This is a genomic window from Lentzea nigeriaca, assembly GCF_016907955.1.
Lineage (GTDB): Bacteria > Actinomycetota > Actinomycetes > Mycobacteriales > Pseudonocardiaceae > Lentzea > Lentzea nigeriaca.
The window spans coordinates 1-115,343 of record NZ_JAFBCX010000020.1; the positions used below are offsets into that span (position 1 = coordinate 1).

The following is a 115,343-nucleotide window of genomic DNA, read 5'->3' on the forward strand; positions in this document are numbered from 1 at the left end:
ACACCCGGTCCCATTCCGAACCCGGTAGTTAAGCCCTTCTGCGCCGATGGTACTGCACTGGTTACGGTGTGGGAGAGTAGGTCGCCGCCGAACTTCTTCCCTGAAGGGGCTTGTGATTGCGGGGCACAACTACAGTGCTCGCTCACAAGCCCCTTTCAGCGTGTCCATAGGAGGATTTGGTGTCCAGGTTCGGGGATCGTCCCGGCGACCGTCAGCGTGGCCAGGGAGACCGACCGCGCCGTTCCGAGGGTGGCCGCTCAGCAGGCGATCGCAAGTTCAGCAACAACCCCCAGCGTGGTGAAGGCTCCGGCGACCGCAACCGCGGTGACCGTCGAGACGACCGCGCCGGCTACCGCGGTCAGGGCTCCAGCGACCGCGGCGGCTACCGCAAGGACAGCTCTGGCGAGCGCGGTGGTTACCGCAAGGACAGCTCTGGCGAGCGCGGTGGTTACCGCGGCGATCGCTCGAACGACCGCGGCCAGGGTTCCGGCACGCGCGGCGGCTACGGCGGCGACCGCCCGGGCTACCGCAAGGACGACTCGAACGACCGCGGTGGTTACCGCGGCGAGCGTTCCGGCAGCGACCGGGGCGGCTACCGCAGGGACGATTCGGGCGACCGCGGGGGTTACCGCGGAGGCGAGCGTTCCGGTGATCGCGGTGGCTACCGTCGTGATGACTCGGGTGATCGTGGCGGCTACCGCAAGAGCGACTCCGGTGACCGCGGTGGTTACCGGGGCGAGGGCTCTGGCGACCGCGGCGGCTACCGCTCGGGCGGCGACCGCAGCGGTTACCGCAAGACCGACTCGGGCGACCGCGGCGGTTACCGCGGCGAGCGTTCCGGTGGCGACCGCGGTGGCTACCGTTCCGGTGAGCGTGGTGGTTACCAGCGCGGCGAGGGTTCCGGCGGTTACCGCTCCGACCGTCCCGGCTACCGCAAGGACGACGCGGGTGAGCGCGGTGGGTACCGCGGCGACCGTTCAGGCGGCTACCGCAAGGACGATTCAGGCGACCGCGGTGGTTACCGGGGCGAGGGTTCTGGCGACCGTGGCGGCTACCGCTCCGGCGGCGACCGTGGCGGATACCGTGGTCAGGGCTCGGGCGAGCGCGGTGGATATCGCGGCCAGGGTTCCGATGACCGTGGTGGTTTCCGTGGCGAGCGTTCGGGTGATCGCGGTGGCTACCGTCGCGATGACTCGAGTGATCGCGGTGGCTACCGCAAGACCGACTCGGGCGACCGTGGCGGGTACCGGGGCGAGGGCTCTGGCGACCGCGGCGGCTACCGCTCGGGCGGCGACCGTGGTGGCTACCGTCGTGACGACTCCGGTGACCGTGGTGGCTACCGCAAGAGCGACTCGGGTGACCGCGGTGGGTACCAGCGCGGTGAGCGTTCCGGTGACCGTGGCGGGTATCGCCGCGACGACTCCGGTGACCGCGGTGGCTACCGCAGGAGCGACTCCGGCGAGCGTGGTGGTTACCGGTCCGACCGCGGTGGGTACCGCAAGGACGACCGTGGCGGCCACCGGCGCGACGACCGCGAGGGCTACCGCAACGACGAGCGTCCCGCCGCCCAGCGCGATGACCGTCGTGACGAGCGCAGCCGTGAGCGGGCGGTGCGTTTCCAGGAGCGTCTGGCCGAGCAGGAGACCACGGGGCAGGACGAGGCTGCCGTCGCGTCCGACGTGACGCAGGACGACGCCGAGAAGGCCGCGCCGGCCTCGGGCGAGCGTCCCGGTTACCGGCTGGGTGACGGTGCCGCGGCCAGCCGTGCGACCGCGAACCGCGAGCAGGCCGTCGAAGGCGACGAGCCCACCGCCGGCGAGGACAGCGACGACGAGGTCCGTGAGGACCGCGACGCCGAAGACCGCAACATCGTCGCGGCCGGCGACACCGACAGCGATGCTGACAGCGGAAGCGACACGGACGCTGACGTCGAGTCGGACGCCCGCGACAGCGGCGAAGAGCGCGGCGACCGTGCGGACAACGAGGCGGGTGCTGAGCGGGATGACCGCGACGACGCCCCCGCGCCTCGCGGTGGCCGTCCCGAGCTGCCGGAAGAGGCCGACCTGTCGCTTCTCGACCCGGAGATCCGGGCCGAGCTGCGCAGCCTGCCCAAGGGCCTCGCGGAGATCGTCGGACGGCACCTGGCCGCGGCCGGGCTGCTGATCGACGAGGAGCCCGAGCTGGCGCTGGAGCACGCGCGGTACGCGCGCAGCAAGGCGGCGCGGGTCGGTGTCGTGCGGGAAGCGGCGGGTCTCACCGCCTACTTCGCGGACGAGTGGGCAGAGGCGCTCAGCGAGTTGCGTGCGGCGCGGCGGATGATGCCAGGGGCGGGTCACCTGGCGATCATGGCCGACTGCGAGCGGGCGCTCGGGCGGCCGGAGCGGGCCATCGACCTGGCCAAGGACCCTGCGGCGGCCGAGCTGTCGCAGGAGGACGCCATCGAGCTGCGGATCGTCGCGGCCGGTGCTCGGCGGGACATGGGGCAGTTCGACGCGGCTGTCGTGGCGCTCCAGGGACCGGACCTGGATCCGGGGCAGCGCAACCCGTACTCCGCGCGGCTCTTCTACGCTTACGCCGACAACCTGGCTGCGGCCGGCCGGATCGAGGAAGCCGTCAAGTGGTTCCTCAACGCCGCCGAGGCTGACGACGAGGGGGAGACGGACGCCGCCGAGCGCGCGTTCGAGCTGACCCAGGAGGAGACCGCGCAACAGTGAGCGAGACGTTGGTCGACCGGTACGACGCGTTGCTGATCGATCTCGACGGCACCGTCTACCGCGGATCCGAAGCCGTGCCGGGCGCAGCGGAAGCCGTCGCGGCGGCCAGAAGCAAAGGCATCGGCATCCGGTACGTGACCAACAACGCCTCTCGCTCACCGCAGGCGGTCGCGGATCACCTCGTCGAGCTCGGGTTCGACACGAGCGTCGACGAGGTGAGCACCTCCGCCCAGGCGGGCGCGACCATGCTCGCCGAACGGCTGCCGAAGCGCACGACCGTTCTCGTGCTCGGCACGAAGGCGCTGGAGGCCGAGGTTCTCAAGCGCGGCCTCATCCCCACCGACGAGGCCGAGGGCGCGAAAGCGGTGCTGCAGGGCCTGTCCATGGACCTCGGCTGGCGTGAGCTGGCCGAGGCCGCGGTGGCCATTCGCAACGGCGCGCTCTGGGTGGCGTGCAACGTCGACGCCACCCTGCCCACCGAGCGTGGTCTGCTGCCGGGCAACGGAAGTCTCGTCGCGGCGCTGAAGACGGCCACCGGCCAGGAGCCGCTCGTCGCCGGCAAGCCCGCCACGCCGCTGCTGCAGCAGGCCGCGAAGGAGCTGCAGGCGAACCGGCCGCTGGTGATCGGAGATCGGCTGGACACGGACATTCTGGGCGCGGTGAACGCCGGGATGGACTCGTTGCTGGTGCTCACGGGTGTGTCGACGGCCCAGGAGGCGCAAGCGCTTCCGGAAGACCAGCGGCCCACGTATGTCGGCGCGGACCTGTCGGTACTCCATCGGCTACCGTAAGACCGTGAGCTACCCCCTGCCCGGACCGCCGCCCAACCCGGCTGACGCCATCGACGGCGCGCTGGAGAGGCTCGACGGGCTCGAGAACGTTCCCCTCGCCGAGCACGTGGCGCGGTTCGACGCCGTGCACGCGACGCTCACCGACGCACTGTCGAGCATCGACAAGGTGTGATGCACAGTGCCTCGCAGGGTGCGGCTCGACGCCGAACTCGTGCGCAGGGGGCTCGCCAGGTCCCGTGAGCACGCCAGCCAACTCGTCGCGGACGGCCGCGTCACGGTGCGCGGCACCGTCGCGACGAAGCCCGCGACCGCCGTGGAGACCTCGGACGCGGTCGTCGTCAAGGATCTCGACAACGACCCGAACTGGGCGTCCAGGGGCGCGCACAAGCTGATCGGCGCGCTCGAACGCTTCAAGATCGACCCGACGGGCAAGCGGTGCCTGGACGCCGGCGCATCCACTGGCGGTTTCACCGACGTCCTGCTGCGCGGCGGCGCCCGGCAGGTGGTCGCGGCCGACGTCGGCAGGGGGCTGCTCGACTGGAAGCTGCAGACCGACGACCGGGTCGTGGTGAAGGACAAGACCAACGTCCGCACCCTCACGCCGGAGGACATCGGCGGGAAAGTTGAACTCGTCGTAGCCGATCTTTCGTTTATCTCGTTGAGGCTTGTGCTTCCCGCACTGGCCGCGTGCCTCGACGAGGAGGGCGACCTGCTGCCGATGGTCAAGCCGCAGTTCGAGGTGGGCAAGGAACGCCTCGGCTCCGGTGGCGTCGTGCGCGACCCGGAACTGCGCGTCGCGGCGGTTCTCGAGGTCACCAAGGCTGCCGGGGAGATCGGGCTGACCACCGCTGGTGTCGTCGCGAGCCCGCTGCCCGGACCGTCCGGCAACGTCGAGTACTTCCTCTGGCTGCGCCATGCGAACCCGGACCCAGAAGGATCGGACGCAGTCGCGGAGATGGTGCGCACCGCCGTCGAAGAAGGGCCCCAATGAGGGAAGTCCTGCTGGTTGTCCACACCGGCCACCAGAGCAACATCGATCTCGCCCGCCAGGTCGCCGGCCGTCTGGCTGTCGGTGGTGTCACGACACGGGTGCTCGACGACGAGGCGCGTGACCTCGGCCCGTCGTGCTGCACCAAGGTCGTGCCCGCCGACGACCACGCGGCCGAGGGCACCGAACTCGTGCTCGTGCTGGGTGGTGACGGCACGCTGCTGCGTGGCGCCGAGCTCGCCCGCCCCGCGCGTGTTCCGGTGCTGGGCGTCAACCTGGGTCGCGTCGGCTTCCTGGCCGAGGCCGACTCGGACGCGTTGCACGAGGCCGTCGGTCACGTGCTGGAGCGCGACTACTTCGTGGAAGAGCGCATGACCCTCGACCTCGTCGCGAAGGTCAACGGCGACGTCGTCGTGAAGACGTGGGCGCTCAACGAGATCAGCGTCGAGAAGCTGATCCGCGAACGCATCCTCGAGGTCGTCATCGAGGTCGACGGACGGCCCGTGTCGGCGTTCGGCTGCGACGGCGTGCTGTGTGCGACGCCGACGGGCTCGACGGCGTACGCGTTTTCCGCCGGTGGCCCAGTCGTGTGGCCGGACGTGCAGGCGATCCTGGTGGTGCCGAGCAACGCGCACGCGCTGTTCGCGCGGCCGCTGGTCGTCTCGCCGAAGTCGCACGTGGCGTTCGAGATCGAGGCCACGGGTCATCCGGCGGCGCTGTCCGCGGACGGGCGGCGCACGTTCGAGCTGCCCGCGGGCGCGCGGATCGAGATCGTGGAGGGCGAGGTGCCGCTCAAGGTCGTGCGGCTGCGCCAGGCTCCGTTCACGGACCGGCTGGTCGAGAAGTTCGATCTGCCGGTGAAGGGATGGCGGGGACCATCGGCAGGCTGATCGCGCCGCTCGGTGCGTCGGCACTCGCTCGTTACGGTGCCCCAGGAAGACATCCACTCCGAGAAATGTCGGACTCGACAAGTAAGGTTCGCCCTGTGCTGGCCGAGATGCGCATCAATGGCCTTGGCGTGATCGACGAGGCCACCCTTGAACTGGACCCCGGATTCACCGTAGTCACCGGTGAGACGGGCGCGGGCAAGACCATGGTCGTGACCGGGTTGCACCTGCTCGGCGGTGGCCGCGCGGAGGCGTCCCGCGTGCGCACCGGTGCCGACAAAGCGGTGGTGGAAGGCCGCTTCCAGGCTCCGGCGGGCAGCCCTGCCGCGAAGGTGGCGGAGGAGGTCGGCGGCGAGGCGGACGAGGACGGTTCACTGATCGCGATCCGCACCGTCGGCTCCGACGGCCGCTCCCGCGCCCACGTGGGTGGCCGCTCCGTGCCCGTCGGCGTGCTGTCCGAACTGGCGGAGCAGCTGATCGCCGTCCACGGCCAGAACGACCAGCTGCGCCTCATGCGCCCGACCGAGCAGCGCGCCGTCCTGGACCGCTTCGCGGGCGACGACGTGGCCGAGCCGCTGCGCGCGTACCAGGCCGTCCGCGAGGAATGGCTGCGCGTCTCGACGGAGCTGAAGGAACGCACCGAGCGTTCCCGCGAACTGGCCCGCGAGGCCGACCTGCTGCGCCACGGCCTGTCCGAGATCGACGCGGTCGACCCGAAGCCGGGCGAGGACGCCGAACTGCACGACGAGGCCCGCCGCCTGGCCGACGCCGACCAGCTCCGCGAGGCCGCGCAAGGCGCGCAGTTCGCGGTGAACGGCTCCCTGGAAGGCGACCCGGACAACCCCGGCGCGCTGGGCCTGATCTCCGAGGCCGCCCGCCGCCTGTCCACGTCCGAGGACCCGAAGCTCCGCGAGATGGAACCACGCCTGGTCGAGGCGGCAACCCTGCTGGCCGACGTGGGCGCCGAGATCTCCGGCTACCTCGACCACCTCGAAGCCGACCCAGGCCGCCTGGAACAGGTCCTGCAACGCCAGGCCGAACTGAAGGCGCTGACCCGCAAGTACGCGGCCGACGTGGACGGCGTGATCGCCTGGGCCGACGAGGCCCGCGCCCGCCTGGACGGCCTGGACACCTCCGAGGAAGCCCTCACGGCGCTGGCCACCCGCCGCGACGAACTGGCCAAAGAACTGGCAGGCCTGGCCGAACAGGTCACCGCCGCCCGCGTGGAAGCCGCAGCCGAGCTGGGCAAGGCCGTCACCGAGGAACTCGACGGCCTCGCCATGCCCCACGCCTCGGTCGAACTGGCAGTCCGCCCCCGCCACGCCGAGGCAGGCGACCCGCAGGCCCTGCCCGTGGGCCGCTCGATCCTGCACGCGGGCTCCTCCGGCGTCGACGACGTGGAACTCCGCCTGATCTCCCACCCCGGCGCCCCGGCCCTGCCGGTGCACAAGGGCGCATCGGGCGGCGAACTCTCCCGCGTGATGCTCGCCCTCGAGGTAGTGCTGTCCCACTCCGACCCGGTCCCGACGTTGGTGTTCGACGAGGTGGACGCAGGCGTCGGCGGCCGCGCCGCAGTCGAGGTGGGCCGCCGCCTGGCCAGGCTTGCCCGCTCCCACCAGGTCATCGTCGTGACCCACCTCCCCCAGGTAGCGGCCTTCGCCGACCGCCACCTGGTGGTGGACAAGTCGGCAGACGGCACCTTGACCCGCTCCGCGGTCCGCAAGCTGGACGAAACCCAACGCGTGGTCGAACTGGCCCGCATGCTCGCGGGCATGGACTCCACCGACACGGGCCGCGCCCACGCCGAGGAACTGCTGGCCGCAGCCAAGGCGGACAAGTCGACGGCCCCGGTGGTCCGCCGCCGCAAGAAGAAGGCCTGACGGCCCCGATCCGCACCAGAGGTGGGCGGCCGCGCGACAACGCACGACCGCTCACCGGGCGAAAGCAACGCAGCGGCCGACGAGCAGCGGAACGCGGTAGGCAAGAGCGGCCGAACGCGGGCGCACGCTGGAGCACCCGCCACGGCGACGCTGCGCAGGCTCGCGCAGAGGTCCCCCGTGCCGTCGGGTCCCCCGCGACCCAAGGTACGCGGCAGGTCTGACACTCCGAGAGCGATGGCAAAGCCGAGCCGCACAGGACAGTGCCGCGCATGGCCAACGGCGAAAGCCGAGGCACACCCCAAACCGCGATGCGAAGCGAGCCGGCAGGAGCAATCCCCCACTGGGAAGCGGTAATTTCCGGAACCCGAACGCACAAACGCAACCACGCATGCAAGCGCCAATCGCAATCGTCGCGAAGCGGCGATGAAATGACCCGTCTCGTCAAGGCCTGCGCAACCACGCTGGAAGGTGACCCGCCCGCAATGGCGACGCCTCAGCTGGAACCGGCACCCGCCAACCCGAACCGCACGCCCATCCCGGACCGCTGTCTCCACCCGGATTCGGCATGATGGACCCGTGACCGAGTCCCGGTCAGCGGACGCACACGGTGGTGCGGTGGAAGGTGGACCGGATCTGTGACCACGCGCCGGGCGTTCGGGGCGATCCTGGTGTTCGTCGCGGCCGGGCTGGCGGTCGCCGCGACGTTCCTGTCCGCCTATTCCGTGCAGGTTGAGGTGCAGGGGCGGACGTTGCGGTACGAGGCGACGTCGTGGATCACCGAGCGGGACGACTTCCGCGGCGCTCTTCTGCTCGGGCCGATCGAGTTCGGGGAGCCGGCTGTCGCGGCGGCGTTGGTGATGGCGTTGTGTGCGGTGCTGTCGTTCAGGGTTCCGGCGGCGCGGGTCGGGTCGTTGCTCGGGGCCGGGGTTCTGGTTGGTGTGGCTTGGTCCGCGGTTGTCGGGGTGCGGGGGACGATCGAGAAGCTGCGTGAACTGGACGCACCGGTGCCCTTCGACGTGGAGCAGGGTGACGGTGTCACGATGCTGATCGTCGCGGCCGGGGTGGGGGTGGTGTCGGCGGTGTTGCACCAGGAGCTGCCGCGCAGGGTTCTGAGTGAGCCGGCTGCGGACGACGTGGTCATTCACCAGATCGAAGGCGATGACAGCGAGACGCCGCCGTACGGATTCCCCGTGCTCGTGGAACCACTGGAGCACAGAGAGTTCGAAAAGCCGCAAGAACCGAAAGCGCCCGAAGGCCCGAGCGAGCCTGAAGAACCGACAAAGCCAGAAGAACCGAAAGAGCCGAGAGCGTGATTGATCGTCGCAAGATCGCCGCACTCCTGCTGATACTCGGCGCGGCGCTGGCGGTGGTCGGCAGCTTCGAGGACACCTACCGCACCATCTACCGCGGCTTCGGCCCTGATCAGTCGATGACCACGACCCTGTGGATCGTCACGCTGGACCCACCACAAGGCGATCCGCGCGACGCCTACCAGGCCCTCGGGTGGCCGGTGGTCATCGCTGCCGTGCTGATGGTCGTGGGCGCGGTGCTCACGACCAGACAACGGGTGGCGTTCGTCGGCAAGCCCGTCGCGATGGGCGGGGCGGGGGCGCTCGCCGGGATCGTGTTCACCTACTTGTTGCAGGTGCAGCGCGAGGCGAAGACGATCAGCGAGTGGCCGGTCGAGAACGGGCGGTCGAACGTGCTCGACATTCTCGGCGGGATGTACGTGATCGGTGCGGCGGCGATCATCGGGCTCGTCGGTGCGGGGCTCGCGCAGCGGAGGCAGCAGGAACCGGTCGAAGAGGCCGACGAGGAAGAGGTGGTCGTGCACCAGCTCGGAAACGACGACGACACGCCGCCGTTCGGCATCGCGATCCCGGACGACGAGCAGCGGGAGACGCCGTGATCGGGAGGCCGACGGCGGTGGCCTTGATCGCGGCCGGGGTGGTGCTGACGGCGACGGCGATGGTGTTGCCGTGGTACTCGACGGTGTATGCGGGCAACGTCGAGGTCGTTGTCAGGGCATGGGGTACGGAGATCGTGAACAAGCCCGGTGAGTGGCCAGCGGGTGAGTTGTCGCCCTGGTACGGGCTGCCCGTCGCGGTCACGGCCGCACTCATGCTCGCCGGGATCTGGATCAGCCGGGCCGCACTGGCAGGAGCGGCGGCTCAGGTCGGAGCGGTGGGCATCACGAGCGTGCTCGTCGTTTCGGAACGTGGCCACGCCATCGAGCAGCAGGGCGACTTCGCGATCGGCTTCGGCCTCCTCTTTCTCGCGATCGGAACGCTGATCGCGCTGATCGGCGCGATCGGCGTCCAACGGGAGCCGGCATGAAGATCCTCAGCGCGGCCCTCCTCGCGCTCGCCGCCGCGGCGGCGGTCATCGCGACGTTCCTCCCGCTGTCGGAGCTGCTCATCCGCCTCACCCCCGACCAGCCGCAGACCGCCTACGTCACCACGGGCTGGGCCACCTACTTCGGCGGCACGAAGGACGAGCACGGCCCGCTCTTCGGCATCCCGGCGGTGGCGGCCGCGGTCGTCATCCTCGCCGGCGTCCGGTGGCGGAAAGTCGCATTCGCCGGAGCAGCTGCACTCGCTGGTGTCACCGGAATGCTGTTCGTGTATTTGCTGAACGCGATCAGCTTTCACAAGCAGGGCAACATCACCATCGATCCCGGGCTCGAAGCCGGGTTCGGCAACGGTGTGTGGGTGCTGATAGTGGCGACAATCCTCGCGTTTGGAGCCGTAGTAGTTCACCCCGACGACTGACCAGCAGGAATTGCCCGGCGTGCCTCACCTGTCGCGTGCGCACCGTGAGTCACTATCGGCGCATGAAGCTTTCCGGGTTGCTGAGCCGTTCCAACCAAGAACTTCCCGGTGTCACGGGCGTCGCGCGCGTTGATCGGCGCGCCAGTGACCTGGTGCGGCGCGTCAGTCCCGGTGATGTCGCTGTTTTCGACCTCGTCGACCTCGACCGGCGCACCGCGGAGGCGCTCGTCGCGGCCGAGGTGGTCGGTGTCGTGAACGCCTCGCCGTCGATTTCCGGGCGCTTTCCCAATCTCGGGCCGGAACTGCTGATCGAGGCGGGCATTCCGCTGATCGACAACGTCGGTGCCGTCGCCCTGCGCGAGATCAAGGAAGGCACCAAGATCCGCCTGCACGAGGGCGTCGTCTACGCAGGGGAGCGCGAGCTCGCCAAGGGGATCGAGCAGAACGCCGAGAGCATCGCCGACGCGATGATCGAGGCGAAGGCCGGCATGTCGGCACAGCTGGAGGCGTTCTCCGCCAACACCATCGAGTTCCTGCGCAGGGAACGCGCGCTGGTGCTCGACGGTGTCGGCGTGCCCGAGGTGTACGTCCCGATGCGCGACCGGCAGGTGCTGGTCGTCGCGGGTGGACCGTCGCACGCGGAACAGCTGCGCAAGCTCCGCAAGTACATCCGCGAGTACCGGCCGGTGCTGATCGGCGTCGACACCGGCGCGGACACGCTGCACGACGCCGGGTACAAGCCGGACGTCATCGTCGGCGACCCCGACGGCATCGGCACCGCGTCACTGCGCGCGGCCACCGAGGTGGTCGTGCCCGCGCAGACCGACGGCCACGCGCCCGGCCTGCAGCGAATCCAGGATCTCGGCATCGGCGCGGTCACGTTCCCCGCGTCGGGCAACGCGGAGGACCTCGCGTTGCTGCTCGCCGAGGCGCACGGGGCGTCCCTGGTCGTCACGGTGGGGCTGCGCGCGACGCTGCGCGAGTTCCTCGACCGCGGGCACTCCGGTTCCAACCCCTCCACGTTCCTCACCCGGTTGAAGCTCGGCAGCAAGCTCGTCGACGGGGAGGCCGTCGCGACCTTGCATCGCAGCCGGGTTTCCCTGGGCGTGATCGTCCTGCTGGTGTCCGCCGCGATCGTCGTCATGGTGGCGGCGCTGTCGGTGACCGGTGTCGGTCACGTCTACGTCGACATCGTCGTCGACGCGTGGCAATCCGCCGTCAACTGGTTCAAGGGGTTCTTCTCGTGATCTCGCTGCGCTACCACATAGTTTCGATCACCGCGGTGTTTCTGGCGCTCGCGGTGGGTGTCGTACTGGGGTCGACCGCGATCAGCGGGCGACTGCTCTCCGGGTTGAGCAACGAGAAGAACTCGTTGGCACAGCAGGTGAACGACCTGCAGAACGACCGCAACGCGTTGAACGCCAAGCTGTCGGAGGCCGACAAGTTCGCCGCGTCCGTCGGCCCTCTCGCCGTCAAGGACCGCCTCACGGACAGGACCGTCGTCATCGTCACGACCTCCGACGCGCGTCCGTCCGATCGGGACGCTCTGAGCGGCCTGCTGAAGTCCGCGGGCGCGAGCGTCACCGGTGAGATCCAGCTGACCGACGCGTTCGCCGACCCGTCGCGCGGCGACCAGCTGCGTGACCTCGTGGCCCGGCTGCAGCCCGCCGGTTCGCAGCTGCCCACCGCCGTCGACCCCGGCACGCGCGCGGGTGGTCTCTTCGGCACGCTGCTGCTGCTCAACCCGTCCAACAACCAGCCGCAGTCCTCCGCCGACGAGGCAGCGGCCGCGCTCGCCGGGCTCTCCAACGCCGGGTTCGTCAAGGCGACCTCCGGCGTGAAGCCCGCGCAGCTCGCGATCGTGCTCACCGGCGGCGCCGCGATCGGCGACTCGGCCGCCGACCGCGCCGCGACGGTCGCACGCTTCGCCACCCAGCTCGACCGGTCCGGCGCTGGCGTCGTGCTGGCGGGCGCGAACGGTTCGGCCAACGGCACCGGCGCCATCGGCGTCGTCCGGGCCGACACCAACGCGACATCCATCCTGTCCACGGTCGACAACGCCGACACCCCGGCCGGTCACGTCGTCGTGGTGATGGCACTGCGCGAACAGCTGGAAGGCCGCTCCGGACGGTACGGGGTCGCGGGCAACGCCGAGGCGTCCTCACCGGGCACCGCCGGCTAGTACTCCCAAGAGCCGGGGAACTGCTTCACCAGCAGCTCCAACGCTTCCGGTGTGCGGGCGCGGGCCCACAGCCACTCGCGGCCTTCCTCGCGGAGGATCACGTCGTCGGAGGCGAACCAGCGGGTGCCCGGACTGTTCAGCGGCAGCAGGGCGAAGTGCTGCTCGATCAGGGAGATGTCCGCCTCGGACGTCTTCCTGTCCGCGGTGTCGGCCCCGTCGCGGAACAACGCCTCGGACAGCACCAGTTCGACGCAGGCGGCGGAGAAGCGCGGAAGCCAGGGCTCCCAGCCGCGGTCCGTCTCGTGCACGACGGCCGGGTCGGCGGTGCCGAGCGCCGCTCCCCACGAGGTGACGGCGTGGATCTCCGTGCGGAAGACGACGACCTCGCCGGCCAGCCTGAGCTCGCTCGGGGTGAGCAGCCAGTCCTGGTTGCTCGTGAGGTCGGGGCGTTTGCCGAACAACGCATAGGCGTCGCGCACGGCGTCCGGCAGCCGCACGCCCAGGCGGTGTTCGGCGGCGTCCAGGTCGGCGTGGTTCCAGCCGTCCTGGGCCTCGATCGGTTCGGCCCACGCGGCCGCGAAACCCTCGATGAAGCGCCACGCCGCTGAGCGGTCGTGCACGGCTCGTTCGGCGCTCCCTGCCACGTCGAAGGTCACGTGCCAACGATTCCTGATCTCGGCCAGTACCGGGGGACGTTCGGGAAAACCCCTCACTGCGCCGATCGGGTGATGTGATCTGCCGGGTGGTGGTGCGCTGAGTGACCGGCGGCGTGTTAGCGTTAGGGCCCGTGGACAGGGGGATTTTCCCCCACGATTTTCACGGGAGCCCCGTTGGTGCAGCAGGCACGTACGACCAAGCACGTCTTCGTCACGGGAGGCGTCGCGTCTTCCCTGGGCAAGGGGCTCACCGCCTCCAGCCTCGGCCAGTTGCTCACCTCGCGCGGCCTGCGGGTAACGATGCAGAAGCTCGACCCGTACCTGAACGTGGACCCCGGCACGATGAACCCGTTCCAGCACGGCGAGGTCTTCGTGACCGACGACGGCGCGGAGACGGACCTCGACATCGGCCACTACGAGCGGTTCCTCGCGCGGGATCTGAGCGGCGACGCGAACGTCACGACCGGCCAGGTGTACTCCGAGGTCATCGCCAAGGAGCGGCGCGGCGAATACCTGGGCGACACCGTCCAGGTCATCCCGCACATCACCGACGAGATCAAGCGCCGCATCCGCGCGATGGCCGAGCCGGACGCCGACGGCGTCACGCCCGACGTGGTCATCACCGAGGTCGGCGGCACCGTCGGTGACATCGAGTCGCTGCCGTTCCTCGAGGCGTGCCGCCAGGTCCGCCACGACGTGGGCCGCGACAACGTCTTCTTCCTGCACGTCAGCCTGGTGCCGTACCTGGCGCCGTCGGGCGAGCTGAAGACCAAGCCGACGCAGCACTCCGTCGCGGCGCTGCGCAACATCGGTATCCAGCCCGACGCGATCGTGTGCCGCGCCGACCGCGAGATCCCGGACGCGTTGAAGCGCAAGATCGGCCTGATGTGCGACGTCGACACCGACGCCGTCGTCGCGGCCGTGGACGCGCCGTCGATCTACGACATCCCGAAGGTGCTGCACGCCGAGGGCCTCGACGCCTACGTCGTGCGCCGCCTCGACCTGCCGTTCCGCGACGTCGACTGGACGGTGTGGGGCGACCTGCTCGAACGCGTGCACAACCCGGTCGAGACGGTGAAGATCGCGTTGGTCGGCAAGTACGTCGACCTGCCGGACGCCTACCTCTCGGTCACCGAGGCGCTGCGTGCGGGCGGGTTCGCGCACCACGCCAAGGTCGAGATCAAGTGGGTTCCGTCGGACGAGTGCCAGACGCCCGAGGGCGCGGCACGGGCGCTGTCCGGCATGGACGCGGTGCTGATCCCCGGCGGGTTCGGCGTGCGCGGCATCGAGGGCAAGATCGGCGCGCTGAAGTACACCCGCACGCGCGGTGTGCCGACGCTGGGCCTGTGCCTCGGCCTGCAGTGCATGGTGATCGAGGCCGCGCGGAACCTCGCGGGCATCGAGGACGCCAACTCCAGCGAGTTCGAAGAGGGCGGTTCGCCGGTCATCTCCACGATGGCCGACCAGGAGGACGTCGTCTCCGGTCAGCGCGACATGGGCGGCACGATGCGGCTCGGCGCGTACATCGCGAAGCTCACGCCGGGTTCGGTGGTCGCGAACGCCTACGGTGCCACCGAGGTCTCAGAGCGCCACCGTCACCGCTACGAGGTCAACAACGCCTACCGCGGCAAGCTCACCGACGCGGGCCTGGTGTTCTCCGGTGTGTCGCCCGACGGCCGCCTGGTCGAGTTCGTCGAGCTGCCCGCCGACGTGCACCCGTTCTACGCGGCCACGCAGGCGCACCCGGAGCTCAAGTCCCGTCCCACGAAGCCGCACCCGCTGTTCGCGGCGTTCGTGAAGGCCGCGATCGACTACCGCGTCGCCGACCGCCTCCCGTTGACGGCAGGAGCGTCCAAGTGACGTCCCGGCACGACTTCCGCACGGTCTCCAGCGAGGACCTGCACGTCGGACGGGTCGTGGCGCTGCGGATCGACGAGGTCGAGATGCCCGGCGGCGGCACCGCCAAGCGCGAGATCGTCGAGCACATGGGCGCGGTCGCGGTCGTGGCGGTCGACGACGCGGGCGACGTCGTGCTGATCCACCAGTACCGGCACGCGCTCGGCAGGCACCTCTGGGAGCTGCCGGCAGGACTGCTCGACCACGACGGCGAGGAGCCGGTCGTCGGCGCGCGGCGGGAGCTGGCCGAGGAGGTCGGGCTCGACGCGGAGCGCTGGGACACGCTGGTCGACGTCGCCGCCTCGCCTGGTTTCACGGACGAGGTCGTGCGCGTGTTCCTGGCGCGCGGCCTGTCCGAAGTGGACCGTGACGTGCAGGGCGAGGAAGAGGCGGACCTGGAGGTCCACCGCTTCGGCATCGACGAGGCCGTGCGGATGGTGTTCTCCGGCGAGATCGTGAACGCGTCCGCGGTCGCCGGGCTCATCGCGGCCCGCGAGGTGCTGGAGGGCCGTGCCGAGCCGCGGCCCACCGACGCACCTTTCCGCGACAAGCCCACCCGGTTCGCGGCGCGCAAGAAGTAGGTTGGTGCCATGCGGACGCTGAAGGGTTCCCTCGCACGGATGTGGGCACCCTTCGGCGTCCTCGCGCTGGGTGGCGCGGGCGCGGTGTTGCTGCTGTTCGTCGACCCGAACCAGCCCGGCAACCTCCTGCCCAAATGCCCGATCAAATGGCTGACGGGCTTCAACTGTCCCGGCTGCGGTGCCACGCGCATGGTGCACGCGCTGCTGCACGGAGATGTCGTCGGAGCGTTCCACTACAACGCCGTGTTGCTCGTGTTGGGCGTGCCGTTGTTCTTGTGGCTGTTCGGGCGGTGGACTCACGACAGGTGGACCGGCGAACGGCGATCCGTGCCGAAGTCGGTCGGTTTCGCAGTTCTCGTCGTTGCCGCCGTTTGGGGCGTTGGGCGCAATCTCGTCGGTATCTAGGCTGGGCGCATGCCTGGCCTGCAGCTCACTGTCGTCATCGCGGCTCCGCCGGAGCGCGTCTGGGACGTGGTCGTCGACGTCGAACGCTGGCCTGAGCGGATCCCCACGGTCGACTCCGTGGAACGCCTCGACGACGGACCGCTCACCGTCGGCTCACGAACGCGGTTGCGGCAGCCCCGGTTGTCCCCGGCGGTGTGGACGGTCACCGAGCTGACCGACGGGACGTCGTTCACCTGGACGTCGGGCCCGCCCGGTGTCACCGTCACGGCTGTGCACGACGTCGAACCGCACCCCGACGGGAGCCGGCTCACCCTCGGCCTGACCGTGTCCGGTCCGCTGGCGGGGCTCGGCTGGCTGATGACGCGGTCGCTGACCGAGCGGTACGTGGAGACGGAGGCCGCCTCGATCAAGGCGGCCGCCGAGCGTTAGTTGCGGAGCTGCCGGCCGTCGGCGTCCGTGCCGCCGCTGACCAGGAAGATGATCCCGTCGACCAGCGACCAGATGCCGCATCCGCCGCACGTCAGCAGCTGGGCGATGCCGATGCCGACGTGGCCCGTGTAGAACCGGCCGACGCCCAGGTTGCCGAGGAAGATCTGCAGCAGGCCTGCGGCGATCTTCGACTTGTCCGACAGCGGCACACCGGTGATCGGGTCGTAGCCGTACGGGGCGATCGGACTCGGATAACCCATGCCCGGAGGCGGCGGAACGGCGTACTGCTGGCCCGTGGGCGGCGGGTAGTAGGCCTGCGCGGGCTGGGGCGCGAAGCCGGGAGGTGGCGGCGGAACGGCGGTGAACGGCACCGAGGGCGGCGCGAGGAACGGCGGGTGCGGCTGCGGCAGGTCGCGGAACAGCTCCGCGAGCTCGGCGTAGGTCTGCGCGCCGGATGCTCGGTTCACCCTCGCCTGGTACTCGGTGATATCGAGCCGCGCGAGCGCGAAGTGGTCGTTGAGCGCGGTGATCGCCTCTTCGCGCTGCTGGTTGCCGATGCGCTGCTGTTCTGGCCCGAATGCTTGTGACACAACCGCGCACGGTATCCGATGCAGCAGATCGATATCGGGAATACGCTGCGACGATGCTGGTCGGTGTCCCAAAGGAGATCAAGAACCACGAGTACCGCGTCGCGATCACGCCGGCCGGTGTGGTCGAACTGGTCCGCCGCGGGCACGAGGTCGTCGTCGAGCACGACGCCGGAGCGGGCTCGTCGTTCCCCGATCACGAGTACACGACAGCGGGCGCGCGGATCGCCCCGACCGCGGACGAGGTGTGGGCGTCCGCCGACCTCGTGCTGAAGGTCAAGGAGCCGATCGAGCCCGAGTACCACCGCATGCGCCGCGATCAGGTGCTCTTCACGTACCTGCATCTCGCGGCGAGCGCGGAGTGCACGAAGGCCATCGCGTCCGCGGGGATCACGGCCATCGCCTACGAAACCGTGCAGCTGCCGGACGGGTCGTTGCCGCTGCTGGCGCCGATGAGCGAGATCGCGGGGCGGATGGCGGCCCAGGTGGGCGCGCATTGCCTGGAGCGCGCGCAAGGCGGCCGTGGGGTGTTGTTGGGCGGTGCGCCAGGTGTCGCGGCGGGCAAGGTCGCCGTGATCGGTGCCGGTGTGGCGGGGATGAACGCGGCGACGATGGCGATCGGCATGCAGGCCGAGGTCGTCGTGCTCGACACCAACGTGAACCGGTTGCGGCAGATCGACTTCACCTACCGCGGGCACCTGCAGACGATCGCGTCCAACGTCTACGAGGTCGAGAAAGCCTGCCGCTGGGCGGATCTCGTGATCGGCGCGGTGCTCGTGCCGGGCGCGAAGGCCCCGAAGCTCGTCAGCAACGAGCTCGTGTCGCGGATGCGGCCCGGCAGCGTGCTGGTGGACATCGCGGTCGACCAGGGCGGCTGTTTCGAGGACACCAGGCCGACGACGCACGACGCCCCGACCTACCGCGTGCACGACTCCGTGTTCTACTGCGTCGCGAACATGCCGGGCGCCGTGCCGAACACGTCGACGTACGCGCTGACGAACGTGACGTTGCCGTACGTCATCGCGTTGGCGGACAAGGGTTTCGAACGTGCGGTGGCGGAGGATCCGGCGCTGGCCAAGGGCGTCAACGCGCGCGATGGAGAGATCGTGCTGGAAGGACTGGAGTGATTGCAGACCTGGTGGCGAGCTACCTCGACCACCTCGCCGTCGAACGCGGCACCGCCCGCAACACGCTCGACTCCTACACCCGTGATCTGCGCCGGTACACCGAACATCTCGAGTCCATCGGGGTGACGGATCTCGGGGCGGTGACCGAGCTGCACGTGAGCGAGTTCCTGGCGGCGTTGCGGGAGAGCGGGCTCGCGGCGTCGTCGGCGGCTCGGACGTTGGTCGCCGTGCGCGGGTTGCACCGGTTCGCGCACAGGGAAGGCCTTGTGCCGCATGACGTCGCACGGGCCGTGCATCCGCCGTCGCCGCCGAAGAGGCTGCCGAAAGCCTTATCTGTCAACGATGTCCTGACGCTGCTCGACACCGTGGGAAACCTCAGGGACAAGGCGCTGCTCGAGCTGCTGTACTCGACCGGAGCGCGAATTTCCGAGGTCGTGGGGCTGGACGTGGACGACATCGACGCTGCCGAGCGGACGGTGCTGCTGGACGGCAAAGGAGGAAAGCAGCGGCTGGTGCCGGTCGGGCGGCCGGCGTTGGCTGCCGTGGACGCCTACCTGGTCCGGGCGCGCCCGGCGTTGGCGGCCAAGGGTCGTGGGACGCCTGCGCTGTTCCTGAACGCGAGGGGCGGGCGGCTTTCGCGGCAGAGCGCGTGGACGGTCTTGAAGACCGCCGCGGAGGAAGCCGGGATCACCGCTGCGGTGTCGCCTCACACGTTGCGACATTCGTTCGCCACCCATCTGCTCGAAGGGGGTGCGGACGTTCGGGTGGTTCAAGAACTTCTCGGGCACGCATCGGTTACCACCACTCAGGTGTACACACTGGTAACCGTTACGACTTTGAGGGAGGTCTACGCAACTGCACACCCTCGGGCCACTGGAACATGAGGCTTCCACGGGTACGGTGGTCAGGTGCCGAACTTGGACGAGCCGTCCCCACAGGCCATTGATCTAGCCGCCGTGCTGCACGCGCTGAGCGACCCGACGAGGCTCGCGGTCGTTCGCCAGGTCCAGTCGAGCGGGGAGAGGCTGTGCGGGGCCTTCGAGGTTGACGTGGCGAAGTCGACCCTCTCCCAGCACCTGCGGGTGCTGCGCGAAGCAGGCATCACGCGAACACGCTGCCGCGGCAACCAGCGCTGGGTGTCGTTGCGTCGCGATGACCTGGATCTTCTCTTCCCAGGTCTGCTGGACGTGGTGCTCTCGGCTGCTGACCGGCGCACCCGAACGGATGTCCCCGCGTAACCAAGTCTTGACAAACACCGGCGAGGCGCGTTGCCGCTCGCACGGGTGCGGCCTACGCTGCGCCCGGAGAGACGACTACGACCAGTGAGGGAACGCCAGCCATGTCGACACCGGAGCACGCTTTCGCGCCCCGTGCCGAACTGAGCCTGGCTCCGCACGCCGCGCCGGTGGACGACGTCGCTCAGGAGCAGGTCGACGGCATCGGTCCGACAGGCCGCCCGCGCCGCCACATCCCGGACCCGCCGCCGCTACTGCACCACGGCCCGGCGAGGATCCTGGCGGTGTGCAACCAGAAGGGCGGCGTCGGCAAGACGACGTCGACCATCAACCTGGGCGCGGCGCTGGCCGAGTACGGCAGACGGGTGCTGCTCGTCGACTTCGACCCGCAGGGAGCGCTGTCGGTCGGCCTCGGCGTGCATCCGCACCAGCTGGAAACCACGATCTACAACGTCATCATGGAAGGCGACACCGCCGTCCGCGACGTCATCCGCAAGACCATGGTCGAGGACATGGACCTGCTGCCGAGCAACATCGACCTCTCGGCGGCCGAGATCCAGCTCGTGTCCGAGGTGGGCCGCGAACACACGCTCGTGCGCACCCTTCGTCCCGTCATCGACCAGTACGACTACGTGCTGGTCGACTGCCAGCCCTCGCTCGGCCTGCTCACGGTGAACGCCCTCGCGGCCGCGGACGGAGTGCTGATCCCGCTCGAGTGCGAGTTCTTCTCGCTGCGCGGGGTGGCGCTGCTCATCGACACCATCGAGAAGGTCAAGGAACGGTTGAACCCCAAGCTCAACATCACCGGCATCCTCGCCACGATGTTCGACCCGCGCACGCTGCACTCGCGCGAGGTCATGGCCCGCGTAGTGGAGGCGTTCGGCGACATCGTGTTCGACTCGGTCATCAACCGCACGGTGCGTTTCCCGGAGACCACCGTGGCCGGTGAGCCGATCACCCGCTGGGCGCCGCGCTCGTCCGGTGCGAACGCCTACCGAGCTCTGGCCCGCGAGGTGATCGCCCGGTGAACCGTCGCCCTTCACTGCCAGGGGCGGCCGAGCTCTTCCGGCTGACCGCTGCCGCGCCCGCCGAGGCGCCGGACGCCGTCGAACCGCCCGTTCAGCGTCGTGGCTCCGGCCGGACCAAGCACACCACGAAGATCACGGTCTACGTGTCCGACGAGGAGCTGCTGGCCCTGGAGCAGGCACGGCTCTCGCTGCGCGCCGCGCACGGCCTGGGCGTCGACCGCGGCCGCGTCGTGCGCGAGGCGATCGCGATCGTGCTGGACGACCTGGAGACGCACGGTGACGCGTCGTTGCTGGTACGCAGGTTGCGCGAGCAGTGACAGAGGACGTTCCCGCTGCTTCGGACGACGGCAAGTTCAAGGTTCGGCTCACGAACTTCGAGGGCCCGTTCGACCTGCTGCTGCAGCTGATCTCGCAGCACACGCTCGACGTGACCGAGGTGGCGTTGCACCAGGTCACCGACGACTTCATCGCGCACATCCGCGCCATGGGGGAGTCGTGGGACCTCGACGAGACCACCGAGTTCCTGGTGATCGCGGCGACGTTGCTCGATTTGAAGGCCGCGCGCCTGCTCCCGGCCGGTGACGTCGAGGACGAGGACGACCTGGCGTTGCTGGAGGCGCGCGACCTGCTGTTCGCGCGGTTGCTGCAGTACCGGGCCTACAAGCAGGTCGCGGCCCTGTTCGCGGAACTGGAGCAGGGCGCCTACCGCCGGTACCCGCGGTCGGTGTCGCTGGAGCCGCGGTACGAGGGCCTGCTGCCCGAGGTGATGCTCGGGGTGACGCCGGAGAAGTTCGCCCTGATCGCCGCCGCCGCCTTCCGGCCCAAGCAGAAGCGGACGCTGTCGGTCGCGCACATCCACCAGCACCGGGTGTCGATCCGCGAGACCGCCGATGAGCTGCGTGCGTTGCTGATCGAGAAGGGCACGGCGTCGTTCGCGGAGATCGTCGCCGACTGCACCGAGACGATGGAGATCGTCGCGCGGTTCCTGGCGCTGCTGGAGCTGTACCGGGAGAAGTCGCTGGCCTTCGAGCAGGAGGACCCGCTCGGGCCGCTGCAGGTGACGTGGGTCGGCGGGACGTTGGAGGAAGCGCAGGCGCAGGTGCACGCCGGCGACGAGGACGAGGACTACGGCGGATGAGCGAGCCACTGGTGGGGCCGGACGCGGCGGAGATCGAGAAGCCGGGGCCCGCATTCGACGGGGGCGAAGGCGCTGAGGAGGCGGCGGTGGCCGCTGAGGTCGTGGAGCCCGCTGAGGTCGGTTCGGACGGCGCGGGGGTCCCCCCGGTCTCCAGTCTATCGGGCGGCACCGACGAAAACGGCACGTCAGAGGCGGAGGCTGTGGACAACTCCGGTGCCGAAGCCGAGCCGGAGCCGGAAGCCGAGCCGGAGCCGGAGCCGGAAGCCGAGCCCGAGGCCGCACCGGAGCCCGACGCCGACGCGGCCGCCCTCGAAGCGCAGCTCCTCGCCGCCGCCCCCGAAGAGGCCATCAAGGACAGCGGCCTCCCCGACCTCACCGACGACACCGAACTCGACGCCGCCCTGGAGTCCGTGCTCCTCGTCGTCGACAGCCCGATCGCTGAAGACCAGCTCAGCAGTGCCCTTGAACAGCCGGTTAAGCGAATCAAGGAGGCACTCCGTAGACTCTCCACCCGGTACACCGAGTCCGGCAGCGGCATCGACCTGCGCAGGGCGGGGGACGGCTGGCGGTTCTACACGCGAGACCGGTACGCCCCGTTCGTGGAGAAGCTGCTGCTCGACGGGCAGCGCGCGAAACTCACCCGCGCGGCCCTGGAGACGCTCGCGGTGATCGCCTACCGGCAGCCCGTCACGAGGGCTCGGGTCGCGGCGGTGCGTGGCGTCAACGTGGACGGTGTGATCCGGACCCTGGTCGCGCGGGGGCTCATCGAGGAGACGGGCACGGACAGCGACACGGGTGGGATCCTGTACCGGACGACCGAACTGTTCCTGGAGCGGTTGGGGCTGTCGTCGTTGCACGACCTGCCGCCAATCGCGCCGCTGCTGCCCGAAGTGGATGCGATCGACGATGTCTGAGAACGAGGGCGTGCGCCTGCAGAAGGTGCTCGCGCAGGCGGGGATCGCCTCGCGCCGCGCTTCGGAGGAGCTGATCGACCAGGGGCGGGTGCAGGTCGACGGCAAGGTCGTGCGCGAGCAGGGGCGGCGGATCGACCCCGAGACCGCCGTGGTCCACGTCGACGGGGTGCGGGTGCAGATCCGCGAGGACGTCGTGACGATCGCGCTGAACAAGCCGTTCGGGATGCTCTCCACGATGGAGGACGACCTGGGTCGCCCGTGCGTCGGCGACCTGGTGCGCAACCGCAAGGAGCGGCTGTTCCACGTCGGTCGCCTCGACGCCGAGACCGAGGGCCTGCTGCTGCTCACCAACGACGGCGAGCTCGCGCACCGGTTGATGCACCCGAGCTACAACGTCAAGAAGACCTACCTCGCCGAGGTTCCCGGCCCGGTCGAGAAGGGCGTCGGCAAGCGCCTCAAGGCGGGCATCGAGCTGGAGGACGGGCCGGTCAAGGTCGACTCGTTCAAGCTCATCAGCGCAGTGCCCGGCAAGGCGCTGGTCGAGGTTGTCCTGCACGAGGGCCGCAAGCACATCGTCCGCCGCCTGCTGGAGGCCGCCGGCTACCCGGTGCAGTCGCTGGTCCGCACCGCGATCGGCGAGGTCTACCTCGGCAACCAGCGTCCCGGTTCGATGCGGGTCCTGAACCGCCAGGAAGTCGGCGGCCTTTACAAGCTCGTCGGGCTCTGACCACACTCTGAACATCCCCCGTGCCCCTCCGGCCCCCGAGCCCGGAGGGGCACCTTCTGGCGATCCCCCGATCACCACCTGCGACGAGAACGCTACGGCGAACACGTTGTAAGGGGTCGGCGATGCGCTTTGAACAACAGGGAGTGGACAATCGGTCACAGGGGGAGACCGATATGCCACGCACGGAACGTCCGCTGGACAGTGAGGACACCGAGCTCGGCCGGTTCGCGGCCGATCTCCGCAAGCTCCGCGACAAGGCGGGCAAACCGTCGTACCGGGCTTTGGCTTCACGCGCCCATTACTCGGCGGCCACGCTCTCGGACGCGGCAGGCGGCAAGAAACTGCCGTCGCTCGCCGTGACTCTGGCCTACGTCAAGGCGTGCGACGGCGACGAGGAGGCGTGGGAAGAGCGGTGGCGGTCCATCGCCGCTCCGCCCGATCCCACGGGTGAGGCCCCGTACGTGGGCCTCAAGGCGTTCCAGAAGGAGGACGCCGACCGGTTCTTCGGCCGGGAGAAGCTCACGGGAAAGCTCGTCGACCTGGTCGCGAGACGTCCGCTCGTCGGCGTCTTCGGTGCGAGCGGGTCCGGCAAGTCGTCGCTGCTGCGGGCGGGCCTGCTCCCGAAGCTGGACAACGCCCTGATCTTCACGCCTGGCGTGCATCCGCTCGACGAGTGCGCGGTCCGGATCGCGCAGGCGACCGGGAACTCCTCCGTGGCACTGCGCGCGGAGCTCGCGGACCCGGCCGCGCTGGGACTGCTCGCCCAGCAGTACGACCTGGTGCTGGTCGTCGACCAGTTCGAGGAGATCTTCACGCTCTGCGGCCCCGAGCAACGCGACTGGTTCGTCCGGTCCCTCGTCGGCGCCCCGCACGTGGTCATCGGCGTCCGAGCGGACTTCTACGGCCACATCGGCCGTCATCCCGAGCTCGTCGAGGCGCTCGAAGGCAGCCAGCTCCTCGTGGGGCCGATGACGACCGACGAGCTGCGCCGCGCCATCACCGAACCCGCCCAGCACGTCGGCGCCACCGTCGAGACCGCGCTCGTCACCCGTCTCGTCGCCGACGTGGCGGGCCAGGCGGCCGCGCTCCCGCTGGTGCAGCACGCGCTCGTCGAGACCTGGCACCGCCGCCGCGGCATGACGTTGTCGCTCGTCGGCTACGAGGAAGCGGGCGGCATCGAGCACGCCATCGCGCGCACGGCGGAGGCCGTCTACTCGGAGCTCACGGAAGATCAGCAACACACCGCCCGTGGCATCTTCCTGCGCCTCATCGCACTCGGTGAGGGCACCGAGGACACCAAGCGCCGCGCCGCCCGTGAGGACCTCGACGCCGAGGTCCTCGAACACCTCGCCGCCGCCCGTCTCGTCACGCTCACCGAGCAGCACGCCGAGCTCACCCACGAGGCCCTGATCCGGTCCTGGCCGCGGCTGCGCGACTGGATCGCGGAGGACCGCAACGCGCTGCGCGTGCACCACCAGCTCACCGAGGCCGCCGCGGAGTGGGACGGCGACCGCGACCTGCTCTACAAGGGTGCGCGGCTGGCCCAGGCGAGCGAACTGGATCCCGGCTCGCTCACCGAACCCGAACGCGCCTTCCTCACCGCGAGCCAGGCCGACGGCCGCCGCCGCGCCCGCCGCACGCGAGTGGTCGTGGCCGTCCTGTCGGTGCTGGTCCTGCTGCTGGCGGGCACTGTCGTGTTCGCCGGTCGGCAGGCTCGCGAAGTGTCCCACCAACGAGATGTCGCCGTGGCGGGCAGCGCGGCCGACGCGGCACGGCGGATGGCGTTGCTGCCGACCGACTCCGGAGAGGCGATCCGGCTCGCGCTGGCGGCGTACAAGGTGGCGCCCACCGATGCGAACCGGGACGCGCTGCTCGCCGTCGACGCGACATCACGGCGTGAGCGGCAGAGCACGAGCTCGGCGGGAAGCCGCTTCATCAAGCTCGACGGCGGCAGCCTCTTCGGCACCTTCCAGAGCCTGAGCTTCGCCACGGGGCTCTGGGATCTCCGCGCACACGGCCTGGACTCGTCACACGGAACCATCGCCGGACGGCCTGTCGTCGTCAGCGACGACAACCGGCGCGCGGTCGTCGCCACCGAGCGAGGCGCCGAGCTGCAGGACATCACCAATCCGTCCAGTCCGCGCACGCTCGCCCGTGTGCCGGCCAACTCGTACTTCGAAAACGGCCTGTCGGCGAACAGCACGGTGGACACCATCGCGGGCGTGGTCACGACCGGCGCGTCCCTCGACGGCTACGCGGCCAAGATCTGGCGGTACGTCGGCACCGGCGAGCTGCGCGAGATCGCCGTCCCCGGTGACAAGCCACCGCTCACGCTGCGCATGTCGCCGGACGGACGCACCGTGGTCGTGTCGCGGATCAACGGCGGATCCACCGAGATCTGGCGGATCGACGGTGATGCGGCGCACCGGGTGTACGACTCCATGGCGCCGGGGAACTTCGAACCTCGCCGGTTCAGCGCGGACGGCAGGTTCGTCCTCGTGGTCGGCTTGTCGCTGGGGCAGGTCCAGGTCTGGGACGTCACCGATCCCGCGAACCCGGTGGTGCAGGCCGACATCCCCACCCAGCCCAACGCCGAGCCCATGATCGAGTTCTCGCCGGACGGGCGGCAGGTGCTGCTCGCCACGGACCGTGCGGTGCACGTCTGGGACCTGACGCAGCGGGGCAGGCCCGTGCGGATCGCGGGTTTCGAGAACTTCCCGGACAACATCACCGCGGTCGACCACTGGTCGCCGCCGTACGGGTTCGTCGCCCTGACCGAGGGGACCATCTGGCTGCTGCGCACGGACGTGAACGAGGTGGTCCGGGACATGTGCCTCGGCGGTGCGGAACTGCCGGACCAGGACTGGGCGAGGTACTTGCCGGAGGTCGAACGGGTGCCCGTCTGCTGACATGAGCCGTGGGTGGCACCTGGTGGACGCCACCCACAGCCACACCGGCGCCGGTTCGGGGCGCGAGCACCGGGGCTTCTCGCCTCTGTCGACGTTAGGGCGAACGGGTTGTTCACGGTCAGGTGTTGGCCGCTGAACAAAGTTCTCTGAACAATGACGGGATGCCGAGACGGGAACGCCCTCTCGACGAGGGCGAGAGCGGTCTCCTGCAGTTCGCGGCGGATCTGCGGCGGCTGCGGGAGCGGGCGGGCAGCCCCACCTACCGGGAGCTGAGCCGGCGCGCGCACTACTCGGCCGCGGCGCTGTCGGAGGCGGCGGGCGGCCGGAAGCTGCCTTCGCTCGCGGTGACGAAGGCGTATGCCAAGGCGTGCGACGCCGACCCGGAGGAGTGGGCGCGGCGGTGGCGTGCGGTCGCGGAGACCGGACCGCACGGGGCCGACGGGAGCCCGTACGTCGGGCTGGCGATGTTCCAGCCCGACGACGCTCCGAAGTTCTTCGGGCGCGAGCGGCTGACGTCCGAGCTGCTGGCCACCAGGCACCGCTTCACCGGTGTGTTCGGACCGTCGGGCGTGGGGAAGTCGTCGTTGCTGCGGGCCGGTCTCATCGCCCGCACCCGCGAGCCCGTCCTGCTGTTCACGCCCGGCGCCGATCCCGTGGAGGAGTGCGCGCTCGCGCTCGCCCGGCTCACCGGCGCGGACGCGGTCGAGCTCGCCGACGAACTCCGCGATCCCGCGGCGCTGCGCCGCAAGCACGAGCATCTCGTGGTCGTGGACCAGTTCGAGGAGCTGTTCACGTTGTGCCGCAGCGAGGAACTGCGCAGGTGGCTCATCTCGGCGCTGACGAACTGCACGAAGGTCGTCATCGGCGTGCGCGCCGACTACTACGGCCACTGCGCGCAGTATCCAGAGCTGGTCGAGGCTCTCAGCGGCGGTCAGGTCATGGTCGGCGCGATGACACCGGACGAGCTCCGCCTCGCCATCACCGAACCGGCGGCGGTCGCCGGGGCGAAGATCGAGACGGCGTTGCTGGCACGGCTGATGGCCGACGCGGTGGGGCAGGCCGCCGTGTTGCCGTTGCTGTCCCACGCGCTGGCCGAGACCTGGCAGCACCGGCGTGGCATGACGTTGACGCTCGCGGCCTACGAGGAGGTCGGCGGTCTCGAACACGCGGTCGCCCGCACCGCGCAGGAGGTCTTCGACGGCTTCACGTCCCGGCAGCGGGCGCAGGCGAAACGGATCCTCCTGCGGCTCGTGACCGCGGAGGACACGAAACGCCGTGCGCACAAGGACGAGCTCGAAGCCGACGACGAAGTGCTGGTCGCGCTGGCGGCGGCCAGACTCGTCGTGATCGATCGCGACGGCGTCGAACTCGCGCACGAGGCGTTGATCCGCAGCTGGCCCACGTTCGGCGAGTGGATCGAGGAGGACCGCGAGAACATCAAGGCGCAGCGCGAACTCACGCATGCCACGCAGACCTGGGAAGCCCTCGACCGCGACCCCGGCGCGTTGTTCCGCGGCCGCCGGCTCGCCACCGTCCCGGCCGGACTTTCCCTGAACGCCAAGGAACGCGCGTTCCTCGCCGCGAGTCTCGCCGCCGAGGAGGAGGTGTCGGCGAGCGCACGAAGACGCACCCGCCGCCAGCGTCAGCTGCTCGCCGCGCTGGCCGCGCTGATCGTCGTCGCCGTCAGCTCGACCGTCTTCGCCTTGCGGGCCAGCAGAACCGCCGATGAGCAACGCACCGCCGCCGCCGTGCTGAAGGCGGTCGGCGAGGCGGCCGCGCTGCGGTCCACCAACCCCGGCCTCGCCCAGCAGGTCGCGCTCGCCGCCTACCAGCTCGTGCCGTTGTCCCAGGCGCGCAACGGTTTGCGTCAGGAGGACGCCCCGTCCCAGGTGCTCCGCGACGCTCAGTCCGAAGTGACCGCACTGGTCGTGGGCCCGACGCAGCAACAGGTCGCCACCGGGCACCGCGACGGCACGGTGGTGCTGACAGACCTCGACGACCTGCCGGCCCCGCGCGCTTCCCACGAGGCCGCAAGGCATTCCGGTGCCGTCACCTCCCTCGCGATGGACTCGACCGGCGGACTGATCGCGTCCGCCGGTGAGGACGGCGCCGTCCACGTCGTCGACGTCGCTCTCGGCAAACCCCGCGAGATCACGGTTCTGCCCACTCGTGCCGTGGCCATCGCCTGGCAGGGCAGCACTCTCGTCACCACCGGCAACGACGGCGTCCTGAGCTTCTGGACCGACCTGCGCCGTGAACGCCCGAGACTCCTCACCACCGCAGAACTCGGCCTGGGACCGTTGGCGGGCATGGCTTTCCGCTCCGACGGCAACGTCCTCGCCGCCGTCACCACCGGCCGTGCCGTCCACCTCGTCGACGTCACCGACCCGCACGACGCCAAGCTCCTCTCCCTGACCAAGGACTTCGCGGGCACCGCCCAGTTCGGCGGCACGAACCTGCTCATGACCACCTCGGCCACCGCCGTCCACGTCTGGGACGTCACCGACCCGCGCGATCCGGTGCTGCGCGCCGAGATCCCGTCCGGTGGCGGTGCGGTCACCTCGGCGTGGCTCGGCGCCGGCAGCGCCGCGGTCGCCACCGACGACGGCCTGGTACGGCTGTGGAAGCTGCCTCCCGGCGGCGACCCAGTCGAGCAGGCGTTGTTGCGCGGGCACACCGGACCCGTGGCGGCCGTGGGGCTGACGCCGAAGGGCGACGAGGTGGTGACCGGCGGTGCGGACCGGGCGGTGCGGCTGTGGAACGTCGATCCGCGCGACCCGGCGGTCCGGATCTGCGAGCAGGCCTACCCGCGGATGACCCGTGAGGAGTGGAAGCGGTACTTCGGCGACCTCGAGTTCACCCCGCCCTGCCACGACTGACCAGCACGTCGAGCGGCTTGGTTAGCGGCCCGTTAGACGGCGGGCGAACCTCTGGTGGACAATCCGGCCGGGAGGCGGCATGCCACGAGGGGAACGACCGCTGGGTCCGGAGGACACCGCGTTGCTGCGGTTCGCCGGTGACCTGCGCAGACTGCGTGACCAGGCAGGCAAACCGAGCTATCGCGAGCTGGCCAGACGGGCGAACTACTCGCCCACCGCGTTGTCCGACGCGGCGGGCGGGCGGAAGCTGCCCTCCCTGGCCCTGACGCTGGCGTTCGTCCGGGCGTGCGAGGGCGATCCCGCGCCGTGGACCAAGCGCTGGCGTGAGCTCGCGGCCGAACACGCGCTGCCATTGCAGCCTAACGCACCGTACCCGGGCGGCGAACCGTTCGGCCAGGACGACGCGAAGAGGTTCTTCGGCCGGGAGTGTCTCGTCGAACAAGTCGTGGAGTCGGTCAAGGCGCGACCGCTGACCGTTCTCGTCGGCGCCTCCGGATCGGGCCGGACCTCCCTCCTGCACGCCGGCCTCGTGCCCGCCCTCGACGACGCCGTCGTGATCACGCCGAAGGACAACGCGCTCGAGGACCTGGCCCAGGCCCTCGCCGAGATCTTCGAGAACACGACGCCGGAGCAGCTGGCCGCCGAGTTCCGGCAGGACCCCGACCACCTCCGGCTGCGCATCCGGCAGCACCGCCCCGGCCTCACCCTCCTCGTCGACGACACCGAGAAGGCGCTCGACCAGCAGGACTTCGTCACCGCCCTCACCCGCTGCCCCCACGTCGTCGTCGCGGTCCGCGCGGACCGCCTCGAGCGCTGGCGCGCGAAGGGCCTGGGCGGCACCGAGATCGTCATCGAGCCGCTGAGCACGGACCAGCTGCGCCGCGCGATCACCGAGCCCGCCGCCAAGATCGGCGCCACCGTCGAGACCGCGGTGATCGCCAGCCTGGTCGCGGACGCGGCCAACCAGCACGCGCTGCCGTTGGTGCAGCAGGCGCTGGTGGAGACCTGGCGGCGCAAGCGCGGCATGACGCTGTCGCAGGCCGGGTTCGAGGAGGCCGGTGGCATCGAGCAGGTCGTCGCGCGGGCGGCGAACGCGTTGTTCGACACCCTCACCGACGACGAGCGGGCAGCGGTGAAGAGCGTCTTCCTGAGACTCGTCTCCCTGCAGCGCAATGGGATCGTGCACCGCAGGACCCGCAGGCTCGACCTCGACCCGCACCTGCTCGACCTGCTCGCCGGTGCCAGGCTCGTGACGCTGACCGAAGAGGGCGTCGAGCTCACCCACGACGCGGTGCTGCGCTGGCAGCGGCTCACCGGGTGGATCGACGAGGAGCGCGAGAACCTTCGCACGCACCAGCAGCTCGTCACCGCGATCGAGCTGTGGGAGGCGAGCGAGCGCGACCCGCTGGCCCTCTACCGGGGCGCGCGGCTGCGCAAGGCCAAGGATCTCGGCGAGTTCCTGACACCGCAGGAACGCCGGTTCGTCGACATCAGCGCCAAACGCGAGACCCGGCGCTCGACCGCGCTGATCGCGGTGATGGCCGTGCTCACCGCGCTCGTGCCCGGCGGCGTCGTCTACGCGTTGTCCAGCGAGCGCAAGATCACCGAGCTGCACGACAGGGAGCTCGCCAGCATGGCGATCTCCGAGTCCGCCGCGCTGATGGAGCAGCGCCGGCCGTACGCGGACAAGTACGCGCTGGTCGGCTACAAGGTCAACCCGTCGCCTGAGGCCGAGAAGATGCTGCGGCTCGCCAACGCGGTGACGCGCAGGATCCCGTTCACCGGCACGCCCGCCGACGACGCCGCCGTGCAGGTCGCGCCACGGGGTGAGCTGGCAGCGGTGACCGACGAGGACGGCACGGACCGCCTGTGGGGCCTCGACGAGGACGGCGTGGTGCGCGGCGCGCGGTTCTTCGACCATCATCGGGTCGTCAAGCTCGCCGAACACCGTGCGGTCACGCAGGACCGCACCGGCCATCAGTACCTGTGGAACGTCAAGAGCGCCACCGACATCAGCTACCTGGCCGCGCTGCAGGACCGGTTCCGGACGCTCGACATCAGCGCGGACGGCTCGCGGATCGTCGGCAAGATCGGTGAGGTCGAGCAGGGTCTCCCGACGCCGGACGACAACGAGCCGGGCGTGCTGTACGACCTCAGCGACCCGAGGAACCCCAGGCAGCTGCCGATGCCGGTGCGCGGCGCGGGAAGCGTGGCGCTGAGCTACGACGGCCGCGAGCTCGCGACCTCGGTGTGGGACGCGGCGAAGGGCACCTCGACCGTCGAGTTCTGGCGCATCGGCAGCACGTTCGAGCCCGCGGCGCCGCCGCTGGTGCAGCCGGTCTACGTCCGCGGTCTCACCTACAGCAGCGACGGCCGGTGGCTCGCCGTCGAGCACTCGCCTGAGGGCATCGTCCAGGTGTGGCAGCGCGTGCCCAGCGGGTCGCCGGTGCTGCGCGCGACGATCGACAGCGTGCAGCGCGCCAGCGCCCGCGTGGCGTTCTCCGACGACGGCCGCGTGGCCGTCGTGCGCGACAACATCTTCGAGGTGCAGCAGCTCTACACGTCAGGTCGTCCCGCTGACCGGCTCGTGTACGTGACGGGGCACGGTCACGACATGCAACCGGTGTACCGGCCGCAGTACGGCGACTTCCTCGTCCGCGCGGGCGGCGACAACCCGGAACTGCTGCCGTACCTCCTCGACACCGGCCGGATCATCAAGAAGATGTGTGAAAAAGACGGCGCGCGGCTCTCGGACTCCGAATGGGGTAAGAGCTTCGGCGAAGTGGAGCGCGTCGAGGTCTGCTGAAGCGCGGCGATGTGTGGGAAACAACCCGGAGTTGGGCAAGCACGCATTGTGAAGGCGAGATCCACTCTCTAGGGTGACCGAGTGCGTGCGTTCACAAGGGGACTTCTCGGCATCGCCGGGTTCCTCGTGCTCTGGGAGCTCTTAGGACGCTCTCCCCTCCTCCCTGCACACGCGCTTCCGCCACCGTCCGTCGTGTTCGGTGAGCTCGTCACGCAACTGACCTCGCCGAGCTTCATCAGTCATGTCGTGGCAACGGTCCTGGCACTTCTGATCGCCATCGTGATCGCGATCGCCATCGCGGTGCCGAGTGGACTCGTCCTCGGCAGCGTCCCCGCCGTACGGCACGGGACGCGCGCGGTCATCGAGTTCCTGCGCCCGATCCCTTCTGTGGCACTGATTCCGCTCGCGCTGGTGATGCTGGGCTTCGGCCCGGAAACGAAGATCACGCTGGCCGTCTACGCGGCACTGTGGCCGATCCTCTTCAACACCATTTACGCGCTGGACGAACTGGACCCGCTACTCGTCGACACGGCAAGGGTTTTCGGCACCGGCCGGCTGGGCGTGCTGTTCCTCGTGGCCCTGCCCAGCGCGCTGCCGTTCGTCCTCACCGGAATCAGGCTCGCGGCGACGACGGCGTTGATCGTGATGGTGAGCGTGGAGCTCATGGCGGGCAGCCAGATCGGCATCGGCTACTTCATCATGGAGGCCCGCAGCGGGCCGGGCCGGATGGACCAGGTGCTGGTCGGCACCGTGGTCGCGGGCGCGATCGGCGTCCTGCTCAACAACGGCCTGGAACGCGTCCGCCGCCGGTGGGTGGCCTGGTGACCAAGTTCCTGCAGCGGTGGACCGTGTTCGCCGGTCTGGTCGTCGTGTGGCAAGTGCTCGGCTGGCTCGCGGACGACCCGTTCTTCCCGCCGCCGTCGAAGATCGTCGTCGCGGCCTGGGAGTGGTGGGTGCTGGAGCCCGCGAACTTCACCGGCCACGTCGTGCCGTCGGTGGTGCGGCTGCTGTCGGGCTGGGTGATCGCCAGCGTGATCGGCGTGTCGCTCGGGCTCCTGCTCGGCCGTTCCGACCGGGCGATGGAGTACGCGAACCCGCTGCTCGTGTTCCTGCGCTCGATCCCGCCGCCCGCGCTGGTGCCGGTGTTCCTGTTGCTGTTCAAGGCGGGTACGTCGATGCAGCTCGCGACCATCGTCTTCGGTGTCGTGTGGCCGGTGCTGCTCAACAGCGTGGACGGTGCCCGTTCCGTCGACGTGACCAAAGTGGACACTTCGGCGGTCTTCCGGATCCCGCGCTGGCAATGGGTTCTCGGCGTGGTCCTGCCCGCGGCCTCGCCCAAGATCTTCGCCGGGCTGCGGGTCTCGTTGTCGCTCTCGCTGGTGCTGATGGTGATTTCCGAGCTCGTGGGCACGGACAACGGCATCGGCTCGCAACTCATGCAGGCACAGCGCGAGTTCGACTACACGCGCATGTGGGCCGGGATCGTCCTGCTGGGCGTGCTCGGCTACGGACTCAACACCGCGCTGCTGGCGGTGGAACGCAGGGTGTTGGCGTGGCAACCGAGGAGTCGTGATGAGCAACATGCTTGAGGTGGCCGACCTAGGCCACACCTACGGTGACCACGAGGCCATCGGTGGCCTGTCGTTCACCGTGCGCGCCGGTGAGCTGGTGTGCGTGGTCGGACCGTCGGGGTGCGGCAAGTCGACGCTGCTGCGCACCATCTCGGGACTCGTCGCGCCGTCGCGCGGTGACGTGTCCCTGCACGGCTCGCATCTCGCCGTGGTGTTCCAGGACTACTCCCGCTCGCTGTTCCCGTGGCTGAGCGTCCAGGGCAACGTGGAGTTCCCGCTGCGGTCGCTGCCGCGCGCGGAACGCCGTGCGCGGGCCGCGGAGGCGCTGGAGTGGGTCGGTCTCGGCGGGGCCGCTCGCAAGCGGCCGTGGCAGCTCTCCGGTGGCATGCAGCAGCGTGTGGCGATCGCGCGCGCTCTGGCCTACCGGCCTTCGTTGTTGTTGATGGACGAGCCGTTCGCCTCGGTGGACGCGCAGACCCGGTTCGAGCTGGAGGACCTGTTGCTTCGCGTGCGTCGTGAGCACGACACGACCGTTCTGGTGGTCACGCACGACATCGACGAGTCGGTGTACCTGGGGGACCGCATCCTGGTGCTCTCGGGCTCACCCGCGCGGCTGGTGGCGGACCTGGAGGTGCCGTTGCCCGCCGAGCGCGACCAGGTGACGACGCGGACCGACGAGGCGTTCGTCGAACTGCGGTCGAAGGTGGCGCGCCTGCTCAACGTCGGCAAGCCCGCGCTGGACGTGGAGAAGTGGGCCGCTGCCGAGCGCGAGTCGCTGAGCGAGACCGTCTCGTCCTGAACTCCGGATGATCGACTGGAACCTGTTCCTCGTCGTCGACGCGGAACCCGCCGAGGTGTCGGGCGGACGGGACCGGGTGGTGCTGCTGGAAGGTCGGCGGCTGCTCGCGTTGCCGGACAACGGTTACCAGCTGTTGCTGGCGTGGGTGGCCGGTCCGCGCCGGGTCGTGCGCACGCCCGCGCCGATCCACCCAGACCAGGACGTCATCGACACGTTCGTCAACTCGTACCTGGTGGAAGCCGGGGTGCCGCCACGGCCACGCGGGTTCGCGTGGTACCTGGACCTGCCGGTCGGAACCACGCCGTCCGACGTCTGGCACGCGGTCGACACGGACGGGGCGCACCGTTCCCCGGTGGATCTGCTGCGCGTCCGCGAGGCGATGGAACGAGGAGTGGCCGCGCTCTACGACGTGGCCTGACACAAGCGGCTACAAACAGTTCAGCCCCCGGACTGGCACGGTCCGGGGGCTGAACTGTCAGTCGTGGGGGAGGCAGGCACCCGCGCTCGGGGGCAGAGCCGAGCACCCGCCTTCCGTCCCCCCGGACTACTGCTCGAGAAGAGCAGTGGATCAGATGTGGAGGTCCAGGTGGCTGTTGTTGTCCACGCCACCGTGGAGCAGGTCGAGGTCGCCGACCTTCACGTCGCTGATGACCTGGCCGAGCTCGTGGTGCACGTCGCCGACCTGCGCGACGTTGTGCACGGCGTTGTCGGTCACGTGCACGGCGCTGTCGGTCACGTGGTTGACGTCGACGACGTCCGCCGTGTTGAGGACGTTCTTGACCAGCGCGTCGGTGTGGAGGTCCTGGACGACGGCGTCGGTGTGGAGGTCCTTGACCAGCGCGTCGGCCGTGTGGTGGACGCCCTGGACGTCGACCAGGTCGGTGACCTTGGCGACGTTGTCCGTCGCGACGTCGGTGACGTTGGAAACGAGGTTGGTCGCCTGCGGAACGGTGGAGACCGCGGTGTCGAGGGTGCCCGACACGTCGCCGAGGCCGGAGAAGTCCGAGACCAGCGCGGTGATGGCCGACGGGGTGGCGATGTCGGTGACGCCGGTGACGCCCTCGACGTTGCCCGCGATCTGCAGCAGGCTGTCGACGGCGGGCAGCTCGGTGCCGCCGAGGATGCCCTCGACGCCCTCGACGCCCTCGACGTTCGGGACGGAGGCGGCGTCGAGCACGAGCGGCAGGATGTCCTGCACGTCGGCCGCGGTGATGTCGCTCAGGCCGGCGGCCTCGAGGCAGCCCAGCGGGTCCTGTTGGAACGCCTCACGGGCGTCCAGGTCGGTCAGCAGGCTCAGGGTGAAGTCGTGCAGCGTGGTCGGCTCCGCCGTCTGCACGGTGGTACCACCGGTCTGCACGGTCGTGTCACCGGTCTGCACGGTGGTCTGGCCGGTCTGCACCGTGGTGGGCTCGGCGGCGGGCGTGGTCTGCTGCATGGGACTCAAGCTCCTGTAGCTGAATCGGGGGATGTCGTGTTGCACCGTATGGATGATCGACATCCCCCGGCATCGGGAGTTGGCCCCAGATCGTGACGAAAGCAGGCCCTTAGGGGGTCGGTCTCACTCGTTAGGGGAGCCCGGGGAGTCACCCTATAGGGGGAGATTGTGCCCTCAGGGGCCGACGTAGTTCTCCGCGAAGGTCGCGCGGTACGCGGGCGACTCGGCCAGGTGCTCCAGTCGTGCTTGCGCCAAGCGTCCGAAGAACGGGGAGCTCACGTCGGTGTGGATCATGTTCACCATCCACTGCGAGAACTCCTGAGCCCGCCAGACCCTGCGCAGGCAGTCGTCGGAGTAGGTCTTGAGACCGGTCTCCGAACCGGTCGCGTAGAAGTCCGTCAGCGCACGTGAGAGCGTTGCGGCGTCGTTCATCGCGAGGTTCATGCCCTTGGCGCCGACCGGCGTGATGATGTGGGCTGCGTCACCCAGCAGGTACAGCCGGCCGTACGACATGGGCTCCACGACGTGGCTGCGCATGTCGAGGATCCGCTTTTCGATGATTTTGCCTTCGGTTAACGACCACGTTGAACCATGAAGTGCCAACCGCTTGTGCAACGCCTCCCACACCTGTTCGTCGGACCAATCCGATGCTTTGGTTCCGACGGGTACCTGGAGGTAGAAGCGAGAAATGGTCGGCGACCGCAACATGTGTCCGGCGAAACCATCCTCGTGCAATGCATAAATGACGGCTTTAGTGGACGGAGGTGCCTCGGCAAGAATCGTCAGCCACTCGATCCCGTGCTGATGTGTGAATTCCGTCAGCACTCCCTCGGGAATGGATGGCCGACACACACCGTGGAATCCGTCACACCCGGCGACGAAGTCGGACGTGACGGTCGAGCGGACCCCATCCTCGCTGGTCCAGCTCACGGACGGCCGAGACGACGTGAGGTCTCGCAACTCCACGCCGCTGACGGAGAACCGGATGTCACCACCGGCGTCGAGGAATGCCGCGATGAGGTCTTTGACCACTTCCTGCTGCGGGTAGACGTAGTGGTTGCGGCCTCCGTACAGATCGCTGTACGCCACCTGGAACGCCTGTCCGTTCACGCGGAATTCACACGTTCCGTGACGGTCTGCTTCCATCAGCAAACGATCGGCGAGTCCGAACGACTCGAGCATGGTTACGGAGCGATGTTCCAGGACTCCCGCCCGTGGCCGGGTTTCCACGTCACCACGACTGGCTTTTTCGAGCACGACGCAGTCGATACCTGACTGCTGGATCAGGTTTGCCAAGGTCAGACCGGCCGGCCCGGCGCCGACAACGGTCACAGCGCGCTTCAACTGGGGTTCTCCTAGCCCTAGACCTGCTGTGCTTAGATGCTCACCGCAGGTAGTGGACTGGAACCTGCGTGTGTCGGTCAACTGGGGTCTTTTGGAGCAGCATCATTACTCTGAGTGGTTGACCGTCGCGCATTCCCCGCAACGACGACACCGCTCCGACAGGAGAGTGCTCCCGATGACTCGAAGAGTCCGCCGCATTGCCGTCCGTGGCATCGCCCTCGCCACGCTGCTCGCCACCGTGGCGAGCTGTGGACTGCTCGGCGGCAAAGAGCAGACGCCCGCATCCGACCCGAACGGTCAGGTCGAGAAGTCCAAGATCACCCTGGGCGTCCTTCCGATCCTCGACGTGGCGTCCGTTCACGTGGCCAAGCAGAAGGGCTACTTCGCCAAGGAAGGCCTCGAGGTCGAGCTCAAGGTGATCCAGGGTGGTGCTCAGGCGATCCCCGGCCTGATCAACAAAGAACTGGACATGACGTTCGGCAACTGGGTCTCGTTCTTCGCCGCCCAGTCGAAGGACGCGGCCAAGCAGGTCGACGGGATCAAGCTCATCGCCGATGGCTACCAGGCCAAACCCGACATGTTCCTGATCCTGGCCGGCAGTGACTCGACCATCAAGAGTCCCAAGGACCTGGCGGGCAAGACCATCGCGATCAACACGTTCAAGAACATCGCCGAGCTGACCGCGAAGGCGACGCTGGAGGCGGCGAACGTCGACCCGAAGTCGGTCACGTTCAAGGAGATGCCGTTCCCGGACATGCAGGCCGCTGTCCAGAACAAGACCGTCGACGCGGCGTTCATGGTCGAGCCGTTCATCACGCGTGCCCAGCGTGCCGCGGGTCAGGTCAAGATCCTCGACGCCGCCTCCGGCCCGACCGACAACATCCCGATCGCGGGCTACGCGACCAGCGGTGAGTTCGCCAAGAACAACCCCAAGACTGTGGCCGCGTTCCAGCGCGCGATCGCCAAGGGCCAGGCCGACGCCGCCGACCGTCCCACGGTGGAGCCGCTGCTCGTCGAGTACGCCAAGGTCGACAAGGAAACCGCAGCTCTCGTCCACTTCGGCGCCTTCCCGACCTCGCTCGACGCGACCAGGCTGCAGCGGGTCACGCAGCTGATGCAGCGCTACGGCCTGCTGGACAAGGAGCTCGACGTCAAGCCGATGCTCATCCAGCCCTCCGGTAGTTGACGAACAGCGCGGGTGGCTGTGATCGTGCCGTGATCATGGCCGCCCGCGCCTGTTGTTTCCGCCGTATGAATTATCGGTTTGAGGCCGTTTAGCCGTCTTACTGTCAGTTGTTGATTCGGGAATCAGTTTTTTGTCGTCCGAACGGCGGTATGAGAGCCGTGTGTTTTACACCAAGATCCACCAGGTTTGCAGCTATTAAACGGGGCGGGGAGTGTTGACGGTGCGCGGTCGTGAGGACCAGCGAGGCATCGACCGGTTCCGCCTACGCAACTGGCGGTTGCGGAGCAAGCTCGCGGTGGTGTTGTTGGTTCCGGCCCTGAGCACCGCGACTCTCGCGGGCCTGCGCCTGAACACCCAGCTCGACTCTGTGGAGCTGTTCGGCACCGTCCAGCGCGAACTCGCCGTGAGCCACCAGGCGGCGAAGGTGGAGAACGCGCTCCAGGTCGAGCGCGACTGGGCAGTGCAGTGTGTCGCCGCCGGCAGGCAGAACGCGTGCCCCGAGCACGCGGCCCGCACCGGCCTCACCGACACGCAACTGGGCAAGTACCGGGACTCAGGCGCGACGACGACCGCGTTGAGCGCGCCGCTGCAGGAAGCTTTCGGCAAGTCGCTGCAGTCGCTGGACGGCCTGGCGAGCTTGCGCAACACGATCCTGACGACGAAGTACCCGGACATGGCCGTGATCGGGGCCTACAACCAGATCATCGCCTCGCTCGGCCAGGTGCACCGCGCCGCGATCTCGAGCCTGAGCGAACCGCAGATCGTTCCGCTGGTCGCCGCCGCGCAGGCGCTCTACCAGGCACAGGAACAGCTCAGCCAGCAGAACTCGATCCTGACGGCCACCGCGCTGCGCAAGGCTTTCGCGCCCGGTGCCGCGGACGAGCTGCGGGCGGCGCAGTCCCGGTTGGACGCGGCGCTCAACGAGTTCAACGACGTCGCCTCCACGGCGAACCGGCAGAAGTTCCAGGACAAGGTGTCCGGTTCCGCGGTCGACGGCCGCAACCGGCTCGTGAAGCTCGCGCTCGCGCAGGACGCCGAGAGCAAGCCGGTGTCCATCACCGACGCCGAGGTCCTCAAGATCGGTGAGGACACCGCGAACCTGGTGCACGAACTGGCCGGTGACCTGGAAGGTCAGGCCGACACCACGACGACCCAGCTGGCGGCCCGGGCGCGCACGGACGCGTGGCGTGACGCCGCGTTGGTCGCCGCGTCGCTGATCGTGGCGTTCGGTCTGATGGCGGTAGTCGCGCAGTCGATGCTGCGGCCGCTGCGCATCCTGCGCCGCAGCGCCCTCGACGTCGCCCGCAACCAGCTGCCCGAAGCCATTCGCCGCATCCGTTCGCACCGCGACCCCGAGCGCGCCGCGGAAGAGGCGATCGTTCCCGTGCCGCTCAACACGACCGAGGAGGTCGGCCAGGTCGCGCGGGCGTTCGACCTGGTGCAGCGCGAAGCCGTTCGCCTCGCCGTCGAGCAGGTGGCCCTGCGCGCGAACGTCAACGACATGTTCATCAACCTGTCGCGGCGCTCGCAGGCGTTGGTGGAACGCCAGATCAGCGTGATCGACCGGCTCGAGCAGGACGAGCAGGACCCCGACCACCTGGCGTCGCTGTTCGAGCTCGACCACCTCGCGACGCAGATGCGCCGCAACAGCGAGAACCTGCTCGTCCTCTCCGGCACGACGGTCAACCGCCGCGTCACCCGTCCCGTCGCGATCGCCGAGGTGCTCGGCGCCGCGGTGTCCGAGGTCGAGAAGTACGCGCGCGTCCAGATCGCGCCGACGCCGGACATGATGGTGCAGGGCCGCGTGGTCAACGACCTCGCGCACCTCATCGCCGAGCTGCTCGACAACGCGACGGCGTTCTCCAAGCCCACCACCAAGGTCACCGTGCGCACGATCGAGACCCGCAAGGGCGAGGTAGCGATCCGCATCCACGACCGCGGTGTCGGCATGCAGGAGGACGACGTCACCGAGGCCAACGCGAAGCTCGCGGAGCCGCCGGAGGTCGACGTCTCCGTCGCCCGCGAGATGGGCCTGTACGTGGTCGGCCAGCTCGCCAAGCGCCACGAGATCCGCGTGACGCTCGCGAACAACGACGACATCGAGGGCGGTGTCACCGCCCAGGTGATCCTGCCGGTCTCGTTGCTGCACAAGGGAGCGCCGCCCGCGCTGCCGCTGCCGCCCGCCGTCACGCCCGCCGAGGCGACGGGCGAGGGTCTCGCCGGCGTGCCGAAGTGGACGCCGGAGTACCCGGTCGTGCTGCGCTCCGACGCCGCCGACGAGCCCTCCGGCCGGCACCGGATCGAGCAGACGTCGGCCGACGGCCTGTTCACCGCGCGCATCGAGGCGAGCGAAGAGTCCGCTGAGGACGGTTACTCCTACGAGCCGCCGATCGAACGGCCCGCCGAACCCGCACGACCCGCCGACCCGGCGACCGAGATCTTCCCCGCCATCTCCGACGACGTCGAGGAGATCTCCGCCGACAGCCTGTCGCGGTGGTTCCAGACTCCGGCGGCCGCGCCGCAGCGGCCGGCGGTTGATTCCACAAAGGACGTTCCGGCAGCGGAGCCGGACACCGAGTCCGAACCTTCCACGGTGAACGGCCTGCCCAAGCGGCAGCGTTCGTCCGAACCTTCGAAGTCCGAGGCACCAACGGCGGTGCCGCGCGCGGTCGCCGACTTCGCCGAGTCCGAGTGGGGATCGGCCGACGAGGGCTGGCGTGCCGCTGGGGCGCTGGAGAGCAGTGCGCCCGCACAGACGACGGAGAACGGCCTGCCCAAGCGCGTCCCGAAGGCGCGTCTGGTACCGGGCTCCACTCCCAAACCGTCGTCACCCGTTCCCCAGCTGGCAGCCGCGGGGACTCCTGGCCGTTCCGCGGAACGGCTCCGGCAGCGGTTCGCCACGTACCAGAAGGGTGTCCAGCTCGGCCGTGAGTCGCTCTTCGACTCGGCCGTCGGCGGCATCCCCGTGATCGCAGAAAGGGAACACCAGTGACCACCGCGACTGAGGAACTGGACAACTTCAGCTGGCTGGTCGAGGACTTCGTCAGCAGGGTCGCCGGTGTCGCGCACGCGATCGTCGTCTCGGCGGACGGTCTGCTGCTCGCCTCGTCGGACCGCCTCCCGCACGACCGCGCCGAACAGCTCGCCGCTGTGTCTTCCGGCCTGGTTTCGCTGAACCTCGGCGCGGCGCGTTGCTTCGAGGCGGGGGAGGTGAAGCAGACTGTCGTCGAGATGGAACGGGGCTATCTTTTCCTGATGTCCATCAGCGACGGGTCCTGCCTCGCCGTGCTCGCCGCGCCCAACTGCGACATCGGGCTCATCGGTTACGCGATGACCCGGCTGGTGGAGCGGGTCGGTCTCCAGCTGACGCCGGAGATCCGTGCCCAGCTGCACGTTTCCATGCGAGCCTGAGTAGAGAGAAGTTCCCCATGAGCAGAGGTGCTCCGGGCCGTCCGGGGTCACCTGGGGTCGACCTGAACGCGACGTCGGCGAAGATCGTCGTCGCGGGCGGGTTCGGCGTCGGTAAAACGACGTTCGTCGGTTCGGTCTCCGAGATCACCCCGCTGACCACCGAGGCCGTCATGACCCAGGCGTCGGTCGGCGTGGACGATCTGTCCGCGGTGCCGGACAAGGTCACCACCACGGTGGCCATGGACTTCGGCCGGCTGCACCTGGACAAGGACCTGATCCTGTACCTGTTCGGCACGCCCGGCCAGCACCGGTTCTGGTTCATGTGGGACGACCTGGTCCGCGGTGCCATCGGTGCCGTGGTGCTCGTCGACACGCGCCGGATCGACGAAGCCTTCGCGCCCATCGACTTCTTCGAGGACCGCGACCTGCCGTACGTGATCGCGGTGAACTGCTTCGACGGCCTGATGCACCACCGGGCCGAGGAGGTGCGGGACGCGCTGACGATCCCGTCCTCGGTGCCGATCATCCCGTGTGACGCGCGGAACCGGCAGTCGACGAAGCAGATCCTCATCGCGTTGGTGGAGCACGCGCTGCGCGCGCCTTCGTTTGCCTGAACCGCCCTGTCTCGTTGACGCCCTCTGGACCATCAGATCCAGAGGGCGTCAACAGTTATGCCCCTCTTCCGGCGGCGGTCTGTTCGTGGTGGCAGAGAAGGAAACCGCTGCACGGAGGGCGAGTCTCCTACGAAGGCTCTGGACCGTGTCAGTGCTGATTGACACTTGACTCTTCTTGTGTGCCAAGGCTCCAGCGATACAGTCGAGGTGCAATCACCCTGCATTGCGAGGAGATTCCTGTGTCCCTGCGCAAGACAATCGCTGTGCTGGCTGCGGCGGCCGCCCTGTCGACCGGCCTCACCGGCACCGCACACGCTGCTCGCACCCTGCTGTACAACTCGTCGGGTGCGGCTCAGTACGACAAGGAGATCGAGGCCGCCGCGGCGGTGTGGAACTCCAGCGTGAAGAACGTCCAGATGAGGAAAGCCCGCTCCGGTGAGCGCGCGAACTTCACCATCGTCGCGGACCCCGGCTGGCCGCGCGCCCAGCCGACCACCCTCGGCAACGGCAAGGTCTGGATGGGCAAGCAGGCCATCGACGAGGGCTACAACATCACCCGGATCGCGGCCCACGAGATCGGTCACATCCTGGGCCTGCCGGACATCAAGCCCGGCCCGTGCTCCAGCCTGATGTCGGGTTCAACGGGTGGTGTCACGTGCACGAACCCCAACCCGAACGCGGCGGAGAAGTCCCGCGTGGAGAGGAACTTCGCCGGCACCGCCAAGGCTGACCTCACCACGGTCGAGGACGCTGCCTGACATGCGCTCGTGAGTGGTTTCCGTTGCCACAGCGGCGGAAACCACTCACGACACCACCAGGTCCACGCCGAGCGCCTTGAGCTCGTCCGGGTCGCCAGGCCCGCCGATCACGTGCACGCCCGCCGATCGCAGCAGCGGCACCATCAGCGCCATTCCCTGGCGCGCCAGCCGTTCCGAGGGCGGTTGTGCCAGCCGGACACCCCACACCGGGCTTCGATCCACAGTGGACAGACCGGCGAAACCTCCGCCGAACTCGTGCAGCAACACGTGAACGCCCATGTCGTGCAACACGTCGAGGTTCTCCTCGGCGTCGGGCATCGAGCGCACGTCCAGCGCCAGGAACAACGACGAGGCAGGGAAAGCGCAGGCCCGCAGGTTCGCCCGCACGTGCGCCGCCAGGTCCGGATCACGTGACTGGTCGCGGGACAACCGGATCAGCACCGGCTCACCGCGGGAACAAGCGTCGTGCAACATCATCTGGCCGACGCGCGAGGTCAATCCGAGAGCGTCGGCGTAGGCGACGACCTCTTCGTGCCGCGAAACACCCCACCGCAATGAGGCCTCGACGAAGGCCAGGGATCCCGAAACCCACGACACCGGCGCGTACTCCACGGAGATCTCGCCGTTCTCGAAGGCACCGGGCATTGCCGCGATCCGCGCGAACCTCGCTCGGTCGGCCAAGTCGGCCTCGTGGTCGTAGATCGCCCACTGTCTCTTGCCGCCGGTTTCCGCGCGCCGCAACGTCGAATGCGCCCGGCGCAGCACCGTCGTCGGATCGATGCCGGGACCCTCCGCGTGCACGAACCCGATCGACGTCGACACCGCGACGCCCGCACCCTCCAGGTAGACCGGCTCGGACAGCTCCTCGTCGATCAACGTGGCCAGCGCTGCCACGTCAGGGGAACCGTGGATCAGCACGACGAACTCGTCGCCACCGACCCGTGCCACGACGGCGTGCGGCAGCGCCACGCGCAACCGCCGGGCGACCTCCACGAGCACCGCGTCACCCGCGGCGTAACCGAGGCCGTCGTTGACGATCGTCAGGCTGTCGACGTCCAGGTACGCCAACGTGTACGGCTCGCCGGACGTCAGCGCCGACTCAAGCTTGTCCGTGAACCACGCGCGGTTCGGCAGGCCGGTCAGCAGATCCGTCAACGACTGGTGCCGCAACCACTCCTGCAGCATCCGCTGTTCGGTGACGTCCTCGATCAGCGCGACGTGGAACTTCGGCAGCCCGTCGGACCCGCGCAGCACGGAGAGCACGACGTTGGCCCACACCGTGTCGCCGTTGTTGCGCGTCAGCTGCCACTCGCGCCGGTCAGTGTCCACAGAGGACGAGATCATCCGGTCGCAGACCGCGGCCAGCGCCAGCGCGTCGGACTCGGCGAACAGCTCCTTGGGCATCTCCTCGTGGCCCAGCATCGCAGCCAGGGCCTCGTTCGCCTCCACCACGCTGCCGTGCAGGTCGAAGATCGCGATGCCCACCGCCGTCGAAGCGAAGACCTGGGCGAAGCGGGCCTCGCTGTCGTGCAGGTCGCGCTGCGCGTCCTCCACAGCTTTCAGCAGCGAGTTCTTGACCTTCTCCTGCTCGGCGAACAGTTGGTCGCGCGTCGCCCGCACGTACCCGGACGCCAGCGCGCCCAGCACGTCCGGGGAGAACTCCGGCGCCAGCACCTCGAGCGTGCGGCGCAACGAGTCGGGGCCGGTGAAACGCTTGCGCACCAGCCACGCGCCGACCGCCGGGACATCGTGCCCAGCACGCAACCGGGCGACATGTTCCTCGAGGTGCTGCGTCAGCTTTCGCCGTGACATCGGCGAGTACGCGCTCTCGATGAGAACAGCCGCCCAGCGCTGTGCGAGGGGCGAAGGAGGCATCAGGGTTTGCGACCCACCGCGGCGTAGAGGTTGGCCTTCGACGGGTCGGCGCCGACGTCCTCCGGCGTCTCCGGCCGCCACTCCGGCGTGAAGACGATGCCGGGTTCGACGATCTCCAGTCCTGACAACATGTCCGCCACCTGCGCCTTGGTGCGCGGGGTGATCGGCTCGGCCGTGCGATCGAAGATCTCCTTACCTGCCGCCATAGCCGCCGGCATGCTGTCCGCGGTGAAGTGCGACAGCGCCAGGTACGAACCGGACGAGAGCGCCTCCGCGTACCGGGACAACACGCCCCACGGGTCGTCGGCGTCCGGGATGAACTGCAGGACACCCACGACCAGCAGCCCGACCGGCTGTGAGAAGTCCAGGTGCTCGCGCGCCTGGGCCACGACCTTCTCCGGCTCGCGCAGGTCCGCGAGCACCGCCGTCACGTTCGGCTCGTCGGCCAGCATCAGCTCGGCGTGGGTGATGGCGACCGGTTCGAAGTCGACGTAGACGACCTTCGCGTCGGAGGCGACCTCGTGCGCCACCTCGTGCACGTTGCCCACGGTCGGGATGCCGGAGCCGAGGTCCAGGAACTGCCGGACGCCGAGGCCCGCGAGTTCCAGTACGACGCGGCGCAGGTACGCGCGGTTGCGGCGTGCCATGTCGCGGACCGGCAGCACCCTGATCAGAGCCTCTGCGGTCTCGCGGTCCGCTTCGAAGTTGTGCCCGCCGCCGAGGAGGTAGTCGTAGATCCGGGCAGAACTCGGAACGTCGACGTTGACACCTTCCGGAACCCAGCTGACTCGATCGACCACAGCACACACCTCTCGCGATGATGCGGATCTGAGCGTCGATAACCCTACTGGCCGTAGATGTAGGCCGAACGAATGAATTCCACCGTCACTCGAATGGTGACTAGAGGATGAACCAATCGGTGCAACCGTTCACGAAACGGAACTTCACCGGTCCGTGAGGTGCCGCTCCCATCACGAACATCCCCAGTTCGTCCACGGGCGACGTTTCGTGGTCGCCCGACGGTGTCACGAGCGTGACCGATCCGGCCGCGGGCATCAGCTGGCCGGTGATCCCCGCCGCCGACACCTCGACCTGCAACGACACGCCCTCAGCGTCGAAGATCAGCTGCCGCGCCGTCGCCGTGGACCTCGCGCGGGCGAACAGCGTGTCGTCCAGCACGGAGTCGTACGACGTGATCGCGAGCAGCTCCTCGTCGATGTTCCGCCAGGTGAACGCGGCCTTCGCGGCCTCGACGAACTCCGGCGGAACCTCCCCAGGAGGAATGTCTCCAGGAGGTGTGCTCAACGCGTCGCGCAGGGCGTCCAGCAGTACTTCGTCACTGTCCCAGTCGTGCCGCACCCAGCACACCTCCTCTCGTCGCCGACGATCCCAGGAACGCCGAGATCGCAGGGGTTTTCCGCAACTTCTCCAAGCAACGTATCCGCGTCGGGCCGATGCTGCCGACCGGCATCGCGAGCTCCTCGCTCACGACCTGGTAGCTCGGCGGCGGGTCGGTCATCAGCTTCGTCAGCAACCGCTTGCACTGGTCGGTGAGCTCGGCGAACCCGTCCCGCAACGCCTGCCTGCGCTCGACGGCCAGCAGATCCGCCTCCACGTCCGCGTCCATCTGCTCCGACTCCAGCACGTCGGCCTCGGACAACGGGTCGTACAGGTGCGTCCGCTGCTGCACGCGCAGCACGCGCAGACACTCGTTGCGGGTGGTCGTCATGATCCAGCCGGGCAGTGCCTCGGGCTCGCGCAGCCGTCCGATCTGCTCCACGAGCCGAAGCCACAGCGTCTGGTTCACGTCGGCCGCGTCCGCGGGGCGCAGCCGGTGCTTGTAGATCACCGACACCACCAGCGGCGTGTAACGGTCCACGATCTCGTTCCACGCCGACTGGTCGCCCTCGGCCGCCGCGCGCACGAGCACGGCGATCGGGGATCCTGCGGTCACGTCGACTCCTTGCGGTCACACCTGGCGGAGGCCGAGGTTGCTCCCCAGATACAACTATTTGACAAAAACTCCGTAGCCGGGCTGGAACTCCGGTTCGCTCAACAGCTTGTCGCGCGCCTGAACTGCGGTGATGCCGTCGGACGCCATCGTGGCGGCGATGCGTCCGGTGACCCGAGGAGCGGCGAACGAGGTGCCGTACCAGTACGCCCACAGCGCGAACGGCGTCGCGGAGGCCTCGCCCGGCAGCTGCCACTCGCCCTTGAGGTAGGTCGAAGCGCGGTTGCCGATCGCACACGCGTCGACCCAGTGGCCCCAGTTCGAGTACCACGCGGGCACCAGCGAACCGTCCCTCTGCTGCTCCACGGCGGCGACGGCGGTGACCCGGCCCAGCGCGGCAGGCCAGCTGGGCCGTTGCGTGCCCTGGTTGCCGGCCGAGGCCACCACGACGATGGCGTCGGGCAGGGCGGCGATCGTGCGGCGCAGCGGTTCGGAGGCCACGTCGTCCTCGGTGAAGCAGCCGAGCGACAGGTTGAGCACGTCGACCTTCTTGCGGCCCAGCTCGGTGATCTTGGCGCAGAGCCGTTTCTCGTCGCCGAAGCCGTTCGGGTCGAGCGCGACCTCGGGGTCGAACGTGACACCGGGCGCCGCGTTCTGGATCACGCCGGCGACGAACGTGCCGTGGCCGCCCTGCAACGCGAAGAAGTCGCCGCCGCTGTAGGCCGCGTCGACGTCGTCCTCCTCCTTGACGTAACGCGCGGCGAACCAGTCGGCGTGGTCGCTGTCGGCGCCCGCGGCGATGCCGGTGTCGATGATGCCGACCCGGACGTCCCTGAGGCGGTCGTCCGTCTTGGGCGCGGAGATCGGGTCGGTGGGGTACGGCCGATCGCCGGGGTTGCCCATGACGAGGCCGCCGTGGCCGACGATCACATGGTGCGGCTGGACCAGCGGCACCCGCTGGTTCGGCCAGTTCCGCTGGTCGCGCAACAGGCGAACAATCCGCGGGATGTCCTCCGCGTTGTTCGGCAACAACAGCAGCGCCATTCCGGCGAATCCTTCGCCCGGTCGGGCGATGATGTTGTTTTCGCGCAGTTTTTCGATCACGCGTTGTTGATCCTCGGCACCGACAAGTAGCTGGCCGGGTCGATAAAGGAATTCACGCCCGCGTTCGGCGTGGAAGCTGATGTTCTTGTCCTCGGCGATGAGCTGCAGGAAAGCTCTTTGGTAAAGCTCCGCGCTTTCTGGCACTTTCGACACCACGGCCTCACTAAAGCAGCGTTGACGGGCACCCCGACCGAGCTTGATCAAGCTACCACAGCGGATAAAGTGACGCCGTGACCGACTTTTGTGCGGAGGACGCGCTGGAGGCCAGGCAGCGCAACCCGCGTGCGGCCGTCGAGATGGCGCGCGCGGTGCTCCGCACGACTGAAGATCGCTCGGAATGGTCCGTCGCCGAGCGGGCGATCGGCCTCGCGCTGCGGGAGATGCACGACTTCAGCGGCGCCGCCCGGCACCTCCGGCGTTCGATCAGAATCGCTTCCGAGGCTTCGCTGCCGCGGCTGGCCGCCCTCGCGCAGATGAGTCTGGCGTGGGTGCTCGCCTACACCGGCAAGCAGAAGCAGGCGCTCAAGCTGCTCGACCTCGCGATGCCCGAGCTGACGGGTGCCGACGCGGTGGCCGCGCTGATGCAGCGTGGCGTCGTCTTCCACTACCTGACTCGTTACGACGACGCGCAGCGCGACTACACCGCCGCCATCGCCGGTGCCCGCCGCGTTGGCGACCAGCTCGTCGAAGCGCGCGCAATGAACAACCGCGGGCTCGTGCGCGCGTACGTGGGCAACATGCGCGAGGCGTCGGCGGACTTCGAGCTCGCGGCCTCGTTGCTGGGCGAACTGGGCCAGGAGCTCGGCGTCGCCGACGTGCACTGGAACGCGGGCATCATGGCCACCCGCGGCGGCGACGTCCCGGCCGCGCTGACCCTGTTCGACAAGGCGGAGGAGGTGCACCGGCGGCTCGACGTGATGCGTCCCGTCCTGCTGGTGAACCGCCTGGAGCTGCTCGTCTCGGTGCCGCTGCTGGACGAGGCCCGCGCGGCCGCCGACCGGGCGATCACCGAGCTGAAGGCGTTGAAGAACCCGCTGGGCGTGTCGGAGGCGCTGTACTTCCGCGCGCGCATCGCTTTGCTGGACGACGATCCGGACGCCGCGCACGGGTTCGCGGCCGAGGCCCGGCGCCGGTTCCGCCGCGAGCAACGCCTGCTGTGGGCCGCCGGGGCGCGCTACCTGGAGCTGCACGCCGCTGTGCTGCGCGGCGACCGGAGCCGGCCGTTGCGGCTGGCGTTGTCGCGCGTGGCCTCCGAGCTCGACGCGATGGACTGGCGGTTGCCGGCGCTGGAGGCGCGCATCGACGCCGGCTTGGTCGCGGCCGATCTCGGGCACCGTGCCCGCGCCGTGGCCGAGCTGTCGGTCGCCGCCGCTTCCCGGCTGCGCGGCCCTGCCGGGCTGCGGGTGCGCGGCTGGTACGCGGAGGCGTTGCGGCGCAAGCTTTCCGGTGACGTTCGGGGCACGTCCTCCGCTTTGCGCCGGGGCATCTCGCTGCTGGACGAGTACCGGATTTCGTTGGGGGCGGCCGAGCTGCGGGCGTCCACCGGGGTGCAGGGACAGGCTCTGGCGTTGGAGGGACTGCGGCTGGCCGTGGCGTCCGGGAACGCCGCTCGGGTGCTGTCGTGGACGGAGAGCTGGCGGGCCGGAGCGCTGCGGATGAAGGCCGTGTCACCGCCGGACGATCCGCGGCTGGAGGACGCGCTGGCGTCGTTGCGGGCCGTGTCCGCGGACGTGGAGTCCGCGCTGCTGGCCGGGAAACCCGCCGGCGCGTTGCGGGCGAAGCTCGTCCGTGCCGAGCAACGCGTCCGCGACCTCACCCGGCAGATGTCCGGTGAGGTGGCGGTGTTCAAGCCGCCGTCGGTGGCGTCGCTGGCCAATGCTCTGGGCGACGCCGCGTTGATCGAGTTCGTCGAGTACGACGGCGAGCTGATGGCCGTGGTGCTGGCCGGTGGCCGGGCCTCGCTGCACCCGCTCGGGCCGGTGGACGGCGTCGTCCGCGAGATCCGGTTGCTGCGCTTCGCCTTGCACCGCCTGGTGACGTTGCCGCCGCAGCTGCCGAACCTCGCCGTGGCGCGCTCTTCCGCCGCGCACGCCGCTTCTCTTCTGGCCCAACGGTTGCTGGCACCGCTGGCGTCCAGGGTCGACGGGCGGCCGCTGGTCGTCGTGCCGACCGGTGCGTTGAACGGCCTGCCGTGGGCGGTGCTGGAGCGTCAGGTGACGGTCGCGCCGTCGGCGTCGGTGTGGCTGCGGGCGTGTTTCGTCGCCGATGCCTCCGGTGAGGCGGTGCTCGCGGCCGGGCCCCGGATGGCCGCCGCGCCCGCCGAGATCAAGGCGATCAGCGCGCACGTGCGGGGCCGCGTTCTCGTCGACTCCGAGGCGACTGTGAGCGCCGTTGCGTCCGCAATGGACGGTGCGGCGCTGGCGCACATCGCGGCGCACGGCTCGTTCCGCGTCGACAACCCGTTGTTCAGCGCGTTGGAGCTGGCGGACGGGCCGTTGACCGTCTACGACATCGAGCGGTTGCGGACGCCTCCGACGCGGGTGGTGCTGTCGGCGTGCGACTCGGGGCAGTCGGCCGTGCGGCCGGGTGACGAGTTGATGGGCTTCACGGCGGCACTTCTGGGCTTGGGCACGCGGACGCTGATCGCGCCGGTCGTGCCGGTGCCGACCGACAACACGGCTCCGGTGATGGTGGAGCTGCACCAGAAGCTGGCCGCCGGGATGGCACCCGCCGAAGCCCTCGCCGCCGTGCAACGGGCGGCTGTCGACGATGCCGCTTATGCCGCTGCCGTCGGGTTCGTGTGCTTCGGCGCGGGCTGAGTCACTTCGGCGGCGGGACCTTGTAGAGCGCCAGCGCGCTCTGGCCAGAGCAGCCGTACTCACCGGGCTGGGGCAGGACCACGCCGCAACGGTTCCGTCGAGCGCTCGCGCTTCGATCATGAAGATCGCGCTCTCATGGCTGCCAACTGCACGGTTGGCAGCAGTTGGGGTGACGCCAAGACGTTTGCGTCGGCATTTCTCTACCGCCATCTCGGCAGCGACGTGTGTGAGAGCGCGACGATCCGGGGGTTCGGTGATGAGCACCAGACCGCCCAGCCCCCTGCCCGACTCAACGGAGCACAACCAGGCCGCGACGCTCTACTTGTGGCGCCCCGGGCGAGTACTTCTACTCGCCCATTCCAGAACGGCTGCGTTTCGCTTATGTTCCTCTGCATGACAACGAGGTCGTGGTGGGGCTGGGGCAACGTCGAGGACGCCGTCACCCCGGACGAACGCCGTGCGCTGGTCGACCGGGTCCGGGCGGTGCTGCCGGACGCGGACCTGACGTTCCACTCCGCGCCGGATCCCTCGTCGCTCGACCTGGCGCAGTCGCGGATCTCGCCGCCCGGTGAGCTCTACTCGGCCGATCCCGTCGACCTGCTGAGTCACGCCCGCGGTCAGGCCTATCGCGACGTCACGCGCAACCTCGCCGGTGACATCGGGCCGCTGCCGGACGCCGTCGCCCGGCCGCGCACCGAGCAGGACGTCGTCGACGTTCTCGACTGGTGCGGGTCGAACGACGTCGCGGTGATTCCGTTCGGTGGCGGTACTTCCGTCGTGGGCGGCGTCGAGCCGCGGGACCTCGATCGGGTGGTGACGCTGGATCTCTCGGCGCTCGACCAGGTGCTGGAGGTCGATCCGACGAGCCGTGCCGCGCGGATCCAGGCAGGCGTGCTGGGGCCGTCGCTGGAGGCGCAGCTGAAGCCGTTCGGGTTGACATTGCGGCACTTCCCGCAGTCGTTCGAGTTCTCGACGCTCGGCGGCTGGCTCGCGACTCGTGCCGGTGGCCACTACGCGACGCTCTACACGCACATCGACGACCTCACCGAGTCGCTGCGGGTCGTCACTCCGTCCGGGATCTCCGAGTCGCGGCGCCTGCCCGGCTCGGGTGCGGGGCCGTCGCCCGACCGGCTTTTCCTTGGTTCGGAAGGCACTTTGGGCGTGATCACCGAGGCGTGGATGCGGTTGCAGTCGCCGCCGGTGCACCGCGCGGGGGCGTCGGTGCGGTTCTCGTCGTGGGAACGCGCGGTCGAGGCGACGCGGCTGATCGCGCAGTCCGGGCTGTACCCGGCGAACTGCCGCCTGCTGGATCCCGCGGAGGCGTTCCTCAACGCCGGTTCCGCGACCTCGGTGCTGGTGCTGGCTTTCGAGTCGGCGGACCATCCCGTCGACGGGCACCTCAGGAGGGCGTTGGAGCTGTGCGGCGACGGCGAGGTCGTCGAGGGAGCGGCGCAGAAGTGGCGGAAGTCGTTCCTGCGCATGCCGTACCAGCGCGACGCCATGGCCCAGCACGCGATGATCACCGAGACGTTCGAGACCGCCTGCACCTGGGACCGTTTCCCGGAGCTGCACGCGGCGGTGGTGGCGGCGGCGACCGACGTGCTGCGGGAAGTGTGCGGCATCGGCGTCGTCACGTGCCGCTTCACCCACGTCTACCCGGACGGCCCGGCGCCCTACTACGGCATCTACGCACCCGGCCGGTGGGGCAGCCTCACCTCGCAGTGGGACGAGATCAAGGCCGCGGTGTCGGAGGCCCTCGTCTCGGCGGGCGGCACCATCACCCACCACCACGCCGTCGGCCGCGATCACATGCCCTGGTACGCGCGGCAGCGTCCGGACGTGTTCGCCGCGGCGCTGTCCGGTGCCAAGGCCGCCCTCGACCCCCAGGGCCTGCTGAACCCCGGCGTTCTCACCACACGATCGACCTGAGGATCAGCGCCGCGATGAACACGACCGTGAACGCCAGGTCCAGCCCGAACCCGCCGAACCGCAGCGGCGGCAGCACCTTGCGCACCGGCGCCAGCACCGGCTCGGTCACCGAGTGCGTCACCCGGCGCACCTTCCACACCCAGTCACCGCGTGCCTCGAGCGTCACCGCCCAGTCCACGATCATCCGGCCGATCATCACGAGGATGAACAGCGTCAACAGCCAACCGAGCACGAAGCCGACCACGCCGAACAAGATGGCCTCCTAAATGTCCTGTACGTCCATGAAGCCACACGAATCTGAGAGGCGCCTGGCAACTCGCTGAGACAGTATTCAGCGTGTGGCGTACGACGAAGGCTTGGCACACCGCCTGGGCGACGCGCTGGGCGCCCTGCCCGGTGTCACCGCGAAGAAGATGTTCGGCGGCATCGCGTTCCTGTGGAACGGAAACCTGCTGGTGGGCGTGATGGGCGACGACCTGATCGCCCGCGTCGGCCCCGACGCGCAGGAAGACGCGCTCGCCCAGCCGGGCGCGCGCGTCTTCGACTTCACCGGCCGTCCGATGAAGGGCTGGGTGATCGTGGACGGCGGCGCGGTCTCCGAAGACGCGGCGCTGGACGACTGGATCGCCCGGTGCCGCGACTTCGTGGAGGCGTTGCCGCCGAAGTGACGGCGCCGGGTCAGCCGGTCCGGTGCGTCACGGTCACCGAGCTGGGCAGCAACGACGTCGCGGACTGTTCCGGCCTGCGCTCCAGCTCACCCGGTCCCCACGACGCGGGGTTGTTGTCCAGCGTGCCCGTGGCCGCGTCCGCATTGGACGGTCCGGGGTTGCGCTCCGGCATCAGCGCCACCCCGCTGGCCTTCGACGCGCACGTGCGGTTGTTCGTCGACGACGCGGCAGCAGCAGGTAGCGGCACTCGGACACGATGTCCAGGTACTGGCCTGCCTTCTGACGAAGTAGTTTGGTGACATGACCTCTGCTTCAGACATGCTGGCCGTCGCCGTCGAAGAGGCGCGGATGGGACTCGCCGAGGGCGGAATCCCCATCGGCGCGGCACTCTTCGACGGCGACGGCCGTCTGCTGGGCCGGGGCCACAACCGCCGCGTGCAGGACGGCGACGCCTCGATGCACGCGGAGACCTCGGCCTTCCGCAACGCGGGCCGGCAGCGCAGCTACCGCGGCACCACGATGGTCACGACGTTGTCGCCGTGCTGGTACTGCAGCGGCCTGGTCCGGCAGTTCGGCATCTCGAACGTGCTGATCGGCGAGGCCACGACGTTCTACGGCGGCCACGACTGGCTGGCCGAGCACGGCGTCGGCATCACGATCGTCGACGACCCGTCGCTGATCGAGCTGATGACGTCGTTCATCTCCGAGCGGCCGGAGCTCTGGTACGAGGACATCGGCCAGGATTGAGGCATTGACCTGGAGCGCGCTCCAGGTCGTAGGTTCGGACCATGGCTTCTGTGCTCATCACCGGCGCGAACAAAGGCCTCGGTCTGGAGACCGCGCGTCAGCTCGTCCGTGCCGGCCACACCGTGTGGCTGGGCAGTCGTGACGAGGACCGCGGACTCTCCGCCGCTTCCGAAGCAGGCGCTCGGTTCGTCCAGCTCGACGTGACTTCCGACGAGTCCGTGGCTGCCGCCGTGAAGACCGTGGAACAGCTGGACGTGCTGGTCAACAACGCCGGGATCGCTCCGGAGTGGACGGAGTCCGGCGTGGTCGGCGCCGACGCGGTCACCGCGGACCTCATGCGGGAGACGTTCGAGGTCAACCTCTTCGGCCTGGTCCGGGTGCTGCACGCCTTCCTGCCGCTGCTGGAGCGGTCCGCGGCGCCGGTCGTGGTGAACGTCAGCAGCCGGCTCGCCTCGCTGGCCACGGCCGCTGCCGGCAGCGGGTATCCCGGTGTCGCCTACCCGGTCTCGAAGGCCGCGGTCAACATGGTCACGCTGCAGTACGCGAAGGCGTTCCCGCGGATGCGGATCAACGCGGTCGAGCCGGGGTTCACGGCCACCGATCTGAACCGTGGCAGTGGACGGCAGACCGTCGAGCAGGGTGCCGAGATCATCGTGCGGATGGCGCAGATCGGGCCGGACGGGCCGACCGGTGGCTACTTCGACGCTCAGGGGCCTCTGCCCTGGTAGCACTCGTGGTGGTTCGTGCGACCTGAAGGGCATGACGGCGAAGAAGCCGATGTCGCCCTGGGCGATGCCGTTGGTCGCGGTGGCGATCCTGCTGCTCGCGGGCGCGGTGCTGACGACCCTGTGGTGGTGGGTCGGCCAGCAGTCGTGGACCGATCAGGAGAAGCGCACGCTCGCGCGGCTCGACGTGGTGAAGGTGGCGTCCGGCGTCGCGCTCGGCGGCGGCGGTCTGTTCACGCTCTACCTGGCGGCGCGACGGCGGCGCACCCAGGAACAGGCTCAGGCGGACACCAACGCGGACGCGGAGGCCCGCCGGATCACCGAGCTCTACGCGAAGGCCGTGCAGCAACTCGGTGACGCGAAGGCGCCGGTCCGGCTGGGCGGCCTGTACGCGCTGGAGCGGCTGGGGCAGCGCGAGCCGGAGACGCGGCGGACGATCATCAACGTGCTGTGCGCCTACCTGCGCATGCCCTACACCCCGCCGTCGGACCGGACGTCCAGGTCAGCGGGTGGGGTGCGGCGTCCGCTCCTGCGTGACTCCCGGCGCAGGACGGGCATCCAGGCGCCGCGCGGGCCGGGTGCCTCCGCCTCGCTGGTGGAGGCGCGGCTGGAGCTGGACGTGCGGCTCACCGCGCAACGCATCCTGGCCGATCACCTGCGCCCCGAGGGTGACTACTGGGGAGAACACGACATCGATCTGACGGGAGCCGTCCTCGTCGACCTGGAGATGAGCGACTGCCGCGTCGCCTCCGCCAGGTTCGACCGTGCGTCGTTCCTCGGAAAATGCATCCCGCCCACGGAGTACACGGGGCCGGCCCGGTTCGTCGAGGCGTCGTTCGCGGGGCCGGTGGCCTTCTCCGGAGCGTCGTTCGAGAAATGGGCCGTGTTCGACGGGGCGTCGTTCGGCGGCCGGGTGTGGTTCGGCGGCGCCTCGTTCGCCAGCAGGGCGATGTTCTCCGGGGTTTCGTTCCTCGCAGCGGACTTCCGCGATGCCTCGTTCAGCGACTCCGTGTTCTTCGCGGAGGCGACGTTCGACGGCGGACCGGTGGCCGATCACGCCGGCTTCGAGGACGCGTGGGTCGAGGTCAACCTGGGCACGCTCAACTCGGAGTGGCCGCAGGGCTGGGAAAGTCAGCTCCATTCCCGCTGAACGCCCTGGGTACGGCGGCGAATGGGCACACCTCACTCAGGACGTGTAACGCTCAGCGGCCTCGTCCATCGAGCCCAGGATCGTGAAGACCGAGTCCAGGCCCGTCGCCTCGAGCGGCCGAAGAGCAGCACGCGCGGAAGCCACGACGACGAACTCGACCCCGGCCCGCGAGGCCTTCTGCTGCCCCAGCACCAGCGCCTCGAGCCCGGCGGAGCCGAGGAACTTCACGCCGCCGAGATCAACGACGACGGCCCGGTTCTCCGACGCCACGTGACTGTCCAGGGGAGTGGTCAGTTCGCTGCTGCTCGTGGTGTCGAGTTCTCCGGACACGTGCAGCACGACGACGTCGGGTGCGATCCGGTCGACGACCACGGAGGCCAGAGCGGTGGGGTCGGGCACGGTTCTCCCTCCAGAGCGAAAAGGGGTTCAGCACCCCACGTTAACGCGCCCCTGCGCGAGCAGCCACCGCCCCCGCAGTGAGGTGTGTCCTGCCTGAACCGACGAGTGGACGTGCTGGGTCAGGCGGGCGTGCAGTTCGTGGCACACCGTGAAGCCGAGGCGGACGTCATCGGGCGGGCACTGGACGGGCAGCAGCTGGGCGAACGGGTCGCCGCCGATCGTGTCGACGGCGGTCAGGAAGCCGACCAGGGCTCCCACCAGGCGTTGGTGCAGGCCGAACAGCGACAGGGCGTTGACCAGGGACAGGGTCAGGGCGGGCATCTCGTCCACGCCGGCCGGGTCCACGTCGCGCAGCGTCACGGTGAACAGCACCGAGTGCGCCCGCGAGGAGCGTGCGCCGTAGGCGTCGCCCTGGATGTCGCGCAGCACCGAGCGCATCTCGCGGCGCGGCTGCCAGAACGCGTGGTGTCTGCGCAGTTCGGCCACGCCCTCGTCGGACAGCACCGCGGGCTGCGTCGACTCGGTCAGCGAGCGGAGACCCGATTCCCACAGTTCTTCCAGGGCAGCGTGGAACTGGGCCAGCGCGGGGTGGTCCTCCCAGGCCGGGTGCACGTCGTCGAAGCCGCGCATGCGCAGTTCGTAGCAGATCCACAATGAAAGCTGGAGATCGTCGTCGACGAAGATCTCCCTGGTGCCTCCGCTGACGAGCAACGCGGGCCTCGGCGCCGGCGGACGTCGGAGGGCGGCGACCAGAGCAGAGCTCATGTGGCCGCGGGCAGCGGGCAGGCGCATCAGGTTTCCTCACGCGTTCGGGCGATCAGCATGTCCACAAGGGACTCGGGGTCCGGGCAGCGACGTTGCCTCGCGGCACCACAGCCGTTGTGGCGCAACCAGTCCATCTGGCGTTCCACAGTAGACAGAGTGCCGCGATCGCGCAGCGCGACGGCCACGTGATCCACGAGTTGCATCGCCCGGTCGAACGCGGGGGAGAGTTTTCCGGTGTGTGGATCGGCGGCCAGTCCGTCGACCCCGTCGCGCGACGCCCGCCAATATGCCGCCAGCAACACGGGATCGTCCACCCTCTGTTCGGAGGGTTCCGTCACGACGAGTGCCCGGATCAGTTCCGCGAGCACCACGACTTCCGTTGCCAGTTGCGGAATGTCCGCGACGCGTACTTCAACCGTCGGATGATGGGCGGACGGCCGCACGTCCCAGTACACCATCGCCCTGTCTATCAACGCTTCCGAGTTGATGAGCGCCGTGACGGTCCTGTCGTAGTCGTCGGCGCTGTTCCAGAACGGAGGCGGCCCGCTCACCGGCCAGCGCGACCACACCATCGACCGCCAGCTCGCGTACCCGGTGTCTTCTCCCGCGTGGTATGGGGAGTTCGCGCTGAGTGCCAGCAACGTCGGCAGCCATGGACGCAGTTTGTTCGACGCGGCCACCGCTTCGGCCTTGGAGGAGACACCCACGTGGACGTGCAGCCCGCACGCACCCTGCCCGATCACGAGTCTTCGGTGGGAGTACTCGATCCGGTGATATCTCGGGTCATCCGTTCCGGGAGGGGGACCGGCCTCGCCGAGCGGTGGCATGCCCGTGGCCACGAGCCGGCAGCCGGCCTCGTCGGCGGCTCGGACGAGCGCCCGGCGCGCCGAGCGCACCTGCTCGTCGAGTTCCTCGTAACAGTGCGTGACCCCGGTGGCGACCTCGATCTGGTACGGCGTCAGCTCGCCCTGCACGTCGAGGTCACCGGGTGCGCGGGAGATCTCCCTGACCCGTGGCGCCAGTGCTACCGGCCGCCGCGATTCGGGATCAACAAGAAGGAACTCTTGTTCCACACCGACCGTGTAGTGACTCATCGGCGAGCGGGTACCCGCATTTCGTGCTGATCAACCACGAGGTGCCCGCATGAGACTGCGCCGTAGCGACCCGGCAGGACCTGGCTGGACCCGCCGCCGGCACGGCAGCGGTTTCCGCTACCTCGACGCGTCCGGACAGCGTCTCGCCGACGACGACGTGGCCAGGGTGAAAGCGCTGGTCATCCCGCCGGCGTGGCGCGAGGTGTGGATCTGCCCGCACCCCAACGGCCACATCCAGGCCGTCGGTTACGACGACGCGGGCCGCCGCCAGTACCTCTACCACGAGAAGTGGCGCACGGACCGGGACGCCGAGAAGTTCGACCGCGTCCTCAAACTGGCCCCGCGGCTCGCGAAGTTCCGCGAGCAGGTCGCGCAGGACATGAGGTCACGGGGCCGCAGGCGGTTGCTCGCCATCGCGCTGCGGATGCTCGACCTCGGCGTCTTCCGCGTCGGCCACGAGGAGTACGCCGAGGGAAACGGCACCCACGGAGTGGCGACCCTCCTCTGTGAGCACCTCGCGGTGCGCGGCGACCGCGTCCGGTTCCGCTTCCCCGCCAAGCACGGCGTCGAGGTCGACGAGGAGATCACCGACGCACGGCTCGCGCGGGCCGTGCGACAGCTCCTCAAGAACAAGCCTCCCGACTGCCGCGTCTTCGACCTGACCGCCGACGACGTCAACGAACGCTTCCGCGAGCTGGTCGGCGACGAGTTCAGCGTGAAGGACCTCCGCACCTGGCATGCCACGGTCCACGCCGCCCAGGCGTTCGCGCACGCCTTCGGCGAGCGCGGCAAACCTTCCAAACGAGCGGTCAGCGCGGTCATGAAGGAAGTGGCGGAACACCTGGGCAACACGGCGGCCGTCGCGCGGAAGTCCTACGTGGACCCTCGCCTGATCGAGGCGTTCGAACGCGGCGAGATCATCGGCAAGGGCGATCCGGAGCGGGCGGTGCGGAAACTGCTCACGAAGGGTTGAGCGCCGCCACCCGGTCGCACTGGCGGCACCAGACGGCGCCCTGGGCCGCGGCCAGTGCGGCGAACCCGGCCAGGAGGTGCAGCACGTTGCTGCCGGGGTTGACGTTGAGAACGTTGACAACGCCGTCGTCGTACCTGGCGGCTCCCAGCCCGAACACGATCAGGGACAACGCTGCGACGAGCAGCGCGCCGGTGCCGAGTGCCTTGAGGCTGCGAAACGTGAGCAGCAGTACCACGCCCAGAACGAGGTGGATGGTGTTCTGCAGCGGGTTCACCCGCAGCCACAGGATCCAGGTGTCGGACTGACCGGCGAACGACGAGAAGCCCGTCACGAAGAACCCGGCGATCCCCCAGAGAGCGAGCAGGGCACCGGTGCTGATCGCCAGCTTCTGGGGCCACCGCAACCGGTTCATGCGGCCAGTATCGCGAAAACCGGACATCCGCGCTCGCTCATTTCAGTCGTCTGCCAGCAGGTCGTTGCGCAGCTGCTCCAACGACTTGGTCAGCAGCCGCGAGACGTGCATCTGGGAGATCCCGACGCGTCGCGCGATCTCCGTCTGGGTCAGCCGGCCGAAGAACCTCAGCACCACGATGGTCCGTTCGCGCCGCGGAAGGCCCCGCAGCATGGGCTGCAGGGCCTCGTGGATCTCGACGCCTTCGAGTGCCGGGTCGTCGACCGTCGAGCCCTCCAACGCGTCGAGGGGCGCGAACGCCACGTTCTTCTCGACGCGCAGGCCCTCGTAGACGTCGGAGAGCGGCACCCCCAGGTGCCGGGCGATCTCGGAGGGAGTAGGAGATCGCCCGGTCTTGTGCGACAGCTCGGCGGTCGCGCCGTCGATCGAGTCGCACAGTTCCTTGAGGCGGCGCGGCACGCGCACCGCCCAGCACTGGTCGCGGAAGTGCCGCCGCACCTCGCCGGTGATCGTGGGCACGGCATAGGACAGGAAGTCCGTCTGCCGGCCCACGTCGTACCGGTCGATGGCGTTGATCAGCCCCACCGCGGCGACCTGTGCGAGATCTTCCATGGGCTCGCCGCGTTCGCTGAAGCGGCGGGCGATGTGCCTGGCGAGCGGGAGGTACTCGCGCACCAGACGGTCCCGCAGCGCGTAGTAACGCGGCGAGTCACGTCCGGTGCGGGCGAGCTCCTCGAACGCCGCCTGCTGATCTGGCGTCAACGGGCACCGCGATCAGACCTGGGGCGGCGGCGTCACGTCGCCCCGCCATGCGCCGGTCTCGATGCCGCGGTTCTCGATGAACTCCTTGAACCGCTTCAGATCGCCTTCGATCCGGTGACCGACGACGCCGAGCGCGGCGCCCGCCTTCTCGGTAATGGTTTCCGGGTCGTACTCCATCTGGAGATGGACCCTGGTCGTGTCGTTGTCAAGCCGGTGGAAAGTAACCACGCCACCCTGTGGCGGTCCGTCGACCGTGGTCCACGCGACGCGCTCGTCCGGGTGCTGCTCGGTGATCTCCGCGTCGAACTCGCGGACGACCCCGCCGATCTTCGTGGTCCAGTGGGTCCTGGTCGGCGTGACCTGGTCGATCTTCTCGACGCCGTCCATGAACGCCGGGAAGGATTCGAACTGGGTCCACTGGTTGTATGCCGTGCTCACGGGCACGTGGACGTCCACCGACTTCTCAATGGTGGTCACGAAACCTCCTCCTCATGATTTGTCGTCACCAGGTGAGTACCCAAGCCGCGCGTTGTTACACATCGTGCTCTATCCACTTTGGACAGACACGGAGAGTGGTGGACCAATCGCGATCTGCGCATCACGAAATCGCCCACACTGGGCATACCGGCTGTGATCCAGGTCATACTGATCGGCATCGCAGGCCCTAGGAGGCGCTGGTGCTCGAGGCGAACAACCTTGAGGTTGTCTACGACGACGTGATGCTGGTGCTGCGGGGCGTGAGCCTCAAGGTGCCCAAGGGCCGTGTCGTCGCCCTGCTCGGAGCCAACGGAGCAGGCAAAACAACGCTGATGAGGGCGTTCAGCGGCCTGCTCGACGTGCACGACGGCAAGGTCACCAAGGGTTCCATCACGCTCGACGGTGAACCGATCCACCGCCTCTCACCTGCTCGGATCGCCGATCGGGGCATCAAGCAGGCCCTGGAGGGCCGCAGGATCCTCGCCGAGCTCACCGTCGAGGAGAACCTCAAGGTCGGCGGCCACGCCAGGCCGAAACGCCTCAAGCGGAACCTGGACCGCTGCTACGAGCTCTTCCCGAGGCTCCAGGAGCGGCGCAGGCAGAGCGCCGGCTACCTGTCCGGCGGCGAGCAGCAGATGCTCTCGATCGGCAGGGCGTTGATGTCCGAGCCCGAATACCTGCTGCTCGACGAGCCCAGCCTGGGCCTGGCGCCGCTGCTCGTGCAGCAGATCCGCGACCTGGTCGTGAAGATCAACGAGCAGGGCACCACGGTCCTGCTCGTCGAGCAGAACGCCAGCATGGCGCTCTCCATCGCCGACCACGGCTACGTGCTGGAGACCGGCAAGGTCGTGATGGACAAACCGGCTCGGGCGCTCCTCGCCGACGACGACATCCGCGAGTTCTACCTCGGCCTCGGCACCTCCTCGTTCCGCGCGGTCAAGCACTACAAGCGCAGGAAGCGGTGGCTGTCGTGAACGTTCTCGAGGTCATCGACATCAGGCTCGCGTTCGAGGGCGTCATCGCCGTCGACGGGGTGTCGTTCGAGGTCGGCGAGAGCGAGCTGTTCGCCATCATCGGCCCGAACGGCGCGGGCAAGACGTCCATCTTCAACGTCCTGAGCGGCGTCTACCGGCCGCAACAGGGCACCGTGCGGTTCAACGGCGACGACCTGATCGGCAGGCGGCCGCACCGGATCGCCGCGCTCGGGCTGTCTCGAACGTTCCAGAACATCGAGCTGTTCTCCCACCTCACGGTGGTCGACAACCTGATGCTCGGCCGCCACAACCACATGCGTTACGGCCCGCTGTCCGCGTTCCTGTGGCTCGGGAGGGCCCGCAGCGAGGAGCTGAAGAACAGGTCAGCGGTCGAGGACGTGATCGACTTCCTGGAGCTGGAGCAGTGGCGCCGGTTCCCCGTCGGCCTGCTGCCCTACGGCGTGCAGAAGCGCGTCGAGCTGGGCAGGGCGCTCGCGATGGATCCTCGGTTGCTCCTGCTCGACGAGCCGGTCGCGGGCATGAACGTCGAGGAGACCGAGGACATGGCCCGGTTCATCCTCGACGTCCGCGAGGAGCTGAACATCCCGATGATCATGGTGGAGCACGACATGGGCCTCGTGATGGACCTCGCCGACCGCGTGATGGTCATGGACTTCGGGCGCCCGATCCGCACCGGCACGCCCGCCGAGGTCCAGGCGGATCCGGACGTCATCCGCGCGTACCTGGGTGAGCAGCACCGGAGCGTGACGACATGACCACGACCGTCGTTTCCCGCGTTCGGGAGAGGGCGGCTCGGACGCCCGACCAGATCGCGTTGCGTGCCAAGGACTTCGGCATCTGGCAGGAAGTCTCGTGGGCCCAGTACTGGGCGAACGTCGAACTCGTCGGAGACGCGCTGCTGTCGCTCGGGCTGCAGCCGGGCGACCGGGTGGCGATCCACTCCGAGAACCGCCGCGAGTGGCTCTACGCCGACCTCGGCATCGTCGCGGCGCGCGGCATCACCGTCGGCCTCTACCCGACGAACCCGCCGTCCGAAGTCGCCTATCTGCTGTCGCACTCCGGCGCGAAGATCCTCATCGCCGAGGACCAGGAACAGGTCGACAAGGCGTTGCTGGTCCTGGAGGACACGCCGGACCTGGAGTGGATCATCTACCTCGAACCGCGCGGCATCAAGGGACGCTACGACAACCCGAAGCTGTTGTGGTGGGACGACTTCCTCGCGATGGGCGCGCGGTACCGAGACTCGCACGGCGACGAACTGGCTTCCAGGATGGCGCAGACGTCGCCGGACGACGTCATGACGTTGATCTACACGTCCGGCACGACCGGGCCGCCCAAGGGCGCGATGCTCACCGTGGCGAACGTCGAGTTCGCCATCCACGTGCTGGTGGAGGGCGGCGGGTTCACTTCGCCACCGCCGTCCTCCGCCGATGTCACGCTGTCGTACCTGCCGTTGTGCCACGTCGCCGAACGCATCTTCACCACGTGGTTCAGCGCGGCGTCCGGGGTGCAGGTGCATTTCGCCGAGTCCATCGAGACCGTGCAGGCGAATCTGCGCGAGGTGCAGCCGACGATCCTGTTCGGTGTTCCGCGCATCTGGGAGAAGGTGCTGGCGGGCGTGACGATCGGAGTGTCGTCAGCGTCCTGGCTCAAGCGGACGGTCACCCGGTTCTGGCTGAAACGCGCGGAGTCGATCGGGTCGACGCTCGTGCGGACCGGTGGCACGCACACGGCGTCGAGCCGGGTGGTCTACGCGATCGGCTGGCTGTTCTGCTTCCGAGCGCTGAAAGCCAGGATCGGTATGCGGTACGTGCGCTACGCCTCGTCCGGCGCCGCGCCGATCGCGCCGGACGTGCTGAAGTTCTTCATGGGCATCGGGGTGCCGATGCACGAGGTCTACGGCATGACCGAGAACACCGCCGTGGCAACGGGAAACCGGCCGGGCCGGGTCAAGGTCGGCACGGTCGGCGAACCGCAGCCGGGCATCGAGCTGCGGATCGACGAGGAGACGGGCGAGATCCTCACCCGGCACGGCGGCACGTTCGCGGGCTACTGGCGCGATCCGGAGGCGACCGCCCGCGTGATCACCGACGGCTGGCTGCACACCGGTGACGTCGGCGAGTGGGTCGACGGTACGCACGTGAAGATCACCGACCGGATGAAGGACATCATCATCACCGCGGGCGGCAAGAACATCGCGCCGTCCGAGCTGGAAAACGCTTTGAAGACCTCCCCGTACATCAAGGAAGCCGTGGTGATCGGCGACAAGCGGACGTACCTGGTGGCGTTGATCGGCATCGAGTACGAGACGGTCGGGCACTGGGCGCAGCAGCGCAAGATCCCCTACACCACCTACCGGGACCTGTCGGAGAAGCCGGAGGTCCTGGAGCTGGTGCAGTCGATCGTGACCGAGGTCAACTCGAAGTTCGCTTCGGTGGAGCAGATCAAGAAGTTCCGGATGTTCCCCAAGGAGCTCGACCACGAGGACGGCGAGCTGACCGCGACGCAGAAGGTGAAACGGGCCGCGCTGGGCAAGATGTTCGACGACCTCGTGGAGAGCATGTATGGATGAGTTTCTCCAGTCGTTGATCCGTGGCCTCGGCACCGGGTCCATCTACTCGTTGCTCGCTCTGGGCTTCGTGATCATCTACAAGTCGACGCAGGTGATCAGCTTCGCGCAGCCGGCGTTCATGCTGGCGGGCGCGGTGCTGGTGTCGTACCTGGCGCCGGTGGTGTCGTTCTTCGGTGCGGTGCTGGTGGCCGCCGTGGTGATCGCGGTGCTGGCGTTGGGTGTCGAGCGCACGGTGCTGCGGCCGATGGTGGGCAAGCCGGTGTTCGTGGTCGCGATCATCACGATCGGCGTGGACGTCGTGGTCAGGGTGGTGACGAACGCGTTCATCGGCCTGGACGTGCGCCAGGTCGGTGATCCGTGGGGACTCACGACCATGTCGTTCCTGGGCGCCGAGGTGCAGCAGCGGTACCTGGTGATGATCGGGACGACCGCTGTCGTGACGACCGCGTTGTTCCTGTTCTTCCGGTACTCGCGGATCGGGCTCGCGATGCGGGCGGTCGCGTACGACCAGGAAGTCGCGCTGGCACAGGGGATTTCGGTCGGGTCGGTGTTCGCGCTGTCGTGGGCGCTGGCGGGTGGGCTGGCAGCGCTGGCCGGGGTGTTCGTCGCGACCGGCGCGGGTGTCGACCAGCAGCTGTGGATCGTGGCCTTGAAAGCGTTGCCCGCGATCATCCTCGGTGGGCTCGAGTCGTTGGGCGGCGCGGTCGTCGGCGGGCTCGCGGTGGGGATCGTCGAGTCGTTCTTCGGTACCTACCAAGGTGATTTCGCGCCTTGGCTCGGGCCGAACTTCGCTCTGGTCGCGCCGTACGCGTTGATGCTTCTGGTGTTGCTCGTCAGACCTTACGGGTTGTTCGGCAAGAAGGAGGTGGAACGGCTGTGAAGGGACCAAAAACCATCAAGGGCAGGCCAGAGCTGTACACCTCCTATGCGCAAGACATGGCGCTCCTGAACACGCGTCCCAAGCGCGCTTGGTCGTTGGCGCTCGTTGTTCTCGCCGTGCTGCTGCCGTTCCTCATCACGGACGACCTGCTGCAGCTGCTCGCGACGGGGTTCGTGGCGGCGATCGGCGCGATCGGGCTGAACATCGTCACGGGCTACGCGGGCCAGGTCTCGCTGGGGCACGCGTTCTTCCTCGCGATCGGTGCGTACACGGGTGCGGCGCTGTCCGGTCCCGAGACGGGGCGGGTGATCGGGTTCGGCATCACGTCGCTGCCGGTCTGGTTGCTGGCCTCGGGTCTGGTGGCCGCGTTCTTCGGCGTGCTGGTGGCGCCGGTGGCGGTGCGGCTGCGCGGGCTCTACCTGGCGATCGTGACGCTGGGACTGGTCTTCCTGGGAGAGCACGTGTTCCGGGAGTGGACGTCGCTGACCGGCGGGCCGGGAGTCGGGCGGCCCGCGGCGATCCCCGAGCTGTTCGGGGTGCGGCTGGACCGGAACAACGCGATGTTCACGGCGGCACAGCAGTTGTATCTCGTGATGTTCGTGCTGCTGGTGATTTTCGGTGTGCTGGCACGAAACCTGGTGCGCTCGCGGGTGGGCCGGGCGTTCGCGGCGGTGCGGGACCGGGACCTGGCCGCGTCGGTGATCGGCGTGGACCTGACGAAGTACAAGGTGCTGGCGTTCGCGGTGTCCTCGTTCTACGCGGGCGTCGCGGGCGCGTTGTTGTTCGTGGTGAACGGGTTCTTCGACCCCGGCTCGTTCAACCTGCTGTTGTCAGTGCAGTACATCGCGATGGTGCTCATCGGCGGCGCGGGCACCATCTCCGGCGCGATCATGGGCGCGCTCTTCATCACGCTGCTGCCACGCATCACCAGGGAACTGCCCGCGGTGCTGCCGTTCATCAGTGGTGACGCCACCGGCGCGGTCACGGTCTTCCAGGTGGAGGCGGTGCTCTACGGCGTGCTCATCATCGTGTTCCTCATCGTCGAGCCACGCGGGTTGTTCGGCATCTGGGTGCGCGTCCGCAACTACTGGCGCACCTGGCCGTTCTCGTACTGAGGAGAATCGCCATGTCTGGTAAGCGATTTGCCAAGATGAAGACGAGCGCTGTTCTGTTTGTAGGACTGCTCGCGGTGGCGTCGTGCCGGGGCGGGGACGGCGCCGCGCCGAAGGAGGGCGCGGGTGGCATCAAGGTCGACTTCGGTGTCACGAAGGAGGCGTGCCCGCAGGCGACCGACAAGTCCAAGGGCTGTATCTACCTGGGCACGATCTCGGACCTCACCGAGGGCCCGTTCAAGACGCTGGCCGTGCCGATCACGGACGCGCAGAAGGCGTTCTGGAAGCGCGTGAACGACCGCGGCGGCATCGGCGGCTACGAGGTCGACGTGACCACGTACGTCAAGGACAACAAGTACAACCCGCAGATCCACAACCAGGTCTACCAGGAGATCAAGGGCAAGATCCTGGCGCTGACCCAGACGCTGGGCTCACCCACGACGGTCGCGATCCTGCCCGACCTGGAGAGCAGCCAGGTGGTGTCAGTGCCCGCGTCGTGGACCTCGTTGTGGGGCTTCAAGGAGGTCGTGCTCGAGTCCGGCACGAACTACTGCGTCGAGTCGATGAACACCGTCGACTACGCCGTGGACAAGCTCGGGGTGAAGTCCGTGATGGCCGTGCACCTCGCCGGTGACTACGGGGACGACGCGGCGGCCGGAGCGAAGATGGCCGCCGAGAAGCGCGGTCTGTCGTTCGAGAACGTGACCACCCAGTCCGGCCAGGACAACCAGGGCGGCGCGATCGACGCGGTCGTGTCGAAGAAGCCCGACCTGGTGATCCTCACGACGGGCCCGACCGACGCGGCCGTGATCGTGGGCCAGGCCGCCGCGCGCGGGTACAAGGGCAAGTTCATCGGCACCTCGCCGACGTGGAACCCCGGCCTGCTGAAGTCGCCGGCCGCCCCCGCGATCAAGGCCCTGTACATGCAGTCGGCGCCGTGGAAGGCGTGGCCGACCGAGTCCGTCGGCCACACCGCGATGCGTGCCGCGCTGCCCGGCGTGACGCCGAACGACGGTTACACGGCCGGGTGGGTGTGGGCCTACCCGCTGAAGGCGGCGCTGGACAAGGCCGCGGCGAACAAGGACCTGACGCGGGCGGGCCTGCTCAACGCGGTGCGTCAACTCACCTCTGTGGACTACGAGGGCATGCTTCCTTCGGGTGCAGGTAATTTCTCCGCTTCTGCGCAGGATGCCCTGTTCCGTCAGTCGCTCATCTACCGCCCGGACGACGCCGCGCCGACCGGAGTGACGCTGGTAGAGGACTTCTTCACCGGTCCGACAGCAAAAGATTTCAAGTTCGAGAAGCCTTGCTACCAGTGAACCGAACGGGTGACACGCACCGCGCACGAGCCGCGTTTTTGGCTAGTCTCGCTGGCGGGATGTTGCTAGGAGGTTGCTGCGGTGTTGACGTGCGTTGAAGTTCGCCGTGCCGCTGGAGGCCTCCGGTTGTTCGTCCGTCCCCCGGCCGCGCTGCGCTGGAGCGCGCGGCTGGGGTACGAGCGGGTGTCGGAGCTGCTGATCGCGATTCGTCAGGCGGAGTCGTGCACGGTACCGGACGTGGCACTCCGGTACGTGCCTGACCAGTGCACCGGTGAGGCGGTGCTGGCGTGTGCCACCGGGTCGGTGGTGCTGGACGCGGAAGACGTGACATTGCTTCACGACACGCTGCGGGCGCACATGCCGGATCGGATGCGGCCCCTGCCCGTCTGAGTGCCTGCCCGTTGGGGCAGCCGATCGTGTCCCTCAGGACGTCGGCGCGCTGGTCCCGGTTCTCCGGCCCGCGCGCGATCGTGGACGCGTGATCCACGAGGTAGACGAGGCTTTGCGCCGCCTGGTCCGCGACGAGGCGCTGCGCGGTTCCGATCTGGACGTCGCGTTCGACGCGCCGACCAAGGACTGGGCGGCGCGCCGCAACGCGCCGACGGTCAACATCTACCTCTACGACATCCGTGAGGACATGCGCCGCCGCCAGCGCGGGCTGCTCAACGAGTACGACGCGCAGGGCAAGGTGGCGGCGCGGCACGTCCCGCCGCGGCACATGAAGCTCTCGTACCTCGTCACGGCGTGGACGCAACGCCCGGAGGACGAGCACCGGCTGCTGTCCGACCTGCTCATCGGGTTCCTGAAGTACGACGCCGTGCCACCTGGACTGCTCAGCGGCTCGCTCGAGGAGCTGCAGCTGCCCGTGCCGATGACGGTCGCGCTGCCGCCGCCGGAGGACAGGGCGTTCGCGGACGTGTGGAGCGCGCTGGGCGGCGAGCTGAAGCCGTCGCTGGACGTCGTCGTGTCCGCGCCGGTGTCGTCCGGGCGCAGGATCGCGGCCGGTCCGCCCGCTCGCGAGGGCGTGCAGCTGCACACCGGGGACGAGCGGGTGCGGCACGACGTGTCCGCGGACGGCGTGGCGATGCGCAGGGGCGCGCGATGATCTTCGAGCGGATGGCGGGCCTGGAGCGGCGGATCCGGATGGCGGTGGCGGCGCGGCGGGCCACGGACCCGAACCCGGACGACCCGTTCCGCGGGCTCTACCTGTCGGACGAGGTCATCGAGGCGTTGCTGGACAGCGGCAGGGAGCCGTTCGCGCCGTTCACCGAGACGACGGCGGACGGGCGGCTCGGCCGGTTGGCGCGGAAGGCGCAACTGTCCGAAGTGGATGTCGAGCTGCTGCTCGTCGCCCTGGCGCCGGACGTGGACAGCCGGTTCGAGCAGTTCTACGGCTACCTGAACGACGACGTGACGCGGCGCAGGGCGACGGTCGGGCTCGCGCTGAGGTTGTGCGGGCTCGCGGAGGCGTCGTCGCAGGGCAGGGCGAGGCTCGACCACGGCAGCCCGCTCGTCCGCTGCGGGCTCATCACCACGGAGGACCGGGAACGGCCGCTGCTCAGCCGGTCGTTGCGCGTGCCCGACCGCGTCGGGGCGCACCTGCTCGGCGACGACAGACCTGATCCGCTGCTCGCGGATTTCGTGACGCTGCCGGGAGGTCCGGTCGCGATGCCGGGTGCCGACAGGCTCGCGCGCGGCATCGAACGCGGCGTCCGGCTCGTCTACCTGCGCGAGCATCCCGGCGGCGGCGCGGCCGAGCTGGCCGTGGCGGCACTGGCACGGGCGGGTTTCCCGGCTCTGCTGGTGGACGCGGCTCGTTTGACCGACGCGCTGGCGGTCACCAGGGAGGCGTTGCTCCGCGGCGCGGGAATCGCGATCGGGCCCGTCGACTCGAACTTCTCGCTGGATCCGTTGCTGCACGACGAGATTCCGGTGATCGCCTACGGTCCGGGCGCCTGGGAGCCGCGCTGGACACGGGTTCCGCCGTTGCAGCACGACGCGGTGCAGGTGCCGTTCGAGGTGCGGATGGACCTGTGGCGCACGGAGCTGGACGGCAAGCTCGCGCAGGGCATCGACCCGGCCGAGGTCACCGCGCACTTCGTCCTCGGCCCCACGCAGATCAGCAGGGCGGCGAACGCGGCCGCGGTGTCGGCGCTGGCCGACGACGGGCTCGTCGACGTCACGCATCTGAGAGCCGGCGCTCGGAGCCAGAACGCCGGCGGGCTGCAACGACTGGCCCGTCGCATCGAGCCCGCGGTGTCGTGGCAGGACTTGGTGCTGCCCGCGCCCGTCACGTCGTTGCTGCGCGAATTGGCGGCCAGAGCACGGTATCGCGACCGCGTGATCGACGAGTGGCGCATGCGGCCAGGCGGCGGCCGCGGCCGTGGCGTGACGGCGTTGTTCGCAGGCGATTCCGGCACGGGCAAGACGATGTCCGCCGAGGTGATCGCGGCTTCGCTCGGCCTCGACCTCTACACCGTCAACCTGGCGACGGTCGTCGACAAGTACGTCGGCGAGACCGAGAAGAACCTCGAACGGATCTTCGTCGAGGCCGCGGGCGTCAACGGCGTGCTGCTGTTCGACGAGGCCGACGCGATCTTCGGCAAGCGTTCGGAAGTCCGTGACGCGCACGATCGTTACGCGAACATCGAGAGCGCGTACCTGTTGCAGCGCATGGAATCCTTCGACGGTATCGCGGTCCTGGCCACGAACTTGCGCGCGAACCTCGACGACGCCTTCACGCGGAGGCTGGACGTCATCGTGGACTTCCCGCTGCCCGACGCGGACCTGCGCCGCGGCCTGTGGGACCGCTGCCTGGGCACCTCGGTACCACGATCGTCCGATGTGGACCTGGACTTCCTGGCGGCGTCGTTCGAACTGGCTGGCGGCCACATCAGGTCGGCGGCCGTGACGGCGGCCTACCTGGCGGCCGCGGCAGGACACGTGGTCGGCATGGTCGAACTGATCGGCGCGGTGGCGCGGGAGTACCGCAAGCTCGGACGGCTGGTGGGAGAACGCGAGTTCGGCCGCTACTTCGAACTGGCGACCGAACGTCTGGTGAGTTAGCTCATTCACAGGGGAGCGGAGATGCACGGACACGAATTCGACTCGGAGACCTCCTTCCGCCCCAAGGGCGACCGAGTCCAGCACGAGGAAACCGACCTGCTGGGCCGTGCCGCCGCAGCCGGGCGCCCCGACGTGCTGGGCCCCGCCGGAATGCTGGGCCTGCAACGGGCCGTGGGCAACGCCGGCGTCGGCGCCGTCGTGGAAGAGGAGCGCTCACCCGTGCACGACGTCGTCTCGTCGGGCGGCACGCCCCTGTCCGCCGACGTGCGCGAGGACATGGAAGGCCGCTTCGGCCAGGACTTCTCCGACGTGCGCGTGCACACCGACTCCGCAGCCGACCACTCGGCCCGCTCGGTCAACGCCCACGCCTACACCGTCGGCTCGAACATCGTGTTCCAGCGCGACAAGTACGACCCCTCTTCGGACTCCGGCAAGCACATGCTGGCCCACGAGCTCACGCACGTGGTGCAGCAGCGGTCCGGCCCGGTCGACGGCACCGACGCTGGTGGTGGGGTGAAGGTCAGCGATCCGTCGGACCGGTTCGAGCGGGACGCCGTCGCGAACGCTGACCGGATCATGTCCGCGCCGGCCGCTCCGGTGCAGCGGTGTGCGGATCACGGCGATGGTGAGGCGCACGTGCAGCGCGAGGAGGAGGCTCCCGAGGAGGAGACCGCGCAGACGTTCGTGCAGCGGGCCGAGGAAGAGGAAGAAGCCACCGAGTAGCTTCAGGCCTGCCGGAATCCGTAGCGGACGACCAGCTCGGGGCTGGTCGTCGACCGCCACTCGGTGATGGCCGCGCCGGACTCCTCCTCCCACCGCCCGAGCGCGGACTCCAGCAGCTCGCGATTGACCGGCTCGTGCCAGACGTCCGCGTACATCGTCACGATTGCTTGTGCGTCAACGGGTTTCGCGTGATCCTGCTCGTCGTACTCGACGTCGCAGCTGTAGAAGAACTCCGCCGCGTCCGGCGTGAGCACATCTCCGTTGCGGAGAGCGCAGCCGAGCTGGACAGCTGTGATCAACACTTCGCCGGTGCCCGGCGGGTCCACCTCGACCTCGAAGTCCGGGCCGAGCAACGCTTCGGCGGTGACCTCCCGCACCTGCAGCAGGTCGCGAAAGGCGGCGCGCTGGATCCAGGGCGTCGTGCCGGTGACCGTCATCGCGCTGGTCGTCGGCCTTGCCGTGCGGTGGCAGGGAACGTCGCCACCGGCACGGTGATCGCCGCGGGTGCCGCCGCGCTGCTCGCCTTCGGACTGGTGGTGTGGCGATCAGCTGATCGGCGTGGGTGAGCTCGCCTCGGGGATCTCGACCCTGGGCGTTCCGGTGCCGTCGGCGGGCACCGACCACACGTCGTTCAGCCCGTCGTCGCGCTGGATCCCGTACGCGACGGTCCTGTCGTCGAGCCAGGCAGGCTGGTCGTCGACGGAGCGGGTCTCGGCGAGTGGTGTGATCTTGCTGGTGGCCAGGTCGAGCACGGAGATCCGCCAGCCCTGCTGTGGATCGCCGTTGACCGCTGCTTTGTAGGCGATGCGGGTGCCGTCCGGGGACAGCGACGGGCACTCGACGTTGTCGTGCTGCGTCAGCGGGCGGACCTTGCGGGCCGCGAAGTCGCCCTCGATCAGGTAGCGGTGCGGACCCGTGGACATGGTGGCGTAGAAGCGGTTGTCGTCGGCGGTGAACGTGACGCCCCAGAAGTTCGCGTCCGCGGGCAGTTGCGGCATGCCTTCGACGGTGAACTCCTCCAGCGACTGCACGAGGGTGCCGGTCTTCGTGTCGAGGATGCCCGTGCCGGTCGAGAAACCGTTGGCGGCGTAGGAATGTCCGTCGACGAACAGCGTCCACGCGACCATGCGGCCGCTCGCGGAGACGCGGGTGCGGTTCGGGAAGCCGGTCAGCGGGACGGTGCGCAGTTCCTTCAACTGGCTGTCCAGGATCGCGAGTTCGCCTGCCTTCAACGCGCCGACCGGGCGCAGGCACGAGATGGTGCCGGCAGCGGCGTACACGCGGTCGCAGCGCTGGTCGGTGATCTCGCGTGACCCGGCGGGATCGGTGCGGGACACGGTGGAGAGCTTGCCGTCGCTGAGCATCATCAGGCGCGGGCCGGTGCCTGTCGGGATGGAATGCGCGGGCTCGTCGGATGATGCGCCGGACAGCGCGGTGTAGCCGATGGCGACGCCGCCGAGCAGGACGGCGGCGATGACGGTGATCAGCGGGCGGTTCTTCACGAGGTGCGACGTCCCAGCAGTGCGGCGGTGGTGAGCAGGGCCAGGACGACCGCGGCCGCGGCGATCCTGGTGGCGGTTTCCGGGCTCCAGAACTGCCAGGCGAGGCCGAACAGCACGGAGGAGCCCAGGTAGGCGAGCGCTTGTCCACTTTGGATCAGCGCGATCCCGGTGGTGCGCAGGCGTTCCGGCAGGACCGGGCCCGCGAGGGCCATCAGCACGCCGTCCGTGGCGGCGTAGAAGACGCCGTAGAGCAGCACGACCAGCACCAGCAGCGGCCAGCCGCCGAGCGGGCCGTGCAGCAGCAGGTAGACGGCGGTGAGAGCGACGTAACCGCACAGCATCACCTTGAGCCTGCCGACCCGGTCGGCGAGGGCGCCGAGCGGTGCGGCGAGGAGCAGGTAGACCAGGCTCGTGCCGACGGCGAGCAGCGGGAACCAGCCGAACGCCAGGCCTTCCCGCTTCTGCAGCAACAGGTACACGAACCCGTCGCCGATGGTGACCAGGCCGAGCAGTGCCGCGGCCAGCACGATCCTGCGCACGGCCGTGTCTTTGAGCAGAGCGAGCTTGATAGGTTCCTTGCGCTGCACGGGTTCGGCGCGGTCGCGTACATGGAGCACGAGGACGAGCACGCCGAACGCGGCGATGCAGAAACTCGTGACGAACACCGCGTCGAACGACTGCGCTGAGGCCGCGAGAACGGCCATCGCGACGAGCGGCCCGGCGAAGGCGCCGATGCCGTCCATCGCCCGGTGCACGCCGAACGCGCGTCCCAGGTCACCGCTGGGCGTGGACAACGTGATCAGCGCGTCCCGCGGTGCGGTGCGCAGGCCCTTGCCCGCGCGGTCCGCGGTGATCACGAAACCGAGCGCGGTCAGGGAGTTGCCCGCCGCGAGCAGTCCGAGCTTGGCCACGGCGGAGATGCCGTAGCCGAAGCCCGCGACCGCCTTGCGCCTGTTCGTCCGGTCGGCGAGGTAGCCACCGGCGAGGCGCAGCAACGTCGTGGCGCCGGTGTAGACGCCGTCGACCAGCCCGTACGCGGCCGGGCTGAGCTGGAGGCCGATGACCAGGTACAGCGGCAGGATCGCGGCCACCATCTCCGACGACACGTCGGTGATCAGGCTGACCGTGCCGAGCGCGAAGACGTTGCCGCTCAGCCCCTTCCAGTTCGCTGACCTTGGCTTGTCTATTGTGGACAGGTACAACGTCGGCCTCCAGCCCGGTTGTGGCGTGGCAGTACGTCAGTGGCAGTTGGTGGTGCCGCTGTCGGTGTAGGTCTTGCCCGCCTCGGGGACGAACTGCCAGTCGAAGCTGTTGCTGTGCAGCGTCAGCTTCAGCACACCGCGGGTGCCGGTGTTGCGGGCTTCGCTGTTCGGCTTGATCGTGCCGAAGCTGTAGGCGCCGGCGCCGCCCATGCCCGCGACGAACGTCCGGATGCCGCGTGCCGTGTCCAGTCCGCCGTTCGGGTTCTGCGGGGCGAACCGCTCGTACTGGTGGTTGTGCCCGAACAGCACCAGGTCCGCGTTGGCGTCGTAAAGGGCCTGGAACAACGGCTTGGTCGACGTGTCCGGGGCGTGGTTGGCGCCGCTGGTGAACAGCGGGTGGTGCCAGTACGCCGCGGTGCACGGCTTCGTGCTCGCCGCCAGGTCCTGGCGAAGCCACTGCTCCTGGGCGCTGCCCACCGCCATGCTGATGTTGGAGTTCAGCGACACGATGTGCCAGTTGCCGAGGTCGAAGGAGTAGTAACCCCGGCCGGACGGCCCGGCCTGCGCCCCGAAGTAGTTGTAGTACCCGGTGGCGCCACTGGTGTGGTAGTCGTGGTTGCCCGGCGACGGCCGCGTGCGCGCCTTGTGCCGGCCCCAGGTGGGCTCGTAGTAGGTGGAGAAGTTCGACGCGGTGCCGTCGGGGTAGGCGTTGTCGCCCGTGGTCCAGACGGTGCCCTGGATGTTGTCCAGCAGCGCGGCGGTCGCGGTGTCGCCGGAACCGGAGTCCGCGATGTCACCCGCACCGACGAACACCGGATCACCGCTCGGGGGCGGGGTCGTTCCCGTGGTGATCACGAGCTGTGGTGCCGTGGTGGCGCCGGACTCCCGCGAGTCGTAGTCGGCGCCGTCCGAGCTGCTGGACGTGACACCGATGCTGAACGTGCCGTTGCCCGTGACGTAGCTGGTGACGTCGATCTCGTACCAGGCGTTGCGGGCGACCGACCCGAGCGTGCCGAGCGTGGCGCCGTCGATGGCGGGCTGGGCGTTGTAGGTGACACCGGACTCGGACCAGCTTGTGTTGGTCATCGACCGGAACGTGCCACCGTTCGGGCTCTGCGCGTCGGTGACGTCGTCGGTGTGGATGCGCAGCTTGGCGCTGCTGACCGTCTCGGTGAGGCCGGACACCGAGAACTTCAGGAACGTCCGCTTGATCGACGAGTTGTCGACGCCGAGCTGGCCGGACGTGCCGAAGTTCGTGCCGGTGGCGGCGCTGTCGACGTAGGTGTCGGCGGTGGGCGTGAACGTGGTGGTGGCCGCGTGGGCCGTCGTGGAGGCGGTGAGGGTGGCCGCCGTGACGACGACCGTGGTGAGCACGGCTAATGGAGCCCTGCGATGTGACATGCCAGCGCACTTCCTTGTTGGCGGACATGGACCGTCGGGAAGGGTAGGGCTCAAATGAGATGTGTGCGGTGATCACAGGGCGGCAGTTTGGTGAACGGGCGGAAAATCCCCCTCAGGGGTGGCTGCCCTTTCGGGCAGTCACCGGCTCCCTCCGGCACCGCCGCGCGGTCGTGTCGGGTTTGCGCAGGTCCCCGCAGCATGAGTCGTACAGGGTTCCGTACGACTTGGGAGGCCGTCGATGCCCACCTATCTCTCGCCGGGCGTGTACGTCGAGGAGGTGGAGGCAGGTGCTCGCCCGATCGAGGGCGTGGGCACCGCCGTCGCCGCGTTCGTCGGGTTCGCGGCCAAAGGTGACTACAACACCCCGACGCTGGTGTCGAACTGGGCGCAGTACACCGAGAAGTTCGGCGACTTCGTCGAGGGCTGCTACCTGCCGCTGGCCGTCTACGGCTACTTCCTCAACGGTGGCACGAACTGCTACGTCGTCCGCGTCGGCGGCGCGCGCTCCAGCCAGGCCGAGCTGCCCGCGGGCCCGCAGGCCCAGCTGGGCGGCTACCGCGTGTCGGCTCGCGAGCTCGGCGCGGGCAGCCTGTCCGTCGAGGTCGGCGACCCGGCGGGGGAGAACCAGCCGGACGACCGCTTCTCGCTGATCGTCAAGGACAACGGCAAGGTGGTCGAGACGCACCAGGTGTCGTCCAAGCGCGGCAAGGAGAACGTCCTCACCGTCGTGAACACGGCCTCGAAGCTGATCACGGTCGAGGAGGTCGCCGGAGCGTCGCTCGCGCGTCCCGACAAGGCTTCCGTGGCGCTGCGCGAGGCTCCCACGCCGCCACCCGTGCCGCGCAAGGTCGTGGCCGACGACTACGTGGGCGACGTGGCCGACCGCACCGGTTTCGGTGGCCTGGAAGCCGTCGACGAGATCACGATGATCTCGGTGCCCGACCTGATGAGCTCCTACCAGCGCGGGCTGATCACGCTGGAAGCGGTGAAGACCGTGCAGTCGGCGATGATCGCGCACTGCGAGCTCATGGGTGACCGCATGGCGATCCTCGACCCGCCGCCGGACCTCTCCGCGGACCAGGTGAGGAACTGGAAGCAGACCGAGGCGGGCTACGACTCGAAGTACGCGACGCTCTACTACCCGTGGATCAAGGTCTACGACCCGTCCACTTCGGACAACGTCTTCGTGCCGCCGTCGGGCCACATGGCGGGCGTCTGGGCTCGCAGCGACGCGGCGCGCGGCGTGCACAAGGCCCCGGCGAACGAGACGGTGCGCGGCGCCGTGGCGTTGCAGACGCAGCTCACCAAGGCAGAGCAGGAGCTGCTGAACCCGATCGGCGTGAACTGCATCCGCACGTTCACCGGCCGCGGCATCCGCGTGTGGGGCGCGCGGACTCTCTCGTCCGACCCGGCGTGGCGCTACCTGAACGTCCGGCGGCTCTTCAACTACCTCGAAGAGTCCATTCTGGACGGTACGCAGTGGGTCGTCTTCGAACCGAACGACGACGCCCTGTGGGCGCGGATCCGCCGGACCATCGCTGCTTTCCTCGTGATGGAGTGGCGCAAGGGCGCGTTGTTCGGCCTGACGCCCGACGAGGCGTTCTACGTCAAGTGCGACCGCGAGACCAACCCGGCGGAGGGCATCGACCTCGGCCAGGTCGTGTGCGAGATCGGCGTCGCGCCGGTGAAGCCCGCGGAGTTCGTCATCTTCCGGCTCGCCCAGATGCAGGGCGGCACCAGTCTGGTCAACGAGTAAAGGCGGTTCATCGACATGGCACTCCCTGATCTCGACACGTCGGTAGGCCACTCGTTCGGCCTCGAGGTCGACGGCATCACGATCAAGCAGATCTCCGAGGTGACCGGCCTGAAGATGGAACAGGACGTCATCGAGCTCAAGCAGAACATGGCCGACGGCAAGTACGTCGTGAAGAAGCTGCCCGGCCGCATGAAGGCCGGCGAGGTCGTCTTCACCAGAGGCCTGACCGCCGACAACTCCTTCGAGAAGTGGGTGAAGGACTCCCGTTTCGGCAAGATGAGCAGCGCCCGCAAGAACGGCGTGGTCGTCGTCTACGACTACGAGGGCCAGCCCATCAAGCGCTACAAGATCATGCGCGCCTGGCCGAAGGCGTTGGAGATCGGCACGCTGAAGGCGGGCGACACCTCCGTGCTGACCGAGAAGCTCACGGTCACCTACGAGGAGATGGAAGTCGAGTGAAACGCTCTGCTGCGCCGGTCATGCAGACGGAGTTCGCGTTCGAGCTCCCGCGTGGCTACGTCGACGACTCCGGTGCCGTGCACAAGTCGGGCGTGATGCGTCTGGCGACGGCCCGCGACGAGCTGATCCCGTTGCGGGACGACCGAGTCCGCGAGAACGCGGCCTTCCTGACGGTCGTGCTGCTGGGCCGCGTCGTGGTCCGCCTCGGCTCGGTGACCGACGTGCACGCGGGCGTCATCGAGAACCTGTTCGCCTCGGACCTGGCCTTCCTGCAGGACATGTACCGCCGCATCAACAGCGAGGGGCACACGCGCTCGGCCGTCGCGTGCCCCTCGTGCGGACACGGGTTCGAGGTCGACATCGCGGGTGGGCGCCTGGGGGAATCGTGACGTACGCGCCGGACCGGCTGTACTCGGAGGTCGCGTACGTCGCCTACCACTTCCACTGGTCGCTCGACTCCATTTTGGACATGGAGCACGCGGACCGGCTGCGGTACGTGGAGGAGATCGGCCGCATCAACACGCGGATCACGTCAAGTGTCAGTTCGGGGAGGTGACTTGCTGTGTGGCCCTTTCGGCGGCGTTCCGCTGAGCCTGCTTTGCCCGTTGTCCGGGCCGACTGGCGGACATTGCCGCCTTTGCAGCGAGTCGTGGCGCCGCACCCGCTGATCAACCCGGTGTCCTCCTTCACGTCGACGTTGAGTTCGTGGCAGAACCCCTCGTTCCTGGCGCCGCTGGCGCATGCGGTGGGGGCGGGGGAGCCTTCCGGGTCGATCTCCGACGTGGCTGTTCCTTCGGCTCGTGAGTGGAAGCCGCCGTCGGAAGGTGTGGTGGTGTCCCGGATGGTCTCGGTTCCTGAGGCTGACGCGGGGCCTTCCGTTGTCGAGCCTTCGCCTTTGGCTGTCGTGGAGACTTCGCCGGGCGTTGCTCCTGCTGTGGAGGTTTCGCCGGGGGTTGTGCCTGCCGTGCAGCGATCCGCAGTGGAGGAGCCGCCTCGGTCGGCTCCGGAGCCGCGGCCGCGAAGGCTGGGTCTCGGGGAGCCGATCTCGTCGGTGTTGCAGCGATCGGTGGGTGGCGAGGTCAGGTCGGGTGGGAGTGCGGTGCGGCCGTCCGGTCCGGCTGTCGTGCAGCGGGATGTCGGTCCGGACATGTCCGGGGGAACCGGTCCGGTGGTGGCGGGTGAGTCCGCTGATGCCGTGGTGATGCCGCTCGCCGGATCTGGCGAACCTGTCGGTTCGGGGGCACCTGCCGATTCCGATGCTGCTGTTGTGGCGCCGCTGGTCGGGCCTGGGGTTCCTGGTGGTCTTGAGGCGCAGGCTGATTCCGGGGTTGGCGCTGTTTCTGCAGACCCGGTGAAGCCCCTGGTCGGTGCCGATGCGCCTGCTGTGCAGCGTGCCGCCGACATGAGCGGACTGCCGGAGTCGCGATCGCCGGCTGCACCGTCCGTGCAACGGTTTGCGACCAACCAAGGACCACGAACCCCGGGACTCGGCCTGCCGATCGTGCGGCAACCGTCCGAGCCCGGTCCGGCGCAGTCGGCTCCAAGCCGTTCCGTTGGTGAGCCGAGCTCATCCGACCCTGTCGCGGGTTTCGCGGAGCCCTCGCGGGTTGTTGACGTCGGTGAGGTGAGTGCTGATGTCGTTCAGCGCTCAGAGGCGGGAGAGCCCGGTGGCTCGACGCCGATCGCGGTTCTCGGGGCTGGTGGCGAGTCGGTCGGGTCGCATGTCGTTCAGCGTGTTGTGGCCAGAGATTCTGGTGGGGTGGCTGCTGGTCCGCGTGCTGATGTCGTTCAGCGGTCTGTAGTGGCAGAACAGGGTTCCTCGGCGCCGGTTGTCGACGCCGGTCGCGTGGCAGCTGGTGGCGAGTCGGCGCCGATCGCGGGTTTCGCCGAGCAGCTGCCTGTTCTTGATGTCGGCGACTCGTCCGCGAGCACCGCTGAGCCGTCCTTGCCGCGTGCTGCCGACATCGGCCGGGATGTCGTCCAGCGTTCCGTGGCCGGGCCGCCGATCGCGGCATCCGCGCAGCAACCCTCCCAGGACCACGCAGTACGGATGGTGCAGAGGGCGTCCACAACGGTTGCTCCCCAAGGCAACGCCGACCGAGCGCGAGCCACCGAACCGCCGACGGCACAGCGACTCGTCGGGGACGCCCCAGCCCTGACGGTTCTGACTCGGCCCGACAGTCCTGCCACGCCGGTGCCGACCGCCGCCGAGACCGCATCGGTCGCACAGCGGTCCGTCGGTACCGCGCCAGCCCTGCCCACAAGCACGCCCGCCCTGGCCCCAACTGCGCCTGTCCTGCCCTCGACCGCGCCGGTGGTGGCCGGAACCACGCCTGTGCTGGCTCAAACTGCGCCCGTGCTGGCTCAAGCCGCGCCTGTCCTGCCCTCAACGGTGCCCGTGGTGGCCCGAACCACGCCCGTGCTGGCTCAAACTGCGCCTGTCCTGCCCCCAACCGTGACCGTGGTGGCCCAAACTGTGCCTGCGCTGCCCCGAACCGCGCCCGTCCTGGCCCAAGCCGCGCACGTCCTGCCGCCAACCGCGCCCGTCCTGGCCCAAGCCGCGCCCGTTCCGACCCGAAGCGCGCCCGTCCTGCCCCGAGCCGAGCCCGTCGTGCAGCGGATCCCGGCTGCTCAGCCGCAAGCCCCGCCCGTTGTGGTGCAACCAGCCCCGGAACCGACGGTCGTGGTCGCCCGCACGCCTGACCCCGAACCCGTCCGGCACACCCAGGAAGCACCCGTCGTGCAGCGCAGCGAGGCACCCCAGCCCGTGGCGAGCCCAGGGCAGAACGCCGACGAGTTGCTCCGGAAGTTGTACGACCCCCTGCTGCGCCGGCTCAAGGCCGATCTGTGGCTCGACCGTGAGCGTCGTGGGGCGCTCACCGACCTGTGAGGACATGCCATGACCGCACCAGAGGAAGCTGTCGCCGTCTGCTTCTACGTGTCGGTGGACAAGGACGACCTGGGGCCCTTCAACAGTTGTGAGGGGCTCGGGTGCGAGTTCGTCATCGAGCAGCGGGAAGAGGGCGGCAACAACGGAATGGTGTGGCAGCTGCCCACGCGTATCAAGTACCCCAACGTGAAGCTGACGCGGCCGGTCACCAGTGACAGCCAGAAGATCACGAGCTGGATCGCCGGCATGGCGGCGGGGATCAAGCGGCGAACGGCGGTCATCGAGGCGAAGACTCTCGAAGGCAGGATCATCGCCAGCTGGTCGTTGGCCGAGGTGGTGCCGGTGCGATGGACGGGGCCGCAGCTCAGCGCCGAGCAGACCAAGGTGGCCACCGAGACGCTCGAGTTGGCGCATCACGGGTTCCTGGACGCGCGATGACCGTCACGTTCACGAGCGCGGGGTCGTCGGCGACCACGTCCAAGAAGATGGAGCACGCCACCATCACGGCGCACGAGCCGCCGAAGCCTGGCGGGCTGCAGAAGCCGGGGGCGCAGCTGGACGTCATCAAGTTCACCTTCAACCCCAAGGAACTCACGCTCGCCAAGAACGCCAAGTGGCAGCGGCAGGCGCAGCCCAACGCGGCCAAGGCGGGCGTTCCCGAGTTCAAGGGGGCCGAGCCTGCGAAGCTGAGCCTGGAGATCTTCCTCGACTCCACGGACACCATGGGCGACGCGACCATCAAGACCGTCGAGCAGCTCTTCAACCTCACGGTGCCCACAAAGGACAGTCGAAAGGACGGGAAGGGCACCCCGCCGTGGGTCATCTTCCAGTGGGGCACCACGAAGGGCTTCCCGAGCTTCGTCTCCAGCGTCTCGGCCAAGTACACGCTCTTCACACCCGGTGGGATGCCGGTCAGGGCGGTGTGCACGGTCAACCTGGAGGAGGTCAGCGGCGAACCCGGCGGGCAGAACCCGACCAGCGGTGCCCTGGCCGCGCGGGACGCTCACACGCTCACGGCCGGCGACTCGTTGCAGTCCTTGGCGTACAAGGCGTACGGCAACCCCGAGCTGTGGCGTCACATCGCCGAGGCCAACGACATCGACGACCCGATGCGGCTGCGGCTCGGCTCGACCGTGCTCGTTCCGGCGTTGGAGGAGATCCAGCATGGCTAACGAGAGCTTCGCCAACAACCTGGTCGTCGAGGTCGAGGGCAAGCCGCTGCCCGCGGACGTCAAGCTGCTGCTGACCTACGCCTACGTCGACGACAGCCGGAACCTGCCGGACATGTTCGTGCTGCGGTTCCGCGACCCCGGTCACGTCGTGCTCGCCAAGGGGCACTTCACGATAGGCGCGAAGGCCGCCCTCAAGGTCCAGACGGCCGACCCCGGCGGGCCGAAACCGCTGATGAGCGGCGAGATCACCGCCGTCGGCATCGAGCTGGACGCCCAGGGCACCTTCACCGAGGTCCGTGGTTACGACGAGGCGCACCGGCTGTTCCGCGGCAAGCGGGTCGCGGTCTACCCGAACATGACGGTCAGCGACGTCGTCAAGAAGGTCGCCGAACGCGCGAACATCAAGACGGGCTCGATCGACAACGTGCCCGGCTTCGGCGGCAGGCCGGACACCCAGCTGAGCCAGGACAACGTGAGCGACTGGGAGTTCCTGAGCCGCCTGGCGAGAACCGTCGGCGCGCAGATCGCGGTCAAGGACGGCAAGCTCGACTTCAAGCTGCCGGAACCGCCCGCGTCGGCGCCGCAGACCAACGCCAAAGCCAAGTCCAACCCGCTCGTGCTCGAGATGCACAGCACGCTCGTGGCGCTCAGGGCGGGCATCACGACGGCGGGGCAGGTGCCGGAGGTCCAGGTCAGGGGCTGGGACTTCGAGAACAAGCAGGAGGTCGTGGCGACCGCCGTCCCGAACACCGCTGGTGTCGAGGTGCAGCAGGCCAACCCGACGGAGCTGGCCAAGAAGTTCAAGGCGCCGCCCCACCTCGAAGCCGGTCTGCCCTACCGGACTCACGCCGAGGCCAAGACCGCGGCGGAAGCGCTGGCGGCGCAGCTCGGCGGCTCGTGCGCGGAGCTCACCGGCGTGGCGAGGGGGAACCCGGAGCTCAAGGCGGGCGTGGCGGTGGCGCTCGCCAACGTCGGCGAACCGTTCCAGGGCAAGTACACCCTGACCAGCACCAGGCATCTCTTCGCCGAACACACCGGCTACACCACGGAGTTCACGGTGTCGGGCAAGCAGGAACGTTCGCTCTACGGCCTGGTCCACGGCACCACCGCCAAGCCCCTCAACGGACTCGTGCCCGCGGTCGTCACGAATGCCAAGGACCCGCTGCAGATCGGCCGCGTCCAGGTCAAGTTCCCGTGGTTGTCGGCCGACTTCACCAGCGTCTGGGCGAGGACCGTACAGCAGGGCGCCGGAGCGAACCGCGGCACGGTGATCCTGCCGGAGGTCGGCGACGAGGTGCTGGTCGGCTTCGAGCACGGCGACTTCGACGCGCCGTACGTGCTCGGCGGCCTCTACAACGGCAAGGACAAGCCGCCGAAGCTCGGCAAACCTCCGGTCGACAGCGGCAACGGCGAGATCGCGGCGCGCGGGTTCGTGTCCAGGAAGGGCCACAAGGTCGAGTTCGTCGAGGACGACGGCATCGTGATCTCCAGCGGTGACGGGAAGTTCGTCGTCAAGCTCGACCAGAAGTCGCAGAACGTCGAGATCACCAGCGGCAAGACCATCAACGTCAAGGCGCAGAACGGCATCACCGTCGACGCCGGCACCGGGCCGCTGGAGCTCAAGGGCCAGAAGGTGTCCGTCACGGCACAGACCGAGCTCAAGGCGGAGGGCACCCAGGTCAAGATCGCCGGTCAAGCGCAGACCGAGGTCACGGCCGGCGGTGTCCTCACCGTCAAGGGTTCCATCGTCAAGATCAACTGAGGAACTGACCATGCCACCCGCAGCGAGAGTCGGAGACCTGACCGGGCACCCCGGCGTCATCATGCCGCCCGGTGTCCCGACCGTGCTCATCGGCGGGCTGCCCGCCGCGACGGTCGGGAACCTGCACACCTGCTCGTTCCCGCCGCCCGCCGTGCACCCGCCGACGCCGATCATCCCGCCGGGCTGCCCGACAGTGCTGATCGGCGGCAGGCCCGCGGCCCGCGTGGGCGACATGAGCGGCTGCGGTGCGCCGATCCTGCCGCCCGGCTGCCCGACCGTCCTGATCGGAGGGTGACCAGGTGGACTTCATCGGCAGGGGCCTCAGCTTTCCCGTTCGCACCGACGCGACGGGATCGGTGGCGCTCGTCGACGGCGACCGCGAGATCGTGGAGAGCATCCGGCTGATCCTCGCCACCGCGCCGGGGGAACGCCCGATGCGGCCCGAGTTCGGCTGCGCGATCCACGACCTCGTGTTCGCGCCCGCGGACTCCACGACGGCCGGGCAGATCGCCTACGAGGTGCGGCAGTCGCTGGAGCGGTGGGAACCGCGCATCGACCTGGCCGACGTCGTCGTCGACTTCGCCGAGGTCGACAGCGGCACCCTGCTGATCGACATCCGCTACACGCTGCGCAACACCAACGACCCGCGCAACCTCGTCTTCCCGTTCTACGTCATACCGCCGCACGAGGACGGTGCGTGATGCCGCTTCCCTTGCCGAACCTGGACGACCGGCGCTTCCAGCAGCTCGTCGACGAGGCCAAGCGCCGCGTTCAGCAGCACTGTCCCGAGTGGACCGATCACAACGTCTCCGATCCCGGCGTCACGCTGATCGAGGCCTTCGCGCACATGGTCGACGAGCTGATGTACCGGCTCAACCGCGTGCCGCGGCTGCACTACCTCAAGTTCCTCGACCTGATCGGCGTCAAGTTGTTCGCTCCGACCGCCGCACGCGTGGACGTCACCTACTGGCTGTCCGCACCTCAGCCGGCACCCGTGGAGGTCCCGCGGGGCAACCAGGTCGCGACCCAGCGCAAGGGTGTGGAGGAACCCGTAGTCTTCACCGTCGACCGCCCGCTCACGATCGTGCCCTGCGAGCTCTCGCACCTGGCCACCGCGACCGCGAACGGCCAGCCCGTCGACCGCACCGACGACCTGAAGGCGGGCAAGGAACCATCCGCGTTCAGCGAGCAGCCGGAACGTGGCGACGCCGTGCTGTTCGGCCTGTCCACCGCGGTCCCGGGCTGCGCGGTGCTGCTCAGGTTCGACTGCGAGCCGATGGGCTCCGGCATCAACCCCGACGACCCGCCGTGGGTGTGGGAAGCCTGGACGAGCGAGGGCTGGACCGCCTGCGAGGTCGACCACTTCACCAACGGCGGCTTCAACTCCGCGGGTGACGTCGTCGTGCACGTCCCCCAGGGCCACACCACGTCGATCCTGGTCAGGCAGCGCGCGGGCTGGCTGCGCTGCCGTGCCGCGGAAGTGTGGCAGGGCCAGCCGTTCTACCAGCGCTCACCGAAGATCCGCGACGTCACGGCGGCGACGATCGGCGGCACGACCGAGGCCGTGCACGCCGATGTCGTGCGGGGCGAGACCCTCGGTGTCTCGGAAGGTGTTGCGGGTCAGCGGTTCCCGCTCGCCCGCACGCCGGTCGTCGCGGGTGCGCCGATCACCGTCGAGGTCGCCACCACCGACGGCTGGGAGACCTGGACCGAGGTTCCCGCGTTCGTCGAGTCGGGGCCGGAGGACCGGCACTTCCTGCTGGACAACATCGAGGGCCAGATCATCTTCGGCCCTGCGGTGCGGCAGCAGGACGGCACGCTCCGGCATTACGGCGCTGTGCCCGCGAAGTCCGCGGCGATCCGCGTCCCCGAATACCGCACCGGTGGCGGGCTGCGGGGCAACGTCGCCCGCAACCTCGTGACCGTGCAACGGGATCCGGTGCCGTTCGTGAGCAACGTGACCAACCGCAAGCCCGGCAGGGGCGGTGTCGCGGGGGAGTCGGTCGAGGACGCGGCCCTGCGAGGCCCGCTGTCGCTGCGGACGCGGGACAGGGCCGTGACGGCCGAGGACTACGAGATTCTCGCGCGAGAAGCCGCTCCGGAGGTCGCACGCGTGCGGTGCGCGCCGGGCGACGACGGCGTGCGCGTGCTGGTCGTGCCCGCTGTTGCCGAGCACGAGGAGCCGAACTTCGCGGCGTTCCAGGTCGACCAGGAGACGCTCGAACGCATCGCCCGGCACCTCGACGCGCGGCGGTGTGTCGGGGCGCGGGTGAGCGTGGAGCCGCCGTTCTACCAGGGTGTCACGGTCGTCGCGGACCTCAAGGCGCGCAACGGGACGCCGACCGAGGCGGTGAGGGCCAGGGCGATGGACGCTTTGGGCGACTACCTCGACCCGATCCGCGGTGGCGCCGACGGCGACGGCTGGCCGTTCGGGCGGCCGGTGCACTCGGGTGAGGTTTACGCGGTGCTGCAACGGATCCCGGGCGTCGAGCTGGTCGAGGACGTCCGGTTGTTCGCGGCGAACCTGCTGACCGGGGAGAGGGGACAGTCGGTGCAGCGGGTCGACCTGCCTCCCAACGGCTTGGCTTTCTCCTACGGGCACCAGGTGCGAGTGGTGAGGAGCTGACATGTGCACCGCGATCGGAGGTCTCATTTCCCCGTCACCCCGCCGGGCGGCAGGTGGCGGTGGGCGAGGGGGCGGTAATGCGTAGTGCTGTGGACGACCTGATTTCCCCACATCCCCTCGGCGAGCGGATGCCCGCCGTCTACACCGACGACGACTTCACCCAGCGCTTCACCCAGGCCCTCGACGAGGTCGTCGCCCCGGTCTTCACCGTCCTCGACTGCTTCGCCGCCTACCTCGACCCGCGCCTCGCCCCCGCGGACTTCGTCGACTGGCTGGCCGGCTGGGTGGCGCTGGACCTCGACGAGAGCTGGACCTCGGCCCAGCGCCGCGAGCTGGTCGCCAGAGCCGTGCGGCTGCACAGGTTCCGCGGTACCAGACGAGGCCTGGCCGAACACGTCTGGCTCCTCACCGGCGGCCGGGTCGACATCGCGGACAGCGGTGGCATCGCGGTGTCCCAGCGCCCGCACGGCCCGATCCCGGGCAGTTCCCCCGCGCACGTGCTGATCCGCATCCGGGTGCCGAACCCGGCCGCGGTCGACAGCGTGCGGATCACCGCGGCGGTGCGCCGGATGGTGCCCGCCCACGTCGCCACGACCATCGAGGTGACCACATGATCGTCTGCCAGACCTGCGGAGAGCACAACGCGCCCAACGCGGAGTTCTGCGGCAACTGCGGCGACTTCCTGAAGTGGACTGGTGCCAGGGTGCAGACGGGCGCGGTCCGTCCGGACGACGCGCCGCAGCCGCAGCCGCAGCCGCACCACCGTCCACAACAGACGATGCGGCGGCAGGCCCGGCCGGGTGATCTGATCTGCGGCCAGTGTGGCTCGGGCAACGTGCCCACCAGGAAGTTCTGCGGCGTCTGCGGTCAGTCGCTGCACGACGCGGTCACGCGGAAGCAACCGTGGTGGAAGCGCTGGGTGCCGAGGCGAGGCCCGACGTACAAGAAGCACGGCAGCCGGCCGCGTCGCGTCAAGCGAACGACCAAGGTCCGCCAGGGCATCGGCAAGGCCTTCCGGTGGGCGCTCGCGGTCGTGGTGCTGCTGTTCGGCGGGCTGTACGGGTTCTCCCCGCCGTTCCGCAGCAACGTCAACACCCAGGTCGTCCAGGCCAAGGACGCGGTCGTCGATCTCTTCGTCGAGGACTGGGTGCCGGTGCGGCAGAGCTCGCTCACGGCGTCCCAGGAACGCCCCGACCATCCCGCCGCGCTGGCCATGGACAACGACTACGGCACCTACTGGGCGGCGCCCGACGCGAAGACCGCGGCGCTGACCATCCAGTTCGACCACGCCACCGACCTGCGCCGGATGATCGTCTACAACGGCAACCCGAAGAAGTACCTGGGAACCGCCCGGCCGCAACGCCTCACGCTGGTGTTCGACACCGGCAAGACCTTCGACATCCCGCTCACCGACTCGGCGGAGCAGCAGCACCACGACATCAAGAACGGTGACGGCGTCAAGCAGGTCCAGGTGCTCATCGCGGGCGTCTACCCGTCCAGCGAGAGCACCGACGTGGTGATCAGCGAGATCGAGCTGTTCCAGAAGCAGGTGAAGTGACCATGCGCGTACTTCCGTTGGTGCTCGTGGCGCTGCTCGCCACGCCGGTTCCCGTCAGCCGGGCCCAACCGGCACCCGAGCCGGAGCCGTTCAAGATCGGTTTCTCCAGTTCGGAGAACGACGACCGCGATCTCTTCACCGTCGACAGCAACGGAAACACGCGCACCAACCTCACGAAGAGCCCTGGCAGCCAGCAGGAACCGGCGTTCTCTCTCGACGGCACCAAGCTCGCCTACGCCGACGGCGACCACATCGTGATCGCCAACGCCGACGGCACGAACCCCAGGCGCCTCAACACCGAAGCCCGACCGCAGTCTCAACCCGCCTGGTCCCCGGACGGCACGATGATCGCCGCCGTCACCCGCGTCCCGGACGGCGAGGGCACCAGGCCGATCATCCAGATCCACCGCGTGTCCGATGGCGCCAAGACCGGTGAGATCCCGATTCCCAGCCACCTCAGCGCCCGCGACACCCAGCCGGACTGGTCACCCGACGGCAAGACCATCGCGATCACCCGGCGCTCCGGCAACATCATCCCGCCGCGGCCGGAGATCACGGTGCCCGACACCGATCGCCCGTCCCGTCAGGGCAGCACGTTCGACCTCGAGCAGGTAGTGCACACCTCGCGCATCCCGCCGAAGCCGGACGTTGTGGTGCTCATCGACATCAGCGGCTCGATGCGCGACGAGCTGACAGGTGTGCAGGACCAGCTGGGAAAGATCATGGAGGAGGTCAAGACGCTGCAGCCGGAGACCAGGTTCGGCGTCGCCACCTACGCGGGCGCGGAGAACAAGGACGAGGCGTTCCACCGCCGCCTGGAGCTGACCGACAACGTCGACAAGGCCGTGGCCGCCGTCAAGGCCATCGACCTGGTCACGGACCCCGAGTCCACGGAGGTGTGGGCGAACGCGCTGATCGAGACCGCCACCCGCGAGTTCGAGTTCCGGTCCGACGCCAGCAAGGTCGTCGTGATCATCGGTGACGAGCCGACCGCGGAGAACCTCGTCACCGGCAAGGACTCGGTCGAGAACGCCATCGTCGAGCTCAAGCGCGCCAACATCCGCACCGTCGGTGTCGACAGCGGCGACGCCCGGGTCGGGCTCAACTCGAAGAAGCAGATCGACGAGATCATCAAGGACCCCAAGGGCTCGCTGCAGAAGTACGTGAAGGGCGCCGGCCCGGAGAAGATCCGCGCGGCGATCCTCGACGGCATCAAGGACCTCGACGTCACGGTCACGCCGGTGCCGAAGTGCGACACCGGTCTCACCGTCGAGCTGACCCCGCCGGGACCGGTCACCGGCCAGAGCGGCGAGGACGTGAAGTTCGCCGAGAAGTTCACGGTCTCCCCGAGCACCACTCCCGGCACCACTTTGCGTTGCACCATCGAGTTCCGGCTCAACAACGAGCCCACGGCCCGCCCCGGCCACGTCCAGACCGTCACCGTGCGGGTGGCCGACCTGGTCAAGCCGGTGGTGCGGGTCGACGACGTGACAGTGCAGGCCCAGGACGGCGCCGATGTCGCGGTCACCTACCAGGCGAGCGCCACCGACAGCCAGAACCGTCCGCTCACGCCGGTCTGCACACCGCCGTCCGGCTCGAAGTTCCCGATCGGCGTCACCCGAGTCACCTGCACGGCGACCGACGCCCAGGGCAACACCGGCACCGACACCGCGCTCGTCACCGTAATCTCGGCCGCTCCGGACGGCCCCGAGGTCTGGCTCGTCACACCGGACGGCAGCGCGCAGATCAACCTGTCCCAGCGCTTCGGCGAGCCGTGCCGCAACCGGCCCGGCGAGGATCCGGCGTGGTCGCCGGACGGCAAAACCCTCGCCGTCACGCAGGACGGGCAGATCTGCGCGGTCGACGCCGACGGCACCGGCGCCCGTGTGATCGTCAGGACCGGCTCCAACGTCGAACGCCCGAGGAGCCCGGCGTGGCTCCCGGACGGCACCAGGATCGTCTTCGCCGCGTCGGACGTGGAGTCGCCACCGGACCTGTGGACGGTGGCCGTGCAGAACGGCACACCGCGATCGCTCACCAAGAACGCCAGTCAGCCCGCGGTGCGACGACTTCCGCGGCTCACGGTGACCACGACCGCGACACCGGCCGAGATTCCGTTCAACGGCAAGTCGACGATCGAGGTCGTCGTGGCGAACACCGGTTTCGCACCCGCACCGGCCACGCTCACCGTGACCGTGCCGGAAGGCCTGACGGGCGGGCCGGCCGGTGGTGACCTCGGCACGATCGCACCGGGCGACCGGAAGGTCGTCAGCGGAGAAGCCACCGGTGTCACGGCGGGAGAGCACGTGATGACTGCCGCGGTCGGCACGATCACGTCCAGGGTCACCGTGAAGGTGCTGGAACGAACGGGATCGCTTTCGCTGGCGATGTCGGCGAGCCCGCGGCCGGCGTTCGTCGGCGGTGACGACGTGACCGTGACGTTCAAGCTGCTCAACAGTTCGGGCTCGACGCTCACCGACGTGCGGGTGGTCGCCTCCGCGTTCGGCTGCGACCCCGAGTGCGCGGTCGGCACGCTCGGACCCGACGGTCAGACCGAGGTCAGGTTCACGATCCCGGCCACCCAGGCCGTCGACCGCGAGCTCGTCGGCGTCGTGATCGCCACCGGGCCGGACGAGGACGCGGCGGACAACGTCGCCACCACGCAGATCGTGATCAAGCAGCCGACACTGACCCTCGACCAGCAGGCGGGTCCGCTCGGCGGCGTGGTCTCGGTGCAGGGCAAGGACTTCCCGCCGGGCGCCAGGGTGCGGCTCGGCTGGAACCCCGGCATCTCCGAGACACCGGGGGAGATCGTCACCGCCGACGGCACGTTCTCCGCGCAGATGCTGGTCTTCCACAACGACACCGAAGGAACCCGGCAGGCGACCGGTACCTCCGTCGGGGGCACGAGGTTCGGCGAGGTGAAGTCGGGCGACTTCCTCGCGCTGCCGAGCACCGTGCAACCGTCGGACTTCGTCGTACGCGGCTGATCGGGCTTCCCCAACGGGCAGAGATGGGCGCACCCGGTCACGCCTCCACCGCCGCTGTGCGGCGACAGGGAAAGAAGGAGACTGCCAGTCATGGGAGCAACAGCGACACTGTCCACTTCGGACCTTGCCGTCGCACCGGGCGGGGACGTCACCTGCCAGGTGATGGTGCGCAACGCGGGCGAGCTGGTGGACCAGTTCACGGTCGACGTCGTCGGCGACGCCGCGTCGTGGAGCCACGCCGAACCGCCGGTGGTGAACCTCAACCCCGGTGAGTCCGCGCCCGTGCTCATCCGGTTCGCCCCACCGCGCGCCACGGGCGTCTACGCGGGCTCCGTCCCGTTCGGAGTCCGCGTCATCTCGCGCGAGGACCCGCACGGCTCGGTCGTCGAGGAAGGCGTCGTCACGGTCGGCGCGTTCACCGACGTGGCCGCCGAACTGGTGCCCGCAAAGGCGGAGGGCGGACGGAAGGCCAAGTACGAGGTCGCCGTCGACAACGTGGGCAACTCGCCCGCGCTGCTGCGGCTGCGGGCCATCGATCCGGAGGACGAGCTGGACTTCCGGCTCGACCGCTCGGAGATCTCGCTGCCACCGGGCACCACCGCGTTCGTGCGGCTGCAGGCCAAGCCGCGCAGGACGTTCCTGCGCGGTGAACCGAAGCGGCATCCGTTCCAGGTCGAGATCATGCCGGAGCAGGGCGACCCGCTGCTGGCGCAGGGCACGATGGTCCAGCGGCAGCTGTTGCCGAAGTGGTTGCTGCCGGCCCTGATCGCACTGCTCCTGCTCGCGGGTGCGCTGGCGGCGCTGTGGTTCAGCGTGCTCAAGCCCGCCGTGAAGTCCGCTGCCCGTGAGGCGATGCAGCAGGAGAGCGCGGAGATCAAGCAGAAGAGCGAGGACGCGGCCGGCGCGGCGGGAGCGGCCAAGGAGGAGTCGAAGAAGGCGGCGGCCAACGCCGAGCAGGCACTGGGCGCGCTGGGCCTCAAGCCGGGCGACACGAGCGGGACGCCGACGCTGCCCAAGCCCGCGGAGAAGGGCGAGTCCGTGACGTTCCGGATCGACGTCACCGCGCCGATCGTGGCGAACACCAGTTCGTTCACCGAGGTGTCCTTCACCCCGCCGGACGACAAGAAGACCGTTCTGGTCAAGGACATCTTCTTCGAGAACGCCAAGGGCGACACGGGAACGGCCCAGCTCGTCCGGGACGCGAACGGGACGCGCACCGTCATCAGGGTCATCGGGCTCGGGAACTTCCGGGACCGCGACGAGCACGTCCAGGAACCGCTGCGGTTCCAGCCGGGCGAGAAGATCGTGTTCCGGGTTAGCTGCCAGAACCCGCAGCCCAAGGGCGCGTGCACGCCTTCGGTCGTCCTCAACGGGCGGGCGGAATGACGTCAGCGGCGAGGTCGATGAAGGGAACCATCCTGTGGCTGAAGGTTCCCTTCATCGTCCTAGATGAGGCCTTCGCGGAGTGCGAAGGCTACTGCGTGAGCGCGGTTGCGCAGCTGGAAGCGGTTGGTGATGTCGTGCAGGATCGACTTCACCGTCCGCTGCGAGTAGCACAGCCGCTCCGCGATCTCCCTGGTCTCCAGACCGTCGGCGATCATCCGCAGCACTTCGGTCTCCCTGCTGGACATACCGGCGAGGTTGAGCCCGTTGGGGCGCAACACGTTGCGCTGCAGCTGGGACACGCGGCCGAGCAACCGGCCGAGCAGGTCCGCGGGCAGCGACCCCTCCCCGGCGTGTGCCGCGCGGATCAACCGGACCAGCGTGTCCGGGGTGGCGTCGGAGCGGCGCAGCACTGCGGAGACACCGCTGCCGACGATGTCGAGCAGCTCGGAGTCGGCCACGTCACCGGCGACGAGCACGATGCCGGGATTGGGCTGGCACTGCAGCTTTCTGAGCAGTTGCAGCACGTTCTCGTCGAGACGTTCCGCGACGACGAGCGCGACGCAGCTCTCCGCGGTCTCCGGTTCGACGAGCCGGATCTCCGGCCGGGAGCGCAGTGCGACGGTCACGCCGGCGCGGGTGATGGAGTCGGTGGCGTGCAGGACGACGGTGACGGGCTCGGCGTTCATCAGCTCCCCTTCTGACGGCGGCACAACAATCATCCGACCGGGAACGTCCCGGTCGTCAGGGGCAGTCATCCCGATGTGTCCCGGAACAGGTTTACGGCCTGAGCACGGTCCGCGACCTGCAGCTTGCGGAGGATGTTGGACACGTGGTTGCGGACGGTTTTGGTGCTCAGGAACAACTCCTTGGCGATCGCGGCGTTGCCCTTGCCGTCCGTCATGAGGCGGGCGACCTCGCGCTCGCGCCCGGTGAGCTCCGGGAGCGTGCTCGGACGTGGTGCTGTCGCGAAGAAGTCGAGCAACCGCGTGGCGACGGCAGGGCTGAAGATGGCCTCACCCTCGCCGACCGCGCGCACAGCGTCCACAATCTGTTGGGGACGCGAGGACTTCACCAAATACCCCCGAGCACCGGCTTTCATCGCCGCGAACACGGATTCGTCGTCCTCGAACATCGTCAGCACGAGCACGCGTGCGGACGGTTGTGCCGCGACGATCCGGCGCGTCGCCTCCACACCGCCGAGATCCGGCATGTTGAGGTCCATCACGATCACCTCGGGTTGCAGCTGCTGCGCGAGCTCGACGGCAGCGGTGCCACCGGAAGCCTCGCCGACGACCTCGATGCCGTTGTCGATCAGGGTGGCCATCACGCCGCGGCGGAACAGCGGGTGGTCGTCCACGACCAGCGCGCGCAACGTCATGACAGGGGCAGTGCGGCCGCGAGTCTGGTGCCGCCGTCGAGGCCGGGCTCGACGCGACAGTTCCCGCCGAGATCGCTGGCGCGCTGCCGCATCGACGCGAGCCCCACGCCCGCCGCCACCTCGGCCGCTCCCACACCGTCGTCGACCACCTCGACGTGCAGTTCGGCGTCGAACCACAGCCGCACCTGGCACGTGCGCGCCTCGGCGTGCGTCACGACGTTCGTCAGCGCCTCGCGGATGATCCGGTACGCGGCGACGCTCACCGCGTCGGGCAGCGGCGGAATCTCGCCGAGCAGCACGACGTCGATCGCGACGTGCAGCCGCGAGCGCAGCACGGCGACGAACCGCTCGACCGCCCCGGTCAGGCCGTGCTTCGCCACCGAGGCCGGGTTCTCGCTTGCCACCAGCGCCTTGATGTCGTCGATCGCGGAGTGCATCTCCTCTTCGAGCACCGCGAGCATGCGCGCCGCCGCGGCCGGGTCGGAGGTGAGGAGCTGCCGTGCCGACCGCAGCCCCAGGGCGACAGCGGCGAGTGACGGGCCGACACCGTCGTGGAGATCTCGCAGCACCGCCCGGCGTGCTTCGGCCGCACTCCGGGCGCACGACTCCGCTGGGACGATGAATTGGCGGCGCATGCTCCCTCCCTCCCCGAAGATGACGTCGTTCCTGCGTCAGCACCCGTTTCGGGTATTCCCGATGGTGTGACGCCAAGTCCCCTGAACGGCCCATTCACCGCTGTGGCGGGAGTGGGTGACGGGGTTCTCCGCACTTCGATGGAAGCGTTGGCGGCCCTGATACAGCCAGGTGGAGAAGCCAAATGGCCCGATGAGCGGTACGAGGTATTTGTGGGCCGAATGGGTGCTCCATACAGGTATGGGAGTCGAGGTCCACGACCCTCGCTGGCTCGCCGCCGTGCCGGGTGCCGAGCTCGTGGTCGGGCTGGACGATGTGGGTGAATGCGCCGCGAACAGTCACCGGGTGACCGTGTTGATCGACCTCGTGCCGTCGAACGTGTCATCGCTGCGGGAAATGGCCGCTTACGCCGTGGGGAAGGGTGCACGCAAGGTCCGCGTGCGGCCGTACGGCGTCGATCGGGTCGATCTCGTCTACGCGGCCGTGGAGCTGAATCGTGTCGCCGAGGACGACGCCGTCGAGGTGCAGTTCGACGTCACGTCCGCCGCGCTGCTGCGGTCGGATCCGTCGGCGTTCGTGCGCGTCGATCCGCTCGTGGTCAAGGCGGACGGGACGGTCGTGCCGATCTGCGTGGGCCTGGAGCAGTACGCGCTGGGGTCGCTGGGATCGTTGGACGAGTTGCTGGCGCAGTGGGACCCCGAGCCGGTCAGGGACCTGTGCCGGGTCGCGCTGGGACGCGCGCTGGCCGACACCGGCCCGCTGGTGTCGTGGTACGAGCACCTCACCCGGACAGCAGCGCTGATGCGGGCCGCGTGTTGATCACCATCTTGGGCGTGACGCCGCATTCCTCCGCCCGCGCGCAGCCGTAGTTCAGCCAGTCCAGCTGGCCGGGCGCGTGCGCGTCGCTGTCGATCGAGAACGTGCAGCCGGCGTCGACGGCCAGGCTCAGCAGCCTGCGCGGCGGATCGAGGCGCTCCGGCCGTGAGTTGATCTCGACGGCCGTGCCGTGCTCCGCGCAGGCCTCGAAGACCCGTACCGCGTCGAACTGGGACTCCGGCCGGCCCCTGCCCACGACGAGCCGGCCGGTGCAGTGGCCGAGGATGTCGACGTGCGGGTTCGACACCGCGGTCACCATCCGTTCGGTCATCTCCGCCTTCGGCATCTTCAGTTTCGAGTGGACACTCGCGACCACGATGTCCAGTCGCTCCAGCATGTCGTCGTCCTGGTCGAGCGAGCCGTCGTCGAGGATGTCGACCTCGATGCCGGTGAGGATCAGGAACGGCGCCAGTTCCACGTTCAGCTCGGCGACGACCTCCAGCTGCTTCTCCAGCCGGGCCCTGGACAGTCCATTAGCGACGGTCAGGCGCGGCGAGTGGTCGGTCAGCACCATGAACTCGTGGCCGAGGTCGCGGGCCGCCTCCGCCATCTCCCTGATCGGGCTGCCGCCGTCGGACCAGTCGGAGTGGACGTGGCAGTCGCCCTTCAGCCTCGCGCGGAGCTCCTCGCCGCCGGAGAGGTCGACGTGCCGCAGCTTCGCGAGGTAGGAGGGTTCGCGGTTCGCCAAGGCGTCCAGGACGACACCGGCCGTCGCCTTCCCGACGCCTTTCAGATCGGTGAGCGTGCCGAGTTTCGCGCGTTTCTCGACCTCCACCGGGTCGAGGTCCGCGATGACGGCGGCCGCCCTGCGGAAGGCCTGGACGCGGTAGGTCGGCTCGCCCGCCCGTTCGAGGTGGAACGCCACCTGCTTCAACGCCTTGACCGGATCCATACCTCTTCCTACCAAAATCGCACTCCACACGCCGTGTATGGGGTTTCCCGGCAGATAAGCGGTGCTCGTTGTCGCCCGGCACGGCGGCCCATAGTTTCGCGGCCATGGCGAGCAACCCGTTTTCGCTGATAGGACACGTCGCGCTGGTCACAGGCGGAACCCGTGGCATCGGTCTGGAGTCGGTGCGCGCGCTGGCCCGTGCGGGGGCGAGCGTTGCCGCGGCCGAGACGACCAAGGAGGCCGCTCCGGCTGTCGAGCGCTTCGGCCGCCTCGACGTGCTGGTGAACAACGCCAGTGCCGCACCGCCGTTCGGCCCGGCAGGAATCCGGGTGAACGCGGTGGCGCCCGGCGTGGTCCGCACCGATTTTTCGGCGGCGATCGTCGCCAGCGAGGACCTGCACGCCGCGGTGGTCGCGAAGACCTCGCTGGGACCGGTGGACGAGGCCTCCGCCTACACGACCGGTTCGATCCTCGTGGTCGACGGCGGGACGGTGGCGTGATGGAGCTCGTACCGCTGGGCACGATGACCGCGAGGTTGCGGAAGCCCTACACACTCCCGAAAACGCCAGCCGGCGACCGTTTGATCTACGAGGTCGAGTCGGGAACGTTCGAGGGCGAGCGGTTGCGCGGCACGATGCACGGCACGTCGACCGCGGACTGGCTGACCATCGGCCCGGACGGCACCGCGACCCTGGACGTCCGTTCCGTGCTGCGCACCCACGACGACGCTTTCGTGTATCTGCACTACTCGGGACGTGTCGACGTCTCGAATGGCTTCGGCGCGCCGCTCTACGCCGCTCCTCTCTTCGAGACCGGCGACGACCGCTACCGCTGGTTGAACCGCGTGCAGGCCGTCGCGAAGGGTGTCCTCGACGGCCTGGTCCTCACCTACGAGGTGTGCGAGGTGCGGTGAAATTCACCCGACCTTCGGCGGGTATCGATCGGGTCGGCGACTGCGGAAGCGTCGTCGCCGACCAACGATCGGAGGGGTGTCGCGGTGAGGAAGCGTTGGGGCGCGGCGGCTTTGGCCGCCCCGCTGTTCATGTCCCTGGTGGGAACGGCCCATGCGGAGCCGGGTCCGTTGGACGAGTACTACAACCAGACAGTCGCCTGGGCGGAGTGTCCTGCCGGGTGGGTGTCGCCGTCGACCGGTGTCGAGTGCGCCACGGTGATCGTGCCGATGGACTACAGGAATCCGGGCAACGGCAATCTGGAGATCGCGATCTCCCGCAAGAAGGCCACAGATCCGGCGCGTCGTAGAGGTGTGCTGCTGACGAACCCCGGTGGGCCGGGCGGATCCGGGCTCGGCGCGGTGCACTGGTTCAACGCGCAGACCGAGGTGCTGAAGATCTACGACGTGATCGGCATGGACCCGCGTGGCGTCGGCCGTTCGACTCAGCTGCGGTGCATCTCCACGTCCTCGGAGGCCGAGTTCCCGTCGCGCCCGAAGGATTCCCAGCTGTCCAACTGGTCCGACTACGCGCGTGCCGTCGAGGCGAACTGCCAGCGCGGCGGCGGCGAGATGCGCCGGTTCGTGTCGACGATGAACACCGCCCGCGACATGGACGTCATCCGCGGAGCGTTGGGGGAGAAGAAGGTCTCGTACGTCGGGTACTCGTACGGAACGCAGCTCGGCGCCGTTTTCGGCTCCATGTTCCCGAAGTCGCTCGACCGCAGCGTGCTGGACTCCGCTCTGGACCCGCTGAAGACGTGGCACGAGCAGGACGTCGACGTGGTGGACGCGATAACCGACAACCTGAAGAAGTGGACGGAGTGGACCTCCGCCCGCAACTCCACCTACGGGCTCGGCACCACGCCCGCCGCGGTGCGCGGAGAGCTGGACGCGATCGCGGAGAAGCTGAAGTCCGGCCCGTTCGGCGGGTACGCGGACGTCTCGTCGTTCGACTACGCGGTGGGAGCCACCCGCTACCGGCGTTCGTGGGCCGCGTTCTCCCGCCACATCGCCTCGATCAAGGCGGGAGTCGCCGATCCCGGTGAGGCTTCGGCGATCGTCGCGGCGCTGAAGAAGGGCGACATCGAGCCCACCTCCGCCGGCACGTACCAGGCCGTCACCTGCGAGTGGGACTGGTTCACCGACGTCAACACCTACTACAACGACATGAAGCGGTGGCGCGACACCAACCCGTACGGCGGGACCGTCGACTACATGGCGCCGACCAACTGCACGTTCCGCGCGTTCCAGCGGCCGGAGAGGATTCCCGCCATCACGCGGAAGTACCCGGCGGGCATCGTGATCAACTCCGACGGCGACACGCAGACCCCGCTCGCCAACGGGCGGGTCATGGCCGAGCACCTCAACGTGCCGCTGATCAACGTGTCCAACGATGGTCAGCACGGGCACTACGCGTTGCGTCGCAACGCCTGCGTCGACGCTCTGGTCAACAAGTACCTGGTGTCCGGGATTCTGCCGGGGTCGCGGGTGACGTGCGCCGGGACGGACATCGCGGAGAACGTGCCGCCGGGTCAGGCCGTTTCGCTGGCGCAGCAGTCTTCCCGGCCGTTGAGCGAGATCCTGGGTGAGATAGCGGCGGAGCCCAAGCCGTTCTAGGGAGGGTGAGGGAGCTCCGCACGGAGCTCCCTCGCTGCTCAGATCGCGTACGGCCCGAACCGGCCCCACGCGACGAAGGCCGCGGCGATCAGCAGGACCGCGTTGAACGCGATGCCCTGCAGTTCCTTCCTCGACCCACGGCAGTTGCCTGACGAGTTTCTCGCGCGGCTGGTCGCGCTGCTGCTCCAGTCCTTCCGGGCGCCGGGGCACGGCCCACTGCCCGACCCGCCCTCGCCTCGTGCCGTCTACCGGTCCATGCTGCGCGCCGGGCGGGCGTGCCGCGGCGCGCAGGAACGGCGATCAGGCGAACCAGGTGCCGCCACCGGTCTGCCGGTAGCCGAGCGCCCGGTACACGGCGTCCACAAGGGACTGTCCGCGTTCGTTGACGCCGAGCCCCGGCCCCTGCCGGTTCATCGCGTAGCCGAACGAGAGCCGCGCCCGAGGATCGGCGAACCCGAGCGAGCCGCCCATCCCGTTGTGCCCGAAAGCCTCCTCGCTGATCAGCAGGCCCTCGCGGTCGTTCGGCGGCAAATACGAGTTGTCGGTGGCCTTCTGGAACCCGAGCGCGAACCGCGACGGCACCCCGACCACGGCGTCGAGCCCCGCCACGACGACGTTCGACATCTGCGGGAGCTGCTGCGGCTCCACCAGCCGCACGCCGTTGTAGGAGCCGCCGAGCGCCAGCGGCCGGTACATCCCGGCGAGCCCGCGTGCGTTCGAGATGCCGCCGATCGCGCCCATTTCCGCGCTGTGTGCTGCCCGTGAGTCGGACTCGCCCGGCGCCATGTAGCCGCCGTTGTTGAGCAACATCAGGCCGGGCACCGACTCGGGCTCCGTCAGAGCGGTGACGAACAACGACGGCAGCAGCACGCCCGGTTGTGTCGGGTCGACCGGGATCGTGTGCGCGACATGGGGTTCGAGGTCCTCCGGCAGTCCCATCCAGAAGTCGAGGCCGAGCGGCCCGGACACCTCCTTCTCGAAGAACTGGCCCAGCGACTGCCCCGTGACGCGGCGGATGATCTCGCCGACCAGGAACCCGAACGTCAGGCCGTGGTAGCCGTGCCGCGTGCCCGGCTGCCACAGCGGTTTCTGCGCAGCGAGCGCCGCGGTGACGAGTTCCCAGTCGTAGAAGGCGCCGGCGGGCAGCCACTCGGTGAGCGCGGGCAGGCCTGCCTGGTGGCTCAGTACGTGCCGGACGAGCGTCGCGTCCTTGCCCTCGGCGCCGTACTCCGGCCAGTACCGGACGACCGGCGCGTTGAGGTCGAGTGCGCCGCGCGAGGCGAGGATGTGCGCGCAGAGCGCGGTCGCGGCCTTGGTGCACGACCACACGTGGACGATGGTCTCCTCCGACCACGGCTGACCCGTGAGGGGGTCGGCGACACCACCCCAGAGGTCGACGACGGGCTCGCCGTCGAGGGTCACGTGCACGGAGGCGCCCACCTCGCCGCGTTCGGCGAAGTTGCGTTCGAACTCGGTGCGCACCTCCGCGAACTGCGGGGCGCAGGTTCCCTGGATCGACATTGACCCTCCTCGGGCGGAAAGCGGCGGTTGCCTCAATGCCATCACCGAGAGGAACCACGGGTCAGTAGGGAACCCTCAGCGGCTAACGCGTCCGGTCGTACGGTCCTACCGAGAGTGACTGATCGCGCACGGAAAGCGGGACCCTGCCGAGCTGAGCCACCCACGTGGAAGACTCAGCGCTGCTCCGCCGAAGCTCGCCGGGAGGCCGTCATCGTCGACACCCCGCTCCGCGCCGCGACCCGGAGGACCGAACTCCGCGGACGGGAACCGGAACTGCGCACGATCCTCGACTGCGTGGACGCGGCACCCGCGACCGGCCTCGTCGTGGTGCGGGTCAGCGGAGAACCCGGCATCGGCAAGACCAGCCTGCTCGCGGAGATCGCCCACCGCCTGCGCGAGCGCCGCTGCGGCGTGCTCACTTCGGCGTCCGACGTGCTCGGCAAGCGCATCCCGTACGGCGCGGTGGTCGCGTTGGTCCGTTCCCTCGTCACACCGCTGGACAAGCTCCGCGCAGATGCCTTGTCCGCACTGGAGTTCTCCGCGACGGAGGACTCCGGCGCCTGGTTCGGTCGTGCCTGCGACCGGGTGGTGCGCCTGCTGACCGAGCTCACGGCGGCGCGCCCCGCGGCGTTGCTGATCGACGACCTCGACCACGTGGACGACGACTCCCTGGCCCTGCTCACCCTGGTGCTGCGCAGGGTCTCGGCAGCGCCACTGGTGCTGGTCACCGCGAGCCGTTCGCACACCAGCGAACCCGGCGCCGAAAGCCTGCTGGACCGGGTGGAACAGCACGCCGACGTGCTGCGCATCGATCTCGCCCCGCTCTCCGACGCCGACGTGGCCCGCATCGTCGAGTCCGTCCTGCAGACCCCGGTCGACGAGGCTCTCGCCCGCGAGGTCGGGCAACGATCCGACGGCAACCCGTTCTTCGTCACCGAGATCGCCCGCTCGTTGAAGGAGCTCGACCTCGTGACGGTCGACAACAACCGGGCCCGCCTGGCCGTCTCCCCGGACGCGATCCGCCTGACCCGCCGCGAGGCCGTCCTGCGCCGCGTGGCCCCGCTGGAGAACGACACCCGCCTGGTGGCCCGCGCCGTCTCCGTCTTCCGCCGGGTGCGCCTCGACCAGATCCCGCTGCTGGCCCGCGTGGCCTCACTGCCGGAGGCAACGGTCGTCGCCGCGTTCGACGAACTCCTGCGCGCCCACATAGTCGTTCACGACGACGAGCGCGGCTACCGCTTCTCGCACGCCCTGGTGGGTGAGGCCCTCTACCACGAGGTCGGCCCCGCCCAACGCCGTCACCTCCATTCCCTGATCTCCGCCCGCCTGCTGGAGGACCGTTCCCAGGGCCTGCCGGTGGACCTGCTCCAACTCGCCTGGCACCTGGCCGAGTCCGCCGCCCCCGGCGACCGCGCCGCCGTCGAGGTGCTGGCCGACGCCGCCTCCGTGGCCCGCGCCACCGCACCGGAAACCGCGGCCGCCCTGTGCACCCGAGCCCTGCGACTGTTGCCCCGCAACGCCCCCGAACGCTCCGACCTGCTCGCCCTGCAGTGCCGCGTGCTGGCCAGGGCCTCACGCCCCGCGCTGGCCATCGAACCCGGGCTGGCCGCCCTGGACTCCATGGCGCCGGGCCAGGAACGCACGCGGGTGGCCACCGCCGTGATCTCCTCGCTGTTCTCCGTCGGCCGGACAGCGGAAGCCATGGCACTGGCCGACGAGGAGGTGGCGAACGGCCCGGCCTCTCTGCAAGCCCAGCGAGCCGTGCTCCTCGTCTACAACAACCGCCACGAGGACGCCGTCGAGGAAGTGGCCCGCATCGAGGCACTCCCGATCAGCTCGCCGGCCGAAGGCGTGATCGTCTTCGAGCACCTGGCGATGCTCTCCTCGTTGTTGTTCCAGCACGACCGCACGGTCGAGTACGCCAACCGTGCACTGTCCTATTGCGACGATCAGCCGATGCTCGAACTGCAGGCACTCTCCGTCTGCGCCTCGATCACCTCACTGGCGGGCCTGGTCCACGACGCCTCCTGGCGTCTGCGCCGAGCCGAGGAACTGGTCGACCAGGTCGGCTCCCACGGCTTCCGGGCCGAACGAGCCGCCTCCCGCGTCGCTCTCGACTGGCTGGGCGGCCACTGGGACGCCGCGCTCGACGGCATCGGCCGCTGGCTCCCCGACGTGGAAGCCGCCCAGGCCGACCAGGCCCTGGGCGTGCTGCAGGCCGTCGAGCTCTCGATCCGCACCTGGCGCGGCGAACTCGACGTGGCGGCCCGCCTGGCCTCGCTGCCCGCCCCGCAGTCGGTGAACATCTCCAAGCTCCACGCCGCGGCCCACGCCGAGTACCTGATCGCGCGAGGCGAGATCGACGAGGCCTACGCCCTGCTCGCGGGCGCCATCGGCAGCCGTCTCGAGTCCGCCTACTCCTGCGTCCTGGTTGCCCGGATGATCGAGCTCGACCTGGAACGCGGCCGCACCGACTCGGCCCTGGAATCCCTGGACCGCCTGGCTTCCGTGTCGCCGACCAGGGTGTCGCCGTGGTCGCGCACGACCATCCGCCGGGTGACGGGCGTGGTGCGGCAGGACGCGGACCTGCTGCGGGAGGCGGTGTCCGAAGCCGCCACGGGTGGCCTGGAGTTCGAGAAGGCCCGCGCCCAGCTGGCTTTGGGCGAGATCGCGAAGGACGAGGTCCCGGTTCTTCTCGAGGCCTACACGGCTTTCCAGCGCCTGGGCGCCCACGGCCTGCGCCGCCAGGCGGGCAACCGTTTGCGTGCGCTGGGCGCCAAGGTTCCGCGAGCCCGCTCGAAGGCGCCCGGCCTGCTCACGGAGGCCGAGGAGAACGTGGCCCGGTTGGTGCAGCAGGGAATGCGCAACCGCGACATCGCCGCCGCCCTGCACTACAGCCCGCGGACGATCGAGGTCTACCTCTCGCGGATCTACGCGAAGCTGCACGTCTCGTCCCGCCTGGAACTGGCCCGCGTGCTGGACGCGATGCAGCAGCGCTAACCAGGAGGCACGACCCGGCCGAGTCGTTTGCTCACGCCCTCCTCCTGGTAGTTGGCCACGGTCTCGGCGAGCTGCAGGCACGCGCGTTCGATGGCCTCACGGGCCTGGTTGCGCTCGCTCGTGACGGCGCTCAGGATCAGCCCGGTCAGCGCCACCGAGCCGTTGAACGCCTGCAGCACGATCATCGTGGTCAGCAGGTCGGCCGAGGCGAAGTGACCGTTGGCCGCGGACATCACGGCGGCCACGGAGGTGATCGCGGCGCACGGTGCGGCGATCGCGTGCTGGAACCGCAGGGCCGCCCAGATCAGCATCGGGAACACCAGGAACAGCAGCCGCATCTGCGACGTGGTCACGAACGCCGCCAGGGCCGCGGTGGCGACGAGCAGCGACGCGGCCTCCGCGAACCGTCTCGGCTGAGCGTTCCACCGCCGGGGAAGCGTCAGCAGCAACGGTGTGAACACCAGAACGCCCATCGCGTCGCCGGTCCACCACACCGACACCACCGCTGGCGCCTCGTGCCACGGGATCACGCCGTCGAGTCTCAACGCCATCGTGCCGACCACCGCGCTGATCAGCATCGCGCCCAGCGCACCGGTGAACACGAGCAGCAGCGCGTCCTTCAACCTGTCGAGCTGGGGCCGGAACCCGAAGCGCGTCAACAGGAACCAGGCGGTCAACGGCGCGGCGGTGTTGCCGATCGTGATCAGCACGGTCGCGCCTGGCCCCGTGCCGAGCGCGATGTTCGCGGTCAGCGCGCCGAGCGCGATGCCTGGCCAGATCCGCAGACCCGACATCAGCAACGCCGCCACGGAGATCCCTGTGGGGAGCCACAGTGGAGTGACCTGGCCCTTGACCAGTGCCAGGACCAGTCCCACCTTCGCCGTCGCGTAGTAGGCGACGGCTACCGCGAGGATCATCACGGTGGTGCGGAGTGCGGCGTTCACCGGCACATGCTGCACCCGTGCACACATGTCCGCCAGACCTCGCAACAGGGCGTACCCGGTCGGACTCAGTCCGTAGGTTTCTTAGTTGTCGTGGAAGCCGCACTACAGCCCGTCGTGCACGCGACGTGAGATGGGTTGCATGCGCACAGCCGAGGCGGTCGACGAGATCCGGGTCGAGGAAGGCGGGCGCCGCGTGGTGGTGGTCGCCGGCCGCCTGCGCCTCCCGGTCTCCGCGGGCGTCACCGACGACCAGGCGCTGATGCTGGCCAGAGCGGGCACCACGGCCTGGCACCTGCTCCGCACGTGCGCGCACCTGAGGCCGGACGAGTCGATCGTCGTGCACGACGCCGCGAGCGAGGTCGGGGCGATCGCGGTCCAGCTGGCCCGTAGTTTCGCCGCCGGACGCGTGATCGCCACCGAGTCCAGCCAGTCCCGGCGGCGCAGGGCGGTCCGGCTCGGCGCGGACGTCGCCGTCGAGTCCGATCCGGACGGTCTCGCCGAACGGGTGATCCAGGCGAACGAGGGCAAACAGGTCGACGTCGTACTCGATCCAGGAGGCACGGTGAAAGCCTCGCTGGACGCACTCGCGCCGTTCGGCCGGATCGTCTGCTATGGCGCTGACCAGGACGAATCCATCAAACTGACGGGTCTGCTCGGCGGGTCGCAGGCGGTCATCGGGTTCCGTTTCGAGCACACCCTGGAACGACCCGACATGATCGCGAGAGCTGTCAGTGAGCTGTTCGGGTTGACCTCGGCTGGGCGATTGCGTCCAGTGGCAGGCGACTAGTACCCGTTAGGAAGCCGGAATTAGGGGACTCATGAGGACCGTATTCACGACCTGCCCGCTCTGCGAGGCGACGTGCGGGCTGGAGCTGACCGTCGAGGGCGACCGCATCACGAAGGTGCGCGGCGACCGCGAGGACGACTTCAGCAAGGGCTTCATCTGCCCCAAGGGCGCCTCGCTCGGCACGCTCGACGCCGACCCTGACCGGCTGAGCACACCGCTGATCAAGCGCGACGGCGAGTTCCGGGAGGCGACCTGGGACGAGGCCTTCCGGTACATCGACGAACGGCTCAAGGACTTCCCGGACCGCGACTCGGTCGCGATGTACCTGGGCAACCCGGTCGTCCACTCGCTCGCCGGCGGCCTCTACGCGGGGCCGCTGCGCAAGGCGCTGGGCAGCCGCAACGTGTTCACCGCCAGCACCGTCGACCAGATGCCCAAGCACGTCCAGTGCGGCCACATGTACGGCAGCATCTTCTCGATCCCGGTACCCGACATCGACCGCACCGACTTCATGCTGGTGCTGGGCGCGGACCCGTTCTCGTCCAACGGCAGCCTCTGGACCGTTCCGGACGCGCCGGGCCGGTTCAAGGACCTGCGGAAGCGCGGTGGCCGGTTCGTGGTCGTCGACCCGCGCCGCAGCCGCACCGCCCAGGCCGCGGACCAGCACGTCGTGATCAGGCCGGGCACGGACGTGTTCCTGCTGCTGGCGTTGATCCACGAACTGTTCGCGCAGGACCTGGTGAACCTGCGCGACCTCGCCGGGCACGTCACCGACCACACGGTGATCCGCTCGCACGTCGAGCCCTTCTCCCCGGACGCCGTCGCGGAACGGACCGGCATCGACGCGGCCACCATCCGCGCGTTGGCGAGGCAGTTGGCCGGTGCCGAACGCGCCGCGGTGTACGGCCGCATCGGCACGACGACCGTGGAGTTCGGCACGGTCGCGTCGTGGGCGGTCGACACGCTCAACATCCTCACCGGCAACCTCGACCGGCCCGGTGGCGTGATGTGGCCGCTGCCCGCGCACAGCAAGCGCGGACCCGGCCGCGGCAAGGGTTTCGGCATCGGCCGCTGGCACAGCCGGGTCAAGGGACATCCCGAGGTGATGGGGGAGTACCCGGCCGTCACGATGGTCGACGAGATCGAGACGCCCGGCGAGGGCCAGGTGCGGGCGTTGTTCACGATCGGCGGCAACCCCGCGCTGTCGCTGCCGAACTCGGCCCGCGTGAACGACGCTCTGTCCTCATTGGACTTCATGGTCAGCGTTGATCCGTACCTCAACGAGACCACCCGGCACGCGGACGTCATCCTGCCGACGCCACCGCCGTCCCGTCGCGACCACTACGACATCGCGTTCCTCAACAACTCCGTGCGCAACGTCGTGAAGTACTCGCGGGCGGCGATTCCGCTGGAAGAAGGCAGGGTCGACGAGACGGACATCTTCTTCCGGCTCGCCACGATCTTCAGCGGCCTGGGCCCATCAGCTGATCTGGACGCGATCGCCGCGATGCAGCTCGCCGGCCTGAAGCAGCAGCTCGGGGTCGACTTCGAACCCGAGGGCGAGACTCGCGAGGAACGCCTGCTGGACCTGAAACTGCGCACCGGCCCGTACGGGGTGTCGCTGCGGCAGCTGCTGGAGAACCCGCACGGCATCGACCTCGGCCCGCTCACCTCGCGGTTGCCGGAGATCCTGCGTACGCCGTCGGGACGGATCGAACTCACGCCGCAGCCGATCATCGACGACCTCCCGCGCGTGCTGAAGGCGTTGGAGAACCCCGAGACCGACATGGTGCTGATCGGCCGCAGGCACCTGCGCACCAACAACTCGTGGATGCACAACGTGCCCGCGCTGGTGAAGGGCAAGCCGTTGTGCACGCTGCTGGTCAACACCGGCGACGCCCACCGCCTGGGCCTCACCGACGGCGCGACTGCCCAGGTCACCTCGCGCGTCGGCAAGGTCGAGGTGCTGGTCGAGGTCACCGACGACATCGCGCCCGGCGTCGTCTCGATGCCGCACGGCTGGGGCCACGACCAGCCGGGTACTCAGCTCTCGGTCGCCAGTGAGCACGCCGGGGTGAACGTCAACCTCCTCACCGACGACCTCCGCATCGATCCGCTCTCGGGCACCGCCGTCCTGAACGGCACCCGCGTGCAGGTCGTGCCCGCCTAGAGATCAACGACGCCCCTAGGAGCCGCCATGACCGCCGAAGTCACCAGCCCGAACGCGGTGCAAGCCATCCGCTGCATAGCCGACCTGCCGTTCCTGGCGGAGCAGGCGTACGGCGACGCGGTGGCGTGGCGGTTCAAGCGGCACGGCGAGTGGCGCGAGCAGACCTACGCCGAGGTCTCCGAGCTGGTGCTGGACCTCGCGTCGGGGTTCGTCCACGCCGGACTGAAGGCGGGTGACCGGGTCTGCGTGCTCGCGAACACACGTCCTGAGTGGACGGCGGTCGAGCTGGCGGTGCTCGCGGCGGGCGGCATCGTCGTGCCGATCTACCCGTCGAGCACGGCGGAGGAGATCGCCTGGGTGGCAGGCGACTCCGGCGCGTCGATCGTGGTGGCCGAGAACGAGGCCCAGTGCGTCAAGGTCGAGGTCGTCAGGGATGAACTCCCCGAACTGCGAACAGTTTTCACGATCGAGCCTGCCGGTGACCGGCCGACGCTCGCCGATCTGCAGGACACCGGCCGCACGTCACCGCTGGCCGACGAACTGGACGCCCGTCGTGCCGCGATCAGGCCCGAGGACCCCGGCCTGATCATCTACAGCTCCGGCACCACGGGTCCGCCCAAGGGCTGCGTCCTGACCAACGCGAACTGGGTCGCGTTGTGCCGGGTCGCCGAAGAAGCCCGCATCGACGCGATGACCGGCACCGTCTATCTGTTCCTGCCGCTGGCGCACGTCTTCGCGCAGATCGTCATGTTCGGCACCATGTACCGCGGCGGCGCGCTGGCGTACTACGGCGGCGACATGACGGCGATCGTGCCGGAGCTCGCCGAGGTGAAGCCGACGTTCCTGCCGTCGGTGCCGCGCATCTTCGAAAAGATCTACACGTTCGTCACGGCCGCCGTGCCGCCCGAGCAGCTCTCCCAGGCTGTCTCGTTGGGACTGGAGGTGCGGCGCAGGCGTTCGGTCGGCGAACCGGTTCCGCAGGAGATGGCGGCGGCGTTCGAGCAGGTCGACGCGCTGTTCGCCAAGGTACGGGCCGTGTTCGGTGGACGGCTCGTGCAGGCGCTGTCCGGTGCAGCGCCGATCTCCCGCGAGGTGCTGCAGTTCTTCCACGCGGCCGGGGTGCCGGTGCTCGAGGGCTACGGCATGACCGAGTCGACCGCGGTCGGCACCATCAACACGTTGGAGAGCTTCAAACTCGGCTCGGTCGGCGCGTCCGGTGTGGCGGGCCTCGAGATGTCCGTTGCGGACGACGGCGAACTGCTGATGCGGGGCCCGCACGTCTTCGCGGGCTACTGGCGCAACGACGAGGCGACCGCTGCCACGATTCAGGACGGCTGGCTGCACACCGGCGACCTCGGCGAGATCGACGCGGACGGTTTCGTCACGATCACGGGCCGCAAGAAGGACATCATCATCACCGCGGGCGGCAAGAACATCGCGCCGGCCAACGTGGAGAACGTCCTGCGCCAGTCCCGCTGGATCTCGCACGCGATCCTGTTCGGCGACCGCAAGCCCTACTGTGTGGCACTGCTCACACTCGACGCCGACGAGATCGTGCCGTGGGCGACCGCGCGGGGATTGCCGTCCGACCTCGAATCCTTGGTGGGTCACCCGGACGTGCGAGCACTCGTGCAGGAAGTTGTCGACGAAGCGAACTCGCACTTCGCCAGTGTTTCCCAGGTGAAGAAGTTCGTGCTGCTCAGCCGCGATCTGTCCCAGGAGGAGGGCGAGCTCACCCCGACGTTGAAGGTCAAGCGCAACGTGGTGCACCGCCTTCACTCTGCGTTGTACGAAGGGCTGTACGAGTAACCCGTACGTACGAGAAATCCAAAAACACGTACATCCACCCTGGCGGATTCGGTCCGCTCAGGGCAGAGTGGAGCACCAGCGGCGCTTGGCCCCCTCCCCCCTCGGGCCCAGCCGCTTCGCGGCCCCGGCTCACGGCGTACTCCCCCCAGACGCCCTGCCGGGGCCGCTTGTTTTGTCGATGACCTTCCTCCACGTCGGTGGAGGAAGGTTCCCTTCATCACTTGCGGGGTGGGGTGGTGGTTCCACGCACGATCAGTTGTGTCTCCGCCACGATCTGCGGAACATCCGTGTTGTCCGAGTCGAGCCAGTCGAGCAACAGGTTCACGGCGGTGCGTCCCGCCTGTGCCACGGGCATTGCCACCGTTGTCAACGGGGGCGAGCACAGCGCCGCGTACGTGAGGTCGTCGAACCCCGTCACGGACACGTCACCGGGAACCGAGATCCCGCGGTCCCGCAGCCGCGCCAGGACACCCAGCGCCACGATGTCGTTGTAGGCCACGATCGCGGTCGTGTCGGCCGCCACGGCCAGATCGGCAGCCTGCAAACCACCCTCGTAGCGCGGCGCGAACGGTCCGAGATCCACCAGATCCACGCCGTGCTGGGCAACCGCTGACATCAGGCCGCGGCGACGCTCCTGGTTGGACCACGACGTGCGCGGCCCGTTGAGGTAGGCGATCCGCCGGTGTCCCAACGCGACGAGGTGGTCGATGATGGCGTGCATGCCCCCGGCCGAGTCCATCAGCGCGGCGGGCACACCCGGCAGCCGCCGATTGAGCAGCACGAGCGACGTCGCCCCTGCCACCTCGTAGATCTGCGAGTCCTCCAGGCCGGGCGCGCACAGCACGACGCCGTCGACCTGCTTGGCCATCGCGTGCACGAGCTTCGCCTCGGTGACCGGGTCCTCGTCGCTGTCCGCCACAAACACCGCGTAGTCGGCCTGCATCGCCCGCGCCTGCACGGCCTTGAGCACGCCCGTGAAGAACGGGTTGTCGAGGTCCGGCACGACGATGCCGATGTTGCCGGTCTTGCCCGTGATCAGCCCTCTGGCCGCCCGGTTGGGCTGGTAGCCGAGGTCGGAGGCGGCAGCCAGCACCCGTGACCGGGTCTCCGGACGCACCAGCTCGGGAGATGTCAGCGCACGCGAAACGGTGGCGACCGATACGTGCGCCCTGCGTGCCACGTCGCGGATGGTGACTGCCACTTGTACCTCACCCTCAACTGCCGGTTGAAACAATCATGACGGGTCAGGTGTTAAGCCGGATCCTTGAGTCTCGTGACGAGCTGCGTCGGGTTGACGAACCGCAGCGCGATCACCAGGAGCAGCAGCATAGAACCGGTGTAGATCACGGCCATCGAGTCGACCATCTGTTGTGGCCGGATGCCCGCCGACGACATCGCCTCGTACAGCGACACGACCAGGGTCTGGCTGGTCGGCCCCGCGGTGAGGAACGTCAGTTCGAACATGCCCACCGTCCGCACGAGCACGAGGATCGATGCTGCCAGGATGCCCGGCACCAGCAAGGGGGCCAGCACGCGGGTGAAGATGGCGACTGTGTTGGCCCCGCACATCCGCGCCGCCGACTCGATCTTCGTGTCGATCTGCTCGATGAACGGTGTCATGGTCAGCACCACGAACGGTACGGCCGGCACGAGGTTCGCCGCGATCACCCCGGCCATGCTGCCCGCCAGGTGGAATTTGTACAGCACCGTGGCGAGCGGGATGCCGTACGTCATCGGCGGCATCAGGATCGGCAGCAGGAACAGCACGTTGAGCAGCTTCTTGCCGGGGAAGTTCCGGCGTGCCAGCGCGTACGCCGTCGGCACTCCGATGAGGACGGAGATGACGACGACCGCGATCGCGACCTGGAACGTCACGGCCAGCACGTCCAGCAGCCGGTAGTCGCGCCACGCCTCGCCGTACCACTTGCCGGTGTACCCGTTCGGCAGCCAGGTGCCGAACCACGACTCGGCGAACGAGTTCGTGACGACGGCGCCGACGATGCCGACGAGGTTCAGCATGAAGAAGATCAACGCGCCCCAGGTCAGCCACACGATCGGACGTGCTTTCATCCCTTGCCTCCCGTCGCGCCGCGGTAGAGGGTCGTGCGCCAGATCAGCACCACGCCGATCACGATCAGCATCACCAGCGCCATCAGCATCGCGATCGCCGAGCCCATCGCGAAGTCGTTGTCCCGCAACGCCGTCTCGTACGCGGCGATCGACATCACGTGTGTCTCGCCGGCCGGGTTGCCGACCATGACGGCGGACGGGAACACGGAGAACGCGAGCACGAACGACAGGCAGAACGTGACCGCGAGACCTGGTGCGAGCAACGGCATCGTGATGGTCCGGAACCGTTGCCGTTTCGAGGCTCCCAGGGTCGCCGCCGCCTGTTCCAGCGTCGGGTCGATGCCCGACAGGTACGACAGGGTGAGCAGGAACGCGAACGGGAAGCCGGTGATGACGAGCGAGAACAGCACACCCCAGTAGTTGTGGGTGAGCTTCGCCGGTTCGTCCGCGCCCAACGCGATCCAGATGCGGTTGAACCACCCCGTCGGGCCGAAGAACGCGAGCAGCCCTTCCGCCGTCAGCACGGTGCCGAGGGTGATCGGGACGACGAGCAACGTGGTGAGCGCTCGCTTGCCCCGGAACCTGCCGCGCATCCGGAACGCGATCGGGATGGACGCCAGCACGTTGAACAGCGCCGCCGGCAGACCGAGCCGCAACGTGATCCACACCGTCTCTGCCGAATACTCGTCCGAGAAGAACGTGATGTAGTTCTGGAACGGGTTCCCGCCGCCCTTCGGCTGGAACGACAACTGCAGCCCGTACAGGAACGGATAGACGAACAGCAGCACCACGAACACCGCGCCCGGCACCAGCAGCCACAGCACGCGGTCGACGCCCTTCTCGGCCAGCCGGTGCTTCAGCGAGGCCCGTTCCAGTGATCTCTGGTCGCGCAGCGATGGGAGCGCCGTCATGAGAACACCAGCACTCGTTCGACCGGCACCCTCAACCTGATGGCGTCGCCGGGAGCCAGCCGCGAGTTCGTGCGGACGTGCAGCTGCGTGCCGTCCCGCAGCCGCGCCTCCACCGCCTGCTCACGACCGTGGTACTCGACGATCTCGACGGTGGCGTCGAGCGTGTTCTCCCCGGCCTCGGTGACCACCGCGAAGTCTTCCGGCCTGACCGCGGCGACAGCCGAATCGGCAACCTCTTCGCTTTTGACGCCAACGAGTTCGACGCCGTCCGCCCGCACGGTCGCCCGCTCGTCGTCCTGTGCCGTCACGGTCACCGGGATCATGTTGCGGTAGCCCATGAACCCCGCCACGTACCGGTTGACCGGGTGCGCGTAGACCTCCTCTGGCGAGCCGACCTGCTGCACCTCGCCCAGCCGCAGCACCACCAGGCGGTCGGCGAGAGCCAGCGCCTCCTCCTGGTCATGCGTGACGTAGACGGTCGTGAGCCCCAATGACTGGTGCAGCCGGCGGATCTCGGTGCGCATCTCCAACCGCAGTGCGGCGTCCAGATTGGACAGTGGTTCGTCCATCAGGACCAACGGCGGCTCCAGCACGATCGCGCGGGCGATCGCCACCCGCTGCTGCTGACCGCCGGAGAGCTGGGCCGGGAACTTGTGCTGGTGCTCCTCCAGCTGGACGAGCCGCACGGCCTCGTCCACCCGCCGGGTCAGCTCGGCCCTGGGCGTCTTGCGCATCGACAGGCCGAAGCCGACGTTGCGCCGCACCGACATGTGCGGGAACAGCGCGTAGTTCTGGAACACCATCCCGAACCCGCGCTTCTCCGGCGGCAGGTCGTCGATCCGCCTGCCGTCCAGCGTGATCCGCCCGCCCGTCAACGGCAGCAGGCCCGCGAGGCAGTTGAGCGCCGTCGACTTCCCGCAGCCCGACGGCCCGAGCAGGGCGACGAACTCGCCGCCCTTGATCGTCAGGTCCATGCCCTTGAGGGCAACGGTGTCCCCGAACACGCGCCGCACGTGGTCCAGGTGCAGCTCCGCGAAGCGTTGCCCCGCCACTACTTCTTACCGATCTCTCGGTCCCACCGCTGGAACGCCTTGACCTGCTGCGCGGCCGGCAGCGACGTCTCCTTGGGATTGTCGGAGATCAGCTTGTCGTACTCGGCGCGGCCGAACTTCGCGATGGCGTCCTTGGACTCCTGCGGCGCCATGTCGAGCGTGACGTCCTTGACCGCCGGGCCGGGGTAGAAGTACCCCTTGTCGTAAGCCTTCGCCTGTTGCTTGGGGTCCAGCATGAACTTGACGAGCGCCAGGTTCGCCGCCAGCACGTCGGACGACACTCCCTTCGGGACGACGGCGTAGTGCGCGTCGGTGACCCAGTGGAAGCCCTTGAACGTCACGATCTTCATGCCCTCCGGCACCGAGCCGAGCACGCGCGGGTTGATGTCCCAGCCGGTGGTGGAGGCGACCATCCACGACGTGCCGTTCGCCAGGTTCTTCATGACGTCGGTCGTGCCGCCGGGGTAGTTGTCGACGTACTGGCCCAGGTCCTTCAGGTACGCCCAGGTCTTCTCCCAGCCCTTCTCCGGGTCCTTGGGGTCGGAGTCGCCGAGCAGGTAGGGCAGTCCCATGAGGAACGTCCTGCCGGGACCGGAGTTCGCCGGCCGCGCGTACTGGAACTTGCCGGGGTGCGCCTTGGCCCACTCGAGCAGCTCGGCGGGTGACGTCGGTGGCGTCGGCACCTTGGCCGGGTCGTACTCCAGCAGCGGGCCGGCGGGGTAGTAGGTGACGGCGACGCCCTGGCCCTGCGCGAGCTTCTGCATCTCCCACGCGGGCGGGAGGTAGGTCTTCTCCAGGTCGGGCAGCTTCGCCGAAAATCCGGGGAGCAGTTCGTAGACGAGTTTCTGCTCGATGACGGACGACAATCCGTCCGTACCGGTGAGCACGAGATGCGTCTGGGAGGTACCGGAGTTCTGCTCGGCCTTGAGCTTGCCCGGCATGTCCGGCGCCGTCGCCTTGGTGTAGTTGACCTTGCTGACGAAGTCCGGGTTGGCCTTGACGAACTCGTCGATCATGCCTTGGGTGAGCTGCAGGTTGCCGGCCACGTCGAGCACGTTGAGCTCGACGGGTTTCGACGGCTTGTCCGGGACGGTGGTGGGCGCGTTCTGCGCCTGCGGGGTCTCCGGCGCACCACACGCCGTGACCACCAACAGGGCGGGGATGACGAGCTGTAACTTCCTTGTCCAGCGCATCTCGGGGCTCCCTAACTGACTCTGGACCTGGCGCTCGAAAACGTTTACGGTTTTTCTGTAACACTCGTACACCCGCCGCCGGGTCGAACGCAATGCCGCCGCACAACCCATTCCCGACGAAAGTGGGAGGTTCCTGTGGCACCCCGTTCACGGCGGTTGCCGGTCACCAGAACCGGCATCCTGGCCGCTGCCGTCGCAGTGGCGGTGACCTCGCTCGTCTCCGCGGCACCTCAGGCTTCTGCCGCGGATGTCCTGCTGTCCCAAGGCAAACCCGCGACCGAGTCGTCGTCAGGCGGCGCGAACTACGCGCCCAAGAACGCCTTCGACGGCAACTCGGGCACGCGCTGGGCCAGCAAGGCGAACATCGATCCGGCCTGGATCCGCGTCGACCTCGGCGCGTCCGCGAACATCAGCCGGGTCCGGCTGCAGTGGGACCTCTCGTGCGCCAAGGCGTACCGGGTCGAGACCTCCGACGACGACTCGAGCTGGACGTCGATCCACAGCACGGCCGACGGCAAGGGTGGCGTCGAGGACCTGACGGTCACCGGGCGCGGCCGTTACGTCCGCGTCTACGGCACGACTCGGTGCCGCACCGGCACGTCGTACGGCTATTCCCTGCAGGAGTTCCAGGTCTTCGGCAGCACCGGCATCGTGGACCCGGAGCCGCCGTCGCCGCCGTCGGACCTCGTCGCGTCGGAGATCAAGTCCGACTCGGCGAAGCTGACGTGGAAGGCCGCGACGGACAACGTCGGCGTCACGTCCTACGACATCTACAACCTCGGCCAGTTCCAGAAGACCGTGCCGGGCAACACCCTCAACACCGTCATGACCGGGTTGAAGCCGAACGTGAGCTACGGCTTCTACGTCAACGCGCGTGACGCGGCGGGCAACGTCTCGCAGGCGTCGAACACCGCGGAGTTCAAGACCCCGCCCGCGCAGGACGACCCGATCCCGCCGACCGCGCCGAAGAACCTGCGCTCCACCGGCGTGACGGCGAACTCCGTGTCGCTGGCGTGGGATCCGGCGACGGACAACGTCGGCGTGACCCGCTACGAGGTCTACGCGGGATCGACGAAGGTCGGTGACGCGACCGGCACGTCCGCGACCATCGGCGGGCGCACCGCCAACACCGAGTACACCTTCACGGTCAAGGCTTTCGACGCGGTGGGCAACGCCTCGCCGGACTCGAACGCGGTGACGGTGAAGACACGTTCCGGCGGCGACCAGGTCGGTGCCGTCACGCAGATCGCGACCGACAACGACGTGCCGTGGGGCCTCGCGTTCCTGCCGAACGGCGACGGCATCTACTCGCGCCGCGACGCGCAGGACATCGTGCGGATCACGCCGTCGGGCCAGAAGACCAGTCTGGGCAAGGTTCCCGGCGTCTCCGGCACCAACGGCGAGGGCGGTCTGCTCGGCATCGAGCTGTCGCCGACGTTCGCCGCGGACGGCCTGATCTACATCTACCACACGGCTTCCGGCGACAACCGGATCGTGCGGGCGAAGATCGAGGGCAACTCGCTGACCGGCTGGCAGACGCTGCTGACCGGCATCCCGCGCAACAAGTTCCACAACGGCGGCCGCCTGCGCTTCGGCGCCGACGGCAAGCTCTACGCGGGCACCGGCGACGGCCAGAACGGCGCGAACGCCCAGAACAAGCAGAACCTCG

General features: G+C 69.0%; 110 protein-coding genes and 1 rRNA gene (1 of these 111 running past the window's edge). 78 read left to right on the plus strand and 33 right to left on the minus strand.

Features of this window, described 5'->3' with window-relative positions; translation table 11 throughout:
• The 13 genes from rrf to JOD27_RS38970 all read left to right on the plus strand — a co-directional run.
• Positions 1-93: ribosomal RNA gene (gene rrf / locus JOD27_RS38910) — 5S ribosomal RNA — on the plus strand; the annotation flags it as partial.
• 86 nt (positions 94-179) lie between these two features.
• Entirely contained in the window at positions 180-2,714 is a 2,535-nt protein-coding gene (locus JOD27_RS45565; RefSeq protein WP_239571045.1) for a hypothetical protein, read from the plus strand.
• Positions 2,711-3,505, plus strand: a complete 795-nt coding sequence (locus tag JOD27_RS38920; protein WP_204767377.1) for an HAD-IIA family hydrolase — start codon at positions 2,711-2,713, stop codon at positions 3,503-3,505. The genes JOD27_RS45565 and JOD27_RS38920 overlap by 4 nt, the downstream gene beginning before the upstream one ends.
• A gap of 4 nt (positions 3,506-3,509) precedes the next feature.
• Positions 3,510-3,677 carry a hypothetical protein gene (locus JOD27_RS38925; RefSeq protein ID WP_189256844.1) on the plus strand — a complete coding sequence of 56 codons (168 nt, stop codon included), beginning with the start codon at positions 3,510-3,512 and terminating at the stop codon, positions 3,675-3,677.
• A 6-nt stretch (positions 3,678-3,683) separates the two neighbouring features.
• Positions 3,684-4,496 carry a TlyA family RNA methyltransferase gene (locus tag JOD27_RS38930; RefSeq protein WP_204767378.1) on the plus strand — a complete coding sequence of 271 codons (813 nt, stop codon included), beginning with the start codon at positions 3,684-3,686 and terminating at the stop codon, positions 4,494-4,496.
• On the plus strand, positions 4,493-5,383 hold the full coding sequence (locus tag JOD27_RS38935) for an NAD kinase (protein ID WP_112227754.1): 891 nt from the start codon (positions 4,493-4,495) through the stop codon (positions 5,381-5,383). The genes JOD27_RS38930 and JOD27_RS38935 overlap by 4 nt, the downstream gene beginning before the upstream one ends.
• 95 nt (positions 5,384-5,478) lie before the next feature.
• Positions 5,479-7,260 (plus strand): DNA repair protein RecN, encoded by a 1,782-nt coding sequence (gene recN / locus JOD27_RS38940; protein WP_204767379.1) that lies wholly within the window; start codon positions 5,479-5,481, stop codon positions 7,258-7,260.
• A gap of 635 nt (positions 7,261-7,895) precedes the next feature.
• Positions 7,896-8,573 (plus strand): hypothetical protein, encoded by a 678-nt coding sequence (locus tag JOD27_RS38945; protein ID WP_204767380.1) that lies wholly within the window; start codon positions 7,896-7,898, stop codon positions 8,571-8,573.
• The gene (locus JOD27_RS38950) at positions 8,570-9,169 is read left to right on the plus strand and encodes a hypothetical protein (RefSeq protein WP_204767381.1); all 600 of its coding nucleotides are present in this window, start codon (positions 8,570-8,572) and stop codon (positions 9,167-9,169) included. Before JOD27_RS38945 ends, JOD27_RS38950 begins: the two co-directional genes overlap by 4 nt.
• Positions 9,166-9,597, plus strand: a complete 432-nt coding sequence (locus JOD27_RS38955) for a hypothetical protein (RefSeq protein ID WP_204767382.1) — start codon at positions 9,166-9,168, stop codon at positions 9,595-9,597. The genes JOD27_RS38950 and JOD27_RS38955 overlap by 4 nt, the downstream gene beginning before the upstream one ends.
• Positions 9,594-10,031 (plus strand): hypothetical protein, encoded by a 438-nt coding sequence (locus JOD27_RS38960; RefSeq protein ID WP_204767383.1) that lies wholly within the window; start codon positions 9,594-9,596, stop codon positions 10,029-10,031. Before JOD27_RS38955 ends, JOD27_RS38960 begins: the two co-directional genes overlap by 4 nt.
• Before the next feature lie 62 nt (positions 10,032-10,093).
• Positions 10,094-11,278, plus strand: coding sequence for a putative cytokinetic ring protein SteA (steA, locus tag JOD27_RS38965; RefSeq protein WP_204767384.1), 1,185 nt, complete (start codon positions 10,094-10,096; stop codon positions 11,276-11,278).
• A complete protein-coding gene (locus JOD27_RS38970) occupies positions 11,275-12,213 on the plus strand; it encodes a copper transporter (protein WP_204767385.1) in 939 nt (312 codons plus the stop codon). The genes steA and JOD27_RS38970 overlap by 4 nt, the downstream gene beginning before the upstream one ends.
• Here JOD27_RS38970 and JOD27_RS38975 read toward each other — a convergent pair.
• Positions 12,210-12,869 (minus strand): hypothetical protein, encoded by a 660-nt coding sequence (locus JOD27_RS38975; RefSeq protein ID WP_204767386.1) that lies wholly within the window; start codon positions 12,867-12,869, stop codon positions 12,210-12,212. The genes JOD27_RS38970 and JOD27_RS38975 overlap by 4 nt on opposite strands.
• Positions 12,870-13,046: 177 nt before the next feature.
• On the opposite strand from JOD27_RS38975, the gene pyrG reads away from it, so the two are divergent.
• Genes pyrG through JOD27_RS38995 form a run of 4 tightly spaced genes read left to right on the plus strand, consistent with a single transcriptional unit; the run spans position 13,047 to position 16,180 of the window.
• The gene (pyrG, locus tag JOD27_RS38980) at positions 13,047-14,729 is read left to right on the plus strand and encodes a CTP synthase (protein ID WP_372441794.1); all 1,683 of its coding nucleotides are present in this window, start codon (positions 13,047-13,049) and stop codon (positions 14,727-14,729) included.
• Positions 14,726-15,346, plus strand: coding sequence for an NUDIX domain-containing protein (locus JOD27_RS38985; protein ID WP_307830584.1), 621 nt, complete (start codon positions 14,726-14,728; stop codon positions 15,344-15,346). The genes pyrG and JOD27_RS38985 overlap by 4 nt, the downstream gene beginning before the upstream one ends.
• Positions 15,347-15,355: 9 nt before the next feature.
• Positions 15,356-15,751, plus strand: coding sequence for a DUF2752 domain-containing protein (locus JOD27_RS38990; protein WP_239571050.1), 396 nt, complete (start codon positions 15,356-15,358; stop codon positions 15,749-15,751).
• A 9-nt stretch (positions 15,752-15,760) separates the two neighbouring features.
• Positions 15,761-16,180, plus strand: coding sequence for an SRPBCC family protein (locus JOD27_RS38995; protein ID WP_204767388.1), 420 nt, complete (start codon positions 15,761-15,763; stop codon positions 16,178-16,180).
• Here JOD27_RS38995 and JOD27_RS39000 read toward each other — a convergent pair.
• Positions 16,177-16,770: an NINE protein gene (locus JOD27_RS39000; RefSeq protein ID WP_204767389.1), complete on the minus strand. Its 594-nt coding sequence runs from the start codon at positions 16,768-16,770 to the stop codon at positions 16,177-16,179. The genes JOD27_RS38995 and JOD27_RS39000 overlap by 4 nt on opposite strands.
• Positions 16,771-16,823: 53 nt before the next feature.
• Here JOD27_RS39000 and ald point away from each other — a divergent pair, with 53 nt between their 5' ends.
• The 15 genes from ald to JOD27_RS39075 all read left to right on the plus strand — a co-directional run bounded on the left by ald (position 16,824) and on the right by JOD27_RS39075 (position 34,318).
• Positions 16,824-17,894, plus strand: a complete 1,071-nt coding sequence (gene ald / locus JOD27_RS39005; RefSeq protein WP_204767390.1) for an alanine dehydrogenase — start codon at positions 16,824-16,826, stop codon at positions 17,892-17,894.
• 8 nt (positions 17,895-17,902) lie between these two features.
• On the plus strand, positions 17,903-18,778 hold the full coding sequence (gene xerD, locus JOD27_RS39010) for a site-specific tyrosine recombinase XerD (protein ID WP_204767482.1): 876 nt from the start codon (positions 17,903-17,905) through the stop codon (positions 18,776-18,778).
• Between the two features lie 24 nt (positions 18,779-18,802).
• Positions 18,803-19,132, plus strand: coding sequence for an ArsR/SmtB family transcription factor (locus JOD27_RS39015; RefSeq protein WP_204767391.1), 330 nt, complete (start codon positions 18,803-18,805; stop codon positions 19,130-19,132).
• Positions 19,133-19,233: 101 nt separating this feature from the next.
• Entirely contained in the window at positions 19,234-20,157 is a 924-nt protein-coding gene (locus JOD27_RS39020) for a ParA family protein (protein ID WP_204767392.1), read from the plus strand.
• The gene (locus JOD27_RS39025) at positions 20,154-20,474 is read left to right on the plus strand and encodes a hypothetical protein (RefSeq protein ID WP_204767393.1); all 321 of its coding nucleotides are present in this window, start codon (positions 20,154-20,156) and stop codon (positions 20,472-20,474) included. Before JOD27_RS39020 ends, JOD27_RS39025 begins: the two co-directional genes overlap by 4 nt.
• Positions 20,471-21,295, plus strand: a complete 825-nt coding sequence (locus tag JOD27_RS39030; RefSeq protein WP_204767394.1) for a segregation and condensation protein A — start codon at positions 20,471-20,473, stop codon at positions 21,293-21,295. The genes JOD27_RS39025 and JOD27_RS39030 overlap by 4 nt, the downstream gene beginning before the upstream one ends.
• Complete coding sequence (gene scpB / locus JOD27_RS39035) at positions 21,292-22,209, plus strand: SMC-Scp complex subunit ScpB (protein ID WP_239571052.1); 918 nt, start codon at positions 21,292-21,294, stop codon at positions 22,207-22,209. The genes JOD27_RS39030 and scpB overlap by 4 nt, the downstream gene beginning before the upstream one ends.
• Entirely contained in the window at positions 22,202-22,936 is a 735-nt protein-coding gene (locus JOD27_RS39040; RefSeq protein WP_204767395.1) for a pseudouridine synthase, read from the plus strand. The genes scpB and JOD27_RS39040 overlap by 8 nt, the downstream gene beginning before the upstream one ends.
• Positions 22,937-23,109: 173 nt before the next feature.
• The gene (locus JOD27_RS39045) at positions 23,110-25,845 is read left to right on the plus strand and encodes an nSTAND1 domain-containing NTPase (RefSeq protein ID WP_204767396.1); all 2,736 of its coding nucleotides are present in this window, start codon (positions 23,110-23,112) and stop codon (positions 25,843-25,845) included.
• Positions 25,846-26,006: 161 nt separating this feature from the next.
• Positions 26,007-28,724: an nSTAND1 domain-containing NTPase gene (locus tag JOD27_RS39050; protein ID WP_204767397.1), complete on the plus strand. Its 2,718-nt coding sequence runs from the start codon at positions 26,007-26,009 to the stop codon at positions 28,722-28,724.
• Positions 28,725-28,803: 79 nt separating this feature from the next.
• Positions 28,804-31,530 (plus strand): nSTAND1 domain-containing NTPase, encoded by a 2,727-nt coding sequence (locus JOD27_RS39055; protein ID WP_204767398.1) that lies wholly within the window; start codon positions 28,804-28,806, stop codon positions 31,528-31,530.
• 81 nt (positions 31,531-31,611) lie between these two features.
• The gene (locus JOD27_RS39060) at positions 31,612-32,355 is read left to right on the plus strand and encodes an ABC transporter permease (RefSeq protein ID WP_204767399.1); all 744 of its coding nucleotides are present in this window, start codon (positions 31,612-31,614) and stop codon (positions 32,353-32,355) included.
• Positions 32,352-33,119, plus strand: a complete 768-nt coding sequence (locus JOD27_RS39065; RefSeq protein WP_204767400.1) for an ABC transporter permease — start codon at positions 32,352-32,354, stop codon at positions 33,117-33,119. The genes JOD27_RS39060 and JOD27_RS39065 overlap by 4 nt, the downstream gene beginning before the upstream one ends.
• Positions 33,103-33,900, plus strand: a complete 798-nt coding sequence (locus tag JOD27_RS39070) for an ABC transporter ATP-binding protein (RefSeq protein WP_204767401.1) — start codon at positions 33,103-33,105, stop codon at positions 33,898-33,900. The genes JOD27_RS39065 and JOD27_RS39070 overlap by 17 nt, the downstream gene beginning before the upstream one ends.
• 7 nt (positions 33,901-33,907) lie before the next feature.
• Positions 33,908-34,318, plus strand: a complete 411-nt coding sequence (locus JOD27_RS39075; protein WP_204767402.1) for a DUF5956 family protein — start codon at positions 33,908-33,910, stop codon at positions 34,316-34,318.
• A gap of 150 nt (positions 34,319-34,468) precedes the next feature.
• On the opposite strand, the gene JOD27_RS39080 is transcribed toward JOD27_RS39075, so the two are convergent.
• A complete protein-coding gene (locus JOD27_RS39080; RefSeq protein ID WP_204767403.1) occupies positions 34,469-35,335 on the minus strand; it encodes an IniB N-terminal domain-containing protein in 867 nt (288 codons plus the stop codon).
• Positions 35,336-35,509: 174 nt separating this feature from the next.
• A complete protein-coding gene (locus JOD27_RS39085) occupies positions 35,510-36,667 on the minus strand; it encodes a 4-hydroxybenzoate 3-monooxygenase (protein WP_307830585.1) in 1,158 nt (385 codons plus the stop codon).
• Positions 36,668-36,854: 187 nt separating this feature from the next.
• Between JOD27_RS39085 and JOD27_RS39090 the strand changes: the two genes are divergently transcribed.
• The 5 genes from JOD27_RS39090 to JOD27_RS39110 all read left to right on the plus strand — a co-directional run bounded on the left by JOD27_RS39090 (position 36,855) and on the right by JOD27_RS39110 (position 42,648).
• The gene (locus JOD27_RS39090) at positions 36,855-37,865 is read left to right on the plus strand and encodes an ABC transporter substrate-binding protein (protein ID WP_204767404.1); all 1,011 of its coding nucleotides are present in this window, start codon (positions 36,855-36,857) and stop codon (positions 37,863-37,865) included.
• 220 nt (positions 37,866-38,085) lie between these two features.
• Positions 38,086-40,857: a sensor histidine kinase gene (locus JOD27_RS39095; protein ID WP_307830586.1), complete on the plus strand. Its 2,772-nt coding sequence runs from the start codon at positions 38,086-38,088 to the stop codon at positions 40,855-40,857.
• Positions 40,854-41,276, plus strand: a complete 423-nt coding sequence (locus JOD27_RS39100; RefSeq protein WP_030468876.1) for a roadblock/LC7 domain-containing protein — start codon at positions 40,854-40,856, stop codon at positions 41,274-41,276. Before JOD27_RS39095 ends, JOD27_RS39100 begins: the two co-directional genes overlap by 4 nt.
• A 17-nt stretch (positions 41,277-41,293) precedes the next feature.
• Entirely contained in the window at positions 41,294-41,890 is a 597-nt protein-coding gene (locus tag JOD27_RS39105; protein WP_204767406.1) for a GTP-binding protein, read from the plus strand.
• A 239-nt stretch (positions 41,891-42,129) separates the two neighbouring features.
• On the plus strand, positions 42,130-42,648 hold the full coding sequence (locus tag JOD27_RS39110; RefSeq protein ID WP_307830587.1) for a snapalysin family zinc-dependent metalloprotease: 519 nt from the start codon (positions 42,130-42,132) through the stop codon (positions 42,646-42,648).
• Between the two features lie 45 nt (positions 42,649-42,693).
• Here the strand turns inward: JOD27_RS39110 and JOD27_RS39115 are convergent, their stop codons facing one another.
• The 5 genes from JOD27_RS39115 to JOD27_RS39135 all read right to left on the minus strand — a co-directional run bounded on the left by JOD27_RS39115 (position 42,694) and on the right by JOD27_RS39135 (position 47,782).
• Entirely contained in the window at positions 42,694-44,523 is a 1,830-nt protein-coding gene (locus tag JOD27_RS39115) for a diguanylate cyclase domain-containing protein (protein ID WP_204767407.1), read from the minus strand.
• Positions 44,523-45,323: an SAM-dependent methyltransferase gene (locus tag JOD27_RS39120; protein ID WP_204767408.1), complete on the minus strand. Its 801-nt coding sequence runs from the start codon at positions 45,321-45,323 to the stop codon at positions 44,523-44,525. The genes JOD27_RS39115 and JOD27_RS39120 overlap by 1 nt, the downstream gene beginning before the upstream one ends.
• Positions 45,324-45,423: 100 nt before the next feature.
• Positions 45,424-45,882, minus strand: a complete 459-nt coding sequence (locus tag JOD27_RS39125; RefSeq protein ID WP_204767409.1) for a hypothetical protein — start codon at positions 45,880-45,882, stop codon at positions 45,424-45,426.
• Positions 45,860-46,477 carry an RNA polymerase sigma factor gene (locus JOD27_RS39130; RefSeq protein ID WP_204767410.1) on the minus strand — a complete coding sequence of 206 codons (618 nt, stop codon included), beginning with the start codon at positions 46,475-46,477 and terminating at the stop codon, positions 45,860-45,862. Before JOD27_RS39130 ends, JOD27_RS39125 begins: the two co-directional genes overlap by 23 nt.
• Before the next feature lie 54 nt (positions 46,478-46,531).
• Positions 46,532-47,782 (minus strand): S8 family peptidase, encoded by a 1,251-nt coding sequence (locus tag JOD27_RS39135; protein WP_239571054.1) that lies wholly within the window; start codon positions 47,780-47,782, stop codon positions 46,532-46,534.
• 26 nt (positions 47,783-47,808) lie between these two features.
• On the opposite strand from JOD27_RS39135, the gene JOD27_RS39140 reads away from it, so the two are divergent.
• The gene (locus JOD27_RS39140; protein WP_307830588.1) at positions 47,809-50,397 is read left to right on the plus strand and encodes a CHAT domain-containing protein; all 2,589 of its coding nucleotides are present in this window, start codon (positions 47,809-47,811) and stop codon (positions 50,395-50,397) included.
• Between the two features lie 393 nt (positions 50,398-50,790).
• Complete coding sequence (locus JOD27_RS39145) at positions 50,791-52,326, plus strand: FAD-binding oxidoreductase (protein WP_204767411.1); 1,536 nt, start codon at positions 50,791-50,793, stop codon at positions 52,324-52,326.
• Here JOD27_RS39145 and JOD27_RS39150 read toward each other — a convergent pair.
• On the minus strand, positions 52,307-52,570 hold the full coding sequence (locus JOD27_RS39150; protein WP_307830594.1) for a YggT family protein: 264 nt from the start codon (positions 52,568-52,570) through the stop codon (positions 52,307-52,309). The genes JOD27_RS39145 and JOD27_RS39150 overlap by 20 nt on opposite strands.
• A gap of 94 nt (positions 52,571-52,664) precedes the next feature.
• Between JOD27_RS39150 and JOD27_RS39155 the strand changes: the two genes are divergently transcribed.
• Positions 52,665-52,994 (plus strand): TfoX/Sxy family protein, encoded by a 330-nt coding sequence (locus JOD27_RS39155; protein WP_204767412.1) that lies wholly within the window; start codon positions 52,665-52,667, stop codon positions 52,992-52,994.
• Between the two features lie 10 nt (positions 52,995-53,004).
• Here the strand turns inward: JOD27_RS39155 and JOD27_RS39160 are convergent, their stop codons facing one another.
• Positions 53,005-53,241 (minus strand): hypothetical protein, encoded by a 237-nt coding sequence (locus JOD27_RS39160; protein WP_204767413.1) that lies wholly within the window; start codon positions 53,239-53,241, stop codon positions 53,005-53,007.
• Positions 53,242-53,294: 53 nt separating this feature from the next.
• On the opposite strand from JOD27_RS39160, the gene JOD27_RS39165 reads away from it, so the two are divergent.
• Genes JOD27_RS39165 through JOD27_RS39175 form a run of 3 tightly spaced genes read left to right on the plus strand, consistent with a single transcriptional unit; the run spans position 53,295 to position 55,616 of the window.
• Complete coding sequence (locus JOD27_RS39165; protein ID WP_204767414.1) at positions 53,295-53,741, plus strand: nucleoside deaminase; 447 nt, start codon at positions 53,295-53,297, stop codon at positions 53,739-53,741.
• A 41-nt stretch (positions 53,742-53,782) separates the two neighbouring features.
• Positions 53,783-54,469: an SDR family NAD(P)-dependent oxidoreductase gene (locus JOD27_RS39170; RefSeq protein WP_204767415.1), complete on the plus strand. Its 687-nt coding sequence runs from the start codon at positions 53,783-53,785 to the stop codon at positions 54,467-54,469.
• A gap of 31 nt (positions 54,470-54,500) precedes the next feature.
• Positions 54,501-55,616: a pentapeptide repeat-containing protein gene (locus tag JOD27_RS39175; RefSeq protein WP_204767416.1), complete on the plus strand. Its 1,116-nt coding sequence runs from the start codon at positions 54,501-54,503 to the stop codon at positions 55,614-55,616.
• A gap of 36 nt (positions 55,617-55,652) precedes the next feature.
• Here the strand turns inward: JOD27_RS39175 and JOD27_RS39180 are convergent, their stop codons facing one another.
• The 3 genes from JOD27_RS39180 to JOD27_RS39190 are packed head-to-tail and all read right to left on the minus strand — an operon-like array spanning position 55,653 to position 57,874.
• Positions 55,653-56,015, minus strand: a complete 363-nt coding sequence (locus tag JOD27_RS39180) for an STAS domain-containing protein (protein WP_204767417.1) — start codon at positions 56,013-56,015, stop codon at positions 55,653-55,655.
• A gap of 27 nt (positions 56,016-56,042) precedes the next feature.
• Positions 56,043-56,807 (minus strand): iron-containing redox enzyme family protein, encoded by a 765-nt coding sequence (locus JOD27_RS39185; RefSeq protein WP_204767418.1) that lies wholly within the window; start codon positions 56,805-56,807, stop codon positions 56,043-56,045.
• Entirely contained in the window at positions 56,807-57,874 is a 1,068-nt protein-coding gene (locus tag JOD27_RS39190) for a carboxylate-amine ligase (RefSeq protein ID WP_204767419.1), read from the minus strand. The genes JOD27_RS39185 and JOD27_RS39190 overlap by 1 nt, the downstream gene beginning before the upstream one ends.
• Positions 57,875-57,923: 49 nt before the next feature.
• Between JOD27_RS39190 and JOD27_RS39195 the strand changes: the two genes are divergently transcribed.
• Complete coding sequence (locus tag JOD27_RS39195; protein ID WP_204767420.1) at positions 57,924-58,847, plus strand: DNA topoisomerase IB; 924 nt, start codon at positions 57,924-57,926, stop codon at positions 58,845-58,847.
• Here the strand turns inward: JOD27_RS39195 and JOD27_RS39200 are convergent.
• The 3 genes from JOD27_RS39200 to JOD27_RS39210 are packed head-to-tail and all read right to left on the minus strand — an operon-like array spanning position 58,834 to position 60,498.
• Positions 58,834-59,259: a DUF4383 domain-containing protein gene (locus JOD27_RS39200; RefSeq protein ID WP_204767421.1), complete on the minus strand. Its 426-nt coding sequence runs from the start codon at positions 59,257-59,259 to the stop codon at positions 58,834-58,836. The genes JOD27_RS39195 and JOD27_RS39200 overlap by 14 nt on opposite strands.
• A 42-nt stretch (positions 59,260-59,301) precedes the next feature.
• A complete protein-coding gene (locus JOD27_RS39205) occupies positions 59,302-60,021 on the minus strand; it encodes a SigB/SigF/SigG family RNA polymerase sigma factor (RefSeq protein ID WP_204767422.1) in 720 nt (239 codons plus the stop codon).
• Between the two features lie 12 nt (positions 60,022-60,033).
• Entirely contained in the window at positions 60,034-60,498 is a 465-nt protein-coding gene (locus JOD27_RS39210) for an SRPBCC family protein (protein ID WP_204767423.1), read from the minus strand.
• 200 nt (positions 60,499-60,698) lie between these two features.
• Here JOD27_RS39210 and JOD27_RS39215 point away from each other — a divergent pair, with 200 nt between their 5' ends.
• From JOD27_RS39215 to JOD27_RS39260, 10 genes are all read left to right on the plus strand, one after another.
• Positions 60,699-61,472, plus strand: a complete 774-nt coding sequence (locus JOD27_RS39215; protein ID WP_204767424.1) for an ABC transporter ATP-binding protein — start codon at positions 60,699-60,701, stop codon at positions 61,470-61,472.
• Positions 61,469-62,248 carry an ABC transporter ATP-binding protein gene (locus JOD27_RS39220; protein WP_307830589.1) on the plus strand — a complete coding sequence of 260 codons (780 nt, stop codon included), beginning with the start codon at positions 61,469-61,471 and terminating at the stop codon, positions 62,246-62,248. The genes JOD27_RS39215 and JOD27_RS39220 overlap by 4 nt, the downstream gene beginning before the upstream one ends.
• A complete protein-coding gene (locus tag JOD27_RS39225) occupies positions 62,245-64,065 on the plus strand; it encodes an AMP-dependent synthetase/ligase (protein WP_204767426.1) in 1,821 nt (606 codons plus the stop codon). Before JOD27_RS39220 ends, JOD27_RS39225 begins: the two co-directional genes overlap by 4 nt.
• Positions 64,058-64,945, plus strand: a complete 888-nt coding sequence (locus JOD27_RS39230) for a branched-chain amino acid ABC transporter permease (protein ID WP_204767427.1) — start codon at positions 64,058-64,060, stop codon at positions 64,943-64,945. Before JOD27_RS39225 ends, JOD27_RS39230 begins: the two co-directional genes overlap by 8 nt.
• On the plus strand, positions 64,942-66,060 hold the full coding sequence (locus tag JOD27_RS39235) for a branched-chain amino acid ABC transporter permease (protein WP_204767428.1): 1,119 nt from the start codon (positions 64,942-64,944) through the stop codon (positions 66,058-66,060). The genes JOD27_RS39230 and JOD27_RS39235 overlap by 4 nt, the downstream gene beginning before the upstream one ends.
• Before the next feature lie 11 nt (positions 66,061-66,071).
• Complete coding sequence (locus tag JOD27_RS39240) at positions 66,072-67,376, plus strand: ABC transporter substrate-binding protein (protein ID WP_204767429.1); 1,305 nt, start codon at positions 66,072-66,074, stop codon at positions 67,374-67,376.
• Between the two features lie 126 nt (positions 67,377-67,502).
• Entirely contained in the window at positions 67,503-67,766 is a 264-nt protein-coding gene (locus JOD27_RS39245) for a hypothetical protein (protein WP_204767430.1), read from the plus strand.
• Positions 67,767-67,854: 88 nt separating this feature from the next.
• The gene (locus tag JOD27_RS39250) at positions 67,855-68,481 is read left to right on the plus strand and encodes a Pvc16 family protein (protein WP_204767431.1); all 627 of its coding nucleotides are present in this window, start codon (positions 67,855-67,857) and stop codon (positions 68,479-68,481) included.
• Entirely contained in the window at positions 68,478-70,442 is a 1,965-nt protein-coding gene (locus JOD27_RS39255; RefSeq protein ID WP_204767432.1) for an ATP-binding protein, read from the plus strand. Before JOD27_RS39250 ends, JOD27_RS39255 begins: the two co-directional genes overlap by 4 nt.
• Positions 70,443-70,463: 21 nt before the next feature.
• Positions 70,464-71,165, plus strand: a complete 702-nt coding sequence (locus tag JOD27_RS39260) for an eCIS core domain-containing protein (protein ID WP_204767433.1) — start codon at positions 70,464-70,466, stop codon at positions 71,163-71,165.
• Positions 71,166-71,167: 2 nt separating this feature from the next.
• Here the strand turns inward: JOD27_RS39260 and JOD27_RS39265 are convergent, their stop codons facing one another.
• From JOD27_RS39265 to JOD27_RS39280, 4 genes are all read right to left on the minus strand, one after another.
• Complete coding sequence (locus tag JOD27_RS39265) at positions 71,168-71,602, minus strand: hypothetical protein (protein ID WP_204767434.1); 435 nt, start codon at positions 71,600-71,602, stop codon at positions 71,168-71,170.
• Positions 71,603-71,710: 108 nt separating this feature from the next.
• Positions 71,711-72,667: a PD40 domain-containing protein gene (locus tag JOD27_RS39270; protein ID WP_204767435.1), complete on the minus strand. Its 957-nt coding sequence runs from the start codon at positions 72,665-72,667 to the stop codon at positions 71,711-71,713.
• Positions 72,664-73,869: an MFS transporter gene (locus JOD27_RS39275; RefSeq protein WP_204767436.1), complete on the minus strand. Its 1,206-nt coding sequence runs from the start codon at positions 73,867-73,869 to the stop codon at positions 72,664-72,666. Before JOD27_RS39275 ends, JOD27_RS39270 begins: the two co-directional genes overlap by 4 nt.
• A 36-nt stretch (positions 73,870-73,905) precedes the next feature.
• Positions 73,906-75,270 carry a CBM96 family carbohydrate-binding protein gene (locus JOD27_RS39280; RefSeq protein WP_204767437.1) on the minus strand — a complete coding sequence of 455 codons (1,365 nt, stop codon included), beginning with the start codon at positions 75,268-75,270 and terminating at the stop codon, positions 73,906-73,908.
• Between the two features lie 238 nt (positions 75,271-75,508).
• Here JOD27_RS39280 and JOD27_RS39285 point away from each other — a divergent pair, with 238 nt between their 5' ends.
• From JOD27_RS39285 to JOD27_RS39300, 4 genes are read left to right on the plus strand one after another with little or no spacing between them, the layout of a single operon-like run.
• Entirely contained in the window at positions 75,509-77,026 is a 1,518-nt protein-coding gene (locus tag JOD27_RS39285) for a phage tail sheath family protein (protein WP_204767438.1), read from the plus strand.
• Between the two features lie 15 nt (positions 77,027-77,041).
• Positions 77,042-77,485 carry a phage tail protein gene (locus tag JOD27_RS39290; protein WP_204767439.1) on the plus strand — a complete coding sequence of 148 codons (444 nt, stop codon included), beginning with the start codon at positions 77,042-77,044 and terminating at the stop codon, positions 77,483-77,485.
• 20 nt (positions 77,486-77,505) lie between these two features.
• A complete protein-coding gene (locus JOD27_RS39295; protein ID WP_204767488.1) occupies positions 77,506-77,874 on the plus strand; it encodes a hypothetical protein in 369 nt (122 codons plus the stop codon).
• Positions 77,871-78,041, plus strand: a complete 171-nt coding sequence (locus JOD27_RS39300) for a DUF6760 family protein (protein WP_204767440.1) — start codon at positions 77,871-77,873, stop codon at positions 78,039-78,041. Before JOD27_RS39295 ends, JOD27_RS39300 begins: the two co-directional genes overlap by 4 nt.
• 1,092 nt (positions 78,042-79,133) lie before the next feature.
• Here the strand turns inward: JOD27_RS39300 and JOD27_RS39305 are convergent.
• Positions 79,134-79,526 (minus strand): hypothetical protein, encoded by a 393-nt coding sequence (locus JOD27_RS39305; protein ID WP_204767441.1) that lies wholly within the window; start codon positions 79,524-79,526, stop codon positions 79,134-79,136.
• Between the two features lie 423 nt (positions 79,527-79,949).
• On the opposite strand from JOD27_RS39305, the gene JOD27_RS39310 reads away from it, so the two are divergent.
• The 11 genes from JOD27_RS39310 to JOD27_RS39360 all read left to right on the plus strand — a co-directional run bounded on the left by JOD27_RS39310 (position 79,950) and on the right by JOD27_RS39360 (position 91,869).
• Entirely contained in the window at positions 79,950-80,375 is a 426-nt protein-coding gene (locus JOD27_RS39310) for a hypothetical protein (protein ID WP_204767442.1), read from the plus strand.
• Between the two features lie 9 nt (positions 80,376-80,384).
• On the plus strand, positions 80,385-80,813 hold the full coding sequence (locus tag JOD27_RS39315; RefSeq protein ID WP_204767443.1) for a phage tail protein: 429 nt from the start codon (positions 80,385-80,387) through the stop codon (positions 80,811-80,813).
• Positions 80,810-81,547, plus strand: coding sequence for a CIS tube protein (locus JOD27_RS39320; protein WP_204767444.1), 738 nt, complete (start codon positions 80,810-80,812; stop codon positions 81,545-81,547). Before JOD27_RS39315 ends, JOD27_RS39320 begins: the two co-directional genes overlap by 4 nt.
• Positions 81,540-83,309: a VgrG-related protein gene (locus JOD27_RS39325; protein WP_204767445.1), complete on the plus strand. Its 1,770-nt coding sequence runs from the start codon at positions 81,540-81,542 to the stop codon at positions 83,307-83,309. The genes JOD27_RS39320 and JOD27_RS39325 overlap by 8 nt, the downstream gene beginning before the upstream one ends.
• A gap of 10 nt (positions 83,310-83,319) precedes the next feature.
• Positions 83,320-83,604 (plus strand): PAAR domain-containing protein, encoded by a 285-nt coding sequence (locus tag JOD27_RS39330; RefSeq protein WP_204767446.1) that lies wholly within the window; start codon positions 83,320-83,322, stop codon positions 83,602-83,604.
• Between the two features lie 4 nt (positions 83,605-83,608).
• Positions 83,609-84,010 (plus strand): GPW/gp25 family protein, encoded by a 402-nt coding sequence (locus tag JOD27_RS39335; protein ID WP_204767447.1) that lies wholly within the window; start codon positions 83,609-83,611, stop codon positions 84,008-84,010.
• The gene (locus JOD27_RS39340) at positions 84,010-85,935 is read left to right on the plus strand and encodes a putative baseplate assembly protein (RefSeq protein WP_204767448.1); all 1,926 of its coding nucleotides are present in this window, start codon (positions 84,010-84,012) and stop codon (positions 85,933-85,935) included. The genes JOD27_RS39335 and JOD27_RS39340 overlap by 1 nt, the downstream gene beginning before the upstream one ends.
• A 77-nt stretch (positions 85,936-86,012) precedes the next feature.
• Positions 86,013-86,549, plus strand: a complete 537-nt coding sequence (locus JOD27_RS39345; RefSeq protein ID WP_204767449.1) for a phage tail protein — start codon at positions 86,013-86,015, stop codon at positions 86,547-86,549.
• Positions 86,546-87,493 carry an NADase-type glycan-binding domain-containing protein gene (locus tag JOD27_RS39350; protein WP_204767450.1) on the plus strand — a complete coding sequence of 316 codons (948 nt, stop codon included), beginning with the start codon at positions 86,546-86,548 and terminating at the stop codon, positions 87,491-87,493. The genes JOD27_RS39345 and JOD27_RS39350 overlap by 4 nt, the downstream gene beginning before the upstream one ends.
• 2 nt (positions 87,494-87,495) lie before the next feature.
• The gene (locus JOD27_RS39355; RefSeq protein WP_204767451.1) at positions 87,496-90,483 is read left to right on the plus strand and encodes a VWA domain-containing protein; all 2,988 of its coding nucleotides are present in this window, start codon (positions 87,496-87,498) and stop codon (positions 90,481-90,483) included.
• Positions 90,484-90,573: 90 nt separating this feature from the next.
• Positions 90,574-91,869: a COG1470 family protein gene (locus JOD27_RS39360; RefSeq protein WP_204767452.1), complete on the plus strand. Its 1,296-nt coding sequence runs from the start codon at positions 90,574-90,576 to the stop codon at positions 91,867-91,869.
• 59 nt (positions 91,870-91,928) lie between these two features.
• Here the strand turns inward: JOD27_RS39360 and JOD27_RS39365 are convergent, their stop codons facing one another.
• From JOD27_RS39365 to JOD27_RS39375, 3 genes are all read right to left on the minus strand, one after another.
• Positions 91,929-92,555: a response regulator transcription factor gene (locus JOD27_RS39365; RefSeq protein WP_204767453.1), complete on the minus strand. Its 627-nt coding sequence runs from the start codon at positions 92,553-92,555 to the stop codon at positions 91,929-91,931.
• A gap of 65 nt (positions 92,556-92,620) precedes the next feature.
• Positions 92,621-93,247 carry a response regulator gene (locus JOD27_RS39370; protein WP_204767454.1) on the minus strand — a complete coding sequence of 209 codons (627 nt, stop codon included), beginning with the start codon at positions 93,245-93,247 and terminating at the stop codon, positions 92,621-92,623.
• A complete protein-coding gene (locus JOD27_RS39375; RefSeq protein ID WP_204767455.1) occupies positions 93,244-93,882 on the minus strand; it encodes a sensor histidine kinase in 639 nt (212 codons plus the stop codon). Before JOD27_RS39375 ends, JOD27_RS39370 begins: the two co-directional genes overlap by 4 nt.
• Positions 93,883-94,120: 238 nt before the next feature.
• Here JOD27_RS39375 and JOD27_RS39380 point away from each other — a divergent pair, with 238 nt between their 5' ends.
• On the plus strand, positions 94,121-94,699 hold the full coding sequence (locus JOD27_RS39380; protein ID WP_204767456.1) for a hypothetical protein: 579 nt from the start codon (positions 94,121-94,123) through the stop codon (positions 94,697-94,699).
• Here JOD27_RS39380 and JOD27_RS39385 read toward each other — a convergent pair.
• Positions 94,662-95,648, minus strand: a complete 987-nt coding sequence (locus JOD27_RS39385) for a PHP domain-containing protein (RefSeq protein ID WP_204767457.1) — start codon at positions 95,646-95,648, stop codon at positions 94,662-94,664. The two genes, JOD27_RS39380 and JOD27_RS39385, sit on opposite strands and share 38 nt — an antisense overlap.
• Positions 95,649-95,752: 104 nt before the next feature.
• On the opposite strand from JOD27_RS39385, the gene JOD27_RS39390 reads away from it, so the two are divergent.
• From JOD27_RS39390 to JOD27_RS39400, 3 genes are all read left to right on the plus strand, one after another.
• Positions 95,753-96,148, plus strand: coding sequence for an SDR family NAD(P)-dependent oxidoreductase (locus JOD27_RS39390; RefSeq protein WP_204767458.1), 396 nt, complete (start codon positions 95,753-95,755; stop codon positions 96,146-96,148).
• Positions 96,148-96,561: a DUF3237 domain-containing protein gene (locus tag JOD27_RS39395; RefSeq protein ID WP_204767459.1), complete on the plus strand. Its 414-nt coding sequence runs from the start codon at positions 96,148-96,150 to the stop codon at positions 96,559-96,561. The genes JOD27_RS39390 and JOD27_RS39395 overlap by 1 nt, the downstream gene beginning before the upstream one ends.
• A gap of 84 nt (positions 96,562-96,645) precedes the next feature.
• Positions 96,646-98,217: an alpha/beta fold hydrolase gene (locus JOD27_RS39400; protein ID WP_204767460.1), complete on the plus strand. Its 1,572-nt coding sequence runs from the start codon at positions 96,646-96,648 to the stop codon at positions 98,215-98,217.
• A 300-nt stretch (positions 98,218-98,517) separates the two neighbouring features.
• Here the strand turns inward: JOD27_RS39400 and JOD27_RS39405 are convergent, their stop codons facing one another.
• Positions 98,518-99,738, minus strand: a complete 1,221-nt coding sequence (locus tag JOD27_RS39405; protein WP_204767461.1) for a serine hydrolase domain-containing protein — start codon at positions 99,736-99,738, stop codon at positions 98,518-98,520.
• Between the two features lie 114 nt (positions 99,739-99,852).
• Here JOD27_RS39405 and JOD27_RS39410 point away from each other — a divergent pair, with 114 nt between their 5' ends.
• Positions 99,853-102,738: a helix-turn-helix transcriptional regulator gene (locus tag JOD27_RS39410; RefSeq protein WP_204767462.1), complete on the plus strand. Its 2,886-nt coding sequence runs from the start codon at positions 99,853-99,855 to the stop codon at positions 102,736-102,738.
• On the opposite strand, the gene JOD27_RS39415 is transcribed toward JOD27_RS39410, so the two are convergent.
• The gene (locus tag JOD27_RS39415) at positions 102,735-103,682 is read right to left on the minus strand and encodes an MASE1 domain-containing protein (protein WP_204767463.1); all 948 of its coding nucleotides are present in this window, start codon (positions 103,680-103,682) and stop codon (positions 102,735-102,737) included. The genes JOD27_RS39410 and JOD27_RS39415 overlap by 4 nt on opposite strands.
• A 139-nt stretch (positions 103,683-103,821) precedes the next feature.
• On the opposite strand from JOD27_RS39415, the gene JOD27_RS39420 reads away from it, so the two are divergent.
• The 3 genes from JOD27_RS39420 to JOD27_RS39430 are packed head-to-tail and all read left to right on the plus strand — an operon-like array spanning position 103,822 to position 108,448.
• Positions 103,822-104,469, plus strand: a complete 648-nt coding sequence (locus tag JOD27_RS39420) for a quinone oxidoreductase family protein (RefSeq protein ID WP_204767464.1) — start codon at positions 103,822-103,824, stop codon at positions 104,467-104,469.
• Positions 104,470-104,500: 31 nt separating this feature from the next.
• Positions 104,501-106,639 (plus strand): molybdopterin oxidoreductase family protein, encoded by a 2,139-nt coding sequence (locus JOD27_RS39425; RefSeq protein ID WP_204767465.1) that lies wholly within the window; start codon positions 104,501-104,503, stop codon positions 106,637-106,639.
• 27 nt (positions 106,640-106,666) lie between these two features.
• Positions 106,667-108,448, plus strand: a complete 1,782-nt coding sequence (locus tag JOD27_RS39430; RefSeq protein ID WP_204767466.1) for an AMP-dependent synthetase/ligase — start codon at positions 106,667-106,669, stop codon at positions 108,446-108,448.
• A gap of 217 nt (positions 108,449-108,665) precedes the next feature.
• Here the strand turns inward: JOD27_RS39430 and JOD27_RS39435 are convergent, their stop codons facing one another.
• Genes JOD27_RS39435 through JOD27_RS39455 form a run of 5 tightly spaced genes read right to left on the minus strand, consistent with a single transcriptional unit; the run spans position 108,666 to position 113,674 of the window.
• Positions 108,666-109,649 (minus strand): LacI family DNA-binding transcriptional regulator, encoded by a 984-nt coding sequence (locus JOD27_RS39435; RefSeq protein ID WP_204767467.1) that lies wholly within the window; start codon positions 109,647-109,649, stop codon positions 108,666-108,668.
• A 50-nt stretch (positions 109,650-109,699) separates the two neighbouring features.
• A complete protein-coding gene (locus JOD27_RS39440) occupies positions 109,700-110,518 on the minus strand; it encodes an ABC transporter permease (RefSeq protein WP_204767468.1) in 819 nt (272 codons plus the stop codon).
• A complete protein-coding gene (locus tag JOD27_RS39445; RefSeq protein WP_204767469.1) occupies positions 110,515-111,429 on the minus strand; it encodes an ABC transporter permease in 915 nt (304 codons plus the stop codon). The genes JOD27_RS39440 and JOD27_RS39445 overlap by 4 nt, the downstream gene beginning before the upstream one ends.
• Positions 111,426-112,481 carry an ABC transporter ATP-binding protein gene (locus tag JOD27_RS39450; RefSeq protein ID WP_307830590.1) on the minus strand — a complete coding sequence of 352 codons (1,056 nt, stop codon included), beginning with the start codon at positions 112,479-112,481 and terminating at the stop codon, positions 111,426-111,428. The genes JOD27_RS39445 and JOD27_RS39450 overlap by 4 nt, the downstream gene beginning before the upstream one ends.
• On the minus strand, positions 112,481-113,674 hold the full coding sequence (locus tag JOD27_RS39455; protein WP_204767470.1) for an extracellular solute-binding protein: 1,194 nt from the start codon (positions 113,672-113,674) through the stop codon (positions 112,481-112,483). The genes JOD27_RS39450 and JOD27_RS39455 overlap by 1 nt, the downstream gene beginning before the upstream one ends.
• Positions 113,675-113,809: 135 nt before the next feature.
• On the opposite strand from JOD27_RS39455, the gene JOD27_RS39460 reads away from it, so the two are divergent.
• Positions 113,810-115,343 carry the 5' portion of a PQQ-dependent sugar dehydrogenase gene (locus JOD27_RS39460; protein ID WP_307830591.1) on the plus strand. Its footprint extends 542 nt past the window's final position, so 1,534 of the gene's 2,076 nt are visible here — the first part of the coding sequence; its start codon is at positions 113,810-113,812; the stop codon falls past the right edge of the window.

Bases quoted from the DNA above. Each gene is read 5' to 3' on its own strand.
- JOD27_RS39195 (WP_204767420.1), top strand. From the start codon at position 57,924: ATGAGACTGCGCCGTAGCGACCCGGCAGGACCTGGCTGGACCCGCCGC.
- JOD27_RS39145 (WP_204767411.1), top strand. From the start codon at position 50,791: ATGACAACGAGGTCGTGGTGGGGCTGGGGCAACGTCGAGGACGCCGTC.
- JOD27_RS38935 (WP_112227754.1), top strand. From the start codon at position 4,493: ATGAGGGAAGTCCTGCTGGTTGTCCACACCGGCCACCAGAGCAACATC.
- JOD27_RS39420 (WP_204767464.1), top strand. From the start codon at position 103,822: ATGCGCACAGCCGAGGCGGTCGACGAGATCCGGGTCGAGGAAGGCGGG.
- JOD27_RS39045 (WP_204767396.1), top strand. From the start codon at position 23,110: ATGCCACGCACGGAACGTCCGCTGGACAGTGAGGACACCGAGCTCGGC.
- JOD27_RS39080 (WP_204767403.1), bottom strand. From the start codon at position 35,335: ATGCAGCAGACCACGCCCGCCGCCGAGCCCACCACGGTGCAGACCGGC.
- ald (WP_204767390.1), top strand. From the start codon at position 16,824: ATGCTGGTCGGTGTCCCAAAGGAGATCAAGAACCACGAGTACCGCGTC.
- JOD27_RS39190 (WP_204767419.1), bottom strand. From the start codon at position 57,874: ATGAGTCACTACACGGTCGGTGTGGAACAAGAGTTCCTTCTTGTTGAT.
- JOD27_RS39360 (WP_204767452.1), top strand. From the start codon at position 90,574: ATGGGAGCAACAGCGACACTGTCCACTTCGGACCTTGCCGTCGCACCG.
- JOD27_RS39040 (WP_204767395.1), top strand. From the start codon at position 22,202: ATGTCTGAGAACGAGGGCGTGCGCCTGCAGAAGGTGCTCGCGCAGGCG.
- JOD27_RS39075 (WP_204767402.1), top strand. From the start codon at position 33,908: ATGATCGACTGGAACCTGTTCCTCGTCGTCGACGCGGAACCCGCCGAG.
- JOD27_RS39115 (WP_204767407.1), bottom strand. From the start codon at position 44,523: ATGCCTCCTTCGCCCCTCGCACAGCGCTGGGCGGCTGTTCTCATCGAG.
- JOD27_RS39185 (WP_204767418.1), bottom strand. From the start codon at position 56,807: ATGCGCCTGCCCGCTGCCCGCGGCCACATGAGCTCTGCTCTGGTCGCC.
- JOD27_RS39445 (WP_204767469.1), bottom strand. From the start codon at position 111,429: ATGACGGCGCTCCCATCGCTGCGCGACCAGAGATCACTGGAACGGGCC.
- JOD27_RS39170 (WP_204767415.1), top strand. From the start codon at position 53,783: ATGGCTTCTGTGCTCATCACCGGCGCGAACAAAGGCCTCGGTCTGGAG.
- JOD27_RS39405 (WP_204767461.1), bottom strand. From the start codon at position 99,738: ATGTCGATCCAGGGAACCTGCGCCCCGCAGTTCGCGGAGGTGCGCACC.
- JOD27_RS39105 (WP_204767406.1), top strand. From the start codon at position 41,294: ATGAGCAGAGGTGCTCCGGGCCGTCCGGGGTCACCTGGGGTCGACCTG.
- JOD27_RS39165 (WP_204767414.1), top strand. From the start codon at position 53,295: ATGACCTCTGCTTCAGACATGCTGGCCGTCGCCGTCGAAGAGGCGCGG.
- JOD27_RS39050 (WP_204767397.1), top strand. From the start codon at position 26,007: ATGCCGAGACGGGAACGCCCTCTCGACGAGGGCGAGAGCGGTCTCCTG.
- JOD27_RS39260 (WP_204767433.1), top strand. From the start codon at position 70,464: ATGCACGGACACGAATTCGACTCGGAGACCTCCTTCCGCCCCAAGGGC.
- JOD27_RS39395 (WP_204767459.1), top strand. From the start codon at position 96,148: ATGGAGCTCGTACCGCTGGGCACGATGACCGCGAGGTTGCGGAAGCCC.
- JOD27_RS39265 (WP_204767434.1), bottom strand. From the start codon at position 71,602: ATGACGGTCACCGGCACGACGCCCTGGATCCAGCGCGCCGCCTTTCGC.
- JOD27_RS38995 (WP_204767388.1), top strand. From the start codon at position 15,761: ATGCCTGGCCTGCAGCTCACTGTCGTCATCGCGGCTCCGCCGGAGCGC.
- JOD27_RS39230 (WP_204767427.1), top strand. From the start codon at position 64,058: ATGGATGAGTTTCTCCAGTCGTTGATCCGTGGCCTCGGCACCGGGTCC.
- JOD27_RS39020 (WP_204767392.1), top strand. From the start codon at position 19,234: ATGTCGACACCGGAGCACGCTTTCGCGCCCCGTGCCGAACTGAGCCTG.
- JOD27_RS39320 (WP_204767444.1), top strand. From the start codon at position 80,810: ATGACCGTCACGTTCACGAGCGCGGGGTCGTCGGCGACCACGTCCAAG.
- JOD27_RS39295 (WP_204767488.1), top strand. From the start codon at position 77,506: ATGCAGACGGAGTTCGCGTTCGAGCTCCCGCGTGGCTACGTCGACGAC.
- JOD27_RS39365 (WP_204767453.1), bottom strand. From the start codon at position 92,555: ATGAACGCCGAGCCCGTCACCGTCGTCCTGCACGCCACCGACTCCATC.
- JOD27_RS39345 (WP_204767449.1), top strand. From the start codon at position 86,013: ATGCGTAGTGCTGTGGACGACCTGATTTCCCCACATCCCCTCGGCGAG.
- JOD27_RS39430 (WP_204767466.1), top strand. From the start codon at position 106,667: ATGACCGCCGAAGTCACCAGCCCGAACGCGGTGCAAGCCATCCGCTGC.
- JOD27_RS39070 (WP_204767401.1), top strand. From the start codon at position 33,103: ATGAGCAACATGCTTGAGGTGGCCGACCTAGGCCACACCTACGGTGAC.
- JOD27_RS39090 (WP_204767404.1), top strand. From the start codon at position 36,855: ATGACTCGAAGAGTCCGCCGCATTGCCGTCCGTGGCATCGCCCTCGCC.
- JOD27_RS39325 (WP_204767445.1), top strand. From the start codon at position 81,540: ATGGCTAACGAGAGCTTCGCCAACAACCTGGTCGTCGAGGTCGAGGGC.
- JOD27_RS39385 (WP_204767457.1), bottom strand. From the start codon at position 95,648: ATGGATCCGGTCAAGGCGTTGAAGCAGGTGGCGTTCCACCTCGAACGG.
- JOD27_RS39055 (WP_204767398.1), top strand. From the start codon at position 28,804: ATGCCACGAGGGGAACGACCGCTGGGTCCGGAGGACACCGCGTTGCTG.
- JOD27_RS39355 (WP_204767451.1), top strand. From the start codon at position 87,496: ATGCGCGTACTTCCGTTGGTGCTCGTGGCGCTGCTCGCCACGCCGGTT.
- JOD27_RS39290 (WP_204767439.1), top strand. From the start codon at position 77,042: ATGGCACTCCCTGATCTCGACACGTCGGTAGGCCACTCGTTCGGCCTC.
- JOD27_RS39200 (WP_204767421.1), bottom strand. From the start codon at position 59,259: ATGAACCGGTTGCGGTGGCCCCAGAAGCTGGCGATCAGCACCGGTGCC.
- JOD27_RS39380 (WP_204767456.1), top strand. From the start codon at position 94,121: ATGGGAGTCGAGGTCCACGACCCTCGCTGGCTCGCCGCCGTGCCGGGT.
- scpB (WP_239571052.1), top strand. From the start codon at position 21,292: ATGAGCGAGCCACTGGTGGGGCCGGACGCGGCGGAGATCGAGAAGCCG.
- JOD27_RS39425 (WP_204767465.1), top strand. From the start codon at position 104,501: ATGAGGACCGTATTCACGACCTGCCCGCTCTGCGAGGCGACGTGCGGG.
- JOD27_RS39370 (WP_204767454.1), bottom strand. From the start codon at position 93,247: ATGACGTTGCGCGCGCTGGTCGTGGACGACCACCCGCTGTTCCGCCGC.
- JOD27_RS38990 (WP_239571050.1), top strand. From the start codon at position 15,356: ATGCGGACGCTGAAGGGTTCCCTCGCACGGATGTGGGCACCCTTCGGC.
- steA (WP_204767384.1), top strand. From the start codon at position 10,094: ATGAAGCTTTCCGGGTTGCTGAGCCGTTCCAACCAAGAACTTCCCGGT.
- JOD27_RS38960 (WP_204767383.1), top strand. From the start codon at position 9,594: ATGAAGATCCTCAGCGCGGCCCTCCTCGCGCTCGCCGCCGCGGCGGCG.
- JOD27_RS39255 (WP_204767432.1), top strand. From the start codon at position 68,478: ATGATCTTCGAGCGGATGGCGGGCCTGGAGCGGCGGATCCGGATGGCG.
- JOD27_RS39390 (WP_204767458.1), top strand. From the start codon at position 95,753: ATGGCGAGCAACCCGTTTTCGCTGATAGGACACGTCGCGCTGGTCACA.
- JOD27_RS39240 (WP_204767429.1), top strand. From the start codon at position 66,072: ATGTCTGGTAAGCGATTTGCCAAGATGAAGACGAGCGCTGTTCTGTTT.
- JOD27_RS39375 (WP_204767455.1), bottom strand. From the start codon at position 93,882: ATGCGCCGCCAATTCATCGTCCCAGCGGAGTCGTGCGCCCGGAGTGCG.
- JOD27_RS39285 (WP_204767438.1), top strand. From the start codon at position 75,509: ATGCCCACCTATCTCTCGCCGGGCGTGTACGTCGAGGAGGTGGAGGCA.
- JOD27_RS39175 (WP_204767416.1), top strand. From the start codon at position 54,501: ATGACGGCGAAGAAGCCGATGTCGCCCTGGGCGATGCCGTTGGTCGCG.
- JOD27_RS39330 (WP_204767446.1), top strand. From the start codon at position 83,320: ATGCCACCCGCAGCGAGAGTCGGAGACCTGACCGGGCACCCCGGCGTC.
- JOD27_RS39350 (WP_204767450.1), top strand. From the start codon at position 86,546: ATGATCGTCTGCCAGACCTGCGGAGAGCACAACGCGCCCAACGCGGAG.
- JOD27_RS39315 (WP_204767443.1), top strand. From the start codon at position 80,385: ATGACCGCACCAGAGGAAGCTGTCGCCGTCTGCTTCTACGTGTCGGTG.
- JOD27_RS39440 (WP_204767468.1), bottom strand. From the start codon at position 110,518: ATGAAAGCACGTCCGATCGTGTGGCTGACCTGGGGCGCGTTGATCTTC.
- JOD27_RS39340 (WP_204767448.1), top strand. From the start codon at position 84,010: ATGCCGCTTCCCTTGCCGAACCTGGACGACCGGCGCTTCCAGCAGCTC.
- JOD27_RS39280 (WP_204767437.1), bottom strand. From the start codon at position 75,270: ATGTCACATCGCAGGGCTCCATTAGCCGTGCTCACCACGGTCGTCGTC.
- JOD27_RS39455 (WP_204767470.1), bottom strand. From the start codon at position 113,674: ATGCGCTGGACAAGGAAGTTACAGCTCGTCATCCCCGCCCTGTTGGTG.
- JOD27_RS39225 (WP_204767426.1), top strand. From the start codon at position 62,245: ATGACCACGACCGTCGTTTCCCGCGTTCGGGAGAGGGCGGCTCGGACG.